Origin of the sequence: Micromonospora sp. WMMD1128, from assembly GCF_027497235.1 — a bacterium.
Taxonomy (GTDB): Bacteria; Actinomycetota; Actinomycetes; order Mycobacteriales; family Micromonosporaceae; genus Micromonospora.
Genome location: NZ_CP114902.1, coordinates 674020 through 788149 on the forward strand (window position 1 = coordinate 674020; position 114130 = coordinate 788149).

Genomic DNA, 114130 nt, shown 5'->3' on the forward strand with positions numbered 1-114130 from the left:
GCCCGCTCGCCCGGCGCCACCCGCGCCGGTTCGGCGTCGGCGCCCAGCAGCACCGCCGGGTCCGCGACCAGACGCTCCTCGCCGGTGTCGACGTCGAGCAGCCAGAGCGCGTCGGCCGGATCCTCCGGTCCCGCGGAACGCAGGAAGAGCACCCGGGAGCCGTCCCCCGCGACGGTGACGGCGCGCGGCGCCCCGTGGCTGAACCGACGGGTACGGGCGGCCAGCTCGGGAAAGTCCACGCCTGCAGATCGTAGGCGGGCGTCGGGCGTGATGTGAGCGACCTGGGCGTACGCATCACCGTCGGGGCGGCAGGACCGCCGGTTAGAGTGACGGGCGTGACGACGCTGCCCGACCGACGCCTCCTGCTGGTCCATGCGCATCCCGACGACGAGTCGATCGGCACCGGCGCGACGATGGCGCACTACGCCGCCGCCGGCGCCCACGTCACGCTTGTGACCTGCACGCTCGGCGAGGAGGGCGAGATCCACGTGCCGGCGCTGGCGCGGCTGGCCGCGGCCGAGGCCGACCAGCTCGGCGGCTACCGGATCGGGGAGTTGGACGCGGCCTGCGCCGCGCTCGGCGTCACCGACCACCGGTTCCTCGGCGGTGCGGGCCGCTACCGCGACTCCGGGATGATGGGGTTGGTCACCAACGAGCACCCGCGGGCGTTCTGGCGGGCCGACCTGGACACCGCCGCCGGGCACCTGCTGGAGGTCATCCGCGAGGTCCGCCCCCAGGTCGTGGTCACGTACGACCCGAACGGCTTCTACGGCCACCCCGACCACATCCAGGCGCACCGGGTGGCGATGCGCGGGGTGGAGTTGGCCGCGGCCGAGGGGATCGCCCCGGCGAAGGTCTACTGGACGGCCATGCCGCGCAGCGTGCTCGACGCCGGCCTGGAGGCGTTCACCGAGTCGTCGGACAACCCGTTCGCCGGCATCTCCGACGTGTCGGAGTTGCCGTTCGGCACCCCGGACGCACAGATCGCGGCGCGGATCGACGCCACCGAGCGGCACGCCGCGAAGGAGGCGGCGATGCGCGCGCACGCCACCCAGATCCCGGCCAACTCCTGGCTGTACGCCATCGCCGGCAACTTCGGCGCCGAGTTCATGGGCGTCGAATACTTCACGCTCGCGGTCGGCGAGAAGGGTCCGGGCGCCGGCCCGTACGGCTGGGAGGACGACCTCTTCGCCGGGGTGGCCCCGGGCGGGCCGGACCGTTCCCCGGTCGCGGCGGCCGGTCTCCGGTGACGTCGCCCGCCGTACCCGTGTCGGTCCTTCCCGAGCCGCAGCCGCCCGCACCGCCGAGCCGGGCGGAGCGGACGCTCGACGGCGTGTTGCGGGTGGTCGGCGGCGTGGTGGCGGTGTGGGCCGGCGTGCTCGTCGCGCTGCTCGACCTGATCTTCGCGACCTGGGCCTGGGAGACGGTGCAGGGCCGCTCCGGTGGTGCGCAGGCGCTCGTCGGCATCGGGCTGGCGGTCGCCGGGATCGCCGCGGTGGCGGCGTCGACGGTGCTGCTGGGCTGGTTCGCGCACTCCTCGACCGGCAGCCGGTGGGCGGTGGCGCTGGCCGCGGTGCCGTGGTTCCTGGTGATCGTCGTGGGCGGGTTCCGGACCACCGAGGGTGACCTGGCTCTGGCCGGCGACAACGTGCTCGGCCTCGCGCTGATCGTGACCGGCGCGGTCACGTTCGCGGTGCTCGGTTTCCGGCACCTCGTGGCGCCGCCGCCCGCGCCGAGCTGACCGCCGCCGCCCGCGCCGGGCTGACCGCCGCTTCCCGCGCGGGCCGAGGTGCTGACGCCGCACAGGTGACGGTGGTAGACATTTCTGCCAGAGGCCCGCCGCGGCGGCGGGCGGTACGGCGGGAGGCGTGCGATGGGTCAGCGGTGGCGTGCGGTCGGCGTGCTGGCGGCCGGGTTGTTCGTGGTGAACGTGGTGGCCCGGCTGGTCATCACATTCGCCTTTCCGGACGACGACGCCGCCGCCGGCCGGGTCTCGCTCGTGATGTTCCTGGCGATCGGCCTGATCCTGGCCGGTGTCTCGTTCCGGTGGGGCGCCGACCGGCCGGTGGGGCACTGGGCCGGTGACCTGGCCGTCGCGGTGGTCACCGCGCTGGCGCTGACCGTGTTCGTCGGCCCGCTGCTCGTCGGCGAGAACCCGTTCGGCGGCGGCGCCGGCCTCTTCTTCGCCCAGATCTGGCTCTACCTGGCGGCCACCGCGGCCGGTGTGCTGATCGGTTTCCTGACCCTGACCGCGCTCGGCCGGGACTTCCGCTCCCGCCAGCTCAAGCGGTACGCCGAGCTGAAGCAGTCGCGGCCCCGCAAGGTCGTCCGCCGCTGACGTCAGGGCGCCACCCGGGTCAGGTAGGTGTGGTGGGTGGTGAAGCCGAGCCGGCGGTAGAGCCCGACGGCGGCGACGTTGCGCTGCTCCACCTGGAGGAACGCGCGGGTCGCGCCCTCGGCGGCGGCCCAGCCGGCCAGGGCGCGGACGACGGCGCCGGCGTACCCCTGCCGGCGGGCCTCCGGCAGCACCTCGAGCAGGCACACGCCGAGCCACCGGCCCTCGCCGGTGACCGTGCCGCGCCCCACCGCGAGCAGCCGGCCGTCGACCCGCAGCTCGGCGAAGCGGATCCGGTCCACGGCGGTGAGCACGTGCCGCGCGGCGTCCGGGAGGCCGCCCTTGCGGTCGGCGGCGACACCCAGCCAGTCGTCGGTGGGCGCGGCTTTCAGCGCCACGGGCGGCAGGTCGGCGGCGTCCGGCTGCGGCGCGGGGGCGGTCAGGGTGGCCAGTGGGACGGTCTGCACCAGCACCGGCGGGCGGGACGTCCAGCCGCGCGCGTCCAGCTCCGTGCCGACCGGGGCGGCCAGCGGCAGCGGCGTGTTCACCAGGGCCGGCTGGCCGTGGTCGGCGTACCAGCGTTGCACCGCGTCCAGCGCCGCGGGCAGCGGGCGGTCCGGGTCGCCGATCGGCAGCGCGCTGTTCGCCCGGCCGGTCCAGCCGGCGGCGGCGCGCAGCCGCCAGTCGCCGAGCCGTCCGCGTACCGGGGCCGGCCAGGCTTCGTCGGCGGCCGTCTCCAACGCGATCATCGCGGCGGCGGTCGGCCGGCGGGCCGGCGGCACCCGCCGGGCCCGGTGCACCTCGTCGACCGGGACGCGCAGCGGCCCGCCGTCGGTGGCCAACGTGATGTGGGTCTCGCTCAGCTCGACAAGCTCGCCGAGCGCGTCCGCGAACAGCGGTCGGCCCTCGCGAATCCCCACAATCCGGCGGACCACTATTCGGTATCCCACGTCCTGCTGTCGGAGCACGATCGACCCCCTCCCCGGCGAGATACTAGGCTCTTACCGTTGCGGATGATCGCGACGAGTCTTGCGGAGGAGAAGACCGGTGACCTACATCATCGCCGAGCCGTGCGTGGATGTGCTCGACAAGGCATGCATCGAGGAGTGCCCGGTCGACTGCATCTACGAGGGCAACCGGATGCTCTACATCCACCCCGACGAGTGCGTCGACTGTGGTGCCTGTGAGCCGGTCTGCCCGGTCGAAGCGATCTTCTACGAGGACGACGTGCCGGAGCAGTGGAAGGACTACACCGGCGCGAACTACGAGTTCTTCGAGGACCTGGGCTCGCCCGGGGGCGCCTCGAAGGTCGGCAAGGTGGAGAAGGACGCCACCTTCGTCGCCGCGCAGCCGCCGCGCGGCGAGGGCCACTGAGCCGGCCCACGCCGGTCTCGGCGCGGCTGCCCGAGTTCACCTGGGACACGCTGGACGCCGCGGCCACCACGGCCGCGGCGCACCCGGACGGTCTCATCAACCTCTCCATGGGTACGCCCGTCGACCCGGTGCCGCCGCTGATCCGGCGGGCGCTCGCCGACGCGTCGGACGCGCCGGGCTATCCGCTGACCGCCGGCACGCCCGCGCTGCGGGACGCCATCGCGGCCTGGGTGGCCCGTGCCTGCGGCGCGGGCGTCGACGGGCTGGGCGTGCTGCCCACGATCGGCTCCAAGGAGCTGGTGGCCTGGCTGCCCACGCTGCTCGGGCTCGGCCCCGGTGACGTGGTCGTGGTGCCGTCCGTCGCCTACCCGACGTACGAGGACGGGGCCCGGCTGGCCGGCGCGACCACGGTGCGCAGCGACTCGCTGACCGCGCTCGGTCCCGATCCCCGGGTCCGCCTGGTCTGGGTCAACTCGCCGGGTAACCCGACCGGTCGGGTGCTGCCCGCGGCCCACCTGCGCAAGGTGGTCGAGTGGGCCCGGGAGCGGGGCGCGGTGGTCGCCAGCGACGAGTGCTACCTGCCGCTGGGCTGGGACGCCGAACCCGTCTCGGTGCTCTCCCCGCAGGTGTGCGGCGGGTCGTACGCCGGCGTGCTGGCCGTGCACTCGCTCTCCAAGCGCTCCAACCTGGCCGGCTACCGGGCCGGCTTCGTGGCCGGCGACCCGGCGTTGACGGCGGAGCTTCTCAAGATCCGCAAGCACGCCGGCATGATCGTGCCGGCGCCGGTGCAGGCCGCCATGGTGGCCGCGCTCGGCGACCAGGCGCACGCCGACGCGCAGCGGGAGCGCTACCGGGCCCGCCGGGAGACGCTGCGGGCGGCGTTCACCGCCGCCGGTTTCACGGTCGAGCACTCCGAGGCCGGGCTCTATCTCTGGCTGACCCGCGACGAGGACTGCTGGGACACCGTCGACTGGCTGGCCCGGCGGGGGATCCTGGTCGCCGCCGGTGTCTTCTACGGCCCGGCCGGCGCCCGGCACGTGCGGGTGGCGCTCACCGAGTCCGACGCGCACATCAACGCGGTGCCCACCCGCCTCGCCGGCTCGTAAGGCGGGGGCCCCGCTTAACGCTTTCGGTAGAGGCGGGGCCCCTTCTTAACACCAGGTGTTAATAGGGGCCCCCGCCTTACACCCGGGCCTCGGCGGGACGGCGGGCGATATCCTCGGCGGGACTTTCCGCGGGGCCACCCGGGCTCCGCCGACGACGCGGACGCCGAGGTGGACCGATGGTGGGCGAGGCCGGCGGGTTGGCACGCGCCGCGGTGGTCGGGACCGGGCTGATCGGCGGCTCGGTGCTGCTCCGGCTCCGTGACGCCGGGCTCGACGTCGCCGGCTGGGACCCGGATCCGCAGACCCGCCGGCAGGTGCGCGAGCAGGGGGTCGCGGTCCCGGACACCGTCGAGGAGGCGGTGACCGGCCGGGACGTGGTGTTCGCCTGCGGCCCGCTGCCCACGCTGCCCGCCACCCTGGCCCGGGTGGCCGCCGCCACCGACGACGGGTGTGTGCTCACGGACGTGGGCAGCGTCAAGGCGGAGGTCACCGTCGCCGCCGCCGCGCAGGGGCTGGGGCACCGGTTCGTGCCCGGCCACCCGATGGCCGGCGCCGACCGGGCCGGGCCGGGCGCGGCCCGCCCGGAGCTGCTCGACGGCGCGGCCTGGGTGCTCTGCCCGGGGCCGACCGGGCTGGCCGCGTTCCGGCGGCTCGCCGCGTTGCTCGTCGACGTCTTCCACGCCCGGGTGGTGCCGATGTCGGCCCCGGAGCACGACGCCGCCGCCGCGCTCGCCTCGCACGTGCCACACGTGCTCGCCGGCGCGCTGGCGGGCACGGTACGGCGGTCGGCGTTGCGGGAGGCGGTGCTGACGCTCGCGGCCGGCAGTTTCTCCGACGGCACCCGGGTCGCCGGGGGGCCACCCGAGCGGACCGCGAACATGCTGCTGGGCAACCGGGACCGGGTGTTGGCGGAGCTGGCCGAGGTGACCGCCTTCCTCGACGAGCTGACCGGCGCGCTGCGGGCCGGGGACGCCGGGGCGCTGGCCGACCGGCTGGCCGAGGCCCGGGCGGCGCGTGCCGCGTTGCGCGACCGCGGCCACAGCGTGCACCGGCGGGAGTTCCCGGCCGACGCGGACCACGCGGGCGAGCTGGCCTACCTGCGGGAGATCGGCACGGCGGGAGGCCACCTCACCGGGTGTCGGGTGGCGGGCGGCGCGGTCGGATACACCGCGCGACTGCCGGCCACCGCGCCGTTAGGCTGAGCGGCATGGCGGACGCACCTGTGGTCGCGGTACGCGGCGAGGCGTACCAGGAGGTCGCTCCCGAGCTGGCCCGGTTCACGGTGACCGCGGTCGCGCGGGACCGGGACCGGGAGACCACGCTGACCCGGCTGGCGGAACGGGCCGCCGCGGTGCGGGCGCTGCTCGACGCGGCCGGGCCGGTCGTCCAGGGGCGGGAGACCGGGCAGGTGAACGTCTGGCCGGTGACGAAGCGCTCGGGCGACCGGATGGTGGCCTACCAGGGCCGGGTGAGCACCACGGTCACGGTCACCGACTTCACCGCGCTCGGCGAGCTGATGCTCCGCCTGGCCGACCACGAGCAGGTCGAGGTGGCGGGCCCGGTGTGGTCGCTGCGGCCGGACAGCCCGGCCTACCGGGCGGCGCGGCACGCCGCGATCGCCGACGCGCTGGCCCGCGCCCGGGAGTACGCGGAGGCGCTCGGTGCCCGCGTCACGGCGCTGCGGGAGCTGTCCGACACCGGCCTGACCGCCGCCCCGCCGATGCTTGCCAAGGCCGCGTACGCCGAGTCCGCGCCGGAGCTGGAGCTGGACCCGGCGCCGCAGCCGGTGCACGCGGCGGTGGAGGCGCGGTTCACCATCAGCGAGCCGGTGCTCGGCTGATGCCGCGGACAGAGGTGCTCGCGCTCGACGAGTTGGTCGCCCGGGCGCGGGCGCTCGCCGAGGACGGCCCGCGGCAGTTGCTCGGCATCGCCGGCGCGCCCGGCGTGGGCAAGTCCACGCTCGCGGAGCGGATCGTCGCCGAGGTCGGCCCGGCCGCCCGGCTGGTGCCGATGGACGGCTTCCACCTGGCCGGTTCGGCGCTGGCCCGGCTGGGCCGGGCGGGCCGCAAGGGCGCGCCGGACACGTTCGACGTCAACGGCTTCGTGGCCACCCTGCGCCGGTTGCGCCGGTTGGAGCCCACCTCGGTGTGGGCGCCGGAGTTCCGCCGTGACCTGGAGGAGCCGGTCGCGGGGGCGATCGAGGTGCCGCCGGAGGTGCGGCTGGTGGTCACCGAGGGCAACTATCTGCTGCTGCGGGACGAGCCGTGGGAGGAGGTGCGTTCGCTGCTGCACCGGGCCTGGTTCCTGGACCTGGACGCCGAGTTGCGGTTACGTCGGCTCACCGACCGGCACGTGGCGTACGGGAAGTCGCCGGAGCAGGCCCGGGCGTGGGCGCTCGGCAGCGACGAGCGCAACGCCCGGCTGGTCGCCGGCACGGCCGAGCACGCCGACCTGGTGGTCCGGTTGGCGGACCCGCCGGAGGGGTGAGGACGGTCAGCCGGCTCCCGGGCGGGGCGCCGGCACGCTCCGGCGCAGCAGTCGGGCCACCACGGCCCGCTCGCGGGTGAACTCCACCGCGTCCGGGTAGCCGCTGTGGCTGCGGATCGGCGGGTCGGCGACCTCGCCGCCGGACGGGTGCAGCGCTTCCGGGTCGGTCACCGACACGTCCCGCTGCCCGGCGCTGACCTGCCAGCCGAGCGGGTCGGTGTCGCGCCAGAAGTTAGTCCAGGCGACATGCCCGTCGGGCCAGGTGACCGCGCGGGCCAGGGTGCGCAGCCGCTCCGGCCCGAAGTACGACGGGAAGACCCGGCCGTAGAGCCGGGTGAGCTGGCAGCCGTAGGAGAAGAACCAGGTCCGGTGCCGCCACCGGCGGGGCAGTTGCAGCAGCATCGCGGCGCAGATGACGGTGCCCTGGCTGTGCCCGGAGAGGATCACGCCGTCCATCCGGTCCGGGTGGTGGGGCGGCAGCGCCAGCAGTCCGGCCACCCGGGTCTGGAGTTCCGGCACGGCGCGTTCGGCGTAGCTGGGCGGGGCGAGCGGGTGCGCGGCCCGCGGCCAGAACGTGCACACGTCCCAGATCACGCCGACCGAGCGGCGTACCGAGTCGGTGCGGTAGACCAGCCAGCCGAGCGCGCTCGTCACCACCGGCAGCCAGCCGAGTACGGCGTCGCCGAGTTCGGCGGCCCAGTGCACGGCGAGCTGCCAGCCCGGGGAGAGCGGGCCGGGCCGGTGGCCGGAGAGCGTGGCGGCGCAGCAGAGGGTGATCAGGACCGCGGACCCGGCCGCGTAGCCGCCGATCAGCCGGACCGCGTGTTCACCCACCAGCCGGTGCAGCGCCCGGTAGGTGCTGACGTCGCGGCAGCGGCGAAGGTCGTGCGCGGAGAGGCCGCCGGCGGAGGTCAGCCCGGCGTACTCGGCGCGGCGCAGGCCGTGCAGCAGGACCGCGGCCCGGACCAGCAGCGCGAGCAGGGTGAGCAGCCCGACCACGCAGGCCAGTCCGGCCCAGAAGACGGCGAGCGGCGGCGTCACGCGGCTCGTGCCGGCGGGCGCGGCCGGTCCGGCGAGCCGTTCGCTGACCCAGTAGAGCAGCCCGGCGCAGTACGCGACGGCCATCATCCAGCCGAAGCCGGCGATGACCGCCGGCGCGCAGCCGTGCCAGGCGAGACCGGTGTACGCGCCGAGCGGCTGGGCCGGCACGGCGGGCCGGAGCCGGGGCAGCAGCAGCCCGGCGACGGCGAGCGCGATGGCCGGACCGACGAGCATCCAGGTCCGTAGTCCGGCCGGTGCGGTGGGCAGGCCGGGCAGGCCGCGTTCGATCCAGGCGACGCCGAGTGGCAGCAGCACGGCGGCGGCCACCGGTCCGGTCAGCGCCCGCCGGCCGGAGCGGTTGGCCGCGCCGATGGCCACCAGCAGCAGCACCTGGTAGGTGACCAGCCAGGCGAGTCCGGTCTCGTAGCCGGGCAGCGGGCGCGCGGTGAGACAGCCGGCGAGGTCCGGTGTCGTCGCGCATCCGACCGGCGGCCGGTACGTGCTCAGCGGCCGGCCGGCCGGACCCTCCGGGAGCAGCAGCAGGACGAAGGTGCCGACCAGCCCGAGCCCGGTGAGCGCCGCCACCGCGACGCTCCACCGACCCAGTGGGGTGGCGCCCTGGCGGCGGCTGAGCCAGGGGCGGCCCACCGCGACCACGGCGATCGTCACCACGGTGACGAACAGCGCCACGGTGGGCCAGGCGACGGCGGCCCGCAGCCCGCGCGGCGGATCCATGATCAGCACCGCGGCGACGGGTACGGCGGCGGCGGTCACCGCTCCGGTGCACAGGTGCAGCACCGCGGCCCGGCGCAACTGGCCCTCGCCGTTCCAGAACGTCGGGTCCTGGAGCGGGTTCTCCAGCGGCTCGGCCGGGTCAGCCGGCTCGGCCGGGTCGTCGCCGCGGCGGGCCGGCCGGGGGCGCGGCTCGGCCGGCATCTCCGCCTCGTACTGATAGGTGCGCCAGGCGAGCAGCCCGATCACGCCCAGCACGAGCAGCGGCAGCAGCAGCCCGAGGGCGAGTGTCCGGGTGCCCTCGCGCCACCAGGAGTTGCCGAGGAACTCCCACGGGCCGGGGATCTGGCCGAGGCACTGCGGGCCCACGCACTGCCAGCCGACGAGGTCCACGCCGATCCCGGTCACGGCGACCACCAGGGTGCAGGTCAGGCTCAGGCAGAACAGCCGGATGAGCCAGGCGGTGATGCCGGACCGGCTGGCCCAGCGTTCCCGGTCCGGGTCCGCCGGGATGCCGGCCCGGGCGTGCAGCGCGACGTTCGCCAGCGCGAAGGGCAGCAGCAGCGTCCAGAGGGCGCGTTGCAGGTCGCGCCGGGTCCGCGCGCCGGAGGTCAACGTCCCCCAGCTGTACGCCTCGACGTTGATCGGGTCGTCCCGCTCGGCGCCGGTGGAGCGGTAGAACCCGGTGACCTGTCCTCCGGCGACCAGCTCGGGTTGGGGAGTGCCGGCCCCTGGCCCGGGGGCGAGGCCCAGTAGCTGATCCGGCGGGGTGTTGGACACCCCGTGCACCCGTAGTTCCAGCACGCGCTCCATCGCGGTCCCCCAGAGTAAGCGTTCCACTACCCAGAGTGCTCGCTATTTCCGGAATCCGCATCCCCCGGAAGGGGTTGTTTCGGCAGCTCAGGCAATTAGGCCAGGGTTTTTATCGGGCGGGCGGGGTTACCCACCGCCACCACGTTCGCCGGCAGGTCGCGGGTCACCACCGCGCCGGCGCCGACGACCGTGTTGTCGCCGACGCTCACCCCGGCGAGCACGATCACCCCGCCGCCGAGCCAGGCGTTGTCGCCGATGGTGATCGGCTCGGCGGCCTCCCACTTGGCCCGGCGGGCCTCCGGCTCCACCGGATGCGTGGCGGTGAGCAGTTGCACGTTCGGTCCGAGTTGGACGTCCGCGCCGATGGTGATCCGGGCGACGTCGAGGAAGACCGCGTTGAAGTTGACGAAGCTGCGCGGCCCGAGGTGGGTCTGGTAGCCGTAGTCGCAGTGGAACGGCGGTCGGATCCAGGCGCCCTCGCCGAGCGAGCCGAGCAGGTCGCGCAGGGCGGCGAGGCGGCCCTGCGGATCGTCGGCGGAGCTGCGGTTGAAGCGTTCGGTGAGTCGGGCGGCGCGGTCCAGGTCGGCGATGATCGCGGGATCGTCGGCGATGTACGGCTCGCCGGCCAGCATCCGGTCCTTCATGGTCATCGACGGATCATCCCGGCCGGGTGGAGGGTTGGAGCCGGTTCGGTCGGATTAGTGACTTCCGATTGCATACCCGGTATGCAATGCTGGTAACCCACATCGATGTGACATGCGTCGATGAAACGCCTCACGAAGGAGAGAAGGTTGCCCCGGAATCGCAGAAAGCTGGCCGCGCTCGGCCTCGCCCTGGGCCTGGCGCTCGGCCTGCCCGTGCCCGCACACGCCGCCGCCCCGGCGGCGACGACCGGCACACCGGCCCACACGGGCACGTCCGGCCGACCGGCCACCGTCACCCTCATCACCGGCGACCAGGTCACCGTCGCCCCCGCCGGCCGGATCGCGGTACGCTCCGGCGCCGATCGCACCGGGATGCAGTTCGTGGTCCGCCGCGAGCGGCAGGGCGTCAGCGTGGTGCCCCAGGACGCCCTGGCCCTGGTCCGGTCCGGCCGGCTCGACCCGCGACTGTTCGACGTCACCGGGCTGATCGCGGCCGGCTACGACGACGCGCACCGCGACACCGTGCCACTGCTTGTCGCGTACCGCCAAGGGGTGGCCCGGCGGGCCGCGAGCCCGCTCGCCGGCACCCGGGTGATCCGCGACCTGCCGGCGATCGGCGGCGCGGCGCTCGTCGCCACCAAGTCCGACACCGGCGCGCTCTGGCACGCGATCGGTGCGGACCGCTCCGGCGCCCGGCTCGACACGGCGGGGGGTGTCGACCGGATCTGGCTGGACGGCCGGCGGCAGCTGACGCTCGACCACAGCGTGCCCCAGATCGGCGCCCCGGCCGCCTGGTCCGCCGGATACACCGGCAAGGGCGTGACGGTCGCGGTGCTCGACACCGGCGTCGACCTCACCCACCCCGACCTGGCCGGCAGGGTCGCCGCGTCGCGCAACTTCAGCGAGGAGACCAACCCCGACGACATCGTCGGGCACGGCACCCACGTCGCCTCGATCATCGCCGGCAGCGGCGCCGCCTCCGGCGGGAAGTACCGGGGCGTGGCGCCGGACGCCACGCTGCTCTCCGGAAAGGTCTGCGAGGTCTACGGCTGCACCGACTCGGCGATCCTGGCCGGCATGCAGTGGGCCGCCGCCGAGCAGCACGCCACCGTGGTCAACCTGAGCCTGGGCGGCTACGACACGCCGGAGGTCGACCCGCTGGAGCAGGCGGTCAACACGCTCACCGCGCAGACCGGCACGCTCTTCGTGATCTCCGCCGGCAACGACGGCGCCGACGGCTCGGTCGGCTCGCCGGCCACCGCCGACGCCGCGCTGGCGGTCGGCGCGGTCGACCGGGACGACGAACTCGCCGTCTTCTCCAGCCGTGGGCCCCGGGTCGGCGACGGGGCCATCAAGCCGGACATCACCGCGCCGGGTGTGGAGATCGTGGCGGCGCGGGCCGCGCACGGCCAGATCGGCGACCCGGTGGGGGACGGGTACGTCTCCCTCTCCGGCACCTCGATGGCCGCCCCGCACGTGGCCGGCGCGGCGGCGCTGATCGCCCAGCAGCACCCCGGCTGGAACGCGGGCCGCTACAAGGCCACGCTGATGGCCTCGGCCCGGCCGCACCCCGAGCAGACCGCGTTCCAGCAGGGCGCCGGCCGGGTCGACGTGGCCCACGCGATCACCGAGCAGGTGACGAGCGAGCCCGCCTCGGTCTCGTTCGGCCTCGCGCTCTGGCCGCACGCCGACGACAAGCCGATCAGCAAGACCGTCACCTACCACAACGACGGCGCCGCCCCGCTCACCCTCGACCTGGGCACCGAGTTCGCCGGCCCGGGCGGGCGGTCCGCGCCGGCCGGCATGCTCACCCTCAGCGACTCCCGGCTCACCGTCCCGGCCGGCGGCACCGCCCAGGCCACCGTCGTGGTGGACACCCGGCTCGGCGTCGACGGCTACTGGACCGGTCGGCTCGTCGCCCGATCCGGCGACACCGTCGCGGTGACCCCGCTGGCGGTCAACCGGGAGGTGGAGAGCTACGAGCTGACCGTGACCCACCGGAACCGGGCCGGCGCGCCCACCGACAGCTACTACACCACCCTGATCGGGCTCGACGACGGCTCGGTCCGGGACGTGTTCGGCGCCGCCGAGACCACGATCCGGGTGCCCAAGGGCCGGTACGGGGTGCAGAGCCTGCTCTTCGTGGACGGCGACGAGGGCTGGTCGGAGGTCTCCACGCTGACCCAGCCGGAGCTGGCGGTGACCGGGAACCAGCGGCTCACCCTGGACGCCCGGCGGGCGAAGCCGGTCCGCACCACGGTGCCGCAGCGCGGCGCGGCCCCGCTGCTGATCGACATCAGCGCCGCCTGGAACGTCGGTGACTTCTACGCCACCTTCGGGCTCCTGACGGACCGGTTCGACGGCCTCTACTCGGCCCAGCTCGGCCGCAACGTCTCCGACAAGGTCTTCGTCGGCGCACTGGCCAGCCAGTGGACCGAACCGACCGCGCCGGAACGCAGCCCGTACTTCTACGGGTTGAGCGACGTGTTCCCCGGCCGGTTCCCCACCGGGTTCGTCAGGCACTACCGACAGGCCGATCTGGCGACCGTCACCAGCCGGTTCGACAACGGCTACGCCGGGCTGGCCAACGAGCGGACCATCTACCCGGAACTCGACTACAACATGGGCGGCTCGGCGATCATCCTGCCGGCCCAGGTGCCGGGGAAGCGGATCGAACACCTCAGCACCGACCGCACCCGCTGGAGCTTCGAGCACGACTTCGGCCAGCCGAACCCGGACAACGGATGGCTGGAGCCGCAGGCGTTGCTGTCGGCCGGGCCGACCCGCTACCAGGCCGGCCACGCCTACTCCGAGGTCTGGAACAACGCGCCGTACGGCCCGTCCTTCGCGCCGCAGCCGCGCTTCCCCGAGGAGGGCATCACCCGCACCGGGGACACGGTCCTGGTCTCGCTGCCGACACACAGTGACGCGGCCGGTCACCAGGGCTTCTCGCTCACCGACACGGCACGCACCGCGCTCTACCGCAACGGCAAGCTGGTCGGTGCGGAGGCCGGCGCCGGGTACGGCGAGTTCGAGGTGCCCCCTGGTGCGGCGAACTACCGGCTCGACACCACGGCGACGCGCAGCTTCACGGACCTGAGCACCGAGGTCTCGGCGAGCTGGACGTTCCGCTCCAAGCGGGTGCCGGGCGACGAGCCGGCGCGGCTGCCGGCGATGGCGGTCCGGTTCACCCCGCCGCTGTCGGCGGACGGCGCCGCGCCGGCCGGCCGGACGTTCACCGTCCCGGTGGCGGTGCAACGCCAGCCGGGCGCGCCGTCCGGCAAGGTCACGGCGCTCACCGTCGACGTCTCCTACGACGGTGGGAAGACGTGGCGGAAGGCGACCGTGACGAAGCGGGGCGGCGGCTGGACGGCCACCGTCAAGCACCCGGCCGGCCCCGGCTACGTGTCGCTGCGGGCCTCCGCCCGGGACGACGCCGGCAACACCGTGACCCAGCGGATCATCCAGGCGTACCGCCTGCGGTGAGCCCGCCCGTCCGGGCCCGCGACCTCGCGTCGCGGGCCCGGCGGGTGGTCAGTTCGCGTGCAGGGCGGCGTTCAGCTCGATGCCCCGGCCGGTCCGCGGCCTGGCCTCCAGCGCGCCGCTCACCGAGTTGCGCCAGAACAGCAACCCGTCCACGCCGGACAGCTCGCGGGCCTTGACCACCCGGCCGTCCGGCAGGCTGATCTTCGAGGCGGCGGTGATGTAGCAGCCGGCCTCCACCACGCAGTCGTCGCCGAGGGTGATCCCGACGCCGGCGTTCGCGCCGACCAGGCTTCGCTCGCCGATCCGCACCCTCTCGGTGCCGCCGCCGGAGAGCGTCCCCATGATCGAGGCGCCGCCGCCGATGTCGGAGCCGTCGCCGACCACCACGCCCTGCACGATCCGCCCCTCCACCATCGAGGCGCCGAGCGTGCCGGCGTTGTAGTTGACGAAGCCCTCGTGCATCACGGTGGTGCCGGCGGCCAGGTGCGCGCCGAGCCGGACCCGGTCCGCGTCGGCGATCCGCACGCCGGCCGGCACCACGTAGTCGGTCATCCGGGGGAACTTGTCCACCCCGTACACCGCCAGGTGGCGGCCCGCGGCCCGCTCGATGACGCGCAGCTCGTCCACCCGCTCCGGCGGGCACGGGCCGGCCGAGGTCCAGGCCACGTTCGCCAGCTTGCCGAAGATGCCGTCGAGGTTCAGCTCGTTGGGCCGCACCAGGCGGTGGGAGAGCAGGTGCAACCGCAGGTACGCGTCGGCGGCGTCCTTGATCGGGTCGTCGAGCGAGCCGATCACCGTGGTCACCTCGACGGTACGCAGGCCGGGCAGCGCCCGCTCGCCGATCGCGCCCGGCGGCAGGTCCAGCACGTCGGCCTGGTCCTCCCCGGGCACCAGGGGCAGCTCGCCGAGCCCCAGCTTGCCGGTCGGGTACCAGGCGTCGAGCACCTGGTCGTCGGCGGTGACGGTGGCCAGGCCGATGCCCCAGGCGGATGGTGCGGACGTCACGGTGTCACCTCTCGTTCCGGCGGCGGCGTCCGCCGCTGCTCGCGGCCGTGGGCGCGGAACGTGTGCCTCGCACCCACCGACGATGACGGTACCGTGCGATACATGCAGAACCCGTTGACCCCCGAGGTCCTGGCCGATCCGGTGGCGCTCACCCGCGCCCTGGTCGACATCGAGTCGGTCTCCCTGAACGAGAAGGCGATCACCGACTGCGTCGAGGAGGTGCTGCGCGGCGTACCGCACCTGCGCACCTATCGACACTCGAACACGGTGATGGCCCGCACCGAGCTGGGCCGGGCGCAGCGGGTGGTGCTCGCCGGCCACCTGGACACCGTTCCGCTCAACGACAACTTCCCGTCGACCATGCGCGGCGACCTGATGTACGGCTGCGGCACCTCGGACATGAAGTCGGGGGTGGCGTTCGCGCTGCACCTGGCGGTGACGCTGCCCGACCCGCGCTACGACGTCACCTACTTCTTCTACGAGGCCGAGGAGATCGAGTCGCGCTACAACGGCCTCACCCTGGTGGGGGAGAGCCACCCCGAGTGGTTGCGGGCCGACTTCGCGGTGCTGTTGGAGCCCACGTACGGGATCGTCGAGGCGGGCTGCCAGGGCACCATGCGGGCGGTCGTCACCACGCGCGGCGAGCGGGCCCACGCGGCGCGTTCCTGGCACGGGGTGAACGCCATCCACGGCGCGGGCGAGGTGCTGCGCCGCCTGGGCGCGTACGAGGCACGTCGGGTGACCATCGAGGGCTGCGACTACCGGGAGGGGCTCAACGCCACCGGGATCCACGGCGGGGTGGCCGGCAACGTCATCCCCGACCTCTGCGAGATCGAGATCAACTACCGGTACGCCCCGGACCGCGATCCGGTGACGGCCGAGGCGCACCTGCGCGAGGTCTTCGCCGGCTTCGACCTGCGGGTCACCGACGCGGCTGCCGGGGCGGCCCCGGGGCTGGACAACCCGGTGGCGCAGGAGTTCCTGGCCGCGGTCGGCGCCGCCCCGATCGGCAAGCTGGGCTGGACGGACGTGGCCCGGTTCGCGGCCCTGGGCATCCCGGCGCTCAACTTCGGCCCTGGCGACCCGAACCTGGCCCACCACAGGGACGAGCACGTCGAACTGACCAAGATCCGTGACGGCGCGGCCACCCTGCACCGCTGGCTCGCCTCGGCCTGACGTACCGACGATCCGGAGCCCACGCGCGGCGTCGCGGGGCCCCGGATCGTCAGACGCTCGAAGACAGCGACGTGTCCGCCTCGTCGGTCTCGGCGGCCGGCTCGGCGCGGTGGGCCTCCATCATCCGGGCCCGACGACGCTCGGCCACCACGTCGTGGATCCGCCGCTGCATCTGCCGGCGGATCCGGATCATCTCGCTGTTGCTGATCAAACGCTTGCTCCTCCCCCGAAGGCGCGTCGCCCCGGGCATACCGGGTATGTGAATAGTAAGACGTGCCCGCCACCGAAAAAGTTGCCTTGATCGCGAAGATTTTCTCCGGCAGGCCCGTCTACGCGCCGCCCCGCCGGTGCTCCACTACGGTGGCCCCATGACTGAGAGCAGCAGAAAGCCGGCTGAGCAGGGGCTGCCGCGGGGGGAGCGGCACCGCGGCGCGGTCACGCTGCGCAATCGAGCGATTCCTAACAGTACCGCAGATCAGCGGCTGCTCGACTCCCGGGGGCGCAGCGACTGGAAGACCAAGGACGCCTGGCGGGCCCTGCGAATCCTCTCCGAGTTCGTCGAGGGGTTCGACACGCTCGCCGACCTGCCGCCCGCGGTAAGCGTCTTCGGTTCGGCCCGCAGCAAACCCGACAGCCCGGAGTGCCGCCTGGCCGAGGAGTTGGGCGGTGCCCTGGCCCGAGCCGGCTACGCGGTGATCACCGGCGGCGGCCCGGGCGTGATGGAGGCCGCCAACCGGGGCGCCGGGGAGGCCGGCGGCCTCTCCGTCGGGCTCGGCATCGAGCTGCCGTTCGAGCAGGGCCTCAACGACTGGGTCGACCTCGCCATCGACTTCCGCTACTTCTTCGCCCGCAAGACCATGTTCGTCAAGTACGCCCAGGCGTTCGTGGTCCTGCCCGGCGGGTTCGGCACCATGGACGAGCTCTTCGAAGCGCTCACCCTGGTGCAGACCGGCAAGGTGACCCGGTTCCCGGTCGTGCTGATGGGCGCCGACTACTGGGGCGGCCTGCTCGACTGGCTACGCGACCGGATGGCCGCCGACGGCAAGATCGGGTCGGGCGACCTCGACCTGATCTGCGTCACCGACGACGTCAACGAGGCGGTCCGGCACATCGTCGAGGCCGAGGCGGTGCTCTCCGCCGAGCAGGAGGCGGTCCGCGAGGAGGCGGTCGCCCGCGTGGCCGCCGACCAGCGGGCCGCCGCCGAGGCCGCCCCCGAGGGCCCGACGGGTCGGCGCTGACATGGCAAACATCTGCGTGTTCTGCGCGTCCTCCCGTACCCTCGACGACCGCTGGCTGGCGCTTGCCACCGAGACCGGCACCGAGCTGGCCCGACGCGGGCACACCCTGGTCAGCGGCGGTGGCTGCGTCGGCATGATGGGCGCGGTGGCGGACGGCGCCCGGGCCGCCGGAACACGCACGATCGGAGTCATCCCGCAGCCCCTGGTCGTCCTGGAGGCGGCCGACCTGGCCGCCGACGAACTGCTCGTCACCGACGGAATGGCGAGCCGCAAGACGATGATGGTCGACAAGTCGGACGCGTTCGTCACGCTGCCCGGCGGGTTGGGCACGCTCGACGAGCTGTTCGAGGTCTGGACCACGGCCACCCTGGCCCTGCACACCAAGCCGATGGTGCTCGTCGACGCGGACGGGTTCTACCGGCCGCTGCTCGACTGGCTCGGCACCCTGGCCGACCGCCACTTCCTCAAGCCGGCCGCACTCGACCTGGTGATGGTCGCCGACAGCGTGCCCGCCGCCCTCGACCTCATCGACGCCCGCCTCACCTGACGCGCCCCCGCTCCCGTCTGGCCCCTGCTTCCGTCTGGCCCCTGCTTCCGTCTGGCCCCTGCTTCCGTCTGGCCCCTGCTTCCGTCTGGCCCCTGCTTCCGTCTGGCCCCTGCTTCCGTCCCGCCCCTGCTTCCGTTCCCGCCCTGGTCCCGCCCAGCCCCGGCCTGCCCCGCTCCGGCCCGGGTCCCGCCCTGGTTGACACCCCTCCCGCTCCACCCATCGGGTGCGGGCCGGGCGAGTGGAACGCCGTGGGTGTCTCCGGTCCCGTTTGACACCCATACCGTTCCACTCATCGGGTGCGGGCCGGGCGAGTGGAACGCCGTGGGTGTCTCCGCGTCGCACTGCGCGGGGCGCTTCCGGATGGCGGCTCGGGAGAGGGGCCCGCAGGGCGAGAGACCACGAGCCCTCCGCGCCGACCGGTGCTCGGGACGCGGCGTGCGCCGCCGCCGGCCGGGCGGGTCGTCCCGGTGGCGGCCGTTCCTGCTGACCGGGTGCGCTGCGGCGGGTGGGCGGCGTCGGTTTCCGGGTGTCGTACCGGCGTGGTGGGATGTCGGTGATGCAGGCGTACCGGTTGGTGCGCCGGCCCGGCGGCGCGGGGGCGGGGGTCACCCACGACGCCGGGGCGGGGCAGGGGGTGGGCCGGTCCGACGGACCGGTCGTGTCGGAGCCGCGATCCGGGGGGTCGACGGTCGATGCCGCGCACCCACCGACCGTGGCCGAGCCGAGCGTTGCCGGGCCGAGCGTTGCCGGGCCGAGCGTTGCCGGGCCATCCGTTGCCGGGCCATCCGTGGCCGGGTCGAGCGTGGCCGAAGGGCGTCGGGCGGATCTGGTGCAGGCCGAGGTCATCGCGCACACCGACGGGCCGATGCTCGTCGTGGGTGGGCCCGGCACCGGAAAGACCGCCACCCTGGTCGAGGCGGTCGCCGCCCGGGTGGCCGAGGGCGTCGACCCGGAACGGGTCCTGGTGCTGACCTTCGGGCGGCGGGGCGCCACCGAGTTGCGTCGGCGGATCGAGGCCCGGATCGCCGGAGACGGCCACCGTGTGCTCCGCGAGCCGCTGGTCCGCACGTTCCCGGCGTACGCCTTCGGGCTGCTCCGCCGGGCCGCGGCGGAACGGGGTGAGCCCTCACCGCGGCTGCTCACCGGCCCGGAGCAGGACCTCATCATCCGCGAGTTGCTCGACGTGGTCGGCGAGGAGCCGGACGACGATCCGGTCGGCTGGCCGGCGGACATGCGCCCCGCGCTGCGTACCCGGGCGTTCGCGCAGCAGCTCCGTGACCTGTTGATGCGGGCCGCCGAGCGGGGCGTCGGCCCGGTCGAGCTGGCCCGCCTCGGCGAGAAGCTGGGCCGCGCCGACTGGCCGGCCGCGGCCCGCTTCCTCCGCGAGTACGTCGCCGTCCTCGCGCTGCGTGACGTGAGCAACCGGGGTTCGGTCGCGTACGACCCGGCGGAGCTGGTGCGGGTCGCCACCGGCATGCTGCTCGACGATCCCGGGTTGCTCGCCGCCGAGCGCCGCCGCCTGACCCACGTCTACGTCGACGAGCTTGCCGACACGGACCCGGCCCAGGTGGACCTGCTCGCCGTGGTGGCCGGCGGTGGCAAGTCCCTGGTCGCCTTCGCCGACCCGGACTCCTCCACGTACGCCTTCCGGGGCGCCGACCCGGCTGCGGTCGGCGCGTTCCCGCACCGGTTCCGGACCGCCTCCGGCGCGCCGGCCGCCCAGGTCACGTTGGCGACCTCCTACCGGGCCGGGCCGGAGTTGCTGGCGGCGACCGCCCGGCTGGCCCGCCGGCTCCGGGGCCCGGCGGCCCACCGGCGGCTGCGCCCGCTCCCGGACGCGCCGGCCGGCGCGGTCGAGGTGCGCACCTTCCGCTCCGCCACCAGCGAGTCCGCGTGGCTGGCCCACGCCCTGCGGGAGGCCCACCTGCTCGACGGGGTGCCCTGGTCCCGGATGGCGGTGCTGGTGCGTTCCACCGGGCGGCAGCTCCCGTCGCTGCGACGTGCCCTGCACACCGCCGGCGTGCCCACCGTGGTGCACGGGGAGGACCTGCCGCTGCACCTCCAGCCGGCGGTGGCCCCGCTGCTGCTCCTGCTCCGCTGCGCGCTCGAACCCGACCGGCTGGACGAGGAGTCGGCGGTCGCGCTGCTGCACTCGCCGCTCGGCGGCGCCGACCCGCTGGCCGAGCGGCGGCTGCGCCAGGGGTTGCGGGCGCTCGCGCTGGCCGGCGGGGACCGTCGCCCCTCCGGTGAGTTGCTTGTGGAGGCGCTGCGCGATCCGACTGAGCTGGCCACCATCGAGCGGCGGTGGGCGGAGCCGGCGCAGGCCGTGGCGCACCTGCTGGCGACCGCCCGGCAGGCCGCCGGCACGCCCGACGCCACCGTCGAGGACGTCCTCTGGGCGGTGTGGCGGGAGAGTGGGCTGGCCGAGCGCTGGGCCGGGGCGATCACCCGGGGGCGGGCGGCCACCGGCGAGCACGAGACGGCCCAACGCTGGCGGGCCGAGGCCGCCGACCGGGATCTGGACGCCGTGCTGGTGCTCTTCGACGCGGCGGCCCGGTTCGTCGACCGGCTGCCGGGGGCACGCACCGAGGTCTTCCTCGACCACGTGCTCGGCCAGGAGTTGCCGGCCGACACGCTCGCCGCCGCCGCCGACCGGGGAGACGCGGTACGCCTGCTCACCGCGCACGCGGCGAAGGGCCTGGAGTGGGACCTGGTGGCCGTCGCCGGGGTGCAGGAGGGCGTCTGGCCGGACCTGCGACTGCGCGGCAGCCTGCTCGGCTCGGAGCGGCTGGTCGACGTGCTCGCCGGCCGGGCCGACGGCGCCGGGCTGCGGGCCAGCCTGGTCGGGCAGACGTCGGCGCTGCTGGACGAGGAGCGGCGGCTGTTCCACGTCGCGGTCAGCCGGGCGCGGCGCCGCCTGCTGGTCACCGCCGTCGCCTCCGCGGCGGTCGGCGGCGACGACCACGAGGAGCAGCCCAGCCGCTTCCTGCACGAGTTGGCCGCGACCGACCCGCCGGCCACCGGCAGCGGTGGCGCCGCCCCGCACGGCCCGGACCCGAGCGGCCCGGACCCGAGCGGCCCGGACCCGAGCGGCCCGGACCCGAGCGGCCCGGACCCGAGCGGCCCGGACCCGAGCGGCCCGAATCCGCGCGGCTCGAACCCGCGCGGTCCGGACCCGCATGGCTCAGGCCCGCACGGCGTGAACCAGACCGGCCCGAATCCGAGCGGCGCGGACCGGGACGGGCCGGTGCCGCACGGTGACGAGCATCCGCAGGACGGGCCGCCGGGTGCGCTCCCGGTGACGCTGCCGCCGCGCGGGCTCACCCTGTCCGCGCTGGTGGCGGAGCTGCGTACCGCGATCACCGACCCGGCGACGCCGATCATCCGGCGGCACGCGGCGGCGGGTGAGCTGGCCCGGCTGGCCGCCGCCGGCGTGCCCGGCGCGCACCCGGACGACTGGTGGGGGTTGCGCGGCCTCTCCGACGACCGGCCGCTCGTCGACGACGGCGAGCCGGTGCGGGTCACCCCCTCGGCGATGGAGAGCGCGTTGCGGTGCAGCCTGCGCTGGCTGCTGGAGCGGCACGGCGGCAGCGGGCCGGCAAGCGCCGCCCAGGGCGTCGGCAACCTGGTGCACGCCGCCGCGATGCTCGCCGAGGACGCGAGCGCGGACCGGGAGGCGCTGCTGGAGTACGTGGCCGCCCGGTTCGACGCGATCGAGCTGGCCGCCCGCTGGATGGTCGGCCCGGAGCGGCAGCGTGCCGAGGCGATGGTCGACAAGCTGCTGCGTTGGCTGGCCGGCAACCCGCGCCGGCTGCTCGCCATCGAGCACGAGTTCGCGGTCCGCCTCGACGACCCGTCTCGCCCGGTCGAACTGACCGGCCGGGTCGACCGGCTGGAGGTCGACGACGAGGGCCGGCTCGTGGTGATCGACCTGAAGACCGGCAAGTCCACGGCCGTCACCGAGCGGGAGGTGGCCGAGCATCCGCAGCTCGGCGCGTACCAGGCGGCGGTCGAGGCGGGCGGGTTCGCGGAGTTCGGCGCGGAGTCCGGCGGCGCCGCGCTGGTGCAGCTCGGCACCGGCGCGCGGGACGCCCGGGAGCAGGCCCAGGCCGCGGCCGGCGAGGGCCCGGAGGCCGGCTGGGCCACCGCGCTGGTCCGCCGGACCGCCGACACGATGGCCGCGTCCACGTTCGCCGCGGTCGCCAACTCCAAGTGCCGGGTCTGCCCGGTACGCACGAGCTGCCCGGTCTCCGGCCAGGGCCGGCAGGTCGTCGAGCCGCCACCGGAGAGCCGGCCGTGAGCGCGCGGAGTCGAACGAGGACCGGAGCATGACGACACAGCCGGCGCTGTTCGGCGCCACCGGCACGCCCACGCCCCGGGCCGCCGACGCGGGCCCCCGCTACACGCCCGTCGAGCTGGCCCGGCTGCTCCGGCTGCCGGCGCCAACCCGGGAGCAGGCGGCGATCATCGCGGCGCCGGTGGAGCCGCTGCTCGTGGTCGCCGGCGCCGGCTCCGGCAAGACCGAGACGATGGCCGCCCGGGTCGTCTGGCTGGTCGCCAACGCGTACGTGCGCCCCGAGCACATCCTCGGGCTCACCTTCACCCGCAAGGCCGCCGGCGAGTTGGCGCACCGGGTCCGGACGCGCCTCGACCAGCTCGTCCGCCGGCTGGGCCGGCCGCGCCGGGATCCGCGCGAGGACCCGTTCGCGGGCGAGCCGACGGTGTCCACCTACCACTCGTACGCGGGGCGGATCGTCACCGAGCACGGGTTGCGCGCCGGCTACGAGCCGACGACCCGGCTGCTCACCGAGGCGTCCCGCTGGCAGCTCGTCGACCTGCTGGTCCGCAACTACGACGGGGACATGTCCGAGGTGGACCGGATGCCGTCCACCATCACCGACGCGGTGCTCGCCCTTGCCGGCGAGCTGGACGAGCACCTGGTCGACCCGGACGAGTTGGCCGGCTGGACGGGCCGCTTCTTCGCTGAGGTCCAGTCGCGTCCCGGCCGGGTCTACGCCGACGTGCGCAAGGCGCTCCAGCTCCAGCGGACCCGGCTGAAGCTGCTGCCGCTGGTGCGGGCGTACGCCCGGCGTAAGGACGACTTCGAGGCGATGGACTTCGCCGACCAGCTCGCCCGCGCGGCCCGGGTGGCCCGCGACCACCCGGCCGTCGGCGTGATCGAGCGGGACCGGTTCCGGGTGGTGCTGCTCGACGAGTACCAGGACACCAGCCACGCCCAGGTGGTGCTGCTCAACGCGCTGTTCGGCGGCGGTCACCCGGTCACCGCCGTGGGTGACCCCTGCCAGTCCATCTACGGCTGGCGCGGGGCCAGCGCCGGCACGCTCGACCGGTTTCCCGGCGAGTTCGCCCGCGTCGACGGCACCCCCGCCGACGTGCTGGGCCTCACCACGAGCTGGCGCAACCGGCCGGAGATCCTCGACGTCGCCAACGCGCTCTCGGTGCCGCTGCGGGCGGCCGGCGCCCGGGTGCCCGAGCTGCACGCCGCGCTCAGCGTCCGCGATCCGATCCCGCACCGCACGCCGGGTGGGCGGGCCGCCGGCACCGTGCACTGCGCGCTGCTGCCGACGTACGCCGACGAGGCCGACTGGATCGCGGACAGCGTGCTGGCGTCCTGGCGGGGCGCGGCCGGGACGCCGGGCGCGCTGCCCGAGCACATCCCGGCCGACCGTCGCCCGACCACGGCGGTGCTGGTGCGGCTGCGCAGCCAGATCCCGGCGATCGAGGCGGCGCTGCGGGCCCGGGGGCTGCCGGTCGACGTGGTCGGGCTCGGCGGTCTGCTGGACACCCCGGAGGTACGGGACGTGGTGTGCACGCTGCGGGTGCTCGCCGACCCGACCGACGGGGCGGCGCTGCTGCGGCTGCTCACCGGCGCGCGCTGGCGGATCGGCCCACGTGACCTGGTCGCCCTGCACCGTCGGGCCCGGGCCATCGCCCGCAGCCGCCGGGAGCTGGTCGGGGACGACGGGCCGGAGATCGTCGTGGACGTGCTGGACGAGGCGACCCTGGTCGAGGCGTTGGCCGACCTGGGGCCGGCGCAGGCGTACTCGGCGGAGGGGTTCGCCCGGCTGCGGTCGTACGGGATGGAGTTGGCGCTGCTGCGCTACCGGCTGGACCAGTCCCTGCCGGAGTTGATCGCGGACATCGAGCGGACCATCGGGTTGGACGTGGAGGTGGCGGTCCGGGCCGGGCGGGACGGCGCCGGTGACGCCGGGCTGGCCCGCGCCCACCTGGACGCGCTCGGCGACGTCGCGGCGCGGTTCAGCGGCGAGACACCCGGCGCCACGCTCGCCGGTTTCCTCGCCTACCTGGCCGCCGCCGAGGACGAGGAACGTGGGCTGGCGCCGGGCGAGGTCGAGGTGGTGGCGGGCGCCGTGCAGGTGCTCACCGCGCACGCCGCCAAGGGCCTGGAGTGGGACGTGGTGGCGGTGGCCGGGTTGACCCGGGGCGTGTGGCCGGGGCCGGTCCGCAACTCGGACCACTGGCTGGGTGGGCTCGGGGTGCTGCCGTTCCCGCTGCGCGGCGACGCCGACGGGCTGCCCGAGCTGGCCCTGCCGGAGGCGGCGGACCAGCGTGGGGTGGCCCGGGCACTGGCCGAGTTCACCGACGCCTGGCGGGCGCACGACGAGCGGGAGGAACGCCGGCTGGCGTACGTGGCGGTGACCCGGCCCCGGCGGTTGCTGCTCTGCTCCGGCTACTGGTGGGGGGAGGGGACGAAGCGGTTCCGCGGGCCGTCGGTGTTCCTGCGTGAGGTGCACGACGCCGGCCTGACCGGCGCGGACGGGCACGTGATCGACGCCTGGGCGCCGGAGCCGGCCGGGGACGCGGTGAACCCGACCACCGAGACGGTGCTGCGCGCCGAGTGGCCAGCCGACCCGCTGGGCGGTCGCCGGCCGGCGCTCACCGAGGCGGCGGCGCTGGTCCGCCGTCATCTCGCCGACCCGGACGCGGCGCGCCGCGAAGCGGCCCTGCTGGCCGCCGCCGGTCCGGCCGATGTGGCGCAGGGGGATCCGGAGGTGGCCCGGTGGCGGCGGGAGGCCGATCTGCTCCTTGCCGAGCGGGCGGAGCTGGCCCGGCGGGCCGAGGCGGTCGAGGTGGAACTGCCGGGCCAGCTCTCGGTGACCCAACTGGTGGCGTTGCGTCGTGACCCGGAGGCGCTGGCCCGTACGCTGCGCCGGCCGATGCCGAGCGAACCCAGCCCGTACGCCCGGCGGGGCACCGCGTTCCACGCCTGGCTGGAGCAGCGTTTCGGCGCGGACCGGCTGCTGGATGTGGACGAGTTGCCCGGCGCGGCCGACGACGGCGCCGCCCCGGACGAGGCGCTTGCCGCGTTGCAGGAGCGGTTCCTGGCCAGCGAGTGGGCGGACCGGGTGCCGGTGGAGGTGGAGGTGCCGTTCGCCACGGTGATCGCCGGTGTGGTGGTCCGGGGTCGGATGGACGCGGTCTTCGCCCGCCCCGGCGGGCGTTACGACGTGGTCGACTGGAAGACCGGTCGGCGACCCACCGGCCGCGAGGCGGACGCGGCGGCGGTGCAGTTGGCGGTCTATCGGCTGGCCTGGGCGGAGTTGGCCGGCGTGCCGGTGGAGCGGGTCGGCGCGGCGTTCCACTACGTGCGGGACGGGGCGACGGTGCGTCCGGCCGACCTGCTCGACGTGACGGGGTTGACCGCGCTGGTGAGTGCCGTGCCGGAAATTTCGGCGTGACCTCCCCCGGCGGCGAGATCCGTGGTAGGTTATCCGGGTTGCAGTTTTGGTTTCCAGAGACTCTGTGTGCGCCTGGCGGATTGTGGCCCCAGGCGCTCTTTGTTGTGTCCGGAGTTCTCCGGGCGGGGCGACCAGCAGCGACAGGCATGGCACGCGGCCAACGCGTGGTGTGCTCCCTCCGGCCCGCAAGACGTGCGGGCCGACCGTTCCGTCAAGGAGACGAAACACATGGCAATTGGCACCGTGAAGTGGTTCAACGCTGACAAGGGCTTCGGCTTCATCACCCCGGACGACGGCGGCGCTGACGTCTTCGCCCACTTCTCGGCGATCCAGACCTCCGGCTACCGGAGCCTGGACGAGAACCAGCGGGTCGAGTTCGAGGTGACCCAGGGCCAGAAGGGCCCGCAGGCGGAGAACATCCGCCCGCTCTGATCTTTCGGATCAACCGGCACCACCACCGCGCCCCGCCGGGCGTGGTGCACGGGCCGACCCGCCGCGCCGCCCTCCCGTAACCGGGACGTGGCGCGCCGAGGCGGGTCGGCCCGTACCCTTTTCGGTTCGTGCTTGTGATCACCGGCCATGCCGGTGACGCGCCGCTTGTCGGCGCCCTTCCTCGACACGTGCCGCCTCGAGGAAGGCTTTCCGCATGACCACGACCCTGCCCACCTTCGCCGACACCGGCCTGGCCCCGGCGCTCGTCTCCGAGCTGGTCGCCCAGGGCATCACCGCGCCGTTCCCGATCCAGTCGGCCACCCTGCCCGACTCGCTCGCCGGCCGGGACGTGCTCGGCCGCGGGCGGACCGGCTCGGGCAAGACGCTCGCGTTCGGGTTGCCGCTGCTGCACCGTACGGCCGGTCGCCGGGCCCGTCCCGGTCGCCCGCTCGCCCTGGTGCTGGTGCCCACCCGGGAACTGGCCGCGCAGGTGACCGCCGCGCTCGTCCCGTACGCCGGGGCGCTCGGGCTGCGCTGCGCCACGGTGGTCGGCGGCCTGTCGCTGAGCCGCCAGGCGGACGCGCTGCGGGCCGGCGCCGAGGTGCTGGTGGCCACGCCGGGGCGGCTGCACGACCTGATCGACCGGGGTTCCGCCCGGCTGGACCAGGTGGCCATCACCGTGCTGGACGAGGCGGACCAGATGGCCGACATGGGCTTCCTGCCGCAGGTGACGAAGCTGCTGGAGCAGGTCGCGCCGGGCGGGCAGCGGATGCTCTTCTCGGCCACCCTGGACCGGGGCGTGGACCGGCTGGTCCGCCGGTTCCTGGCCGACCCGGTCACGCACTCCGTCGATCCGGGCACCGCCACGGTCACCGCGATGACCCATCACGTGCTGCACCTGGAGCCGGAGGACAAGCCGGCCGCGCTCGCGAACATCGCCGCCCGTGAGGGCCGCACCATCGTCTTCATCGCCACCAAGCACCGCGCCGACCGGGTGGCCCGCCAGTTGCTCGCCAAGGGCGTACGCGCCGCCGCGCTGCACGGTGGCAAGTCGCAGCCGCAGCGCACCCGGATCCTGGAGCAGTTCCGCACCGGCCAGGTCACCGCGCTGGTGGCCACCGACGTGGCGGCCCGGGGCATCCACGTGGACGGGCTCGACCTGGTGGTGAACGCGGACCCGCCCACGGAGGCGAAGGACTACCTGCACCGGGGCGGCCGGACCGCGCGGGCCGGGGAGTCGGGCACCGTGGTCACCCTGGTCCTGCCGGAGCAGCGCCGCGACGTGGCCCGGCTGATGACCACCGCGGGGATCAATCCGAAGACCACCCGGGTACGCCCCGGTGACGCGGAGCTGGGTCGGCTGACCGGGGCGCGGGAGCCTTCCGGGACGCCGGTGACCATCGCGCCGCCGGTCGCCGCGCATCCTGCCCCCGGGACCCGCCCGCGTCGCCGCCCGCGCCCGCGCCGGCGCTGACCGGCCGTCCCGGGTCACCTCGCTGAGTCGGGGATCAGCGGACTTTCAGTCGGCTGTCCGACACTCCGGCGGCGCTCCGGCGACCATGCTGGTCGCCGGGGGCCGGTCGGGGGGACCGGCCGGACGCGGGAGGGGTGACCATGGCGGGCGATGCCGGCCCGGGTGGGACCCGGGAAGTGCTGCTGGTGCTCGCGGTCGCGGGCGCCGGCCTGGCGCTCGCCGTGGTGGCCGCGTTCGGGCCCTGGCATCCGGCCGCGGCCGGTCCGCAGGACCGGGGTGCGGCCCGCAGCTTCAACCCCGGACAATAAGTCGTCCGCACGCACCGAGGGGGCGCGAGCGGCCGGGCGGGGCCCCGGCACCGGGCCCCGCCCGGCGTCCGGCTGACCTGCCGGTTCAGGGTGCCGCCGCGCGTGGAGGGACGCGACGTCAGTTGCCGGCCTGGTCCAGCACGCCCCAACGGCGGCGGATCGCCTTGTCGGCCGCGCCGAACGCGGTGTCCACGAGCAGGCCGACCACCAGGATGACGATCATGATGGCCATCAGCCGGGGCGCCTCGCTCAGCTCGCGGGCGTAGGTGAGCTGCGCGCCGATCGAGGTGCGGGTGGCGATGACCACAAGCAGCTCGCCGGCCATCAGGCTGCGCCAAGCGAACGCCCAGCCCTGCTTGAGCCCGGCCACGATGGCGGGCAGCGCGGCCGGCGCGATCACGTACCGGTAGAGGTTGAGCCCGCGGGCGCCGAGGTTGCGGCCGGCCCGGACCAGCAGCGGCGGCACGTAGTCCACACCGTGGATGACGCCGTTGGCGACCGACGGCGCGGCGCCCAGCACCACCACGAAGAAGATCGCCTGCTCGCTGAGCTGGAACAGCAGGATGGCCAGCGGGAACCAGGCGATCGACGGCATGGTCTGCAACGCGGTGATCATCGAGCCGAGCGCGGCCCGGAGCACCTTGACCCGGGCCACCCCGAGGCCGAGCAGCAGGCCCACCGCGACCGCGGCGGAGAACCCGACCACGGCACGGCGGGCGGTGGTGGCCAGCCCTTCCCAGAGCGCGGAGCTGGCCAGGTAGTGGCCGAGGTCGGCGAAGACCACCGCCGGGCCGGGCAGCGCCCACGGCTCCTTCCAGCCGCTCCAGACGACCGCCTGCCAGAGCGCGACCGCCAACGCCAGCGCGGCGAACTTGGGCCAGGTGGCCGACCAGAGGCGGCGTACCCGGGACGGGCCCTTCTCCCGGCCGGCGATCTCCAGCGCGTCGAGGCCGGAGATCTCCGCGTCGGTACGCGCCGACCCGGCGAGGGTGTCACTGGCCATGCCGGCCCACCTCCTTGCGCAGCCGGTCGGTGACCTCGGCGGCGATGGCCGACACCTCCGGCGAGTCGATCCGCCGGGGTCGTGGCACGTCGACCCGGGTGGCGTAGATGATCCGGCCGGGCCGGCTGGAGAGCAGCACGATCCGGTCGGCGAGCCGGGCCGCCTCGCGCACGTTGTGCGTGACGAACAGGACGGTGAGCTTGCGCTCGCTCCAGATCCGCTCCAGCTCGTCGTGCAGGATGTCCCGCGTCATCGCGTCGAGCGCGCCGAACGGCTCGTCCATCAGCAGCACCGGGGTGTCCAGGGCGAGCGTGCGGGCCAGCGCGACCCGCTGCCGCATGCCGCCGGAGAGCTGGTGCGGGCGCTTGCGGCCGAACTCGGACAGGTGGACCGTGCGCAGCAGCTCGGCCACCCGCGCCCGGCGCTGGTCGCGGGGGAGCCCGCGCAGCTTGAGCGGCACCTCGACGTTGCCCTCGACGGTCGACCACGGGAACAGCGCCGGCTCCTGGAACATCAGGCCCGGGTTGACGCCCTCGCCCAGCTCGATCGCGCCGCCGCTGACCCGGTCCAGGCCGGCGACCAGGTTGAGCAGCGTGCTCTTGCCGCAGCCGGACGCGCCGACCAGGCAGACGAACTCGCCCGGGGCGACATCGAGCGACACTCCGTCGAGGGCCAGGACCGCCTGCTCGCCCTGGCCGTACACCTTTGTCACGCCGCGGAGCGCGACCGAGCCGGTCGCGCTGCGCGGGGTCGTCGTGGTCGACGTCACGGCTGGGTGACCTCGGGCTTGCCCTCGGCCTTCAGCACCTCGTTGAGGAACGTCAGGTCGTAGAGGCCGGTCAGGTCGACCGGCTGGGTCAGCCCGACCGCGACGGCGTGGTCCAGGCCGGTCTTCAGCGAGGACGAGATCGGGTCGTTGGTGAACTCCAACGTCGGCCAGGCCTGCTGGATCAGCTTGAGGTCGAGCGGCTTACCGGTGATCTTGCCGATGTGCTCGGAGATGGCCTGCTGCGCCTCGTCCGGCTTGGTGTTGACGAACTCGTTCGCCGCGACCTGCCCCTCGACCAGCTTCTTCACCACGTCCGGGTGCGCCTTGAGGAACTTGGTGCTGACCAGCAGGTTGGTGATGACGAACTTCTTGTCCGGCCAGAGGTCGCGCTCGTCGACGAGCACCTTGCCACCGGCGTTCACCAGCCGGGAGACGAACGGCTCCGGCACCCAGGCGCCGTCGATGGCGCCGCTGCCGAACGTCTCGACCGTCTGCGCGTTCTCCTGCGGGACGACCTTGACGTCGCCGCCGCCTTCCTTGGTGGTCGCCAGGCCCTTCTCCTTGAGCCAGTAGCGCAGCGCGACGTCCTGGGTGTTGCCGAGCTGCGGAGTGGCGATCTTCTTGCCGCGGAGCTGCTCCACCGCGGTGATGGCGGGCTTGACCACGAGCGCGACGCCGCCGGACGCGGCGCCGGAGACCACCCGGACCGCCTCGCCCTTCGACTTGGAGAAGGCGTTCACGGTCGGGTTCGGACCGATGTACGTGGCGTCCAGCGCGCCGGAGAAGACCGCCTCGATGGCGGCCGGGCCGGCGTTGAACGTCTTCGTCTCCAGCGTGACGTCGCCGCCCAGCTTCTCCTTGAAGATCCCCTTCTCCACGCCGACCACGGCCGGCGCGTGGGTGATGTTCGGGAAGTAGCCCAGGCGCAGCGTCACCGGGCCGGAGTCACCGGCGCCGTCGTTGTCGTCGCCGCAGGCGGCGGTGGTGCCGAGCGTGGCCGCACCGACCGCGGCGAGGGTGGTCAGGGTGACCAGGCGGCGCAGGGGAAGCCGTCTCATCTATCGTCCAATCCGCAGTATTCCTATTTAGTTGATAGGAAGAGTGGGGCAGAAGGTGGTCGTCGTCAAGACCTGTCCCGGATCTGTCCGCCGTTCGGCCGGGGCACACCGCCGGTGCGGCGGGTACGGAGGCGCTAGTGTCGATCGCGTGCCGACGCGGAGAGTGAAGATCCCAGCCACGAAATACCCGGTCGAGCGGTTCGACCTCGACAACGGCCTCCGGGTGGTGCTCACCCCGGACCGCAGCGCCCCGGTGATCGGGGTGGCGGTGGTCTACGACGTCGGCATCCGCTCCGAGCCGCAGGGCCGCACCGGCTTCGCCCACCTCTTCGAGCACCTGATGTTCCAGGGCTCGGAGAACCTGGAGAAGCTCGCCCACTTCCGGCACGTCCAGGGCGCCGGCGGCACCTTCAACGGCTCCACCCACCTCGACTACACCGACTACTTCGAGACGCTGCCGAGCAACGCCCTGGAACGGGCGCTCTTCCTCGAAGCCGACCGGATGCGCGGCCCCCGACTGACCGAGGAGAACCTCCGCAACCAGGTCGACGTGGTCAAGGAGGAGATCCGGGTCAACGTGCTCAACCGGCCGTACGGCGGGTTCCCCTGGCTGACGCTGCCGCCGGTGATGTTCGACACCTTCCCCAACGCGCACGACGGCTACGGCTCCTTCGACGACCTGGAGTCGGCGACGGTGGCCGACGCCGCCGACTTCTTCCGCCGCTACTACGCCAGCGGCAACGCGGTGCTCGCGATCAGCGGCGACATCGACGTGGCCGAGACGACCACGCTCGTCGAACGGCACTTCGGCGACGTGCCGGCCCGCCCCGCCCCGGAGCGGCCCGACTTCACCGAACCCGACCTGACCACCGAGCGGCGCAGCACGTACACCGACGCGCTGGCCCCGCTCCCGGCCGTGGCGAGCGCCTGGCGGGTGCCCGACCCGGTCACCGACTTCACCGGCTACCTGCCCTACGTGGTGCTGGCCGAGGTGCTCACCGACGGCGACGCCTCCCGGCTGGTCGAGCGGCTGGTGCAGCGCGACCGCACGGTCACCAGCCTGGGCGGCTACCTCGGCTTCATGGGCGACCCGTTCGACGTACGCGACCCCACCGCGCTGCTGCTCCAGGCCCACCTGCCGCCCGGCGGCGACGTGGACAAGGTGCTGCGCACCGTCGACGAGGAGCTGGACCGACTAGCCACCGGCGGGCTGACCGAGGGCGAGCTGGCGCGTACCCAGGCCCGGATGGCCACCCACCTGCTGCGGGACACCGACGCGGTGCTGGGCCGGGCACTGCGGATGGCCGTGCTGGAACAGCAGCGCGGCGAGCCGGAACTACTGAACGACCTGCCCCGGCTGGTCGGCGCCGTGACCGAGGAACAGGTCCGCGCCGCCGCCGCCACCCTGCGGCCCGAGCGCCGCGCATCCGTCGAGGTCGTGGCCGGAGGTGCCAAGTGAGCGCGAGGAGTGAGCCGGGTTTGCGAGCCCCGCAGTCGCGAACGGAGGTGGCTCAGTGACCGCCACCACCGTCCGACCGCTGCCGGCGCTCGGCCCGAACAAGCGGCTGACCGTGCCGAAGCAGGCCGAGCGCACGCTCGGCAACGGCCTCACCGTGATCGCGGTACGCCGCCCCGCCGTACCCCTTGTCGAACTGCGGCTCTGGATGCCGTTCGGCCGGACCCACCTGGCCCGGGGCGCGATGCTGGCGCAGACCATGCTGGCCGGCACCGAGGCGCACACCGCCACCGAGATCGCCGCCGAGCTGCAGAAGGTCGGCGGCGGGCTCTCCGCCGGCCTCGACCCGGACCGGCTGATGCTCTCCGGCGCGGGCCTGGTCACCGGGCTGGACCGGATGCTGGAACTGCTCGCCGAGGTGCTCACCGGCGCCAGCTACCCGGGCGACTGGGTGGCGACCGAGCGGGACCGCCTGGTCGACCGGATCCAGGTCGCCCAGAGCCAGCCCTCCCACCTGGCCCGGACCGCGCTGCTCAAACGGGTCTACGGCCGCCACCCGTACGCGGTGCAGACCCCCGAGCCCGACCAGGTACGGGCGGTCCGACCGGCCGCGTTACGCCGGCTGCACGCCGAGCGGGTGCACCCGGCCGGCGCGGTGCTGGTGCTCGTCGGCGACGTCCGGCCGGAGCAGGCGCTCGACACGGCCGAGGCGGCGCTCGGCGGCTGGCGGGGCGACGGTCACACCGCCGAGCTGCCGCCCGCGCCACCGCTGGAGCCGGGGCCGCTGCTGCTCGTCGACCGGCCCGGCGCGGTGCAGTCCTCGCTGCGTCTCGCGCTGCCCGCGGTGCCCCGCACCCACCCCGACCACGCCGCGTTGCAACTGGCGAACCTGATCTTCGGCGGCTACTTCTCCTCGCGCTGGGTGGAGAACATCCGCGAGGACAAGGGCTACACGTACGGGCCGCACTCGCTCGTCGAGCACTCGGTGGCCGGTTCGGTGCTTGTGGCCGGCGCCGAGGTGGCCACCGAGGTGACCGCGCCGGCGCTGCTGGAGACCACCTACGAGCTGGGCCGGCTGGCCACCGTTCCGGTGAAGCCGGAGGAGCTGGAACAGGCCCGCCGCTACGCGCTCGGCACGCTCCAGCTCGGCATGTCCACCCAGGCCGGTCTCGCGTCGCTGACCAGCGCGTACGCCGGTAACGGGCTGCGGCTGGACTTCCTCACCGAGCACGCCGCCCGGCTGGCCGCGGCAACCGTGGACGACGTCGCCGAGGTGGCCGCCCGCTACCTGGCCCCGGCGCGGGCGGTCACCGTGGTGCTCGGCGACGCGGCGCGGGTGGCCGACTCGCTGGCGGCGCTCACCCCGGTGCGTACGGAAGGTGGCTCCGCGTGAGCGTGAGGAGTGAGCCGGGTTTGCGAGCCCCGCAGTCGCGAACGGAAGGTGGCTCCGCGTGAGCGCGAGGAGTGAGCCGGGTTTGCGAGCCCCGCAGTCGCGAACGGAAGGTGGCTCCGCGTGAGCGCGAGGAGTGAGCCGGGTTTGCGAGCCCCGCAGTCGCGAACGGAAGGTGGCTCCGCGTGAGCGTGACCGGGGAGCCGGCTCCGCCGCTGGCCCGGTCCACGCTGGACCGGGCCGCCCATCGGCGTACCGACCCGGGGTGGCTGGCCGAGGCGTGGGAGCAGGCCCGGGTGCTGGTGTTGGACTCCGCGGACCAGGGCCGTGCCCTGGTCCGCGGCGAGGCCGCCCCGCCGGAGCTGGTCCTGGTCGGCGCCGGCGAACTGCCCGAGGTGCCCCGCTCGGTGCCGATGTTCCTCGGCGTCGAACCGGACGGGGTGCCGGTCTTTGCGGTGGACGGGCCGCTGCCGGTGCTGCCGGACACCCGCCGGGCCCACCTGCGGGAGGTCGGCCACCTGATGACCGATCGGGACGCGGGCCTGTTCACCACCGCGTTGGCGCTGCTCAACTGGCACCTGCGGCACGGCTACTCGCCGTCCAGCGGCCAGCCGACCCAGGTCGACGAGGCCGGCTGGTCCCGGACCGACCCGGCCGGCCACCGCACCTGGCCGCGTACCGACCCGGCCATGATCGTGCTGGTGCACGACGGGGTGGACGGTCCGGAGGGCCGCTGCCTGCTCGGTAACAACGCGGCCTGGCCGAGCAACCCCGGCGTGCGCCGTTACTCCTGCCTGGCCGGATACGTCGAGCCGGGCGAGTCGGCCGAGGCCGCCGTGCTGCGCGAGGTCCGTGAGGAGGTCGGCGTCGCGGTCGAGGAGATCGGGTACGTGTCGAGCCAGGCATGGCCGTTCCCCGGCTCGTTGATGCTCGGTTTCCTGGCCCGGGCCGACGCCGACGCGCCGATCGAGGTCGACCCGACCGAGATCGCGCACGCGCGCTGGTTCAGCCGGCGGGAGATCGGCGCCGCCCTGGCCGGTGAGCCGGTGACTCTGGACGGTGGGGACCGCCTGCTCCTGCCGCCGCCGTCGTCGATCGCCCTGTTCCTGGTGCACCGCTGGCTCGACGGCCACTGCTGACCTTCTCACCCACCGCACGCCGCACGTCTGCCCGGCTGCCGTGCGGCCTCACGCGCATGGTGCCGTCGTGCCCCGACCCGGTCGGCCGCCACCCATCCGTCGACTTGGAGGGTCCCGCACACCGGAGACACCCATTCCGTTCCACTCACGCCCCGCCCGGCCGGCGAGTGGAACGGTATGGGTGTGTGGGGGCGCTGGAGGCACGTTTGCTCGTGGCGAGTTGAGCGAGGTCGGGGGCGTCCACGGGCATCTGGCAACTCGCAGCGGCCATGTGAGACAGCCGCCGACGCGAGGTGCGGGGCGAGGACGGCCTCCGCTAAGCGCTGCCGGGAGGACGCCGACGGGCGGGGACCGCCAGGTCGGGGAAGCGGCGGCATCGAAGGCTCGGTGATCGCGCCACTTCGTCGAACTGGAGTCGACCAAGGAGGAGGCGGTCCCGGCCCGGACCGTCGTTGCCGCGGCGGTCCCGGGCCGGGATCACGGGCCGTCGTGGCCGGGTGGGGCGTGGAGCACGGCGGGGGAGCCGGTCCGGCCACGACGGAGTCAGCGGCCGGTCATCCGCCGTCCCAGCGGTACGGCTGGCCGGGGGCGGGATCCTCGATGGGCAGCACCTTCACCCGGTGCCGGCCGGCGCGTACCGCCCCGACGGCGGACAGCGCCCGGGCGAGCAGGAGGGCCGCGTCCCGGTCCTCGGCGTGGACGACCTGGCGGCGGGGCTCCGGCGCGCTTGTCTCGTCCCGCAGGCGGACCCCGCCGGCCCAGGCGGCGGCGATGTCGGCGTCGGCGGCGCTTCGGATCTCGGTGCGGACGATCAGGAACCGCATGGTGTCCCCCGGAAGTGGACGGATGCGCGGTGGAACTTCCACGTCACTCCAGGCGTCATCGTACGCCCGCACGCCGTCCCAGCAAGTGAAACGTGTGGGCTCGACCGTTCGGGGGAGGCCAGGTCAGGACGGTTGTCGGGGGTGGACGGGCGAGGGGCCGCCGGCGTCACGCCGACGGCCCCGGAACACTCGCCGGATCAGTCCAGGTCGAACTGGCCGTTCTTCGTCCCGGCGAGGAAGCCGAGCCAGCCGGCCCGGTCGAACAGCAGGATCGGTCCGCCCGGGTCCTTGCTGTCGCGCAGCGCCATGGTCGCCGCGCCGGTGCCGAGCGGGGCGACCTCCACGCAGTTCGAGGTCTGGCTGCGGGTGCTCTTGCGCCAGGCGGCGCGGGCGAGCTGCCCGGAGGTCGTGCTGTTGCGGATTTCGTTCATGGTGTTCCTGCTCCTGGTGAGGTGCTCCGATGGGAACGAGTGACGCCGGGCCGGACGGTGTCCGTGGCGGATCACCGTTCCGTCGTGAGGCGCCCCGAGCCCGGGCGGCGCTGGGCCGGCGCCGTTGCCGGCCCGGACGCCACGGTGGACTCGACTGCCGTGCCGGTCAGCGGTCCCGTCGCTTCGATCAACCAGGAGATGGTGTCCGAAGCGGAGAGTGCCGACGAGCATAGCCACTCGAACACCACTTTATAGCGATTTAGGGTGTTAACCTCGGTCGACATGACGTCGCCGAACCCACTTTCGATGGCGAGTGTCTCCGGATCGAGGGGATCGGCGAACCGATAGACCGAGAAGGCGGTCGGCGGAAGGTACCAGTCGCCCACCTGCGCGTCCCGCAGCAGCAGCCGCAGCTCCACGTTCGGCAACCGCGCCAGCTCGCACAGGTGGACGAGCTGCTCACGCAGCACCTCCGGGGGCCCGGCCCGCCGGCCGAACGCGGTCTCCTCCAGCACGGCCGTGTAGCGGGTCACGTGCTCCAACAGCGCCTGGCGGGATCGGCGGGCGCCCACCTCGGTCTCCGGGTCCTCCGGATCCGGGTCGCCGGCCTCCTCGGCCACCTTCGCCGCGGACAGGATCCGGTGCCGGGCGTACCCGGGGGTCTGCAACAGCCCGGGCACCAGCACCGGGCTGTACTCGGAGATCTCCGCACAACCGGCCTCCAGCTCGGCGAAGGCGCGCTGCTGCTCGGTCATCACCGGGAACTTGCGCATCCACCCCCGCATGTCGCCGGCCTCGTGGGTGATCCCGATCAGCTCGGCGCGCTGCTCGTCGTCGGCGCCGTAGATCGTCAGCAGCGCGTCGACGTCCTCCGGATCGGGGCGGCTGCGGCCGTTCTCCAACCGCGACAGCTTGGACGCGGAGGCCCAACCGATCCGGTCGATGACCTGGTCACCGGTGAGACCGGCGTGTTCGCGGAGTCGACGCAGCTCGTTGCCGAGCCGGCGGCGGCGCAGAATCGGGCCTGGTGAGGCAGGAGGCACGGCGTCCTCTTTCCCGTCGACCGTCGCAAGACGCGACGGTAACTGTATGGAATTCGCCCCCCACGGCCAGTATGGACGGCGCGACCGGTGTCGGCGGGTCCGGCGAGGGCGTGTCACGAGACAAAAAGAGGACTGTGGAGAGCGCCTTCACCAGCGCCCGCCCCCGACGCGCCCGCGGGCGCCACCCTGCCGGAGGGAACCGATGCGCACCGTCCTGCGCCGCCCCGACTTCCGCCTGCTCTTCGCCGCGATGGTGGCGAGCATGGCGGCGGAGTCCATCCTGCTGCTCGCGCCGGCCGTCTGGGTGAAGGACCTGACCGGCTCCGACGGCATGGCCGGGGCGACCGTCTTCGCCGTCATCGCGCCGATGGCGCTGGCCCCGCTGGTGGGCTGGGTGGTCGACCGCCACCGTCGCCGGCCCTTCTTCATCGCCGCCAACCTGACCGCCGCCGTGCTGCTCGGCCCGCTGTTCACCGTGCGGGACCGGGACGACGTCTGGGTGATCTACGTGGTCGCGGGCCTCTACGGCCTGTCCTCGATCACCGTGGCCGCCGTGCTCAACGGGCTGATCCGGCAACTGCTCCCGCCCGATCTGCTGGGCGACGCGAACGGGGCGCTCCAGACCGTCCGGCAGGGGCTGCGGCTGATCGGACCGCTCGCCGGGGCCGGCATCTACGCCGCCGTCGGTGGCTGGCTGCTGGCGGCGCTGGCCATCGGCGGCTTCCTGACCGCCGCGGCGGTGGTCGGGCTGCTCCGGGTCGACGAGGGCGTGCCGCCGGGATCCGGCCGCCACCGGCCGACCGGGCTGGGCGCCGGGCTGCGCCACCTGACCCGCGAGCGGGCGCTGCGCCGGGCGCTCGTCGGGTACGGGCTCGGTTCGCTGGTGATGGGCTTCACCGAGTCGCTGATCTTCGCGTACGTCGATCAGGGTCTGCGCCGCGACGCCGCGTTCGTCGCCGTGCTGGTCCTGGTGCAGGGGATCGGTGGCCTGATCGGTGGCCTGTTCTCGGCCGCCGTGGTCCGCCGCCTGGGCGAACTCGGCACGCTGGCCGCCGGGGTGACGTTCTTCGGCCCGGCCGCGCTGGCGCTGGCGTACCCCCGGCTCTGGCTCGGGGTGGTGGCGCTGCTGCTGGCCGGCGTCTCGCTGCCGCTGACCATGGTGGGGTTGCACACGCTCGTCCAGCGGCGGACGCCGCCGGGCCTGCTGGGCCGGGTCACCGCCGCGTCGCGGGCGCTCGTCAGCGGGCCGCAGGCGGCCTCCATCGGCGCCGGTGCGCTGCTCGTGGGCGTCTTCGACTACCGGCTGCTGTTCGCGCTGGTGGGGGTGATCACCATGGCCGCCGGCCTGTACCTCTGGCGGGGCCGTGGGCTCACCCCGCCGGGCGCCGGCCCGGCCCGCGTGCCGGGCCCCCGCCGGCCGCTCGACGACGAGATGCTCGCCACCACCGAGCGGCGCCGCGCACGCTGAGCGACGACGAGCGGCCACACCCCGGAGGGTACGGCCGCTCGTCGGGTGCGGTCAGCTCAGCCGGGAAGCGCGGCGAGGTGCTGCTTGACCTGGTTGATCGAGGGGTTGGTCAGGGCGCTGCCGTCGGCGAAGCGCAGCGTCGGCACGGTCTGGTTGCCGCCGTTGACACCCATCACGAACTCCGCGGCCGCGGTGTCCTGCTCGATGTCGACCACCTCGTACGCGATGCCCTCCCGGTCGAGCTGCGACTTCAGCCGGTGGCAGTAGCCGCACCACGGGGTGGAATACATCGTCAACATGGTCAGGTCCTCCAAGGATGGCTCACGCCCGGCCCGTTCAGGCCAGGCTAACCTCTGCAACATCCGGCGGGGCTGGGATGATTCCCTGCTGTGGGGGCTCACTCAACGGCGGAACGGGTGCTGACCGGGCTGGATCCGGAGCAGCGGTCCGCGGTGACCGCCCCGGCCGGCCCGGTCTGCATCCTGGCCGGCGCCGGCACCGGCAAGACCCGGGCGGTGACCTCGCGGATCGCGTACCGGGCGCTGACCGGGGACATCGCCGCCCGGCACGTGTTGGCGGTCACGTTCACCGCCCGCGCCGCAGCCGAGATGCGAAGCCGCCTCACCGTGCTCGGGGTGCAGGGTGTGCAGGCGCGCACGTTCCACGCGGCGGCGCTGCGCCAGGTCCGCTACTTCGCCCCCCGGCTGCTGGCCGGGCGGGCCATGCCGGAGCTGCTGGACAGCAAGGTGCGGGTGGTCACCCTGGCCGCCGCCAAGGTGGGCCTGCGGGCCGACCGGGCCGCCGCCCGGGACCTCGCGGCCGAGATCGAGTGGGCCAAGTCCTCCCTGGTCGAGCCCGGCGAGTACGTGGTGGCCGCGGCCAAGGCGCTGCGCGAGACGCCGTACGAGCCGGCGCGGGTGGCCGAGGTGTTCAGCGCGTACGAGCGGCTCAAGCGCGGCAACGGGGTGATCGACTTCGAGGACATGCTGCGTGCCGCGGTCTGGGGCATCGAGGAGCACCCGGACGTGGCCGAGCAGGTGCGCAACCAGTACCGGCACTTCGTCGTCGACGAGTACCAGGACGTCAACCCGCTCCAGCAGCGGCTGCTGGAGGTGTGGCTCGGCGGCCGGGACGACCTCACCGTGGTCGGCGACGCCAGTCAGACCATCTACTCGTTCACCGGCGCGACCTCGTCGTACCTGGTCGACTTCCCGCGCCACCACCGCGGCGCGACGGTGGTCCGGCTGGTCCGCGACTACCGCTCCACCCCGCAGGTGGTGGGCCTGGCCAATGCCGTGATCTCGGCGGCCCGGGGCGCCGAGGCGCGGCTGCGGCTGGAGCTGCACGGCCAGCGTCGCCCCGGCCCGGAGCCGGAGCTGCGGATCTTCACCGACGAGCCGGCCGAGGCCAACGCCGTCGCCGCCCGCTGCCGGGCGCTCGTGGCCGGCGGCACCCCGGCGCGGGAGATCGCGGTGCTGTTCCGCACCAACGCGCAGTCCGAGGCGTACGAGAAGGCGTTGACCGAGGCCGAGGTGCCCTACGTGTTGCAGGGCGCGGAGCGGTTCTTCGAGCGACCCGAGGTGCGCCAGGCCATGATCGCGTTGCGCGCCGCCACGCGGTCCGTCCCCGGGGAGACGCCGCTGAAGACGGCCGTGGTGGACGCGCTCGGCGCGGTCGGCTGGGCACCGGACGCGCCGCCGGCCGGCGGCGCCGCACGTGAACGCTGGGAGGCGCTCGCCGCGCTGGTCCAGCTCGCCGAGGAGTACGCGGCGACGCCGCCGGTGGTGCCGATCGGGGAGGCCGCCTCGATCGAGCGGCCGGTGACGCTCACCGACTTCACCGAGGAGCTTGCCCGGCGGGCCGCCCAGCAGCACGTGCCCACGGTCGAGGGGGTGACGCTCGCGTCGCTGCACTCGGCCAAGGGCCTGGAGTGGGACGCGGTGTTCCTGGTCGGGCTGGCCGAGGGCACGCTGCCCACCACGTACGCGAAGACGCCCGAGCAGGTCGAGGAGGAACGGCGGCTGCTCTACGTCGGGATCACCCGGGCGCGGGAGTGGCTGTGGCTGTCGTACGCGGCGGCCCGCTCGCCCGGCGGTCGGGCCCGGCGGCCGTCTCGTTTCCTGCCGCAACTGGACCGTTCCGGCGGCGGTGAGCGGGCCGGCGGCGCGGGCCCGGCCCGGCGGGCCGAGCGGCGCCGACCGCAGGTGGTGTCCTGCCGGATCTGCGGCGCCACGCTGCTCGCCGGCGCGGACCGCAAACTGGGCCGCTGCCCGACCTGCCCGTCGGACCTGGACGAGGAGCTGTACGAGCGGCTGCGGGAGTGGCGGCAGCGGGTAGCCGGCGCGCAGCGGGTGCCGGCGTACGTGGTCTTCACCGATGCCACGCTCACCGCGCTCGCGGAGCGGAAGCCGGTGCGCACCGAGGAACTGGTCGCGATCGCCGGGATCGGGCCCCGGAAAGTGGGGCTTTACGGCGATACGGTGCTGGCGCTGGTGGCCGGCGCGACGGTGGACGACGTCTGCCCACAGAAAACTTCTGAAAACTAGCGGTAAATCGTTTGCCCTCCCCTGCGGGCGAGGAATAGCCTCAGGGCACACCTCGAAGCGGCGCTGTTCTGGCTGCTCACGGGGGATGAGTCCACGGTCGGCACGAGGAAGGTCAGGGAGGTGGCACCAATGGAGATTTACCTCTACGAGCGTCCGGCGGCGATGCCAGCTGCCTGCGCTCCGCTGTCGGCTGTCCGGGTGGCCCTCGCCGCTCGACCGTCGGCTCCGCAGGTGCACCAGGCCCAGGTTCAGGCCGAGCTGAATCTGACCGTTGCACCGCCGCGTGGAGTCGAGGGGACCAGTGGCTTCACGGGCATGGGCATCGGCGTCAAGAAGCGCACCGATGTCCGCGGCGTTCCACCTCGAGGTAGACCGGTCTGATCCATCAGACCACCGGCTCACCTCGAGGCCGCGGAACCCGCACACCGGGATCCGCGGCCTCAGTTTTTTGTGCACCGCCGTAGTGCCGAAGTCGGAAATGCGATCCACGAGATCGAAGTGAGAGAGAGGTGACCGGAGGATGAGTCTGGCGTTGGCCCCACTCGACGTGAGCGTCGAGGTGGAGGCGAACCTGCCCTGCCGGAAGTTCGACCCCGACCTGTGGTTCTCCGACCAGCCCGCCGAGCTTGAGCTGGCCAAGTCGCTCTGCGGGGACTGCCCGCTGCGCGTCGAGTGCCTGGCCGGCGCGGTGGAGCGGGCCGAGCCCTGGGGCGTCTGGGGCGGCGAGATCTTCGAGCGTGGCGCGGTCGTCCCGCGCAAGCGGCCCCGTGGCCGCCCGCGTAAGGAGGACGTCGCCCGCGACGCCCAGCTCCGGGTCGAGGCGGAGGCGCGACTGGCGGCCAGTGGGCTGTCCGAGTCGCGTAGCGCCGTCCGGCTGGCAGCCTGACACACCTACGTTCCGAAGCCGACCGATGCCGGTGTCCCTCCACCGGCCGAGATGAGAGAGAAAAACGATGCTGCACCTGCCGAATGGAACCGAGATGCAACTACTCCACGAAGCGTTGTCCCGGGCTCGAATGCCCCGGCCTCAGGCCGGTCGCACCACCACGAGCACTGAGGCAACCCGTTCCGCCCGTACCGTCGCCATGCGGAGTCGCGGCCAGTCGGCCCGCGACCTGGGCGTTCTCTAGATCGACACCTGAGGAAGGGGCGGCGACCGGATGGTCGCCGCCCCTTCGGCGTGCCTCTGCCCTCAGGCCACCGGGGCGAAGCCGGGCAGCCAGCGTTCCAGGATCTCCCGGTAGGACGCCTTCGCCTCCAACTGGCAGAGCACCCCGATCGAACCAAGCGTCACCCGGTGGATCATCAGGTAGGACGGTGGCAGGTTGAGCTGGCGGCTGAGCTGGTAGGCGGCGGAGCGTGGGCTGGCCAGTCGGGCCGCCTCGGCGCGCAGCCACGCCCGGGTGAAGCGGAACTCGTCCGCCGCGATCGGCTCCAGCATCGGGCGGAGGAAGTCGAGCACCGCCGGGGCGTCGATCGGCTCGGACTGGCTGACGAAACCCTCGCCACGCAGGCCGTCCACCACCCCGTCGGCGTCCCCGCGCAGCGCGAGCGCGGCGATCCGACCGATCGGCTCGGGCGTGCCCTCCGGCAGCCGGGCCACCGCGCCGAAGTCGATCACACCGAGCCGGCCGTCCGGCAGCAGCCGGAAGTTGCCCGGATGCGGATCGGCGTGCAGCAGCCCGGCCCGCTCCGGCGCGGACAGGTGCAGCTCGGCCATCAGCTGCCCGGACCGGTCGCGTTGCTCCTCGGTGCCCTCCCGGATGATCTGGGAGAGCGGGATGCCCTCGACCCACTCGGTGATCAACACCCGGGGCGCGGCGTCGAGGACCTCCGGGATGAAGATGTCCGGGTCGTCGGCGTACGCGGCGGCGAAGGCCCGCTGCGACTCGGCCTCCAACTCGTAGTCCAGCTCCTCGGTGATCCGCTCGCGCAGCTCGGCCAGGAGCGGCTTGACGTCCAGGCCCGGCTGGATGGCCCGGAACATGCCGCCCAGCCGGGAGAGCTGCTTGAGGTCGGCGAGCAGGGCGTCACCGGCGCCCGGGTACTGGATCTTCACGGCCACGTCCCGGTGCCGCGGGCCGCCGCCCGGACCGTACCCCGGGTCACGCCAGACCGCCCGGTGCACCTGCCCGATGCTGGCCGCGGCGGCCGGGGTGTCGTCGAAGGAGACGAACCGGTCCCGCCAGTCCGGCCCGAGCTGCTCGGCGAGCACCTTGTGCACGGTCGCGGCGGGCAGTGGCGGGGCGGCCTCCTGAAGCTTGGTGAGCGCCTGCCGGTAGGGCGCGGCGACCTCCTCGGGCAGCGCCGCCTCGAACACGGACAGGGCCTGGCCGAACTTCATCGCCCCGCCCTTGAGCTGACCGAGGACGCTGAACAACTGCTCGGCCGTGCGTTGCTGGATCTCGGCGGAGATGACGTCGGACGCGAGCCCGGTGACCCGCTTGCCCATGCCGAGGACGGTTCGACCGGCGAATCCGAGCGGCAGGGCGGCGAGTTTGGCGGTGCGGGACACGGCCCGCCGCGGGATGTCGGTCACCCGACCATTGTTACCGACGCGAGGGGCCGGCTGCTGCCGTGCGGCCGGGAGCGGCCGGGGCCGACCGGATCGGGCGACGCCCGCAGCAGCCGCAGGACGGATGCGGGGACCAGCGGCGATGCCGGAAGCGCCCGGCGCCCCGGACCTCCACCGCGACGCCGAGCGTCTCCGGTGTGCCGCCGTCGAGCTGGGTCAGCGCCTCAGCCGTCGCGAACGCCGCCGCGGCGAGCCGGGTGGCGGTCGCGCAGGCCGGCTCGCCGTGGTCGGCCGCGAGTTGGGCGGCGAGCGCCGGCCAGTCCGGGTCCCGGTCGCCCCGGTGCAGGTCGAGGCAACGCAGGCAGGGGCCGGCGGGCGGACGGACCAGTGGCCCGATCACGGGTACGCCGCCGCGCACGTCGAGCAGGAGGTGGGGCTGCCGGCGGAGGGCGTGCCCGAGGGCGAGCGCCTCGGCCGGTCGGCCCACACCGAGCTGCACCACCAGGTGGGGCCGGGCCGCCCGCAGCGGGCCGGTGGCCGTGCCCGGCGCGCACCGGCTCAGCGTCTCGCGTACCGCCGGGGCCAGTGGCCGACCCAGCTCCGCGCCGGGCAGGCCGGTCCCGACCAGGTCGCCGGCGCGGACCGGGCCGGACAGGTCGGGTACGACGTGCCCGACCCCGGCCTGGGCCAGCGCGACGGCGACCGCGGCACCGAGCCGGCCCGAGCCGGTGAGCAGCACCCGGGCGGCCCGGCGGCGGCGCAACAGCCGGGCCGGCGTGCCGGGCAGGTCGGGTGCGGCCAGGCCCAGGGCGTCCGCCTCCGCGACCAGCCGGGCCCGGGGCGCCCCGGCGAGGTCGCGGGGGAGCAGGGTGTGTCCGGGTACGACCAGACCGGCGGCCCGGAGCGCGTCGAGCAGGGCGCGGGCCTCGTCCGGTGGCACCCGGGCGGTGGTGGCCGCGGCCAGCACGGCGCGCTCGCTGCGGGTGCCGTCGAGCAGGTCGAGCAGATGGGTGGTGCCCGGGGTGGCGACCTCCAGCAGCACCGCCGGGCCGGGTTCCAGGCCGAGCTGAAGGGTGTGCCGGTCACGCCAGAGGCGGGTCAGGCCGGGCAGCAGGGTGGGACGGGGAAGCGGAGTGGGAGAGGTCACGCCACGAATGGTGACCGTTTCCAAGCGCTCCGTCATTCGTTGTCCACAGGCGCGGTGCGCCATGGCCAGCATTGTCCACAGGATTTCGCGGGTTTTCCACAACCCGTCGGTAACTGAGTCGGATGCCCGACGGGGGAGGGGCGGCCGAGGCCACTCCTCCCCCGGTCGAACCCGGACGGGTCAGACCTTGGCCTTGCCCAGGATGCGGTTCACTGTTGTGCCGCACACCGGGCACTTGCCCTTGGCCATGTTCATGCCGGTCTTCGAAACCTCCACGTGCCCCTCGAAGTCCCGCTTCTCCTTGCACTTGACGCAGTAACCGTTGTAGGTCTGGGCCTGGTCGGCCACGGTAGCCTCCTCGTCTCGTCCGCCGAAGGTGTCCCCGGCGGGTCTCCCTGCGGCGGGCCACGAGTGGCACCGGCGCCGGGGGGTTCTCCGCGATCAGTCTCCTGATCGCTGGTTGGCGGACCCTACCCAGGTCTGGGGGGTTCCATGTCAGCTGCACGCCGACTCTGTGAGCAAGTCGACGACGAGAGTGTGCATGCCGAGTAACGTCGGATAAGTCAGTTTCGCGGGGACACGCCGGGTAAATGCGCTCAGATCCCCTTCGCGCGACCCTCCCGCGACCGGCCCGTCGTAGATCACTTAACGTGAGGGGCGGCGGACAGGTGATGGTCAACTACCGTCGCAAAGAAATTTTTCGGGACTCTTGGGAACCAATCATCGTTTTCCGGGCGCGTGTCGTCGTGTTGACTCTTGCGGAGCCCTGGTCAGTACGCATTACCGTTCCCTCGTGACAGTCAACCGAGGCTGCGCGAGCCGGTAATGGCCGGGACGCGGAAGCCCGTCGTCGAGGTGCGGCGCAGCCAGCGCCGGCGACGCACAGTGTCCGCGTACCGGGACGGGGAACGTGTCGTCGTCCTCATCCCCGACCAGTTCTCCCGGGCCGAGGAGAGCGAGTGGGTCGATCGGATGCTGGCCCGGCTGGCGGCCCGCGAGGGCCGGTTCGCCCGCTCGGACGCCGAGCTGCTGGCCCGGGCCGCCCGACTGATCGGGCTCTACCTGCCGGAACACGGCTCGGCCGCCGAGCCGGCGAGCGTCCGCTGGGTGACCAACCAGAACGGCCGCTGGGGTTCCTGCACCCCGGCCGACCGCACCATCCGGATCTCCCACCGCATCCAGGACATGCCCGACTGGGTGATCGACTACGTCCTCCTCCACGAGCTGGCGCACCTGATCGTTCCCAGCCACAACGCAAAGTTCTGGGCCCTGGTCGCCCGCTATCCCCGGGCCGAGCGGGCCCGCGGCTACCTGGAGGGCGTGGCCGCCACCGCCGGCGTCCCCTGACCCCCGCCCCAACGCGCCGCCCACCCGACAAACGCCCCCACCTGGTGCGTGCGCCCTTACCCCTCCGTGGGCCCCACCCAGTGCGTCGATCATGAAGTTGACGGCATGCTCCGTCCGATATGTCGCGGCTAACTTCATGATCGACTGCGCGGGTGTGCGGGTGTGCGGGTGGGTAGGTGGGTGGGGAGAAGGGGCTAGGGTCGGCGGATGGTTCGACGTGTGGTGGTGGCGTTGCTCGGACCGGTGGGCTGGGCGCCGCCGGGGATCGAGCCGGCGCGGTGGCGGACCGCCCTCGCCGAGGATGTGGTGGACCTGCTGGCCACGCTGAACGAGGTGGAGACCGCGGTGGCGGTCACCCCGGCGGACCGCTGGCTGGCCGACGCGGTGGTGTGGCCGGGCACCGCCGTGTACGAGGTACCCGAGCCCACCCCGAACGCCGTCTTCGCGACGCTCACCGGTTACGACCAGGCGGCCGTGGTCGCCGCCGACGCACCAGACGTGCCCGGACTGACGCTCGGCAAGCTGCTCCGGCCGCTGTCCAGCCGACCGGTGGCGGTCGCCCCGGTGGAGGGGGACGCTTCGGGCCTGCTCGGGGTGGCCGTGCGGCTGCCGATACCGGAGTGGTTGCCAACGCTGGACCTTGACGCGTCTGCGCCAGCCGAGGTGCGCGCGGCGGCACCCCGGCCCGGGGACGTGGCCGTGACCGCCGGCTGGCGCCGACTACGCGGCCCGGCCGACCTCGGTGCCCTCGACCCGGCCTTCGAGGGCTGGGAGGCGACCCGGGCGCTGCTCTCCGGCCGCCCAGCCTGACCGCCTGTCCCACGCGGGCTGGGGCTGGGTTCTCGTCGCCCGACCAGCGTTCGCCCGCGCTCGCCGCCCAAGAAGGCTGACCGTGCGCCCGCCCCGGCCCAAACGGTCGATGGGACAGCGGACAGAGAGACGGTTGGGCCCGCACGACGATCCGTGCGGGCCCGACCGGTGTGCGACGTCAGGACTTGTCGTCGTCCTCGCCCGGGGTCGGCTCCTCCGGCGCGCCCGGCGCCGAGAAGTCGAAGCTCGCCAGCTCCTCGTCCAGGTCGCTGCCGGTCGTCGCGAAACCCTGCGGGTCGGCGAAGTCGTCGTCGGAGGGGAGCAGGTCGGGGTGGCCCCAGATCGCGTCCCGGCCGGCGATGCCACGCTGCTCGGTCAGCGCCGCCCAGAGCACCGTCGCCTCCCGCAGCCGGCGTGGCCGCAGTTCGAGGCCGACCAGGGCGGCGAACGTCTGTTCCGCCGGGCCACCCGCGGCCCGGCGGCGGCGGAACGCCTCGCCGAGGCGTACGACGTTGGGCAGGCGGTCACCGGCGGCGCTGTCCACCACGTGGCACACCCAGCCCTCGACCAGGGCGAGGACCGTCTCCAGCCGGGCCAGCGACGCTTTCTGCGCCGGGGTGTCCTCGGGGGTGAAGATGCCCTCCAGGGCGATCGCCTGCATCGACTCCGGGTCGGTCGGGTCGACCCGGCCCATCGCCTCCTCGATCGCCTCCCGGTTGACCCGGATGCCGGCGGCGTAGTTCTCCACCGCCGTCAGCACGTGCCCGCGCAGCCACGGCACGTGCTGGAAGAGCCGCTGGTGGGCGGCCTCACGCAGGGCCACGTAGAGGCGTACCTCGTCCTCCGGCAGCTCCAGGCCCTCGCCGTACACCTTGATGTTGGCCGGGATGAGCGCGGCGGTGCCGGCGGGGCCCAGCGGCAGGCCGATGTCGCCGGCGGAGAGCACCTCGGCGGCGAGTGAGCCGAGGGCCTGGCCGAGCTGCCCGCCGAAGAGCGCGCCGCCGAGCGTGGCGACCATCGACTGCATCGGGCCGAGTTGGGCCCGCGCCTCCGGCGGCACCAGGTCGCCCATCGCGCCGACCATCCGGCTGGCCACCGGGTCGCAGAGCTTGCGCCACACGTCGAGCGTCTTGAAGATCCACTCGTTGCGGTTCCAGGCGACCGACGAGCGGATGCCGGTGGGCCACGAGGTCGCCGGCTCCAGCCAGAGATCGGCGATCCGCAACGCGTCCTCGACCGCGTTGCGTTCGAACGGCGAGACCGCCGGGTCACCGGCGGCGGCGAGCTGACTCGCGGCGACCTGCCGGGCGAGGTCCCAGTTGACCGGCCCGCTGCCCGGCGCGGACAGCAGGTGCTGCAACTGCGACATGAACTGCTGCATCTGCGCGGGGTCGTTGGGGTCTGGTGGTTGACCACCCGGGAGCGCGAAGCCGAACGGAATATCAGGCACGACCTCTACGGTACGCGGGCTGCGCCGCAGGTCGTGCCCGTCGGCGTTGCGCTGAGGGCGAAGTCCGCGGTCACCGTGCCGGACGGCGCGGGACGGATCGGTACGCTCTGGCGCATGAGACGTCGTGGCCTGACCGTCCTGCTCGGTGCGCTGCTCACCGCTCTGCTCAGCGTCGGCGTGTTGAGCGTGCCCCTGCCGTACGTGGTGCTCGGCCCCGGCCCGACGGTCAACACGCTCGGCAGCGCGGACGGCAAGGAGATCATCCAGGTCACCGGTCGCGCGACGTCCACCTCCGCCGGGCAGCTCCGGCTCACCACGGTCGGGGTGCAGCCCACCGTCCGGCTCCGGTCGGCGCTGGCCGGTTGGTTCTCCTCGGACGAGGCGGTGGTGCCGCGGGAGCTGGTCTACCCGCCGGGGGAGTCGCAGGAGGAGGTCGAGCAGCGCAACGCGGAGGACTTCCAGAACTCGCAGACCAGCGCCGAGACGGCGGCCCTGCGCGAGTTGGGCTATCCGATCCGGGTGCGGGTCAAGACCGTCACCCCGGGTGGGCCGTCGGTGGACGTGTTCCGGCCCGACGACGTGCTCACCTCGGTCGACGGCACGCCTGTCACCAGCGCGGCCAAGCTCACCGAGCTGATCCGGGCCAAGCCGGCCGGCACCGCCCTGACGATCGGTTACACCCGGGGCGGCACCCCGGGCACGGCCACGGTGACCAGCCGGGAGCAGGACGGACGGCCGCGCATCGGCGTCGAGATCGACCAGCAGCAGCCGCATCCGTTCACGCTGAAGATCGACCTCGGTGACATCGGCGGGCCGAGCGCCGGGCTGATGTTCACCCTCGGCATCATCGACAAGCTCGAACCCGCGGACCTGACCGGCGGGAAGGTCATCGCCGGCACCGGCACCATCGACGACGAGGGGCAGGTCGGTCCGATCGGCGGCATCGCGCAGAAGCTGGTCGGCGCCAAGGAGGCCGGAGCGAAGGTCTTCCTGGTGCCCGCGGACAACTGCGCCGAGGCGGTGCGGAACCCGCAACCGGACCTGCCGCTGCTGCGGGTGGCGACGCTCGACGACGCGCTCACGGCGCTGGAGACGCTCCGCGCCGGAGGACAACCGACGCGCTGCTGAGCCGGAGCGGTCAACTCCCGCCGGCGATCGTGACGTGACCTTGACCCGACGTGTTCAGGAACACCCCGTACTCTGGGTGCCTGGTCGGAGCCGATCACATCAAACGTGCGGAGCCAATAGTGGTCATGCGTAGCAGTCCCCTGCCGAGGATGAGCCGGCGCGGGCGCGTCACCATCGGGGTCCTGATCGGGGTGTTCGTGTTGTTCACCCTGCTCGGGTGGGGAGTCAACGCCTGGACCGACTGGCTGTGGTTCGACGAGGTCCGCTACACCCAGGTCTTCACCGGTGTGCTCGCCACCCGGCTGCTGTTGTTCCTGGTGGTCGGCGTCGGCATGGCGCTCGTCATCGCCGGCAACCTCTGGCTGGCCTACCGGGTGCGTCCCCGGATGCGCCCGCACTCGGCCGAGCAGGCCACCCTGGAGCGCTACCGGATGCTGCTGAGCCCCCGGCTCGGCACCTGGATCGCGCTGGTCTCCGCCGTCGTCGGGCTCTTCGCCGGCCTGTCCGCGCAGACCCGGTGGAGCCAGTGGCTGCTGTTCCGCAACGGCGGCGACTTCGGCGTCAAGGACCCCGAGTTCGGCGTCGACGTCGGCTTCTACGTCTTCCAGCTCCCGTTCTGGCGTTACGTGCTCGGCGTCGGCTTCACCGCGGTGGTGCTGGCCCTGCTCGGGGCGCTCGCCGTGCACTACGTCTTCGGCGGGGTGCGCCTCCAGGGCGTCGGCGACCGGATGACGAACGCCGCCCGCGCCCACCTGAGTTCGCTTGTCGCCGTCTTCGTGCTGCTCAAGGCCGTCGCCTACGTGCTGGACCGGCGCGCGATGCTGCTGGAGTACAACGAGGGCACCAAGCTCTACGGCGCCGGCTACGCCGACGTGAACGCGCTGCTCCCGGCGAAGGAGATCCTGGCCTGGATCTCCATCCTGGTGGCGCTCGCGATCATCGTCTTCTCCAACGCGGTGATGCGGAACCTGGTCTGGCCCGGCATCTCGCTGGCCCTGCTCGGCGTCTCCGCGGTGGCGATCGGTGGCATCTACCCGTGGGCCGTGCAGACGTTCGAGGTGAAGCCGAGCGCCCGGGACAAGGAGGCGCGGTACATCGAACGCAGCATCGCCGCGACCAGGTCCGCGTTCAGTCTCGAAGGCACGAAGACCACCGGGTACGCGGCGAGCAACCTCGTGCCACCGGCCAGCCTGGCCACCGACACCTCGGTGGTGCCGAACGTCCGGCTGCTGGACCCGCAGCTCGTCTCCGAGACGTACACCCAGTTGCAGCAGGTCCGTGGCTTCTACGACTTCGGCTCGAAGCTGGACATCGACAGGTACTCGGTCAAGGAGAAGACCTCCGACTACGTGGTCGGCGTCCGTGAGATCAACTACGGCGAGCTGACCGACCAGCAGAGCAACTGGATCAACCGGCACACCGTCTACACCCACGGGTACGGCCTGGTCGCCGCGCCGGCGAACCAGGTGGTCTGCGGCGGCCAGCCGTTCTTCGTCTCCGGCTTCCTCGGCGAGAAGGCGCAGGAGGCGTGCTCCGCGCCGAGCGAGGAGATCCCGGCCCAGCAGCCGCGCATCTACTACGGCGAGCGGATGGAAGCCGACGACTACGCGATCGTCGGGCAGGACGGCGACCGCAACGTCGAGTTCGACCGCCCCACCCAGACCGGCGGCGAGCAGTACTACACCTACTCCGGCGAGGGCGGCGTCAAGATCGGCTCGTTCCCCCGGCGACTGCTCTACTCGATCAAGGAGCAGGAGCCCAACTTCCTGCTCTCCGAGGCGGTCAACGAGAACTCGAAGCTGCTCTACGTGCGTAACCCGCGCGACCGGGTGGAAAAGGTCGCGCCGTTCCTCACCCTCGACGGCGACCCGTACCCGGCCGTGGTGAACGGTCGCGTCCTGTGGATCATCGACGGCTACACCACGGCGGCCACCTACCCGTACGCCGACCGGGTCAACCTCCAGGCGGAGACCGCCGACGAGCTGACCGGCCGGGGCACGTTCCAGCTCGCCCGGGAGAACGTCAACTACATCCGCAACTCGGTGAAGGCCACCGTCGACGCGTACGACGGCACGGTCAAGCTCTACTCGTACGACGACACCGACCCGGTGCTGAAGGCGTGGAACAAGGCGTTCGGCGGGGACCTCGTGCTGCCCAAGGGCGACATCCCGGCGGAGCTGGCCGCGCACTTCCGCTACCCGGCCGACCTGTTCAAAGTGCAGCGCAACCTGCTCACCAAGTTCCACGTCACCGATCCCGGCGACTTCTACTCCGGTCAGGACTTCTGGCAGGTGCCGAACGTGCCGGACGCGCCGGACAGTGGGCAGCGGCAGCCGCCCTACTACCTGTTCACCCAGTTCCCCGGGCAGGAGGGGCCACGTTTCCAGCTGACCTCCGCGGTCACCCCGAACGGGCGGCAGAACCTCGCCGCGCTGGTCTCCGGCTCGTACGTGGACGGGCAGCCGCGCCTGGAGGTGCTGGAGTTGCCGGACCAGACCCGGATCTCCGGGCCGACCCAGGTGCACCAGCAGATGACGAACAACGGCGACATCCGGCAGCAGCTCAACCTGCTCTCCTCCAACCAGGCCCAGGTGCAGTACGGCAACCTGCTGTCGCTGCCGTTCGCCGACGGCATGCTCTACGTCGAGCCGGTCTATGTGAAGAGCAGCAGCCAGGACGCGTACCCGCTGTTGCAGAAGGTGCTGCTCTCCTACGGTGACGGCGGCTCGTACGTGGTGCTCGCCAACAACCTCGGCGACGGCATCAAACAGTTGGTCGAGCAGGGCAAGCAGGCCGGATCGGGCAACCCGCCGCCGAGCAACGACGACGACAACAACCCGCCACCGTCCGGCGGCGACAACAACACCCCGCCGCCGCTCACCGGCGAGCTGGCCGACGCGGCCGGCAAGGTGCAGAGCGCCATCGCCGAGGTCAAGGCCGCGCAGGCGTCCGGCGACTTCGAGCGGTACGGGCGGGCGTTGAAGGCACTGGACGAGGCGATGACGGCGTTCCAGCAGGCCCAGGCGGCGGCGAAGGGATCCGCCGCGCCCGCGGGCAGCGCCTCGCCGTCAGCGCCGGCGTCACCCGCGCCGTCGGTGTCACCGAGCGGCTGACACCGGCCGACACCCCGTTTTGCGCCTCGCCGGGCCGGTGCGCTACGGTTAACGAGCCGACGCGGGGTGGAGCAGCTCGGTAGCTCGCTGGGCTCATAACCCAGAGGTCGCAGGTTCAAATCCTGTCCCCGCTACTCGTGACGAAGGGCCCCGGAGTTCGCTCCGGGGCCCTTCGCTGTTTCCTCTGGTCCGGGCCTTGGCCCGGCTCCCGGCTCCCGGCTCCGGTCTCCCGGCTCCCGCCCTCGGCTCCGGGCTCCGGGCTCCCGGCCTCGGCCCTTTCTCGGCCTTGGCCCCTCGCCAGCTCGGGGAAGTGGTGTGGTCCGAGGCATGCGGACCGCACCACTTCGGCGAAATGGTGATGAGCGAGGGAGTGTGCCGTCGCGCCGTGGGTAGGTGCGGTTCCGGCGCACGTGCGCTCGCGGGACCCGGGGAAACTGCTGCCCGGCGCCAGTTCGGGGAAACGGCGGTATCCGGGGTGTGCTGACCTCGCCGTTTCGGCGGAGTGGCGGCAGGGCGTGCCAGGTCGGCGAGGTGGCGTTGTCGGGGCCGGCGGGATCGGGGACCCGGCTGATCTCCACCATCGGGATGGAGTAGGCTGTACCTACCGACGCGGGGTGGAGCAGCTCGGTAGCTCGCTGGGCTCATAACCCAGAGGTCGCAGGTTCAAATCCTGTCCCCGCTACGTGATCGCGAAGGCCCCGGAGGAAACTCCGGGGCCTTTCGTCATGTCTCGATCCTTCCGCCCGATCCGGCGTGCCGTGGTTGCGTGCCTCGGCGAGGATGGGGGCATGGCTGGATGGAACAGATGGTGGGGCCGCCTGGGCGCGGTCATCGGGACGGTCGTGCTCTCGGTCTTCGTGCCGGTTGCGGCCTGGGCGTCGACGGGGACCGGCGAGGTCGTGGTGGAGGCCGCGCGCCGGCGCTCCCGTGGCGGCTTCGGGTTCCTCGGGCTGCTCTGCTGCCTGGTGGTGGTCGGCGGGATCGTGCTGCTGGTGCTGCTTCTCACCCGAGGCCGGCGCAACCGCCCGCCGCGCTGACGTGCCGAGCCGAGCCGCGCTGCCGCGCCGCGCGGCGCTTGAGCGGTGTTAAGCGGGGCCCCCGCCTCTACCAAAAGCGTTAAGCGGGGGCCCCTCCTTAACCGCCGGCCAGGGCGGCGGGGGGCCGAGCCCGACATGGTGTAATTGGCGCCGTGGAACTTCTGCACTCGGGCAAGGTCCGGGACGTCTACACCGACGGCGCGGACCTGATTCTGGTCGCCTCCGACCGCGTCTCCATCTATGACGTGGTGCTGCCGACCCCGATCCCGGACAAGGGCCGCCTGCTCACCGCGCTCTCGCTGTGGTGGTTCGAGCAGTTGTCGGACCTGGTGCCGAACCACGTCCTCTCGGCCACCGACGTGCCGGCGGAGTTCGCCGGTCGGGCGGTCCGGTGCCGGCGGCTGGAGATGGTGCCGGTCGAATGCGTGGCCCGGGGCTACCTGACCGGCAGCGGCCTCGCCGAATACGAACGCAGCGGCTCGGTCTGCGGCGTGCCGCTGCCCCGTGGGCTGGTGGAGGCGTCCATCCTGCCCGAGCCGATCTTCACGCCGACGACGAAGGCGCCGATGGGTGAGCACGACGAGTCGATCACCTACGACCAGGTGGTCGACAAGGTCGGGCCGGAGACCGCGGAGCGACTGCGGCAGATCACCATCGACGTCTACCGGCGGGGTGCGGAGATCGCCGCCGACCGGGGGCTCCTGATCGCCGACACCAAGCTGGAGCTGGGCTGGGCGACGGACGGCACGCTTGTCCTCGCCGACGAGCTGCTCACCTCCGACTCGTCCCGGTTCTGGCCGGCCGAGTCCTACCAGCCCGGCCGGACCCAGTTCTCCTTCGACAAGCAGTACGTGCGGGACTGGGCCGTGGAGAGCGGCTGGGACAAGCGCCCGCCCGCGCCGGAGGTGCCCGCAGCCGTGGTCGAGGCGACCCGCGCCCGTTACGTCGAGGTGTACGAGAAGCTCACCGGCAACCGCTGGGACTGACCGCGTCACCGCCATCTGCCCGTACCTGCTGGACCCGCCCGGGGTAACCCGTCGAGCGAGACCGCGCTGCGGCGGGTGGTCGGCGACCGGGACGTGCAACGGGCCCAGTGGGAGCGGCTGGTCGAGCTGGCCGCGTTGCCGCACATCCGGCTCTACGTGGTGCCCGACGGGGTGGGCGCGCATCCGGGTCTGACCGGCGGCTTCGTGCTGGCCATGCTGCCGGACGGCGACGAGGTGGCCTATGTGGACGGCGTCTTCGGTCACGTCGTCGACCGGCCGGACGCCGTGGCTACGATGAGGATGATGTGGGACACGCTGCTCAGCGAGGCACTGCCCGCCGGCGTGTCCGTCGAGCTGATCGGAAAGCTGGTGAGCGAGCTGTGAACACTGCCCCCACCCCCCGGTGGCGCGTGTCGAGCCGGTCTGGCAACGGCGGCAACACCTGCGTCGAGGTCGCCGACAACCTGCCCGGCCGGGTGCTGGTGCGCGACTCCAAGGATCGCGCCGGCGGCACCCTCGGGTTCGCCCCGGCCGCCTGGCGGGCCTTCGTCGCGCATGTCAAGGTCGGCTGAAGGGCCTACGCCCAGCCCGCCCGGGGGCGGCCGGGCGTAGTGCCTCCGGCGGTCAGCCCGGGGTGAGCAGGCAGAACTCGTTGCCCTCCGGGTCGGTGAAGACCTTCCAGTGGATGTCGCTGCGACCCAGATCGACGGCGGTGGCGCCGAGCGCCCGCAGCCGACTCGCCTCGGCCTCCATGTCGTCATCCGGGTAGGGGCGGACGTCGAGATGGACGCGGTTCCAGCCGGTCTTCGGGTCGGGCGAGCGGAGGAACAGCAGATAAGGGCCGACGTCCTTGGCGGAACGCAGCACCGCCTTGTCGTCGGTCACCTCGTGCAGGGTCCAGTCCGTGGCCTCGCTCCAGAAGCGGGCCATGAGTCGCGGGTCCGCGCAGTCGACCACCACCGAGGCGATCGGCCCGGTCTCGTCGTAGTGGGAGTCGAGCACGCAGAACTCGTTGCCGTCCGGGTCGGCCATCACCGTCCACGGGACGTCGCCCTGGCCGATGTCGACGGTGGTCGCGCCGAGCTGCGTCAACCGCGCGACGATTTCCGCCTGATGGGCGGCCGAGGTGGCGGCGAGGTCGACGTGCACGCGGTTCTTCACCGTCTTGGGTTCCGGGGAGACGACGAGGTCGATGCAGACGGCCGTCGGGTCGGGATAGACGATGCCCGGGGGCTCGAGGTTCGTCACGCCCGGACCCTCGCTGGAGATCTCCCAGCCGAGCGCCTCCGCCCAGAAACCGCCGAGCGCGGCGTCGTTCCGAGCCTTCATGTTGATCTGCACAAGCCGCGTCGCCATGCCGCGATGCTAGGCGATCGCCGGCCGGCTAGTCCTCCCAGTTCAGGGTGCGCTGCACGGCCTTGTGCCACTGGCGCAGTTGATGCTGCCGGTGCGCCGGGTCCATGGCCGACTCCCACTGGGCGTCGGAGCGCCACTTCTCCCGCAGCGTGGCCAGGTCCGGCCAGAAGCCGACCGCCAGGCCGGCCGCGTAGGCGGCGCCGAGGCAGGTGGTCTCGGTGATCCGCGAGCGCACCACCGGCACGTCGAGCACGTCGGCGAGAAACTGCATCAGCAGCGCGTTGCCGGTCATCCCGCCGTCCACCCGCAGCCGGCGCAGCGCGACGTCGGAGTCGGCGTTCATCGCGTCGACCACCTCGCGGGTCTGGAAGGCGGACGCCTCCAGCGCCGCCCGGGCCAGGTGGCCCTTGGTGACGTAGCCGGTCAGACCGGCGATGACGCCCCGGGCGTCGCTGCGCCAGTGCGGGGCGAACAGGCCGGAGAAGGCCGGCACCACATAGCAGCCGCCGTTGTCGTCGACCGTGCGGGCGAGCTCCTCGACCTGCGCGGCGGTGGAGATCAGACCGAGGTTGTCGCGGAGCCACTGCACGAGTGAGCCGGTGACCGCGATCGCGCCCTCAAGCGCGTACGCGGCCGGCTGGCCCTCGATCCGGTAGGCCACGGTGGTGAGCAGGCCGTGCCGTGACGGCACCGGGCTCGCGCCGGTGTTGAGCAGCAGGAAGCTGCCGGTGCCGTAGGTGCACTTGGCCTCGCCGGGCTGGAAGCAGGTCTGCCCGAACAGCGCGGCCTGCTGGTCGCCGAGCGCGCTTGCCACCGGCACCCCGGCGAGCACTCCCTCGGCGGTGCCGTAGACCTCGGCCGAGCAGCGGATCTCGGGCAGCATCGCGGCCGGGATCCGCAGCGCGTCCAGCAGCTCGGGCGCCCAGTCGAGGGTTTCCAGGTCCATCAGCAGGGTGCGGCTGGCGTTCGTCACGTCGGTGACGTGCCGCCCGGTCAGCTTCCAGATGAGCCAACTGTCCATGGTCCCGAACAGCACCTCGCCCCGCTCGGCCCGCTCGCGCAGCCCGTCGACGTGGTCGAGGAGCCAGCGCAGCTTCGGCCCGGCGAAGTAGGTGGCCAGGGTCAGGCCGGTGCGGGCCCGCAGCCGCTCGGCGTCGTACGTCTCGGCCAGCTCGCGCAGCAGCGGTGCGGTGCGGGTGTCCTGCCAGACGATCGCGTTGGCGACCGGCCGGCCGGTCGCCCGGTCCCAGACCACTGTGGTCTCCCGCTGGTTGGTGATGCCCACCGCGGCGAGGTGCTCGGGACCGATGTCGGCGTTCGTCAACGCCTCCCGCACCACGTGCTCGACGTTCGTCCAGATCTCCTCCGCGTCGTGCTCGACCCAGCCGGGTCGCGGGTGGATCTGCCGGTGTTCGCGCTGGGCCACGGCGACGATCTCGCCGGCCCGGTCGAAGACGATGCACCGTGAGGAGGTGGTGCCCTGGTCGATGGCGGCGACGAACTCTCCGGTCACGCAGGCACCGTACCCGCCGGGAGCGTCCCACGCCTCCCACCGACCGGCCCGTACGATCAGCAGACGTGCGTGACATTGCCGTGTTCAGCGGGACCGCCCACCCCGACCTCGCCGCCGAGATCTGCGCCCACCTCGCCGTACCGCTGCATCCGGTGCGGGTGTCCCGGTTCGCCAACGACTGCCTTGAGGTGCAGTTGCAGGCGAACTGCCGGGAGCGGGACGTCTTCCTCATCCAGCCGCTGGTGCCGCCGGTGCAGGAGCACCTGGTCGAGCTGCTGCTCATGATCGACGCGGCCCGGGGCGCGTCGGCCGGCCGGATCACGGTGGTGCTGCCGCACTACGCGTACGCCCGGTCGGACAAGAAGGACGCGCCGCGCATCTCCATCGGCGGGCGGCTCGTCGCCGACCTGCTCACCTCGGCCGGGGCGCACCGGGTGCTGGCCATGACGCTGCACTCGCCGCAGGTGCACGGTTTCTTCAGCGTCCCGGTGGACCACCTGCACGCGTTGCGCGAGCTGGCCGCCCACTTCCGCGGGTACGACCTGGGCAACGCGGTGGTGGTCTCGCCGGATCTGGGCAACGCGAAGGAGGCGGCGGCGTTCGCCCGGATGCTCGGCACCCCGGTGGCAGCCGGCGCGAAGCAGCGGTTCAGCGACGACCGGGTGCAGATCAGCACGATCATCGGGGACGTGGCGGACCGCGACGTGATCGTGCTGGACGACGAGATCGCGAAGGGCAGCACGGTGGTCGAGTTGATCTCGCACCTGCGGGAGCGGCGGGTCCGCTCGATCCGGCTGGCCTGCACGCACGGGCTCTTCTCCAGCGGCGCGTTGGAGCGGCTGAGCGCGCAGGACGGCGTGTTGGAGATCGTCTGCACCAACACCGTGCCGATCCCGGCGGAGAAGCGGGTGCCGAAGCTTGAGGTGTTGTCGGTGGCGCCGGCCCTGGCCGAGGCGATGCGCCGGATCCACAACGGCGAGTCGGTGAGCGCGCTCTTCGGGTGAGGGCGGGGGCGGCCGGGCCGCCGCCCCGAGGGCCGGGTCGCGGCCGGACGGTCAGCCCGACGGCCGGGTGGCGGGACGGTCAGCCGTCGAGCGGGCCGGCGGTGGGCTGGCGGGTGGTCAACGCCGCGGTGATCCGGACCACCGTGCCGGCGTCGCCGGTCTCGACCTCCATGGTGTCGCTCAGCTCCCGGGCCAACCAGAGGCCCCAACCGCCGGCGGTCTCCGGCGCCGGTCGGTCGCGGTCGCGCAGCCGCCGTTCGCTGATCCCGGAGCCGTGGTCGGCGACCTCGCAGACCAGCTCGCCGGTCCGGCGCCAGAGCCGGAGCCGGCCCTGCCCGCCGCCGTGCCGGACCGCGTTGGTGATCAGCTCGTTGACCGCCAGCACGAAGTCGTCGAGCCGCTGGCCGGCGAGACCCACGGCGTGCGCGCAGGAGGTGACCGAGTGCCGAAGCTCGGTCACCTGGGCCTGGTCGAAGGTCTCGGCGATCAGGAGGGAGGTTTCGATGGGCACAACCGTACGCGGTGCGGGGAGTTCTCCGTTTGTCATGACCCGTCCCGACGATGCTTCCCGACGACTTCGCGGCTTTTCCACCGTACGTCAGGGTTTCCCGGACCGCTCCCGGAGGCCCCCCGGTGACCGGCTGTGGCAGGGTGGCGGCCATGCCGTCGTCCTCCGGCCTGGAAGGCCCGCTCTGGCGGTCCCTCGCCGTGTTCCGGTTCGCCTCCCTGGCGTACGTCGGGGTGCTCGTGCTCCGCGACGGCGGCCAGTACGCGCACCCGGTGGCGGCCGGTGGTGTCCTGCTCGGCATGCTGGCCTGGAGCGGCGTGACGACGGCCGGCTACCGCCGCCCGGCCGGGCGGCGTTGGCCGCTGCTCCTGGCCGACCTGGTGGTGGTGCTGGCGATCATTCTGGCCACGCCGTGGGTGGTCGGCCGGCCGGCGCTCGCCGCCGGCGTGCCGGTCCTGACCTCGGCCTGGCTCGCCGGGCCGGTGCTGGCGTGGGCGGTCGCCGGCGGGCGGCGGTGGGGCACGGTGGCCGCGCTCGTGCTCGGCGCCGCCGACCTGGCCACCCGGGATCCGATCAACCCGTCCGCGTTCACCGGGGCGATCCTCCTGCTGCTGGCCGGCGTGGTGGTCGGGCACGTGGCCCGGCTCGCCGTGGAGGCGGAGGCCCGGTTGCAGCGGGCGGTGGAGCTGGAGGCGGCCACCCGCGAGCGGGAGCGGCTGGCCCGGGACATCCACGACTCGGTGCTCCAGGTGCTGTCGTTGGTCCGGCGGCGCGGCGCCGACCTGGACGGCGAGGCGGCCGAACTGGCCCGGCTGGCCGGCGAGCAGGAGGCCGCGCTGCGGTCGCTGATCGGCCGGGCGGGTGCGGTGCCGGAGCGGGCCGGCGACGACCGGGACCTCCGCGACCTGCTCGACCGGTACGCCTCGGGCCAGGTTCAGGTGGCCGCGCCGGCCACCCCGGTGCCGCTGCCCGCGCGGGCGGCCGGAGAGCTGGCCGCGGCGGTCGGCGCGGCGCTTGACAACGTGACCCGGCACGCCGGTGGGCGGGCCTGGGTGCTGATCGAGGACGAGGAGGAGACGGTGACCGTCTCGGTACGCGACGAGGGGCCGGGTATTCCGGACGGGCGGCTGGCGGAGGCCGCGGCGCAGGGCCGGCTCGGGGTGGCCCAGTCGATCCGTGGTCGGGTGGCGGATCTGGGCGGCGACGTCCGGATCGTGTCCGCACCCGGCGCCGGGACCGAGATCGAGCTGACCGTGCCGAGGAGCCGGCGGCGGTGAGCATCCGGGTGATGGTGGTCGACGACCACCCGATGTGGCGGGAGGGGGTGGCCCGCGACCTGACCGAGGCCGGCCTCCAGGTGGTGGCGACGAGCGGCGAGGGGCGGCAGGCGGTCCGGGTGGCCGCGGCGGCCCGACCCGACCTGGTCGTGCTCGACCTGCAACTGCCGGACGTCTCCGGGGTGGAGGTGGTCCGGGGGCTGCGCGCGGCGCTGCCCGACGTGCGGGTGCTCATGCTCTCGGCAAGCGGTGAGCCGCAGAGCGTCCTGGACGCGGTCAAGGCCGGCGCGACCGGCTACCTGGTCAAGTCGGCCGCCCCGGCCGAGTTCCTCGACGCGGTACGCCGCACCGCGGCCGGCGAGCCGGTGTTCACCCCCGGTCTGGCCGGTCTGGTGCTCGGCGAGTACCGCCGGCTGGCCGCCGCGCCGCCGGCCCCGCACGACGACGCACCCCGGCTCACCGAACGGGAGACCGAGGTGCTGCGCCTGGTCGCCAAGGGGCTGTCCTACAAGCAGATCGCCGAGCGGCTCCGGCTGTCGCACCGGACCGTGCAGAACCATGTGCAGAACACCCTGGGCAAGCTCCAGTTGCACAACCGGGTCGAGTTGACCCGGTACGCCATCGAGCGGGGCCTGGACGGGTGAGTCACTGCGTCGGCGGGGGCTGGGTCTCGTGCACCGCCAGCTCCTCGGCGGTCGCCCCGCCCCCGGCGGCGCCGGCGTCGTAGGCGACGTTGTCGGTCTCCAGGTCGGTGTGCGCCCCCTCGTCCGGCTCGACCAGCCGGCCCACCTCGTGGTCGGCGACCGTGCCGAGCTGACCGTGGTCGTAGATCGAGACCGGAGAGTTCGGGTCGGAGACCGGGCCCGGGTCGAGCACGTCCGCGTCGAGTTGGGCCTGCGCGGCGGCCTCCTCGCTGTCCGCCTCGGCGGCGATCGCCGGGTCGACCGGGCCGGCGAGCGGATCGTCGGCCGGACGTTCGTACCGCTCGCGGTCGAGCTTGTCGTCGAGCGACTCGCCGTCGAGCTGTTCCTCGGCCGTGGTACCGAACTGGTCCACGGCGACCGGGGTGCGGTCGCCGGGGATCTGGGCCGGCTCCGGGCCGTCCGCCTCGCGCCCGGTGAGCACGTCGTCGTTGGCGGTGGAGTCGTCGTCGGCGGTGTCGGGCAGGCCCTCCGCCTCGGGGTCGGACACGGGGGTGGGGAACTCGTCGTCGCGCATGCCGGGGAACTACCCACTGCGCTCGCCGCATTAACCGCCACCGGCCGGGAGGATCGGGAGAAACGGGGCGAAACCGCTCCTCAGTTGCGGAAGGCGGCCTCGTCCTCGGCGTACAGCACGCACCACACCACCTTGCCGTCGGGCAGCGGGGTGCTGCCCCAACGCCGGGCCACCGTGTCGATGAGCAGCAGCCCCCGACCGCCGACGGAGTCGACAGGCGCCGGACCGGCGTACGCGGGACGCCCGCCGGCATGGTCGCGGACGGCCATGTGCAGGGCGTCGCCGCGCGGCGCCAGCCGGAGCGTCATCGGGGTCGCCGCGTGCGCGACCACGTTGTTGACCATCTCGGTGACCGCGATGCAGGCCGGCTCCGCCAGCTCCGGCAGGCCCCACCGGAGGCACCCGGCGGCGACCAGCGACCGGGCCTCGCGGGCGGCCTCCGGCACCGGGGGCAGATCGGCGTCGCGCAGGTCGGTCGGCGCGGGCGCCGGTGGGTCGACCGGGTCGACCTGGTTGGGCGGGCCGAGCAGGTCGGGCGGGTCGAGCAGCAGCTCGGCGGCCGGCCAGTCGGCGACCGCGCGGCGGACCGCGTCGAGCACGTCACGGACGGACGGGTCGGGGATCCGCAGCCCGGACAGGTCGACCCGCACCGGGCCCGGCCGCTCCCAGAGCCGGGCGAGCAGCGCGCCGCGTACCGCCTCGGCCCCGGGCCGGTCGAGCACCCCGGTCAGCCGGACCGTCGCGGAATCGTCGGTCTCCACCAGGCAATGCGCGTCCGTCGGCATGATCGTCCCATTGTGCACGTCGGCCCCCAGGCGCGCATCGGTCCGCTCGACGGGACTCATGGGCGACCGGACCTGGAACGTCGGCTGAACGCCGCGACCGTGCCGACCGCGGTGCCGGCCGCGGCCAGCCCGAAGGCCGCCGTCAACCGCAGCAACTGGCCGCGCCGGCCGGACCAGCCGTCGGTACGCATCCCCTCCCCGTCCGGGGTGAAGACGTTGCCGGTGGCGTCCAGGCGTACGCCGGGGCCGAACTGGGTGCGCGCGGTGTACCAGCCGAGCACCCGCTCGGCGAGCGCCGGGGCCAGCCGCCACTGGAGGCCCATCAGCCGGGCCGCGCCGCCCGCGTACGCCTCCCGGCGCGGCCGGCGCAACAGCCGGAGCATCGTCGCGGCGACCATCTCCGGCGGGTAGACCGGCGGTGGCGGGGTCAGCTCCCGCCCGGTGTGGTTCGCGGCGTGCCGGAAGAACGGCGTGTCGATGGTGGCCGGCAGCACGGTGCAGAGCGAGACGTTCCCGCGGCCGGTCACCCGCAGCTCCTGCCGGACCGTGTCGGACAGCCCGCGGATGGCGTGCTTGGTGGCGTTGTACGCCGACTGGTACGGCATGGCCACCTCGGCCAGCACGGACGCGTTGTTGATCAGCACCCCGCCGCCGGCCGCCACGAGCCAGGGCAGTGCGGCCCGGGTCCCGTGCACGGTGCCGAGCAGGTTCACCTCGACCACCCGGCGGAACTCGGCCACCGGGATCTCGTCGAACAAGCCGACGGTGCCCACCGCCGCGTTGTTGATCCAGGCGTCGAGATGCCCGTACTCGGCAGCCGCTCGCGCCGCCAGGAGTTCCACCGCGTCCGGATCGGTCATGTCGGTGGGCACCACGAGGGCATGCCCGCCGAGTTCCCGGCAGTGCGCGGCGACGCGGTCGAGGGCCGTCTCGGTCCGGGCGGCCAGCACCACGGCCGCCCCCTGACCGGCCAGGACGTACGCGGTGGCCGCGCCGATGCCGCTGGAGGCGCCGGTGATGACGACTGTGGCATCGGCGAGATCTCGGGTGAGCGCCATTCCTCGGCGGTACCCCAGGGCCGGCCGGTCATGCCGGCGACCCGGACGCTGATCGGGTTCGGTCGGAACCGGTGTCCCGCCCATGGGACGCTCGCCACCATGCTGATCTGCCAGGTTTGGGGCCGGCGACCCCGGGTTAATGGGACGCTCTACCGGGAGACCCAGCTACCGAGCAACGCATGGAGGTGCACCATGCGCGTCGGCCTTGTATGCGCGCACGCCGGCTCGTCCACCGATGGTCCCATGGTCGGGACTCAGGAGCACATTGCGCGCGTGGCGGCTGAACTCGCCGCCCGGGGCCATGAGGTCCGTGTGTACGAACGCCGCGACGCGGCCGTCCAGCCCGCCCTGGCGGAGCTGGACGGCTACCGCCTGGAACGTGTTCCGGTCGGGCCGCCCGACCCGCTGCCCACCGCCGAACTGGTGCCGCACGTGGCCGAGTTCGGCAGGTGGCTGACCGACGCCTGGTCCGGCGACTGGACACCCGACGTGGTGCACGGCCACTACTGGGTCGGCGGGCTGGCCGCGGCCCAGGCGGTCCGCGCCACGAACATCCCGGTGGTGCAGACCTTCCACTCGCTCGGCGTCGAGCAGCTCCGCCACCTCGGCCGCGGCTACACCGGGCCGGGCCAGCGGATCCCGCTCGAACGGGCGCTGACCCGGGCGGTCGACGTCGCGGTCGCCCAGTGCAACGACGAGGTCGACGAGCTGACCCGGATGGGCCTGCAACGCACCTCGGTGGCGATGGTGCCGACCGGCGTGGACACCGGGCAGTTCCACCCCGACGGCGAAGCGGCCCCGCGGGACCAGCGACCCCGGATCCTCTCCGTGGGCGGGCTCGCGCCCGGACACGGCCAGGACGACCTGATCCGGGCGATGCGGCTGGTCGGGGACGCGGAACTGGTGATCGCCGGTGGTCCGCCCGCCGAGCGGCTGGCCCGGCACGCGGAGGCGCGCCGGCTGCGCGAGCTGGCCGAGCGGACCGGAGTGGCGGAGCGGATCCAACTCGTCGGCGCGGTCCCGCACGACCAGATGGCCACCTGGTACCGCTCCGCGGACGTGGTGGCCTGCACCCCGCACTACTCGTCCGCCGGGCGGGTGTCGCTGGAGGCGATGGCCTGCGGCGTGCCCGTGGTCGGCTACGCCATGGGCGGCATCGCCGACGCCGTCGTCGACGAGGTGACCGGCAAGCTGGTGCCGCCCGGCGACGTGCGCACGCTCGGCGTCACCCTGCGCCGGATGCTCACCGACAACGCCGGCCGGTTCGCGTACGGGCATGCGGCCGTGGACCGGGTGCGGTGCAGCTACAGCTGGGAGCGGACGGCCGCGGCGCTGGAGCGACTCTACGAGCGGGTGATCGGGCGTCGCCGGCCGGCCACGGTGGAGCCGACGACCGCCCCGGTCGGGGTCGAGGTCGAGGCGGCCGTCCCGGAACGCGGGCCGCTCGAAGCGGCCTGAGCCGGGAGCACCCCGGCACCGACCAACGCCGGCTCCCGGCTCCGGACGGTCGCGTGGTGGTGCTGCGGCTCGGCGTACCGGGTCAGGCCGACCACGGCCGCGAGGGTGACCAGGAAGCCGAGCCCGGCCAGCCACTCCCGACCGGGCCAGATCTTGTCGTTGAGCAGCAGCAACCCGACGATCGCCGCGGGCACCGCGCCGGCCGCGTCCATCGCCGCCACCGCCGCCGTGGTCGACCCGCGTTGCATCGCCAGGCCGAGCAGCAACTGCCCGACCACCGAGTGGACGATCAGCAGGTAGAGAAGCGGATCCCGGAGGAACGCCTCCGCCGATTCGGCGGAGGCGAGTGGGCGGGCGGCCACCGCGGCGGCGGAGAACGCCATCCCGGCAAGGGAGCCCAGCACCACCGACCCGAGCGCGCCGTGCAGCCGGGCCGCGAAGAAACCCGACCCGGCGATCACGCCGAGCGCCGCCACCAGACCGACCAGCCCGGCGGTGCCGAGCTGCCGGGACGGCGCCGGCTCGGCCGACAGCACAAGCGCGGTGATCCCGCCGAACAGCAGCACCAGCAGCACCAGCTCGGCGGCCGGCAGACGCCACTTGAGCACCATCACGCCGAGCACGGCGGTCACCCCCAGCCCGGCCGCCACACTGGCCTGGACCAGGAACAGCGGCAGGTCCCGGCGGGCCAGGAAGGCGAACACGAACCCGACGACCTGGCAGCACAGGCCGATCAGGTACGTCCGGTGACCGGCCAACCGCAGCAGCAGCCCCGGGTCGAACGTGTGGTGCACGGTGGTCCGCGCGGCGGCGACCGACTGGAGGAGGTTGGCGAAGCCGTACGCGACGATCATCGCCGCGAGGAAGCACCAACCGGAGGAGACCACCCCGCGAGGATAAGGCTCGGACCGGGTCAGCGCTCGGCCGGCCGGCCCAGCCGGCCCAGGATGTCGTCGTGCAGTCGGCCGTTGCTGGCCACCGCGCTGATGTCGGCGGAGTCGACGCCGGCCGGGGCGGGTCGCCCCGCCAGGTCGGTGAACCGGCCACCGGCCTCGGCGACGATCGGCACCAGCGCGGCGATGTCCCACAGCGACAGCTCCGGCTCCACCATCACGTCAAGTGCCCCCTCGGCCAACAGCATGTAGCCGTAGAAGTCGCCGTACGCCCGGGTACGCCAACTGTCCCGCATGAGCTGGAGCATCGCGTCCAACCGGCCGGCCTGTTCCCAACCGGTCAGCGAGGAGTAGCAGACACTCGCGTCGGCGAGCGCCGTGACGCCGGAGACCCGGATCGGCGCGCCGTCCGCCGGCCCGGTGCCGGCGAACGCTCCCGCGCCGAGCGCGCCCCACCAGCGCCGGCCCAGCGCCGGCGCGGACACCAGGCCGAGGACCGGCCGGTCCTGTTCCAGCAGCGCGATCAGCGTGGCCCACACGGGTACGCCCCGGACGAAGTTCTTCGTCCCGTCGATCGGGTCGACCACCCAGCGCCGCCCGTCCGGGCCGGTGGCGGGCTGCTCCCCGTACTCCTCGCCGAGCAGTCCGTCGGTCGGGCGGTGGGTGGCCAGCAGGGCGCGGATCTCCCGCTCCACGGCGGTGTCCGCATCGGAGACCGGGGTCAGGTCCGGCTTCGACTCGACCCGCAGGTCGAGGGCGCGGAACCGGGCCTTGGAAACGGCGTCGGCGGCGTCGGCGAGCACATGGGCGAGGGCGAGGTCGTCGGCGTACCCGGTCATGGTCCACACGCTAGCGCCGCCCGCGCGGCAGGTCCCGGCGGGTGGCCGCCGGTCCGCCGGTCAGGAACCGGCGAGCGGATCGCCCGGGTTGCGCTCGGGCTCGCGCGCGTCGCCCTCGCCGCTGCGGGAGGCGAGCAACCGCCGGTACGAGGCGAGCCGGCGCGGGTCGGCCCGGCCGGCGGCCACCCAGGCGTCGAGCGCGCAGTCCGCCTCGTCGGCGGTGTGCGGGCAGTTGGGCGGGCAGTCCACGGTCGCCTCGACCAGGTCGGAAAAGCCGTGCAGCAGGCTCTCGGCGGAGACGTGCGCCAACCCGAAGCTGCGGATGCCCGGGGTGTCGACGATCCAGCCCGGATCGCCGCCGCCGCCCGGGTCGGGCGGCAGGCGCAGCGCCACCGCGCTCGTCGACGTGTGCCGGCCCCGGCCGATCGCGCTGACCGTGCCGACCGCCCGCTCCGCCTCCGGCACGAGCCGGTTGACGAGCGTCGATTTGCCCACGCCGGAGTGGCCCACAAGCACCGAGACCCGGCCGGCGAGCAACGTGCGCAGGTCGGCCAGGTCGGAACCCGGTCGGATCAGCACGTACGGCAGCTCCAGCTCGGTGTAGTAGCCGAGCACCGCCTCCGGGCCACCCAGATCGGCCTTGGTGAGGCAGAGCAGCGGCTCGATGTCGGCGTCGTACGCGGCCACCAGACAGCGGTCGATGAACCCGGTGCGCGGCGGCGGGTCGGCGAGCGCGCTGACGATCACCAGTTGGTCGGCGTTGGCCACCACCACCCGTTCCAGCCGACCTTCGGCGGTGGTGTCGTCGTCGTCCGCGGTGCGCCGCAGCACGGAGGTGCGCTCGGCGATGCGCACGATGCGGGCCAGCGCGCCGGACGCGCCGGAGACGTCACCGACCAACCCCACCCGGTCGCCCACCACCACCGACTTGCGGCCCAGCTCGCGGGCGCGCATGGCGGTGACGACCGGGTCGTCCGGGCCGGCCTCGGGGCGGACGCAGGTGTAACGGCCCCGGTCGACCGCGATCACGAACCCGTCGACCGCGTCGGCGTGCCGGGGCCGGGTGCGGGTGCGGGGGCGCGACGATCTGCCGGGACGGACCCGGACGTCGTCCTCGTCGTACTCCCGCCGCCTGGTCGCCAGGACGCCCCCCGCTGTCAGCTCTTGTCGGTCACCATGCCCGACCATAGTGCCGGGAACTCGGGCATGGTCTTCGAGGTGCACGTCACGTCGTCGACCTCGATGCCGGGGACGGCCAGCCCGGCTACCGCCGCGGCGTGCGCCATCCGATGGTCGGCGTACGTCCGGAAGGTGCCGCCGCGCAGCGGGCGGGGCCGGATCTCCAAGCCGTCGCGGGTCTCGGTGATGTCGGCGCCCAGGGCGGTGAACTCCTTGGCCAGCGCGGTGACCCGGTCGGTCTCGTGGCCCCGGATGTGACCGATGCCGGTCAGCCGGGACGGGCTGTCGGCCAGCAGGGTGAGCGCGGTCAGCACCGGGGTCAGCTCGCCGACGTCGGAGAGGTCGGCGTCCACCCCGCGTACCGCGCCGGTGCCCCGCACCCGCAGGCCGTCGGTGCCGAGCGTCACCTCGCCGCCCATCCGGTGCAGCAGCTCGCGCAGCCGTTCGACCGGCTGGAGGCTGCTGTGCGGCCAGCCCTGGAGGGTGACCTCACCGCCGGTGACGAGCGCGGCGGCGAAGAACGGTGCGGCACCGGAGAGGTCGGGCTCGATGTCCCAGCCGCGCCCGGTGAGCGGGCCCGGCTCGACCACCCAGACGTCCGGCGTGGTGTCGTCCACCGCGGCCCCGGCGGCGCGCAGCATCTGCACCGTCATCCGCACGTGCGGCGCGGACGGCACCGGCGGCCCCTCGTGCCGGACCACCACGCCCCGGTCGAAGCGGGGTGCGGCCAGCAGCAGCCCGGACACCAGTTGACTGGACGCGGAGGCGTCGATCACGACCTCGCCGCCGGTCACCCGGCCGGCGCCGAGGACGACGAGCGGCAGGCTGCCGGCCGGCGGGGCGTCGACCCGGACGCCGAGGGCGCGCAACGCGCCGATCAGCGGGCCGAGCGGGCGGGTGCGGGCGTGCGGATCGCCGTCGAACGTGACCCGCCCCGCGGCCAGCCCGGCCACCGGGGGCAGGAAGCGCATCACGGTGCCGGCCAGGCCGACGTCGACGTGCGCCGGGCCGACGAGCGGGTGCGGGCGGACCAGCCACCGGTCGTCGTCGGAGACCGACATGTGCGACCCCAGCTCGCGCAGGCCGCCGGCCATCAGCTCGGTGTCCCGGGCGCGCAGCGGCCGGTCGAGTGTCGACGGCCCACCGGCCAGCGCGGCGAGCACCAGGGCCCGGGCGGTCATCGACTTGGAGCCGGGCAGGCGCAGCGTCGCGGTGACCGGGTCGTTCGCGGTCGGCGCGGTCCACGGCTGCGGCGGACGGGTAGCGGTCAGATTCCCCACGCTCACATTCTGCCGCCCCGACGGGCCCGTCGGGGTGCCCGTCGGGCCTGCTCCCGGTGGGCGGGACAGCCGGAACGGCCCGGTGGGGCTAGCGTGGGCCCCATGTGCGGGAGGTACGCGACGACCAGGAGCGCGGGCGACCTGAGCGCGCTGTTCGAGTCGACCGACTCCACCGGCGCGGTCGAGCCCGACTTCAACGTCGCCCCGACCGATTCCGCGCCGCTGGTCCGGCTCGCGCCGGAGGGGCACCGGCTGCTCTCCCTCGGCCGTTGGGGGCTGTTGCCGCCCTGGTCCCGCAGCGCGGCCGGCGCCGCCCGGATGATCAACGCGCGGGCCGAGACGGTCGCCACCAGCCGGGCGTACGCCCCGTCCTTCGCCCGCCGGCGCTGCCTGGTCCCGGCCGACGGGTGGTACGAGTGGGTGCGCCGACCGGACGGCGGGCGGCAGCCCTACTTCATGACCCCGCGGGACGGCTCGGTGCTGGCCTTTGCGGGCATCTGGTCGCTCTGGGAGGCGGCCGGGACGCCCCGGCTCACGTTCAGTGTGCTGACCACTGCGGCGCTCGGTGAGCTGGCCGAGGTGCACGACCGGATGCCGCTGCTGCTGGCCCCGGATCGGTGGGCCGCCTGGCTGGGCCCGACCGACGAGCCCGCCGCGCTGCTCGTCCCGCCGGACGCCGGACAGCTCGCCGCGCTGGAGATCCGGCCGGTCGCACCGGCGGTCGGCGACGTCCGCAACGACGGTCCGGAGCTGATCGCCCGGGTCGTCCCGGCGGCTGCGGAGGCAGACCGGGAATCGACGTTGTTCTGATCACGCTGAGCACATTGTCGAGTGCTGATTTGCCAGGGTTGCGCCGGAAAAGTCACCCCCCGGTTTAGTCATGTTTACCGAAGACTCTTGTCTCGGCGTGCACGAGTGCGATAGAACACAGCGCCGGTGATGGCGTCAGTTCGCACGGGGCGAATGACATCCATCGATCTTTAGGGAGATCTTCGCCGGTCCCACGGGGGAGGTGGGTGTATTGACACGGGCACGCATGCCCCGACCGCACGAGGTGGCGGCGGCGCGGCGCGATCCGCGGCTGCTGCGGGCGTTGCGCGAACGGCGACAGGACGAGGCGTGGCGCACCAGGGGCACATGCCAGAGCGTCGATCCGGAGACGTTCTTTCCGGCGCCCAACGAGCCTGCGGACGCGGCGGTGGCGCTCTGCCGCACCTGCGACGTCCAAGGCTCCTGCCTGGCCTGGGCCTTGGAGGTGGGCGACTGCCACGGCGTCTGGGGCGGCACCACGCCGCGTGAGCGGCGAGCCATGCTCGTCGCCTGGCGCAGCGAGGTTCAGCCGGATCCGGACGCGGTCGACGAGCCCGGGCCGCCGGTCCGAGACCGCCTGCTCACGCTGGTGCCGCTGAGCTCCTGACCGACGATGTCGGGCCGGGTCCGTGCGTGTGCGGCGTTGGCCGCGCGGCACGTCCGCTGTCGGTGGTTGTTCCGCGCCCTGCCGTCGCCGGCCGGTCCGCCGTGCGCAGATGTCGGTGGTTGTTCCGCGCCCTGCCGTCGCCGGCCGGCCCGCCGTGCGCAGATGTCGGTGGTTGTTCCGCGCCCTGCCGTCGCCGGCCGGTCCGCCGTGCGCAGAATGGGCCGGTGCGGCACGACGACGAGATCGAGACACCCCGGGGGCCGGCGCGCATCCGGCTCGACCCGCCGACGGCGACCGGCGGCACCCTGCTCGTGCTGGGTCACGGCGCGGGCGGCGACGTCGACGCGCCGGATCTCGTGGCGGTCCGCGACGCGGTCCGTGACGCCGGGGGTGGGGTGGTGCTGGTGACCCAGCCGTACCGGGTTGCCGGCCGTCGCGCGCCCGCCCCGGCCGGGCACCTCGACGAGGCATGGACGGCGGTGCTGGCCGAGCTGCGCCGTCGCCTGCCGGACACCGGCCGCTGGGTGGTGGGCGGCCGGTCCAGTGGCGCCCGGGTGGCCTGCCGCACCGCGTGCGCCGTCGGCGCGGCCGGCGTGGTGGCGCTGGCGTTCCCGCTGCACCCGCCCGGGCGGCCGGACCGATCCCGGGCCGACGAGCTGGGCACCGGCCTGCCGACGCTTGTGGTCAACGGCGACCGGGACCCCTTCGGCGTACCCGATCCCGCGTCCGGCGTCGAGGTGGTGGTCCGGCCGGGGGAGCGGCACGACCTGCGCCGGGACCCGCCTGGCACGGCCGAGGTGGTGCGCGCCTGGCTCGCGGCCCGGGGATGGCTGTCCTGATCACGCCGCGCCTCGGCGGTGGCCACGCCTCGGTTCCGGCTGTGCGGGTCGCGTCCATGCTCATCGCCCACAGGTCGGCCTAGCCGTCGCCGTCGGTGTCCACCACCCACACGTCGGTGTGCCGAGTTCGGCTGCCGTGCCTCTGGCCGACTGCCTGACGGCAGCGTGGCTCGGGCGTGCGAGCGTGACCGTCCCCGGCGAGCGTTCGTTGCACCGGTTGGCACCGGCCGGCCGGCTCGGACGTGACCGGAGTCACCTCCCAGGCCCTTCCTGGTCCCAGCATCGGTCGCGGCCGAGGCTGGGACCGGGAACGGGTGGCGGCCCCGTCCTCCATCACCCGACCCCTGCGGAAGCGAGCGAGATCTTGGACGCGAATGGCCCCAGAGAGGCGGAATCGTCCAAGTCACCCGGGCTCTCGGGCTACCGGGCAGGCAGGGGAAAGGGGCATTTGGCGCACGGTGGCTCTGTTCTCCGGTCGGATCTCGCACGAGACAGGGCGGGTGGCGAGTTTCGGTCAATGATCGACGCCAGTCCGATGAAACGGTGGCATCCCGGCCAACCGGATAGCGCCACTTCGCCGAGCTGGCGTCCGGCCCGTCCCGGCCACCTCAAGCACCCGGACCCTCCGGGCCGCCGCGAGGTGGGAAAGTGGGGCAAGAAGCGCAAATCGCCCCGGTCCGCCGGTCAGGCCCCCCGCTTCCCGCGATCCGAAACACGAACCCCGACCATCGGGCGATGGCGCTGTTGATCATGAAGTTGGCGCACGCAAATACGGCGAAACATGCCGGCAACCTCATGATCGACGCGGAGGTGGCGTGCAGGGGTGCGCGTGCGGGAGGGGTGTGGTGGCCGGAATGCGGAGGGCTGGGGATCGCGTTGACCCCCTTTGGGAAACGACATTGCCAGCGCGAGGGGGGTGACCGGTGCCGGTCGAGACTCGGAGCCGGGAACGGGACGAACGGGACGAACGGCAGCTCCGGCGGCTGCTCGACGCGCCGGAGTGGCAGGCGTCGGCGTCGACCGTGAGCACCGGCACACACTCGGGAAGTGAATCTGCCGCCGGGCGGGTACGCGTATCCTCGGCGGGAAAGCATCCGACGCGAGGGGATGTGCGGTTGACCACCGAGAAGACGGACGAGCGCAGGGCCCGCTTCGAGCGGGACGCGATGCCCTTCGTCGATCAGCTCTACGCTGCCGGGCTGCGGATGACCCGCAACCCGGCGGATGCCGAGGACCTGGTCCAGGAGACGTACCTCAAGGCGTACGCCGCCTTCCACCAGTTCGAGCAGGGCACCAACCTGAAGGCCTGGCTCTACCGGATCCTGACCAACACCTACATCAACTCCTACCGGAAGCGGCAGCGCCAGCCCGTCCAGGCGCCGACGGACGAGATCACCGACTGGCAGCTCGCCGAGGCGGAGTCGCACACGTCGAGCGGTCTGCGCTCGGCCGAGACCGAGGCGCTCGACCGGCTGCCGGACAGCGACGTCAAGGAGGCCCTCCAGCAGTTGCCGGAGGAGTTCCGCCTGGCGGTCTACCTGACCGACGTCGAGGGTTTCTCCTACAAGGAGGTCGCCGACATCATGGGCACGCCGATCGGCACCGTGATGTCCCGCCTGCACCGGGGCCGACGCAATCTGCGCAAGCTGCTGGAGCGGTACGCGGCGGAGCGGGGTTTCAGCGCCGCCCCGTCGAAGGGTTCGACCGCCGCCGCCAGCCGGGAGGTGTGACCGTGAGCTGTGGACGACCGCACGAGACGGACTGCCACGAGGTGCTCGCCGAGGTCTACCTCTACCTCGACCTGGAGTGCGCCGAGGAGCGCCGGGTGCTGATCCGGCACCACTTGGAGGAGTGCGGGCCGTGCCTGCGCGAGTACGGCATCGAGCAGGAGGTCAAGGCGCTTGTGGCCCGGTGCTGCGGCAACGAGGCGGCGCCGGAGAAGCTGCGTGAGCGGCTGCGGCTGCGGCTGAGCGAGCTGGTGGTCTTCGAGACCACCGAGTCCCGCGAGCTGGCCGACTGATCAGACACCTGTGGCCCGGGTCCGCGTGTGGACCCGGGCCACAGGTGTGTCCGGCCCCCCAGGGCCGGGCGCCGCTGATCGGTGATCAGGAGTTGGGGCGCTTGCCGTGGTTGGCGCTGCTCTTCTTCCGGGCCTTCTTCTTCCGGGCCTTCTTCGCCATGCTCTGCCTCCTGTGCTGGTCACGGTCCGGCCGCGGGTGAGCGCGGCGGAGGTCGCGTACGGCCCCCGGGTTGCCGGGCGCCGACCCGCACGATGCTAGTGCCGCCGGTGCCGCGCCGGGCGCGGTGGGGCCGCGTCCCGGGCCGGTGGTCAGAGAACGGACGTGACCGGCGTCATGATTGGATACCGTTCGCAGGACTGTCGGGGAGAGGGAGGGCCGGGAGATGGCCGAGGAGATCCGCGCCGAGATGGTGGCGAACGTCTGGAAGGTCGTCGCGTCGGCCGGGGACACGGTGTCCGAGGGGGACACGCTCGTGATCCTGGAGTCGATGAAGATGGAGATCCCGGTGGTCGCCGAGTCCGACGGCGTGGTGCAGCAGCTGGCGGTCAACGAGGGCGACGTGGTGCAGGACGGCGACCTGATCGCGGTGATCGGTTGACCGGCCCGCTCGTCCGCCGCGCCGAGCCGGCGGACTTCCCGGCGGTGGCCCGCCTGACGGTGGCCGCCTACGAGGCGGACGGCCAGCTCAAGGACGAGAACGGGTACGCGCCGGTGCTCGCCGACGTGGCCGGCCGGGCCGGGACCGGGGAGGTGCTCGTCGCCGTGGACGAGGCCACCGGCGCGGTGCTCGGCGCGGTGACGTTCGTATTGCCGGGCACCCCGTACGCCGAACTCGCCGGCCCCGGTGAGGCCGAGTTCCGGATGCTCGCGGTCGACCCGGCCGCGCAGGGCCGGGGCGCGGGCGCGGCGCTGGCCGAGGCGTGCGTGGCGCGCGCCGTCGAGTTGGGTTGCGCGGCGGTGGTGATCTGCGTGCGCGCCGGCATGGCGGCGAGTGCGCGCCGGCTCTACGACCGGCTCGGGTTCGTCCGGGCGCCGGAGAAGGACTGGGCCCCGACGCCCGGGATCGACCTGCTCGGCCTGCGCCTGCCCCTCACCGCGTCAGTCGCCGTCGTTGATCTTCGCGAGCAGCTCGTCGGCCACCTCAAGGGCGATCTTCCGCCGCTCGTCGTCGGTGATGCCGGGGGTACGCACCGCGAACCAGCTGCTGTGCACCGCGAACAGGGTGAGCGAGGCGCGTAGCTGGGCGGCCGGGGATTCGTCGCCGCGGCTCAGCTCGCCCGCCAGGCGCATCATCCGGTCGCGCATCTGCTGGCCGGCGACGAGGCTTTTCAGCACGGTCTGATTCTGTTCGAAGAACCGCATCACCCGGGGCAGCTCGCCGGAGAACATGGTGTCCGCGTACATGGCGATGAGGGTGCGCCGGGTCTCCAGCGTGGCCGGCTCCTCGGCGGCCCAGGCGATCAGCTCGTCCATCCGGCGCAGCCGGTCGTCGACGAAGCTGCTGACGATCTCGTCCTTGCTCTTGAAGTGGTAGTAGAGCGCTGCCTTGGTCACGTTGAGGCGCTCGGCGATCTCCCGGAGTGAGGTCTTCTCGTATCCCTGCTCGGTGAAGAGCTCCAGCGCGACGGCCTGGATGCGCTGGCGCGTGCCGCCTGTGCTCTCGCTCACCCGACCGACACCTTCCAATCCGCTTGACGTTGTCCCGGTGCCCAGCTTACCGTGCGGCTAGTAAGTTAACTAGCCGGGCGGCAAGTAAGTCGATCACCGATCTGCGGGGGAGCCTACCCATGAGTCAACAAGCCCCGGTCATCGCGAAGCCAAACGTCCGCGTCATCCTGTTCGGCCTGATGACCGCGATGACGCTCGCGATGCTCGACAACATGATCGTCAGCACCGCGCTGCCGCGCATCGTCTTCGAGTTCGGCGGCGCCGACCACTTCACCTGGGTGGTCACCGCGTACGTGCTGGGCACCACCGTCTCCACCCCGATCTGGGGCAAGCTCGGCGACCTCTACGGCCGCAAGGCGGTCTTCCTCACCTCGGTGGTCGTCTTCCTGATCGGCTCCGCGCTCTGCGGCATGTCCGGTTCCGGCGTCTTCGGTGGCGCCGACACCGGGATGGTCGAGCTGATCGCGTTCCGGGCGGTCCAGGGCCTCGGCGCGGGCGGCCTGATGGTCGGCGTCATGGCGATCATCGGGGACCTGGTCCCGCCCCGCGAGCGGGGCCGCTACCAGGGCATGATCGCCGCCATCATGGCCATCGCCATGGTGGCCGGCCCGCTCGTCGGCGGCTTCATCACCGACCACCTCTCCTGGCGCTGGGCGTTCTACGTGAACCTGCCCCTCGGCGGCGTGGCGCTGCTCCTCCTGGCCGTCACCATGCACCTGCCGAAGTACCGCACCGAGCACAAGATCGACTGGCTGGGCGCGGCGCTGCTCTCCGTCGGCATCACCGCGCTCGTGCTCGTCACCACGTGGGGCGGCAAGCAGTACGACTGGGGCTCGCCGCAGATCCTCGGCCTGACCGTGCTGGCGGTGGCCGCGCTCGGCGTGTTCGCGCTCGTGGAGCGGCGGGTGCCGGAGCCGATCCTGCCGCTGGGCCTGTTCGCCAACCGCAACTTCGCCCTCATCTCGGTGATCGGCTTCCTGCTCGGCTTCGCCATGTTCGGCGCGATGAACTTCCTGCCGCTCTACCAGCAGACCGTGCAGGGCGCCTCGGCCACCAACAGCGGCCTGCTCCTGCTCCCGCTGATGTTCGGCATGCTCGTGGTGTCGCTCGTGGTCGGCCGGACGATCACGAAGACCGGGCGCTACCGCGCCTTCCCGATCATCGGCGGCGTGGTGATGGCCGTCGGCATGTGGCTGCTCAGCCAACTCGACCTCGGCACCGGCAAGACCCAGTCCTCGCTCTACATGGTCGTGCTCGGCGTCGGCATGGGCTTCCTCATGCAGACCTCGATGCTCATCGCGCAGAACAGCGTCGAGCAGAAGGACCTGGGCGCGGCGAGCGGCGCGACCACCTTCTTCCGGTCCATCGGCGGCTCGTTCGGCGTCTCGCTGTTCGGCGCCGTCTTCGCCAACCGGCTGGCCGACTCGCCCGCCGGTCCGGCGCTCGCCGGCAAGGGCGGCGGCGAGGGCGGCGCGATGGACCTGGAGAACCTCAAGCAGCTCACCGGCCCGGCGCGGGAGCTGGTGCTCGGCGGGCTCTCCGACGCCATCTCGCACGTCTTCCTCTGGGCCCTCTTCATCACCGTGGCGGTCCCGGTGCTCGCCTGGTTCGTCAAGGAGGTGCCGCTGCGCGCGACGAACGACGTTCCGCCGGCCACCGCCACGCCGGAGGAGGAGGCCGAGGTCGCCCTCGGCAAAACCCCCGTCTGAGGTAAGGAGGGGGCCCCGCTTAACGCCTGGCGTTGTGGCGGGGCCCCTTCTTAACACCAATCCGGCGGCGTGCGGGCGCTCAGGCGCGGCGGAACAGCGCGGTGAGGCGTCGCCACAGCCGGCGCAGCGGGCCGGCCCCGGCGTCGGCGACGAGCCCGGCGGCCGTCGCGCGGGCGGCCGGGTCGAGGGCCGGGGTGGCCCGGGCCAGGTGCGCGAGCGATACCGCCTCCGGGGTACGGCGGGCGGGGCCGGTCGCCACCGCGGCGAGCCGCCCGGCCACCACACCGGCCACGTCGGCGCGTACGGCCGGGTCCACCCAGGCGGCGGTGACCAGGGCGAACAGTGCCGCCTCGGCCGTCGGTCCCGGCTCGGTCCCGGCCAGTTCCCGCAGCACCCGGCGGCGGTTCGACTCCGCCCACGGTTCGTCGGTGCGGTGGTGCAGCAGGCCGAGACAGGCCCAGACCTGCGCACAGCGCGCCCAGAGCGCGGGGTCCTGATCGCCGAGCACCCGGCCCAGCGCCGTGGGCGGCGCCTCCGGCGGGTATGCCAGCAGGCCGAGCAGGTCGGCCAGGTCCAGCGTGGCCAGTCCGACCGCGGCGTCGTACGCGGCCGGCGGGTGCGCCCACGCCGGGTGGGCCAGCTGCTGGAGCCGGCGCACCGCGTTCACCGTCGGGCGGGCGGTGCCCGCCGTCGGCGCGGGCAGGTGGTCCGCGCCGGCCGGGGTGACCTGGCCGAGCCACGGACGGCCGCGGCAACACTCGGCGAGGTCGCCGTGTTCGTGCGAGTCGTCCGGATGGTCGCGGACGAAATCGGCGAGCGCCACCAGGTGGTCCACGTTCCCGTCGCGCTGGAAGCGCAGCCGGTGCGCGGTGTGCACGGCGCAGTCGAACGTGGGGTCCTTCGCCAGCGCCCGGTCGATCCAGCCCAGCGCCGCGTCGAGCCGGCCGTGGTCGGCGAGCGTGCCGGCGATGTCCGCGTAGACCGCCAGGTCGTCGGGGTCGAGCGCGACCGCACGTTCCAGCGCGGCGAGCGCGTCGGCGGTCCGGCCGGCGCTGCGGTACGCGTACCCGAGCCACACCTCGCCGAGTTTGCTGGGCTCCGCGCGTACCCCCCGGGTGGCCCACTCGACCGCGAGGGCGACCTCGCCGAGGCGCCGGGCCAGCGCGGACGCCGCCCCCAGCAGCAGCGGGTGGGCCGGATGCACGGTGATCGCGTTGCGGGCCAGCGTGAGGTAGGGCAGCAGCGGCTCGCGCAGCCGGCGCGGAACCGGGTCGGGCGCGGCGGCGCAGACCTGCATGAGGATCCGGGCGGTGCGCTCCGGATCGAGCCGTTCCGGGAGGTCGGCGGCGGTCACCCACGGTACGGCGGCCCAGGGCGCGCCCGGCGCGTAGCCGGTGGCGGCGGCCAGCAGGTCGAGACCTTCGGCGGGACGGCCGGCGGCGGCGAGCAGGTGCGCCCGGGCCACCACGGCGCCGACGAAGGCGTGCTGGCCGAGCGGGAAGAGTTCGATGTCGCCACCGCTGGCGGCGGCGAGCCGGGCGAGGGTCTCGTGCGCCTCGGGGAGGGTGGGTGAGCGCACCAGGGCGGCGGCGACGTGGTCGGCCGCGTGCCGGAGATCGCCCTCGCCCAGCGCCAACCGGGCCAGCGCGAGTTCCTCCTCGGCGGAGAGCGCGGCGTCGTCCTCGGGCACGTCGTCCTTCCCTCGCCGGGCTGGTCGGTCGGTCAGCCGGGCAAGCCTAGGGGATCTTGCCCCCGAGTGGTGATCCGGTGCGTACTGCTGCTCGTTGCATTGTTGATTCTGGCTCAAACGTGCAAGACTGAGCATCCAACGCGCGGTAATCGCGCAGAAGGGGGTGCGCGGTGACGCGACCAGGGGCCGGGATGGCCGCCGACATCGACGAGCAGCCGGCCGGCTACGAGCGCCTGCTCTCCACCGCGCACGCCGCCGCGATCGCCGAGGTGGCGGCCGTGGTCGCGCAGCGGCGACCCCGCCACGTGGTCTTCACCGCCCGCGGCACGTCCGACCACGCCGCGCTCTACGCGGCCTACCTCACCGAGATCCGCCTCGGCCTACCCGCCGGGTTGGCCTCGCCCAGCGCGATCACCGTCTTCGGCGCCCGCCCCGACCTGTCCGACGCGCTCGTCGTCGGCGTCAGCCAGAGCGGCGGCTCGCCCGACCTGACCGAGGTGCTCCGAGTGGCCCGGGCCTCCGGCGCGCTCACCCTGGCGGTCACCAACAACCCCGACTCACCGCTCGCCGAGACCGCCGAGCTGAGTATCGACGTGGCCGCCGGCCACGAGCGGGCGGTCGCCGCCACCAAGACCTACACCGCCGAGCTGCTCGCGCTGCTCATGCTGGTCGAGGGGGTACGCGCCGGTGACGGCGTGCTGCCCGCGCCGGAGCGGGACGCGCTGGCCCGCCTGCCCGAGCTGGCCGCGCACACCCTCGCCGACGACACCCCGGCCCGGCTCGCCCCGCGCTACCGGTTCGCCGCCCAGCTCGTCACCACCGGCCGGGGCTACGCGTACCCGACGGCCCGGGAAGCGGCGCTGAAACTGATGGAGACGTCCTACCTGCCGGCGCTCGCCTTCTCCGGCGCCGACCTGCTGCACGGCCCGCTCGCCATGACCGACCCGGACGTGCCGGTGCTCGCCGTGGTCGGCTCCGGCCCCGGCGGCACGTCGATGCGCGAGGTGCTGCCCCGGCTCGGCGAACGCCGGGCCGACGTGGTGGTGGTCGGCTCCGCCGACGTCGGCGCCACCCGGATGGCGGTGCCGGAGGTCGACGAGCGGTACGCGCCGCTGCTCGACATCCTGCCGCTGCAACGACTGGCCCTGGCCCTGGCGCTGGCCCGCGGCGAGGACCCGGACGCGCCCCGTGGTTTGAAGAAGGTCACGGCGACGATGTGAGCCGGGCGTGGCACGCTGTGGGGCGTGTCCACCCTCCGTGACCTCGCCGAGGAGCACACCATGCTCCGGCCGGCCGACATCGACCACCTGCACCGGGTCGCCGGTGACTGGCAGCTGCTCTCCGACCTGTCCTTCGCCGACCTGCTGCTGTGGGTGCCGGTGGACGGTGAGGGCACCTTCCTCTGCCTCGCCCAGGTGCGCCCGACCACCGCCCCGACCGCCTACCTCGACGACCAGGTCGGCCGGATCGTCGGCGGGCCCGAGGTGGCGCACCTGGAGGTGGCGCACCGGCAGGGCCGGATCTGGCGGGAGGGCGACCCGGTCTGGTACGGCGACGTGCCGGCCCGGCACGAGGCCATCCCGGTGCGACTGCGCACCGGCGACGGCGAGCACGGCGAGGTCATCGCCGTGGTCGGCCGGGACACCAACCTCTCCACCGCGCGCACCCCGAGTCAGCTCGAACTGAACTACCTGACCACCGCCGACGACCTGGCCCAGATGATCGCCGACGGCACCTTCCCGCCGCCCCGGCACCCGGGCGAGACCACCTCGGCACCCCGCGTCGGCGACGGCCTGGTGCGGCTCGACGCCAACGGCAAGGTCACCTACGCCAGCCCCAACGCGCAGTCCGCCTACCGTCGGCTCGGTTACGCCTCCCACCTGGTCGGCGAGGACCTGGCCAAGCTGCACCGCCGGCTCGCCGGCGACCCCCTCGAAGGCGCCGACGCGGGCAACGCGGTGCTCGCCGCGCTGCGCGGCGAGGCCCCACCCCGGCGCGAGATCGACGCCCGGGGCGCCACCATGCTGACCCGGGCGCTGCCGCTGATGCCCGCCGGCGTGCCGATCGGCGCGCTGGTGCTGGTCCGCGACATCACCGAGGTACGCCGCCGCGACCGCGCCCTGATCACCAAGGACGCCACCATCCGGGAGATTCACCACCGGGTGAAGAACAACCTCCAGACCGTCGCCGCGCTGCTGCGCCTCCAGGCCCGCCGGGTCGCCATGCCCGAGGCCCGGGTCGCGCTCGAGGAATCGGTACGCCGGGTCGCCTCGATCGCGCTCGTACACGAGACGCTCTCGCTCTCCAGTGACGAGGTGGTCGAGTTCGACGGCATCGTGGACCGGGTGGCCAGCGCCGCGACCGAGGTGGCCGCCACCGAGGTGACCGTCGGCATGCGGCGTCGGGGCAGCTTCGGCATCCTTCCGGCCGAGATCGCCACCTCGCTGGTCATGGTCCTCAACGAGCTGCTGCTCAACGCGGTGGAACACGGCTTCTCGCCGGTCGACGAGGAGGCCGCCCCCGCCCCGGCGGACGCGCCGCGACCCGAGGTGGTCGTCGAGGTGCACCGGCTCCGCAAACAGTTGCACGTCTCGGTCGCCGACAACGGCCGCGGCCTGCCCGGGCAGTTCGACGCCGAGCGCGGCGGCAACCTCGGCCTCCAGATCGTCCGGGCGCTCGTCACCGGCGAGCTGCGCGGCACCATCGAGCTGCGCAACGGCGCGGCCGGCGGCACCGAGGCGGTCCTCGTCGTGCCACTGGCCCGGGGCACCGCCGACCGCCTGTCGGGCTGAGCCCTCGGCCGGCGGCGGTCCGGCCGAGCCGGGCCGCTCACCGGTCGCCGGGCCGCTCACCGGTCGCCGGGCGGGTCGCCGGTCGCCGGGCGGGTCGCCGGTCGCCGGGCGGGTCGCCGGTCGCCGGGCGGGTCGCCGGTCGCCGGGCGGGTCGCAGGTCGAGCCGGGCTGGTCACCGGTCGAGCAGGGCCACCGTGAGGCCCTGGCGGGGCCACACCTGACGGACCGTGAAGCCGTCGCGCAGCGCCGCGCCCTTGGCTCCGGGTACCGCCGCGAGCGGATCCGCCCGGCGCCCGGTGACCACGAGCCAGATCCGGTCCACCCCCGCCAGGCAGCGGGCCGGATCGCCGCACTCGACGGCCCAGAGGCTCGCGTCCGCCCGCTGGTCCCGGACCGCAAGCACGTCGCGCGGCAGCCTCGGCCCCAGGTGGTACGCCAGACCGAGGTCGGGAAAGAGCCAGCCGTCCCGGGGTGAGTAGACGATCGCGTCGCCCGGCCGCTGCCCGGCGCCAATGATGTCCGCCGCTCCCGCGTAGTCGACCGGCGCGCTGCGGGGCCACTCGTGGGTCCGGCGCAGCGCCGCCTGGTCGGGCAGCCCGAGCAACCCGGCCAGGGCCACCACGACCAGCGCCGGCCCGAGGCGTACCCGGGCCAGAGCCGCGCCGGCCAGCAGGCAGGCGAACGGCACCGTGAAGATCAGATACCTGGTCACCCAGAGCGGCACCACCGTCCCGGCGACGAAGAGCAGCAACACCGGCAGCAGCACCGCGGCCCCGGGCAACAGCGCCCGCCGGCCGAGCCGGGCCGCCCCGAATGCGGCGAGCCCCAGCAGGAACCCGCCCACCACGCCGCTCTGCGCCAGCCCGCCCGGCAGCGACGCCAGGTCGGACAGGCGGGCCGGATCGACCCAGTCGAGCTGCCGACCGCGCTGCCCCTGGGCGACGAGGCCCAGCGGGGTAACGAGCACGATGGCCGGCACCAGCGCCACCAGCCACCGCGCGACCACCCGCCGGGCGGGCACCGGCGCCCTCGGGTCGTCCGGAGCTCCGCCGCCCGTCCCGTGCCGTGACACCCGTGGCGCTCCACTCGCGGTCGATGTCGCCGGTGGGCGGAACGCTGTGGGTGTCTCCGGGGTGCCGTGACACCCATGGCGCTCCACTCGCGCTCGATGTCGCTGGTGGGTGGAACGCTGCGGTTGTCTGCGACCGGGCGGGGTTCCGCCGGGTGGGTCTGGTCGGGAGCGGGCGGCCGGGTCGACGCCGGCGGCGGCTGGGTCGACGCCGGCGGCGGCCGGGCCGCGCGCGGCGGTCAGCAGCACCACCACGGCGTGCGCGGCGAGCAGGGTGAGTGCGACCAGGTGGAGCAGCACGAGCGCGGCGACGACTACGGCGTACCCGACCCAACGCCCCCACGTCGGCCGACGCAACGCGCCGACCAGCAGGAGCGTGGCGAGCACGGCGAGCAGCGTCGCGAGCGCGTACGGGCGGGCCTCCTGGCCGTAGCGCGAGGTGGCCGGCAGCACGGCGAACAGCAGCCCGGCCAGCAGGCCGGCCCGGTCGGACACGAGCTGTGCGGCGAGGCGGGCGGTAAGCGCGGCGGCGACCGCCGTGGCGAGCGCCGAAGGCAGCCGCAGGGCCGTCGCAGAGGTGCCGGCCAGCGCGGTCCACCCGTGCATGAGCAGGTAGTACGGTCCGGTGGCGGCGTCGATGGTGCGGGTCAGCCGGACCAGGTCCGGCAGCGAGCGGGTCGCGGCGCTCCAGGTCGCCAACTCGTCTCGCCACGGCTGGGCGTGCCCGATCCCGGTCAGCGTGACCACCAGCGCCAGTAGGCCGGGGAGCGCCCACGCCGCCCAACCGGGAACGCGGGGCGGCGCAGGCTCGGTAGGCGCGCTCACACCCCGCAGCCTCACACGCCACCCCCACCCTCCCACCCCCCTCCACCAATTTCCGCTCTCCCATTCCCACCCCCACCCCCGCGCCCGCGCCCCGGCTTCTGCCCGCTCCCGTTCCTGCTCCCGCCCCTCCCGTGCCGCCTGTTCCCGCTCCTGCCCCTCCCGCCCTCGCTCCCGCCCTCGCTCCCGCCCTCGCTCCCGCCCTCGCTCCCTCTCGCCCGTCGATCATGGAGTTGGCAGCACCTGGGGTCCGTTTTGTCGCCGCTAACCTCATGATCGACGAGCGACCCGGGGGATCTTGGAAGGATTCGGCCCCTGGAGGGGCCATTTGGCTCCAAGATCTTTCCGATGGCGGGGTTGATCAAGGAGTTGTGTCGGCGGTGGCGCTTTCGATGACGCAAACCCCTTGATCAAGGCCAGGGCCGCCCGGCTCGCGCTGGGTGGATGGGCTTGATGCCCCGCCCGGGCTGGGCGGCACCCGGAGGCGGGACATCCGGGGGTGGGACATCCGGGGGTGGAACATCCGGGGGTGGAACATCCGGGGTGGAACATCCGGGGTGGAACATCCGGGGTGGGGCGCCTGAGGGCTGGACACCTGGACGCCGGACACCTGGACGCCGGACACCTGGACGCCGGACACCTGGACGCCGGACACCTGGACACTTGGACGCCGGACACCTGGGGGCCGGACACCTGGGGGCCGGACACCTGGGGGCCGGACACCTGGACGCCGGACAAGCGGGTGCCGGGTGCCGAACATCGCCGGGTGCCGGGTGCCGGGTGCCGGGTGCCGGGTGCCGGGGCCGGGGCCGGGCGGTGTGGGCTGGGCGGCCGAAAGCCGCGCGAGGGGCTTCGCCTCCGGCGGTGGCGCTCCGGATGCGGCAGGGCACGTGGCACCGTCGGTCCGGGCCGTGGGCGGGTCTCCGTGCCGGCGGCGGCGTTCCACCAAACGGACACCATGGCGGAGTGGGGCAGGTCACAAAGGTAGGCACGTGGATGGGCGTCGATCTGGGTGGGGGGCCCGTGATGTGGGATCACTGCGCCGGTCGGTGGCCGGGGAACCCGTGGTGTGGCAGCATGAGGCCATGACCGCCGCTGTCGTCCGCCGCTTCGTGGCTCGCCGCCACGTCGACTACGGCCGCGTGCGCAGCGCGATCTGTCCGGCCCACTGACGACGCCCGACCCATCCGTCTCGGGCGCGTTCCGCGCCGGCCGTCATCGACACCGCCGTCCTCGGTCCTCTTCAGGACCGGCCGCCGCGCCCGCGCTCCCAGGCACCGCAGCAGACAAACGGAGGACGCCGCGATGGCGGTCAGTAGCACCCCCACCCGCTCGGACCAGCCGGCTCCCGCCGCCCGGGCGCCCCGTCGGCCGCGTGGCGAGGGCCAGTGGGCGCTCGGGCACCGTGAGCCGCTCAACGCCAACGAGCGGCTCAAGAAGGACGACGATCCGCTCAACGTGCGGGACCGGATCGAGAACATCTACGCCCACGGGGGCTTCGCCTCGATCGACCCACAGGACCTGCGGGGCCGGTTCCGCTGGTGGGGCCTCTACACCCAGCGCAAGGCCGGCATCGACGGCGGGCGCACCGCCGTGCTGGAGCCGCACGAGCTGGAGGACGAGTTCTTCATGCTCCGGGTCCGGGTCGACGGCGGTCAGCTCAGCCTGGCCCAGCTCCGGGTCGTCGCGGAGATCTCCCGGGAGTTCGCCCGGGACACCGCCGACATCACCGACCGGCAGAACATTCAATACCACTGGATCCGGGTCGAGGACATGCCGGAGATCTGGCGTCGGCTGGAGTCGGTCGGCCTGCAGACCACCGAGGCGTGCGGCGACTGCCCGCGGATCGTGCTCGGCAGCCCGGTCGCCGGGGTGGCCCGGGACGAGGTGGTCGACGCCACCCCGGCGATCGACGAGATCGTTCGCCTGTACGTCGGCGACAAGCAGTTCTCCAACCTGCCCCGCAAGTTCAAGACCTCGATCTCCTGGCTCGTCGACACCCCGTACGAGGCGAACGACATCTCGTTCCTCGGCGTCGAGCACCCGGAGCACGGCCCCGGTTTCGACCTCTGGGTGGGCGGTGGGCTCTCCACCAACCCGATGCTGGCCAAGCGGCTCGGTGTCTGGGTGCCGTTGGACGAGGTGCCGGACGTGTGGGCCGGGGTGGTCGGCATCTTCCGCGACTACGGCTACCGCCGGCTGCGTAACCGGGCCCGGCTGAAGTTCCTGGTCGCCGACTGGGGCGTGGAGCGCTTCCGGGAGGTGCTGGAGAAGGAATACCTGGGTCGGACGCTGCTCGACGGTCCGGCCGCGGCGCTGCCGGCGAAGCCGGTCGACCACATCGGCGTGCACCCGCAGCGTGACGGCGCCAACTATGTGGGCGCGGCCCCGGTGGTGGGCCGGGTCTCCGGCACCCAGCTCGCCGAGCTGGCCGACGTGGTCGAGGCGCACGGCAGCGACCGGGTGCGCCTCACGCCGTACCAGAAGCTCCTGGTCCTGGACGTGGCGCCGGAGCGGACCGAGGAGCTGGTGACCGCGTTGCGGGGGATCGGCCTGGAGGCCAGGCCCTCGGCCTGGCGGCGCGGCACGATGGCCTGCACCGGCATCGAGTTCTGCAAGCTGGCCATCGTGGAGACCAAGCGACGCGGCGAGGAGCTGGTCGCGCGGCTGGAGGAGCGGCTGCGCGACTTCGACGCGGACATCTCCATCCACCTCAACGGCTGCCCGAACGCCTGCGCCCGCACCCAGGTCGCGGACATCGGGCTCAAGGGCCAGCTCGTGGTCGGCCCGGACGGCCGGCAGGTCGAGGGTTTCCAAGTGCACCTCGGCGGCGGCCTCGGCATGGCCGCCGGGCAGACCGCCGGCTTCGGCCGCAAGCTGCGCGGCCTGAAGACCACCGCCGACGAGCTTCCGGAGTACGTGGAACGGCTGGCCCGCCGCTACCTGGCCAGCCGGACCGACGGCGAGAGCTTCGCCAACTGGGTGATCAGAGTTGATGAGGAGGAGCTTCGATGAGTGACGCTCGGTCTGCGCCTCTCTACTGCCCGTACTGCGGCGAGGAGGACCTGCGACCGCACGAGGCCGGGCACGGCGCCTGGGAGTGCCACGCCTGCGCGCGGGTGTTCTCGGTCAAGTTCACCGGCCTGCTGAGCCGGGCGGTGAACCGATGACCGGCCTGCTCTCCGCCGCCGGCCTGGGTCTGGTCGGCGGCGGCGAGGCCAACCCGGCGGACCCGGCCCGGCGGGACCCGGAGGAGCTGCGCGCGCTGGCCGAGGAGGCCGGGCGGGAGCTGGCGGACGCGCCCGCGCTGGAGATCGCCAGGTGGGCGGCGGAGACGTTCGGCGAGCGGTTCTGCGTGACCAGTTCGATGGCCGACGGTGTGGTGGCGCACCTGGTCTCCCGGGTCGCGCCCGGCGTCGACGTGGTGTTCCTCGACACCGGGCTGCACTTCCCGGAGACGCTGCGGGTCCGCGACGAGGTGGCCCGGCGGATGCCGGTGCGGGTCCGTTCGATCCGTCCCCGGATGACGGTCGGCCAGCAGGACGGCCAGTACGGGCCGCGCCTGTTCAACAGGTCCCCGGACGAGTGCTGCCAGCTGCGCAAGGTGGAGCCGTTGGAGCGGGCGCTGGCCGGCTACGACGCGTGGGCCGCCGGGCTGCGCCGGGACGAGTCGCCGACCCGGGCCAACACGCCCGTGGTGGGCTTCGACGCGCGGCGCGGCAAGGTCAAGGTGAACCCGATCGCCGCCTGGACGCAGCGCGAGGTGGACGCGTACGTGGCCCGCCACGACATCCCGGTCAACGAGCTTTTCGCCCGGGGCTACGGCTCGATCGGCTGCTGGCCGTGCACCCGCCGGACGAAGGCGGGGGAGGACCCGCGGGCCGGTCGCTGGGCGATGTTCGAGAAGACCGAGTGCGGCCTGCACCTCTGACGGGCGGCGCGCCGGTGGTGCTGGTGGCGCACGGCAGTCGTGATCCGCGCGCGGCCGAGGCGACGCGGGCGCTGGCCCGGGCGGTGGCGGCCACCTGCCCCGGCCGTCCGGTGCTGCCGAGCTGGCTCGATCACACCGAGCCCGGACCGGCCGACGTGCTGCGGCAACTCGCGGACGCGGGTCATTCCCGGGTGGTGCTGGTGCCGCTGCTGCTGACCGCCGCGTACCACCGGAAGGTGGACATCCCGGCGGCGGTCGCGGCGGCCGGCGCGGGCCTCGACGTGCGGGTGACGGAGGTGCTGGGGCCGACCGGCGGCGTGGTCGACGGGCGGTTGCTGGCCGCCCTGCGGCGCCGGCTGGCCGAGGCCGCCGGGGAGGGCGCGGACGCCGTGGTGCTGGCCGCGGCGGGCACCCGTGATCCCGCCGCGCGTGCCTCGGTGGGTCGGGTCGCCGCGGCGCTCGGCGCCGGGCTGGGCGTGCGCTGCCGGGTCTCGTACGCCTCGGCCGCGCCGCCGGAGGTCGGTGGCGCGGTGGCGCGGCTGCGCGCGACGGGTGCCCGCCGGGTCGCGGTGGCCGCCTACTTCCTGGCGCCGGGCCGGTTCCACGACGGGGTACGCGCGGCGGCCCGCTCGGCCGGCGCGGTGGCGGTCGCCGACCCGCTCACCGACCTGCCGGAACTCGCCGATCTGGTGCGCCGGCGGGTGGACGCGGCGGTGGGCTGAACACGGTCCGGACCGCGAAACGCCCCGGCCGGGATCCCGGCCGGGGCGTTTCGCGTGTGTGTGGGTCAGGCGGAGTGAGCGCGCAGCACCCGGAGACCGCCGCGACGCTTGACCGCGCGGCGTTCCTCCTCGCTCATCCCGCCCCAGACGCCGGCGTCCTGACCGGACTCCAGCGCCCACTGCAGGCACTGGTCGGTCACGGGGCAGCGCCGGCAGACGGCCTTCGCCTGCTCCACCTGCAGGAGGGCCGGACCGGACGTCCCGATCGGGAAGAACAGCTCCGGGTCCTCGTCGCGGCAGACCGAATCGTGGCGCCAGTCCATGGCGGCAACACTCCTCATTCTAAGTGGATGGCCAGATAACGCTTTGTTGCTATTCCTATATGCATCCGCATTGCCGAAAGGTGACGGTCAGCATCCATCAATTCGGCGCTGCGTGAGCAGGCTGCGGGCCCCTGGACCTGCTGGAACAGCTCAACCGGATGAGCATATCCAGGCGATGTCCCGGTAACACGAGTTCGCTTGTGAATACTTTCACGAACTACAGCGATGTCAAGGGTGACGCTCGGAAAAACTCCGAACAGTGAGCGGGCTCACCACCCATTTGTCCCGGTTTGCGAGGGCTCTCGTTACCCGGCGTGCCACAGTCGAGGATCAATATAGTACGGTCTGCGTGACGATGCTGACATTTCCGGCACCCTTCCTCGGCGTGGCGGCCACCTCACCCCTCCGTGGGCGGGGGTCCGCGTCAACCGACGGGGATACCCGAGACCTAGCAGATTACTCTCAGTGCGGCGGGTACGGATGTGAATCTGACTTTTTCCCGCTCGCCGAGATAGTCGCCATCGAGCTGGAACGGCAGCGGACGGGCCGCGAGCAGGGTGAACTCCTCCACGTCGTGCAGCCGGAGCACCTGCTTGCCATGCGGATCGGGCTTCTGGGAGAAGAACTGAGTCACTGTCCGTGCGGTGCTGGCCACCTTGAGCTGTCGGATGGCGAGCACATCGAGCCCGAGGTCGAACGACGCATCCGGATTCGGGTTGATCTCACGGTCGCCGAGGTAGGTCCACGGCGCGGTGTTCTGGATGATCGCGGTGGCCAGCTCGGTCGCCGGCGCCTCACCCGGGCGTTCCAACGTGATCGGCGGGTGGCGGCGGTCCGATCCGACGAAGTACTGGCTGGCCGTGGACCGGAAGTAGAGGGCCGGGGTGGACACCCGACCCCGCTTGCGGGCCTGCTCCACCCGGCGGATCACCGCCGCGTCGAGCCCGAAGCCGGCGCAGAACGTGAAGTAGCGGTCGTCCGCCCGGCCCAGCCCGATGGTGCGCGACCGGCCCAGGCGCAGCCCTTCCAGGATCATGCTGGTGCCGTCCGGCCACTCCCGCGGCAGCCCGAGCGCCCGGGCGAAGACGTTCGTCGAGCCACCCGGCACGGTCGCCAGCGCCGGCAGCCGCTCGGCCGAGGTCGGCCCGGTGCGGAACGTCGGCGGCTCGGCCGCCATCAATCCGTTGACCACCTCGTTGACCGTGCCGTCGCCGCCGAGCGTGACGACCAGGTCGACACCCTCCTGGGCGGCCTCCCGGGCCAGATCCATGGCGTGGCCCCGTCGGCGGGTGTAGCGCACCGACAGGTCGACTTCACTGCGCAGTGCCCGGACCAGCACGTCCCGGCTGCGCTCGCTTGTGGTGGTGGCCTTCGGATTGACCACCAGGACGGCCCGCATGGGCGGCACAATACCGCGCCTATCCACCGGTATCGTGGCGCCCGTGACGATCGACTCGGACCCGGTCCCCGGCCCGCTCCGCGCGGCGGTGCTCGTGCTGCGCGCCGAGGCGGTGGCGCTCGGCCTGGTCGCGCTCTGGCTGATCTGGTCCGACCTCACCGCCGAGCACACCGACCTGGCCTCGGCGCTGCTGGTGACCGCCTTCGCGGTGGCCGGGGCGGTCGCGCTCTGGGCGCTCGGTGGCGCGCTGTCCCGGCGGCGGGCGGGCGCCCGCGCGCCGGCCATCGTGCTCCAACTCATGCTGCTGCCCATCGGGTGGTACATGATCTCCGGCGGAATGGGCTGGCTCGGGCTGCCGCTGATGGCGCTCGGGCTCGGTGTCGCCGGGCTGCTCGTCAGTGGCCCGACCAACCGGGCGCTCGGCTTCGGCGACCCGGCCGGCCAGTAGCCGGCCGACCCGGCTGGTCGGGTGGCTACCGGCCCGTTCGTCGCTGTCGCGGCCGGCGCGCGGTCGGACCGGTCAGTAGCCGCCCGAACGGCGGGTCAACAACGAGATGGTGGCCCGGCCGTCAGCGGCCCGCGCGCCGGCCCCGGTGGTCAACGCGGTGAGCACCTTCCAGGCGAAGGACGACTCGGACGGGAGCGTGGCGCCCCGCACGGTCGGCACGGTCACCTCAACGGTGAGCGCGTCCTCGGTGACCGCGAAGCGACACTCCAGCTCGGCGTCGCGGGTGGCGATGGCGAGCAACATGGCGCACGCCTCGTCGACCGCGATGCGCAGATCCTCGATCTCGTCGAGCGCGAACTGGAGCCGGGCCGCGAGGCCGGCTGTGGCGGTGCGGAGCACGCCGAGGTAACCGCCGTCGGCGGGCACGGTGAGGTGCACGACGTCGTCGTCCGTCGTCGGCTGCCCGGTCAGTTGAGTCACGCCTCATCCCCCCGGTGCGGGACTCTACCCGGTCAGTCGGCCGAACGGGTGGGTGCGGGCGTCGCCCGCGCGGCAAGATCGCCCAACGCGGCTCCGGCCAGCCGGTACGGCGTCCACTCGTCCATCGGCGTGGCGCCGATCGCGGCGTAGAAGCGGGCCGCCGGATTCCAGTTGATCATCCACCACTCGAGCCGCTGGTATCCGCGCTCGACGCAGATCGCGGCCAGGGCGGCCAGCAGCAGCCGGCCGGCGCCGGTGCCCCGGGCATCCGGTCGGACGTAGAGATCCTCCAGGTAGATGCCGTGCACCCCGGCCCAGGTGGAAAAGTTGAGGAACCAGAGGGCGAAGCCCACCGGCTCGTCCGCCGCGTCCACCGCGACGTGCCCGAACAGCGCCGGCTCGGGGCCGAACAACGCCGCGTCGAGCTGCTCGGCGGTGAGGTGACACTGCTCCGGAGCGCGCTCGTACGCGGCGAGTTCGTGCACCATCGCGACGACGGCCGGCACGTCCTCGGGACGTACCGGCCGGATCGTCGGCACCGTGACGGGCGAGGTCACGCCTGCTTGGTCTCCCAGAAGATCTTGGAGATCTCGTCGATCTTCGAGAGCAGCTCGTCGGCCTTGGCCGGGTCGGTCCCGCCCTTGGCGCCGGCCGCGCCGGCCAGCTTGGTGGCCTCGTTGAAGAGCTGGTGCAGATGCGGGTACTTCTCGAAGTGCTGCGGCTTGAAGTAGTCGGTCCAGAGCACCCACAGGTGGTGCTTGACCAGCTCGGCCCGCTGCTCCTTGATCAGGATGGCGCGGGTGCGGAACTCCGGATCGGTGTTCGCCTGGTACTTCTCGCAGATCATTTTGACGGACTCGGCCTCGATCCGAGCCTGGGCCGGGTCGTAGACGCCGCAGGGCAGGTCACAGTGGGCGCTGGCGGTCACCCGGGGCGTGAGGATGCGAGGAAGGCGCATCAGGGTCCTCCATGGGATGTTTGCGATGATCGAAGACGACATTACTCCTGGAGATGCTTTCCAGCGGGCGGGAGGTGAAACCCGTGGTGCCCGTCCTGATAACCGGCCCGTCCATGTCCCCGACACTGCGCCACGGCGACGCGGTGCTGGTCCGCACCGGTGGCCGCCCGGTCCGTCCCGGCGACGTGGTGGTCGCGGTCTTCCGCAGCCGGCCCGACCTGCTCGTGGTGAAGCGCGCGGTCGAGCCACGCGACGGCGGCTGGTGGCTGCGCGGCGACAACGACCTGGTCACCGACGACTCCCGGGCGTACGGGGTGGCCGACGTGCGCGGCCGGGTGGTGGCCCGCTGGTGGCCCCGACCTGGCCGGATCAGAGGTCGGCAGGGGTGAGGACGGATATGACCCCGCTCACATCGTGGGAGTCGGGGCGTGACTATGCTCGGAAGTGCCCGGGTGACCCCCCGCACCACCGCCCCGCCGGTCGCTGACCTCGCCGACCGCGCCGGCCGGTCCGTCTGCTCGACAGATCCTGGAGTCACCATGTCTGCGTCCACCCCGGACCCCGCTGATCCCGTCTTCCGGCTGCACGTCGGCGGCAAGATGGCCGTCGCCTCGACCGTGCCGCTGACCAGCCGGGAAGACCTCTCCCTCGCGTACACCCCGGGGGTTGCCCGGGTCTGCGAGGCGATCGCCGCCGATCCCGACCTCGCCGACACCTACACATGGGTGTCGCACACCGTCGCCGTGGTCACCGACGGCTCCGCCGTCCTCGGTCTGGGCAACATCGGCCCACGCGCCGCGCTGCCCGTGATGGAGGGCAAGGCGGTGCTGTTCAAGCAGTTCGCGGGCGTGGACGCGGTGCCGGTCTGCCTGGACACCCAGGACGTGGAGGAGATCGTCGCGGCGGTACGGGCGATCGCGCCCTCGTTCGGCGGCATCAACCTGGAGGACATCAGCGCCCCGCGCTGCTTCGAGGTCGAGCGTCGGCTGGACGAGGCGCTGCCCATCCCGGTCTTCCACGACGACCAGCACGGCACCGCGATCGTGGTGCTGGCCGCGCTGCGCAACGCCGCGACGCTGCTCAACCGCAAGCTCGGCGACCTGCGGGTGGCGGTCAGTGGGGCCGGCGCGGCCGGAGTGGCGGTCACCAAGATGCTGATCGCCGGCGGCGTCGACCCGGCCCGGGTGGTGGTCTGCGACTCGCGCGGCATCATCGGCCGGCACCGCGACCTCACCGGCACCAAGGCCGAACTGGCCGAACTCACCAACGCCGAGGGCCGCCAGGGCGACGTCACCGAGGCGCTGCGCGACGCGGACGTGCTCGTCGGCGTCTCCGGCGGCCAGATCCCCGAGGCGGCGGTGGCCGGCATGGCCCCCGGCGGCATCGTCTTCGCGCTCGCGAACCCCACACCGGAGGTGCACCCCGAGGTGGCCGCCCGGCACGTCGCGGTGGTCGCCACCGGGCGCAGCGACTACCCGAACCAGATCAACAACGTGCTCGCCTTCCCGGGCGTGTTCCGCGGCGCGCTCGACGCCGGGGCCACCCGGATCACCGACGGGATGAAGGTGGCCGCCGCCGACGCCATCGCCGGCGTGGTGGCCGAGTCGCTGACCGCCGACGCGATCGTGCCGTCCCCGCTCGACCCGCGGGTCGCCCCCGCGGTGGCGGAAGCGGTCGCCGAAGCCGCCCGCCGCGACGGGGTCGCGCGCCGCTGAGGGTGTAAGGAAGGGGCCCTTCTTATCGCCTTTTGCATAGGAAGGGCCCCTTCTTAACGGCCGCTCAGCTTGTTACGGTGCGGATCATGCGTGCTGCCTATGCCTCGGCCTTCGACGCCGACAACCCGCTCGCCGCGCTCGCCGTCGGCGACCGCCCCGAGCCGACCCACCCGCAGGACGACTGGGTCACCGTGCGGGTGCGGGCCAGCTCGCTCAACCACCACGACCTCTGGTCGCTGCGCGGCGTCGGCCTGACCGCCGACCAACTCCCGATGATCCTCGGCTGCGACGCGGTCGGCACCGACCCGGACGGCAACGAGGTGGTCATCTACCCGGTCGTGCCCACCCCGGGCGACCCGCGCGGGGTCTCCATCCTCTCCGAGCGCTTCCCGGGCACCTTCGCCGAGATGGTCTCCGTACCCCGGATGAACCTGCTGCCGCTGCCCGACGGCCTGTCGGCCACCGACGCGGCGTGCCTGCCCACGGCCTGGCTCACCGCGTGGCGGATGCTCACCACCCGGGGCCGGGTCGCCGACGGCGAGTCGGTGCTGGTCCAGGGCGCCGGCGGTGGCGTGGCCACCGCGGCGGTCGCGCTCGGCGTCGCGCTCGGCAAACGGGTGTACGCGACCAGCCGCGACGCCGCCAAGCGGGAGCGGATCGCCGAGCTGGGCGCCACCGCGCTGGAGCCCGGCGCGCGCCTGCCGGAGCGGGTCGACGTGGTGATCGAGACGGTCGGTGCGGCCACCTTCGACCACTCGCTGAAATCGGCCGCGCCGATGGCCCGGATCGTGGTCTCCGGCGCGACCGCCGGGCACGAGCCCACAATCAACCTGCGCCGGGTCTTCGCCATGCAACTGGAGATCCTCGGCACCTCCATGGGCACCCCGGGCGAGCTGGCCGAACTGCTCGCGTTCTGCGCCGAGCACGGGGTCCGGCCGGTGGTGGACCGGGTGGTGCCGTTCAGCCGGATCGAGGAGGCGTTCGCCCGGCTGCACTCCGGCGAGGTGTTCGGCAAGGTGGCCATCGACCACACGGCCTGAGGCGGCGCGCGCGTTAAGCGGGGGCCCCTCCTCTACCGCAGGCGTTAACCGGGGCCCCCGCCTTACAGCCGGTCGTCGAGGGTGGCCAGGTTGCCACTCGTCGCTTCGGCGGGGAGGCGCTTCTTCGCCGCCGGGTCGCCGTAAAGGGTCCAGCGGAGGAACTCGACAGTGGTGTCGGCGACCACCCGCAGCGCCTTCCCGTCACCCAGCAGCGCCCGGCCATGATCGCCCTTCGGCAGGCTGAGCATCGCCTTCGGCCACGGCACCGCGTCGAACACGGCCTTGCCCGCCGCGTACGACACCACCTCGTCCGCCTCGCCGTGCACGAACAACTGCGGCGCGGCGGCGCCGGCGAACCCGGTGCCCACGCCGAGCGCCGTACCGGCGAACACGATCCCGGCGTCCAGCCGCTCGTCCCGGCCGGTGGTGAACAGCCCGATGGTGGTCACACCGCCGGCGCTGTGCCCGGTCGCCGCCACCCGCTCCGGATCCAGCCGGCCGCGCAGCGGATCGCCCGCCGCCTCGCCGAGCGCGAGCACCCGGGTCAACACGTACGACACGTCGGCCGGCTGGTTGAGCACGTCCAGCGGGTTGCCGTCACCACCCCGCGCGGTGTGCGGGAACCGCGGCGCGGCCACCACGAACCCGGCCGCCGCCCAGCGCGTCAACAACACCTGGTAGTCCTCCGGCCGGGCATCGAGACCGTGGCTGAACAGCACCACCGGGAACCGCCCGTCGGCCGCGCGGGCAGACCGCTCGGCGGTGCCGCCGGCCGCGCCCGTAGCCGGATACCAGAGCGTCACCGGCAACGGCCGGTCGCCGTCGCGGTTCAGCTTCAGTTGGCGTACGCCGACCGCGAAGCTCTTGGTGGGCGCCTTGCCTTCGGCGACCCGCGGCGCGGGCGTGGTGGCCTGCGGTGGGGAATCGGGGGCGGGCCGCCCGGTCGGGACGGTCGGCTTCGAACAGCCGGCCAGGCCCGCGCCGAGCAGAGCGGCGGCAACCAGGGCAACGGAACGACGGCGCATGAACCCGATTGTGCCTCGCGGTTTTAAGGAGGGGCCCCCTCTTAACGCCTGCGGTAGAGGCGGGGCCCCCTATTAACACTCGGCGCGGGTGGCGGTGCGGCGGGTGGGGCGGGTCAGCTCGGCGGGCGGCCGTCCACCGACGCCTGGAGGCGGACCAGGTCGGCGGCATCCTTGGCGCGGCGGGGACGCTCGGGCATCCAGACCGGGAACATCTCCTTGAACTCGATCTGCGCGGTGACACTGATCACCGGTGCGGCGAGCGCCCCGATCCGGCCCTGCGGCGCGTCGAGCATCCCGTCCGGCAGGGGCGTGCCCGCCCACGGGCCGGCGCCGACGACCACCCGGCCGGCCGGATCCCGGTCCAGGTAGGCGAAGCTCAGCTCGACGTCGCCGCGAAGCAGGTCAAGCTGCTTGGTGGCCGGCATCCGCGGGTCGGGCCGCCAGCCCTGACCGCCGAGCCGGGCGGCCAACCGGTCGGCGTCGTGCCGCCAGCAGTACCAGTCGACGTCGACGTGCGGACGGCGCACCGTGCCGAGGTGGAAGTCCATCGCCCAGCCACCGCGCAGCCACACCTCGATCCCGGCCGCACCGGCCAGGTCGACGACGTCCCGGATGGCGTCCAGTTGCCGCTGCTCCAGCCCGTCCATCAAGCCAACGCTACCGCCCGATGGGGGTAAGGAGGGGCCCCTTTTTAACGCCTGCGGTAGAGGCGGGGCCCCCTATTAACACCCTGCGGCAGCCGGCAGCCGGCAGCCGGCGGCGGGCGGCAGGCGGCGGCGGGCGGCAGGCGGCGGCGGGCGGCAGGCGGCGGCGGGCGGCAGGCGGCGGCGGGCGGCGGGCGGCGGCGGGCGGCGGGCGGCGGCGGGTGGGGTCAGGCGGGGAAGGATCGGGTGGTGAACCTGGTGGTGTTGGGCGCGGCGGCGTCGGCGGGGAGGCGGCGCAGGGCGGCCCGGTCGCCGTAGAGCGTCCAGCGGAGGAAGTCGGTGGTGGTGGCGAGCACCTGGGCGAAACCGGAGCGGCCCGGGGTGAGGTATTCGCCGTGGCCCTGCCGGAGCAGGCTGAGGAAGGCGACCGGCCCGAGACAGCGAGCGTACGCGGCACGACCGATCGACTGCGGGACGATCCGGTCGGCCGTGCCGTGCACGAACAGCACCGGCGCGAGGGGGCGGGCCGGGCCGATGACCATCCGACCGCCGGCGATCACGATGCCCGCCCGCAACGGCACCGGGGGTGCGGACGCGAACATGCCGAGGGCGGTGTGACCGCCCGCCGAGTGCCCGGCGGCGGCGAGCCGGTCCATGGCCAGGTGCGCGCCGAGCGGATCGTCGGCGCGGGTGCTCAGGCGGATGAGGTGGCGGACCAGCCGCCAGGCGTCGGTCGGTTGGTGGCGGACATCGTCGCGGCTGAAATTCCGGGCCCGTTTGTTGGTGCGCGGATAGGTGGGCGCTACCACGACCAGACCGGCGGCCGCCCAGCGGCTGGTCAGCGGCGCGTGCAGCGCGGGCAGGCTGCGTAGCCCGTGGCTGTAGACCACCACCGGGAACCGTCCGGCGGCCACCGGTGCCCGAGCCCACACGTTCGGCCCGATCTCCGTGCCGGCGCTCGGCGCGGCGGCCGGTCGGTCCGGCCCGGGCCGGCGGGGGGAGGCCGCCGGGTCCACCGGGTACCAGACGGTGACCGGTAGGGGCCGCGGGCCGTCCGGGTCGACGGTGAACTGCCGCATGCCCACCGGGTACGGGCGTTCGGGCGCGGGCCGGACGGCGGCCGGGATCGGGTCGGAGGTGGCGACGGCCGGCCCGCAGCCGGCCAGCAGCGCCGCCGTCAGCGCGGCTACCAGCCGCAGCGCCGCCGTCAGCGCGGCCACCAGCCGCAGCGTCGCCGTCAGCGCGGCCACCAGCCGCAGCGCCCTCACCCGTGCACCGTAGGCGACCGAGCGGTCGACCCGCGCCCGCCGTCCGGCCGGGCCGCGTCTCCACCGGCCGGATCGGTTTCGCCGCGAACGGGTGTCCGGACGCGCCGGGGCCGGCCCGGCGGGACCGTGCCGCCCGTCCCGCTTCGCTAGGGTCACGCGCATGACTGAGAACTACACCGATCCGAGCGGCAACACCGCGCAGTTCCGCGCCTTCGTGGACGCGCCCGAGTCGGCCGCGCCGGCGCCGGCGCCGTCACGGCTGCCGCTGATCGCCGGCGTCGGCGTGGTCGTCGTGGTCGTCGTCGCCCTGGTCGCCTGGCTCGCGCTCCGCTGAGCCCCGGACCTCCTTGATCCGCACCGGTACGCCGAGGTGGCGGCATCGGCCTGGCAGCGATACCGCCACCTCGGCGAAGTGATGTCGATCAAGCGGGGCGGCGTGCGCCGTGTGGGCGGGAGCGTGTCGATCAAGCGGGGCAGCGTGCGCCGCGTGGGCGGGAGCGTGTCGATCAAGCGGGGCGGCGTCCGCCGTGTGGGCGGGAGCGTGTCGATCAAGCCATCCGGCGTCCGCCACGTCGGCGCGAGCGTGTCGATCAACGGGTCAGGCGGCGAGCACGTCGCGGGTCTCGCGGGCGATCTCCCGTTCCTCGTCGGTGCCGACCACAAGCACCGCGACCTCCGCGCCGGCGGGGGAGACCACCCGGTCACCCGTACCGTCGTTGCGGGTGGGGTCGACGGTGATGCCGAGTCGGTCCAGCCCGGCCAACGACGCGGCCCGGACGGCGGCGGCGTGTTCACCGACCCCGGCGGTGAAGGCGATCGCGTCGACCCGGCCGAGCAGCGCGTAGTACGCGCCCACGTAGCCGGTGATCCGGCGGCAGTAGACGTCGAACGCCAGTGTCGCGTCCGGGTCGCCGGCGTCCCGGCGGGCCAGCACCTCCCGCATGTCGTTGACGCCGGTCAGGCCGAGCAGGCCGCTGCGGTGGTTGAGCAGGTCGTCGATCTCGTCCACGTCCATCCTGCCCTCGCGGCGCAGGTGGAAGATGATCGTCGGGTCGAGGTCGCCGCTGCGGGTGCCCATCACCAGCCCTTCCAGCGGGGACATGCCCATCGAGGTGGCCACGCTCCGGCCGCCAGCCACCGCGCACGCGCTCGCGCCGTTGCCCAGGTGCAGGCTGATGGTGTTCAGTTCGGCGTACGGCCGGTCGAGCAGTTCGGCGGCCCGCCGGGACACGTACGCGTGCGAGGTGCCGTGGAAGCCGTACCGGCGGATGTCGTATCGGTCGGCGGTGGCCCGGTCGATGGCGTAGGTGGCGGCGGCCTCGGGCAGGGTGTGGTGGAACGCGGTGTCGAAGACCGCCACCTGCGGGGTGTCCGGCAGCGCCTCCCGGGTCACCCGGATGCCGGCGAGGTTCACCGGGTTGTGCAGCGGGGCGAGCGGGACGAGATCCTCGATCGCGGTGACGACCGCGTCGTCGATGCGCACCGGGCTGCTGAACCGTCGCCCGCCGTGCACCACACGGTGCCCGACGCCGGCGAGCCCGTCGAGGTCGAGCCGGTCGAGGATCTGCCGGACGGCGGCCTCGTGGTCGGCCGGTCCGCCGTCCGGCTCACCGATCCGTTCGACGGTGCCCTTGTCGAGGACCTGGTCACCGTCGTACAGCCGGTATTTGACGGACGAGGATCCACTGTTGAGGACCAGGATGCGGCTCATTTAAGACGCCTCCGCGGCGGCCTGGATGGCGGTGATCGCCACCGTGTTGACGATGTCCGGCACGGTGGCGCCCCGGGACAGGTCGTTCACCGGCCGGCGTAGGCCCTGCATGACCGGGCCGACCGCCACCGCGCCGGCCGAGCGCTGCACCGCCTTGTACGTGTTGTTGCCGGTGTTCAGGTCCGGGAAGATGAACACGGTGGCCCGTCCCGCGACCGGGCTGTCCGGCAGCTTGGTGGCCGCGACCTGCGGATCGATCGCCGCGTCGTACTGGATCGGCCCTTCGACGAGGAGGTCCGGCCGGCGTTCGCGGACCAGCGCGGTGGCCGCGGCGACCTTCTCCACGTCGGTGCCGGCGCCGGAGCTGCCGGTCGAGTACGACAGCATCGCCAACCGGGGTTCGATGCCGAAGCGTGCCGCGGTGTCGGCCGACGAGATGGCGATGTCGGCGAGTTGGGCGGCGTCCGGGTCGGGGTTGACCGCGCAGTCGCCGTAGACCAGCACCCGGTCGGCGAGCAGCATGAAGAAGACGCTTGACGCGACCGAGACGCCGGGCACGGTGCGGATGATCTCGAAGGCGGGGCGGATGGTGGCGGCCGTGGTGTGGGTGGCCCCGGAAACCATCCCGTCGGCTCGGCCGGTCCGCACCATCATCGTGCCGAAGTAGTTGGGTTGGGCCATGGTGTCGTGCGCCAGCTCGGGTGTCATGCCCCGGTGCGCGCGCAGCTTCGCGTACTCGGCGGCGAACTCGTCCCGCCACTCGCTCGTCGCCGGGTCGACCACCTGGGCGTCGCCGACGTCGAGGCCCAGCTCACGGCTGCGCCGGACGACGTCGTCGGGGCGTCCGAGCAGGGTCAGCTCGGCGACGCCCCGACGCAGCAGCACCTCGGCCGCGCGCAGGATCCGTTCCTCGGTGCCTTCGGGCAGCACCAGCCGGCGGCGTCGGGCCCGGGCGCGGTCGATCAGGTCGTTGGAGAACATCAGCGGGGTGACCCGGGCGGAGCGGGTGACCCGGAGCCGGCGGGCCAGGTCGTCGGTGTCCACGCAACGTTCGAACGCGCCGAGCGCCGCCTCGACCTTGCGGGGGTTGGCGGTGCTGGGTCGGCCCTCGATCCGGCTGGACGCCTCGACCGTGTCGTAGCTGTCGCTGGTGACCGAGAGCACGGCCAGCCCGGTGTTCATCCGTTCGACAAGCCGCATGGCCCGCGGGTCGGGCTGTTCGCCGAGCGTGAGCACCAGCCCGGCGAGCGACACCTGCCCGGCGACGTGCGCGGCGCCGGCCGCCACCAGCAGGTCGGCCCGGTCGCCGGGGGTGATCACCAGGGCGCCGTCGGTGAGGTGGTCGAGCAGGGTCGGCACGTGTGCCGCGCCGACCACGTAGTCGAGCACGTCGCGGTCCAGCGCGGCCGGGTCGCCGGTGAGCCGGGTGGCGCCCAGGGCCGCCGCCACCTCGGCCACCGTCGGCGCCGACACGGTCGGCACCTCCGGGATGGCGTACGCGGGGACCGGCAGCTCGGGCAGCGTCATCGGCCCGGGCACGCGGTTGGCGACCACCGCCACCACGGTCGCGCCCAGGTCGGCCAGATCGTGGTACGCGCCACGCATCACCGCGCTGATCGCCTCGGGCGGCTGCCCGAAGCCGTCCACCACGGGCACCACGACGCTGCCGAACTCGGTCGCCAGGCGGGCGTTGAACGCCAGCTCGCGTGGGCCGGCGCCGTCGCCGTCGGCGAAGTCGCTGCCCACCACCACGACGGCGGGGCAGCGCCGCTCGACCTCCCGGTAGCGGGCCACGATCGTGGAGATCAGCTCTTCCCGCCGGCCGTTCGCGACAAGCGCGCTCGCCTCGGCGTACGTCGCGCCGTGCAACTCGTCGACCGGCGACTCCACCCGGTAGCGCTCGGTGAGCAGGGCCAGGATCGGGTCCGGGCGGTCGCCGGCGACGAGCGGCCGGAACACGCCGATCCGCTCGACCTGCCGGGAGAGCAACTCGGCCAGCCCGAGCGCCACGGTCGACTTGCCTCCGCCCGATCCCACTCCGGTGAGGTACACGCTGCGCGCCACGACCTCACGCTACAAGATCGCCCGAACCCCCGCCCGGGTCCTTTGACCCGGGCCCAATTCGACAAGATCATTAAAGCGCTGGATTCTATTGTGGCTGGTCAGAGCCACCCCCGGAGGTGAAGGTGGTTTTTTTTCTTGTATACAGTAATCCAGGTGGAAGGCCCGACCGAACTCATTCCCGTCGCCCCCGAACCGCCTCCCGTCTTCGTCGACTCGACCGGCCGGAGGCGTCGGCGGCTGCGGCGGCTCGCCTACTGCGCGGGTGCGGCCGGGGTGTTCTACACCGTGCTGGTGGGGGTCAGCTTCGCCGGCGGGCCGGTCACCCCGGATGCCGTCATCCCGTTCGTCGAGGCGAGCGCGGAGGAGGAGAAGCCGTCACCCACCCCGTCGGCCTCACCGACGACGACCGCCGTCACGCCGTCCGCGTCCGCGGTGACGGTCGCGCCACCGCCCGCCCGTACCGCTCCGCCCCGGCCGGCGACCACCTCGGCCACCCCGGGCGGCGCGTCCAGCAGCGCCAGCCGGAGCGCCACCGCGTCGCCCCGGCCGACCGCGAGCCCTTCACCCCCGCCGCGAACGACCAGGCCACCGGCCACCACCGAGCCGCCCACGTCGACGCCGACCACCACCGCGCCGACCACCACCGGCCCACCCCCCTTGATCGACCTGCCCGACCTGCTCCCGGAGCCGGGCCGGACCGCCGGTGAGTGAGGACCCCACCACCCGACTGGACCCGCGGCGCGTCACCGCCGCCCGCCGGCAGCGCGCCGGGCGGCGGTCGGCCGCCGCCCGGACCGCACCCACCGTCGCGCTGGACGCCGGGCAGATCGCCGCCACCCGCCGGTCCCGCAGCCGGCGCATCGTGCCACGGCCGAGCTGGCTGGTCCTCACGATGGTCTTCGTCGTCCTGGGCGGCCTGCTCTTCGTCGAGGCGTACGCCAACTCCGCGTTCGTGCCCGGCGAACGCACCGCGCCGGGCACCCAGCGGGAGGTGCCCACCTCGGTGATCGAGGGCGGTCCGATCGTCAACGTCGGCGCGGAGGGCCGGACCCAGTCGCACGAGCTGCCGCCGCGTACCATCGCCCTCACCTTCGACGACGGCCCGGACCCGCAGTGGACACCCGAGGTGCTGCGGGTGCTCGACAAATACCAGGTCAAGGCGACCTTCTTCGTCATCGGCACGCAGGTGCTGCGCAACCGTGAGCTGGCCGGCCGTATGGTGGCCGGCGGCCACGAGCTGGGCGTGCACACGTTCACCCACCCCGACCTCGCGGTCCTGCCCGGATGGCGGCGGGAACTGGAGTACGCGCAGACCCAGTTCGCCATCGCCAGCGCCACCGGGATCCGGACGTCGCTGCTGCGCTTCCCGTACTCGTCGAGCGCCGACGCCTACACCGACCGGGACTGGCCGGTGCTCCGGCAGGCCGGCGAGCTGGGCTACCTGACCGTGGTGAACGACGTCGACAGCCGGGACTGGGAAAAGCCCACGATCGAGACGATGCTCGCCAACGCGACCCCGTCCGGCGAGGCCGGCACCATCGCGCTGTGGCACGACGCGGGTGGCGACCGGTCCGGCACCGTGGCCGCGCTGGACCGGTACATCCCGATGATGCAGCAGCGCGGGTACACCTTCACCACGGTGAGCGAGGGACTGAACCGTACCCTGGCCGAGGCCGGCGTGACCGGCCCGTCGGGTGGGCAGGTGGCCGCTCCGCGCGCCGACCGGTGGCGGGGCGCCATGCTCGTCGGCGCGGTGAGTGTGGCAGACCACATGTTCGACGTGTTCGGCGTCTTCTTCCTCCTCGTCGGGGCGCTCACCGTCGGCCGGACCCTGCTGCTCTTCGTGCTGGCGCTGCGGCACGCGGCCCGCCGACGCCGCCCCGACTGGTCCTGGGGGCCACCGGTCACCGAACCCGTCTCGGTGATCGTGCCCGCGTACAACGAGAAGGAGGGCATCGCCGCGGCCGTCCGCTCCCTGGCCGGCGGCGACCATCCCGGCGGCATCGAGGTGGTGGTCGTCGACGACGGCTCCACCGACGGCACCGCCGACATCGTGGCGGCGCTCGGCCTGCCGAACGTCCGGGTGGTGCGCAAGCCCAACGGCGGCAAGCCGAGCGCGTTGAACACCGGCGTCGCGTTGGCCCGGCACGAACTCATCGTCATGGTCGACGGTGACACCGTCTTCGAGCCCGACGCGGTCCGCCGCCTGGTCCAGCCCTTCGCGGACCCGCGGGTGGGCGTGGTCGCCGGCAACGTCAAGGTCGGCAACCGCCGGAGCCTGATCGCCAAGTGGCAGCACATCGAGTACGTCATCGGCTTCAACCTGGACCGCCGCCTCTACGAGACGTTGCACTGCATGCCCACCGTGCCCGGGGCGATCGGCGGGTTCCGCCGGAAGGCGCTGGCCCAGGTCGGCGGGATGACCGACGAGACCCTCGCCGAGGACACCGACATCACCATGGCGCTGGGCCGGGCCGGCTGGCACATCGTGTACGAGGAGAGCGCCCGCGCCTGGACCGAGGCCCCCGCCACGCTGGGCCAGCTGTGGAAGCAGCGGTACCGGTGGAGCTACGGCACCATGCAGGCGATGTGGAAGCACCGGCGGGCGGTCCTCGACCGCGGCTCGTCCGGCCGGTTCACCCGCCGCTGCCTGACCTTCCTGACCCTGTTCGGCGTGCTGCTGCCACTGGCCGCCCCGGTGATCGACCTGCTCGCCCTGTACGGGTTGTTCTTCCTCGACCGGACGGAGACGGTGGTGGCCTGGCTGGCGATGCTCGCGGTGCAGTTCGTCACCGCGGTGGTGGCCTTCCGGCTGGACCGGGAGAAGCTCGGGGTGCTGTGGGTGCTGCCGCTCCAGCAGTTCGTCTACCGGCAGTTGATGTACCTGGTTCTGCTCCAGTCGGTGGTCACCGCGTTGACCGGGGGCCGTCTCGGCTGGCAGAAGCTGCGGCGTACCGGAAATCTCGACGTGGCCGCGCAGCGCGGCACCGCCTGACGGCCGGTCACGCCGGCGTCCTCGGCCGGGCGTCCGGCCCGGTGACGGCGAGCCCGTCGACCGGCTCCGCGGCGCGGAGCAGGGCGTCGCTCTTCGCCACCCAGGCCGCGCCGAAGGCGAACACGGCGAGAATCTCGCACCACAGCACCGGCTTGACGGTGTGCCGGGTCGGGTCCGGTAGCCGCGTGCTGGCCAGCGCGAGCGCGACCGCGAGCAGGATGAGCCCGCCGCAGGCCCGGTAGAAGACCAGCGCGGAGCGGCGGGGCGGGACACCTGCGGTGTCCGGACGGACGAACAGGAACAGGCAGAAGACGGCGAGCAGGGCGAAGAGCCCGGCCGCGGCGACCTGGTGCACCACACCGGCGATCCGGTCGCTCTCGCCGAGCGGGGCCGACCGTACGCCGGTCGCGGTGGGGAAGAGCGCCACCGCGACCGCCAGCACCCCGGCGACGGTGCCCAGCAGGTCGTCCGGCCGGCGGTAGCGGTAGCTGATCAGGAAGACCCCGACGGCGCACATCGCGCCGACGAAGACGTCCCGCATCTCGCTGTGGTAGTAGGCGCTGAGGGAGTCGAGGAGGGTGAGCCGCCGGGTGGTGGCGATGTGGCCGACCACCAGCACGACCGGCAGCGCGAGGCCGACCGATCCGATACCGAGGCGCAGGTGGCGCACGGTCACCGCGTCCTGCGGTGGCTTTCGGGTGTCGAGGTTCATACCTCAACAGTGGACGTCACTCAACGCCATTGGTCAAACGCGAAGAGTCACTCATCGTCCTCGTCGTCGAGGCGGGCCAGCCAGGTGGCGAACCGCTCGACCGGGGTCTCGAACTCCGGGTTCAGGTCGACGAAGTCGCGCAGGCGCTCACCCAGCCACTCCAGGCTGACCTGTTCGTCGCCCCGGCGCTCGACCAACTCCTCGATGCCACGGTCGGTGAAGTACACGCCTCATCCTCTCGTCGTACGGCAGCGGCCCGCCCCGGTGCCGGGACGGGCCGCTGCCGGTTGTGTCACGGGCGGGGCAGCGCCGCCTCGATCAGCGCATTCTGCTCGACCTCGTGCATCTTCGCCGAGCCGACCGCCGGGGCGGCGGCGGACGGGCGGGAGATGCGACGCAGCCGCACCTCGGGCAGGTGCTCCAGCAGGTTGAGCGCAACGAACGACCAGGCGCCCTGGTTGGCCGGCTCCTCCTGGACCCAGGCGAAGTCCTCGGCGTTCGGGTACTGCGCCAGCGCGGACCGGACCTCCTCGACGGGAAGCGGGTAGAGCTGCTCCATCCGCAGGATCACGGTGTCGGTGACGCCCCGCTCCTGCCGGGCCTGGAACAGGTCGTAGTAGACCTTGCCCGAGCAGAGGAGCGCCCGCTTGACCTGCTCCGGCGCCGGCGCGGCGGTGTCGGCGAGCACCGGGGCGAAGGTGCCCGTGGTGAAGTCCTCCACCGGCGACACGCAGAGCTTGTGCCGCAGCAGCGACTTCGGCGTGAACACCACGAGCGGCTTGCGTTTGGGCGACAGCGCCTGGCGGCGCAGCAGGTGGAAGTAGTTCGCCGGGGTGGTCGGGATGGCCACCCGCATGTTGTCCTCGGCGCAGAGCTGGAGGAAGCGCTCCGGGCGGCCGGAGGTGTGGTCCGGCCCCTGACCCTCGTGGCCGTGCGGCAGCAGCAGGGTGACCGCGGAGCGCTGGCCCCACTTCACCTCGCCGGAGGAGATGAACTCGTCGATCACCGACTGGGCGCCGTTGACGAAGTCACCGAACTGGGCCTCCCAGGCCACCAGCGCGTTGACGTTCTCCACCGAGTAGCCGTACTCGAAGCCCATTGCGGCGTACTCCGAGAGCAGCGAGTCGTGCACGAAGAAGCGGGACCGCTCGCCGTCGGCGGTGAACGTCTTCAGCGGCAGGTAGTCGTCGCCGGTGCGCGCGTCGACCACCGAGGCGTGCCGCTGGACGAACGTGCCGCGGCGCGAGTCCTGCCCGGCGAGCCGGACGGTCACGCCGTCGTGCAGCAGCGCGCCGAACGCGATGATCTCGCCGAAGCCCCAGTCGATGTTGCCCTCGACGGACATCTTCCGGCGCCGCTCCAACAGCTGCTGGATCCGCTTGTGCGGGGTGAAGCCCTCCGGCAGGTTGACGTGCGCCTCGCCGATCGCCTTGACCACGGCGGCGTCGGTGGCGGTGTCGACCTGCGGCTCCGGCTCCTCCGCCCGCTTCGGGCGATCGAGCTGGCGCGGCGTGGTGGCCGCGTCCCGGGTGGCCTTGAACACCCGTTCGAGCTGCGCCTGGTAGTCGCGCAGCAGCTCCTCGGCGTCCTCCAGGGTGATGTCGCCGCGCCCGATCAGCTCCTCGGTGTAGAGCTTGCGGACCGACCGCTTCGAGTCAATGATCTTGTACATCTGCGGGTTGGACATCGACGGGTCGTCGCCCTCGTTGTGCCCGCGCCGGCGGTAGCAGACCAGGTCGATCACGACGTCCTTGTTGAACGCCTGCCGGTACTCGAAGGCGAGCCGGGCCACCCGTACGACCGCCTCCGGGTCGTCGCCGTTCACGTGGAAGATCGGCGCCTGGATCATCCGGGCCACGTCGGTGCTGTAGAGGCTGGACCGGCTGTATTCCGGGGCGGTGGTGAAACCGACCTGGTTGTTGACCACGACGTGCACGGTGCCACCGGTGCGGTAGCCGCGCAGCTGGGACAGGTTGAGCGTCTCGGCGACCACACCCTGGCCGGCGAAGGCGGCGTCACCGTGCACCGCGAGCGGCAGCACGGTGTAGCCCTCCAGCTTGAGGTCGATCCGGTCCTGCTTGGCCCGGACGATGCCCTCCAGCACCGGGTCCACGGCCTCCAGGTGCGACGGGTTCGCCACCACCGACACCTTGACCGCGTGCTCGCCGTCCGGGGTGGTGAACTTGCCGTTCTGGCCGAGGTGATATTTCACGTCGCCCGAGCCCTGCGTGGACCGCGGGTCGAGGTGCCCCTCGAACTCGGAGAAGATCTTCTCGTACGGCTTGCCGACGATGTTCGCCAGCACGTTGAGCCGGCCGCGGTGGGCCATGCCGATGACGACCTCGTCCAGCCCGGCCTCGGCGGACGACTCCAGCACCTCGCCGAGCAGCGGGATCAGCGACTCGCCGCCCTCGAGCGAGAAGCGCTTCTGGCCCACGTACTTCGTCTGGAGGAACGTCTCGAACGCCTCCGCCGCGTTGAGCCGGTTCAGCACGTGCTTCTGCTCGTCGGTGTCCGGCTTCTCGTACTTGCGCTCGACCCGTTCCTGGATCCAGCGCCGCTCCTCCGGGTCCTGGATGTGCATGTACTCGATGCCGACCCGGCGGCAGTAGGAGTCGCGCAGCACGCCGAGGATCGAGCGCAGCTTCATCCGCTGCTGGCCGGCGAAGCCGTTGACCGGGAAGACCCGGTCCAGGTCCCACAGCGTCAGGCCGTGCTGGAGCACGTCCAGGTCGGGGTGCTTGCGGATCTCGAACTCGAGCGGGTCGGTGTCGGCCATCAGGTGGCCGCGGACCCGGTAGGCGTGGATCAGCTCGTGCACCCGGGCGGTCTTGTTGATCTGGCCTTCGCTGTCGACGGCCACGTCCCGCATCCAGCGCACCGGCTCGTACGGGATGCGCAGCGAGGTGAAGATCTCGTCGTAGAAGCCGCGCTCGCCGAGCATCAGCTCGTGCATGACCTTCAGGAACTCGCCGGACTGGGCGCCCTGGATGATCCGGTGGTCGTACGTGCTGGTCAGCGTGATCACCTTGCTGACCGCGTTCTCGGCCAGCGTGGCCTCGCTCATGCCCTGGTAGGGCGCCGGGTATTCCATCGCGCCGACGCCGATGATGGCGCTCTGCCCCTGCATCAGGCGCGGGATCGAGTGCACCGTGCCGATGCCGCCCGGGTTGGTCAGCGAGATGGTGGTGCCGGAGTAGTCCTCCATGGTCAGCTCGTTGCGGCGGGCGCGCCGGACCACGTCCTCGTACGCCTGCCAGAACTGCCGGAAGTCCATCTGCTCGCAGCCCTTGATGGAGGGCACCACCAGGTTGCGGGAGCCGTCCGGCTTGGCCAGGTCGATGGCGATGCCCAGGTTGACGTGCTCCGGGCGGAGCATCGCCGGCTTGCCGTCGACCTCGGCGAAGGAGTTGTTCATCTCCGGGTGCTCGATCAGCGCCCGGACCATCGCGTACCCGATCAGGTGGGTGAAGCTGACCTTGCCGCCGCGACCGCGGGCCAGGTGGTTGTTGATCACGATGCGGTTGTCGACGAGCAGCTTCGCCGGGACCGCGCGCACGCTGGTGGCGGTCGGGACGGCGAGCGAGGCGTCCATGTTCTGGACGATCTTGGCGGCCACGCCACGCAGCGGAGTGGTGCCGGCGGCGCTCGCCGCCGGCGCCTTGGTGGCCGGCTTGGCCGGGGCGGCCTTCTTCGCCGGGGCCGGCTCGGACGCCTTCGTCGCCGGCTTGGCGGCGGGCTTCTGCGCCGGCTTGGCCTTCGCGGGTGCGGCCTTGGCCGGGGCGGTCTGCTCGGTGACCGTGGCGACGGCCTCCTGCTGCTCGGCCGGCTCCGGCTCGGCGGCCGGCTTGGCCGGCGCGTCCGGGCGCGGTGTGGCGGCGCCCGGCGCCGGTCGGTAGTCGGCGAAGAAGTCGTGCCAGGCCGAGTCGACGCTCGATGGGTCGGCGAGGTAACGCTGGTACATCTCCTCGACGATCCACTCGTTCGGGCCGAAACCCGCCAGTGGGTTCTCCTGCGATGTCTGCTGGGTCGACACGGCCGCTAATCGCCTCTTTCACGCGGTTGTGAATGTCACGCGGTGGGCCCCCGCGCCCGGTTCGCCGGGAGCACAGGGATCGGATCCCAGGCTACGCCGTGGGATTGCCGCAGGCATTCTCGCCTCCGCCTGGTGGCCCGTTTCACAGAAGATGCCACAAGTTGGGCAAACGCTGCGTGTTCCGCCGACTCCTGCTAGCGAGAACCGGCCGGTGGGGCGACCGCCGTCACCAGCCACACGGCCGCCTCCACCCAGACTCCGTCGGCCCGCCGGCGGGCGGTCAGATCCTCCGTCAGGGCGTCGAGCACCCGCTCGACCGTCCGTTGATCGTCCAGTCGGCCCAGCAGCTCGCGGACCCGGGAGGTCCCCCGCAGATACCCCAGCACGTCGTCGACGTCGGACCCGAGCCGGGCCGGTTCCCGGCGGCCCTCCACCCGCACGTCCACGAAGCCGGCCCGCACGAGGAGATCACCGATCCGCCACGGGTCGGTGAAGGCGTCCCCGTCGCCCCCGCCGGGCGGCAGTGTCGCGTGCGCGGCGACGGCCCGCGGCGCGAGCGCGAAGACCTCGTTGCTCGCCTCGTCCTGCCAGCACAGGAACGCCAGCCGGCCGGCCGGTCGCAGCCCGGACCGGAGGTTGGCGAACGCGGCGTCCGGATCCTCGAAGAACATCACGCCGAAGCTGCTCAGCACGACGTCGAAGCCGGCCGGAGCCAGCGGATGCGTCTGGGCGTCACCCTGCACGAACCGGATGCCCGGCACCCCGGCGGCAGCGGCCGACTCCCGGGCGACGGCCAGCGCCGGCGCGGACAGGTCGAGGCCGTCCACGGCACCGCCCGGTCCGACGGACCGGGCCGCGGCGATCGTGGTCTCCCCGCACCCGCACCCCACGTCGAGCACCCGGTCTCCCGGGGCGAGCGCCGCGGCGCGCAGCAGGTGCGGCGTCAGCGACCGCCGCACCGCGTGGTGCCGCTCGCGCTCGGCGACCCACCGGCGACCGGTGTCCCCGTTCCAGCGCAGCGCCTGCTCGGCGTTCGCCATGCGTCACCTCGGTCCTCAGCGACGACGGAGGCCGGGCCTCCCCGCCAGACGGTAACCCCGGTTCGCGGCCCGGTCGAGCTCCGGCGGCTGACGCCGCCCGGCCGGCGAGGGCGACGCACTGGTACGGGCAGCGCGCCGGTGCGGGCGACGCCGGCGGCGGTCAGTCGAAAAAGGGCTCCGGCCGGTGACACGGAGTCACCGGCCGGAGCCTGTCGTGCGGGTGGATCAGGAGATCGCGGGTGGGTCAGGAGATGTCGCGCCGCCGGATGGTGGCCACGCCGATCACGCCGGTCACCACCGCGTACCCGATCAGCACCGCCGCGCCCGCCCAGCGCGGCGGGTTGCCCGGGATGTCAGCGCCGCTCACCATCAGCGAGGAGGCAAGTGACGGCACCAGCAGTTGCAGCTCGTTGATCCAGTCGCCGAACCGCTGCGCCAGCAGCCCGATGGCGATGGCCGCGCCGATGGTTCCGCCCAGGTAGAGCAGGATGCCGGTCACGGTCGCGCCGATCTGGCTGCGGATCAGCACGCCGAGCCCGACGCCGAGCACCGACCAGAGCAGGTACGCCAGCCCGTTCAGAGCCACGGCGCGCCACACCGCCCCGCTGCCGAGCTGTGTATCGACGTCCGTGGCGTTCAGGATCAGCGGCGCGATGATCAGGTTGAGCGCCGTGGTGACGATCCAGAACAGCAGCGCCAGCACGCCGGCCGCGACCAGCTTGGCCAGCATCACCGCGGTGCGGTGCGGCGCGGTGAGGAACGTGGTGGTCACCGTCTGGTGGAAGAACTCGCTCGTCACCACCACGATGCCGAGCAGCATCACGATGAGCAGGCCGAAGAACTGGCCATTCGTGTAGAGGTTGGCGGCGATGCTGGCGGCGCTCGACACCGCCTGGATCTGGTCGGCCTGGTCGGCCGGCACGTCGCCCACGTTTCCGCTGGCCAGCGCGTCGGTCTGCAACCAGTTGAAGCCCATCGCGAGCGCCCACAGCGGCAGGCTGATCAGCCCGAAGATCCACCAGGTGCTCGTGGTACGGATCTTGAGCAGTTCGGATCGGACCAGCGTCATCGGATCTCCGCCTTTCCGGCCGTCAGCTCCAGGAAGACCCCTTCGAGGTCGGGACGTTCGGTGGTCAGCTCGTGCAGCTCGACCTTCGCGGCCAGCGCGAGCCGGCCCACGGTCGGCGCGTCCACGCCGCTGACCAGCAGCACGCCGTTCGGCTGGGCGTCGACCGTGGCGGACTGCTCGCGCAGCGCCGCGGCCAACTCGTCCGCCTGCGGGGTCTGCACCCGCACCCGGGCGCCGTGCGTCATCGAGCCCATCACCTGGTCGACCGGCCCCTGCCGGACCAGCTTGCCGGCCGCGATGATCACCACGTCGTCGGCGAGAAGCTGCATCTCGGAGAGCAGGTGGCTGGAGACCAGCACGGTACGACCCTCGGCGGCCAGGCCCTTGAGGAAGCCCCGCATCCACCGGATGCCCTCCGGGTCCAGGCCGTTGGCTGGCTCGTCCAGGATCAGCACCTGCGGGTTGCCGAGCATCGCGGCGGCGATCCCGAGGCGCTGCTTCATGCCCAGCGAGTAGCCCTTGAACTTGCGCTTCGCCGCCGGGGAGAGCCCGACCAGGGCGAGCGCCTCGTCCGCCCGCTCCTTCGGCAGCCCGGCCGCCGCGCAGATCACCCGCAGGTGGTTGATCCCGGTGCGGCCCTTGTGCGCGCTCGACGCCTCCAGCACCGCGCCCACCGTGCGCAGCGGATCGGGCAGGTCGGCGTACCGGTGGCCGCCGATGGTGGCCGTGCCGGCGGTCGGCGTGACCAGGTTGAGCAGCATGCGCAGCGTGGTCGTCTTACCGGCGCCGTTCGGGCCGAGGAAGCCGGTGACCCGGCCCGGCTCGACGGTGAACGACAGATCGTCGACCGCGCGGACGTTCTTGTATTGCTTGGTCAAGCCGGACACGATGATCTGGCCGGTCCCGGCACTGGGGCGTGGCTGCCCGTCGGACATCATTCTCCTCTCCTGCCCCGGCGCGCTGAACGCACGCCGGTGGGACGCCGTTGCGGGGGCGCCCCGCACAGCCTTCCAACCCGGCGCAAGGGGGTCAATCAGGCGGGATGCGTACCCGCCGTCCTCCTCAGGGAGGAGATCAGGCGGTCGGCAGCGCGACCCAGGTGGCCCGCGCCCGGCCCATGAGCGCGCCGTCCGAACCGTACAGGCTGGTGTGCACCTCGGCCTTACGCCCCGCGAAACCCACCGCGACGCCGGTGACCACGCACACGTCGCCGGGGCGTGGCAGCGCCGTGACCTGCGCGGCGATCCGGCCCAGCACGTACGGGCGGCCGGCGGAGAGCACCGCCCACCCGCCGGGACAGTCGAGCGCCGCCCAGACCGTCGCGGGCACCACCTCGGCCGGGGCGCGGAACGGCGCGGCGGTCCGCCCGTCCGGCAGCCGGCCGGGAAAGATCCGCAGGCCGTCCGGGTGCTCCGGGCCACAGACGTAGCAGCGGGGGAACGGGTGGTCCACCAGACCGGGGTACGCCCGCGCGGCCACCTCGGCCGTCGCCCGGTCCACCGGCGGCACCACGGCGTCCACCGGCTCGACCTCGCGTACCTGGGCGATCAGCCGGCCCTCCGGATCACGCACCTCGCCGTCGGCGGCGACCAGCGGGGTGTCGAGCGGTGGCGGCCGGCGCAGCGTGACCTCCACCGGACCGCGGTCGTCGATCAGCGCGGCGAAGATCCCGGCGCTCCAGCCGCCGTTGCCCGAACCGTCCGGCCCGTGGAAGCGGCCCTCGACAAGCATGTGCACCTCCTGGTTCCGCCGACGCCGCCGCGGACGTTGCCGCCGCGGACGCTGCCGACGCCGCCGGTGGTCGTCCGGCAGCCTCGCACACGCGCCGCCCGGCCCGCACGCCACCGCCGGCAGGCGTTCACCCGATCGACACCGCTCACCACCGGGTACGGCAACCCGGGGCACCTACACAGGAGTCATGGCCGTTCTGCACGCCGCTGGCGCACCCCTCACGACCAGCGGTTACACCCTGCTGATCGCCGACGACCCGACCCTGGTCGCAGCCGCGCAACGCCTGCGCCACGACGTGTTCGCCGGTGAACTCGGCGCCACCCTGACGCCGGGCGCCGCCGGGCTCGACACCGACGAGTTCGACGCACACTGCGACCACCTGGTGGTGCTGCGCGAAGGCACCGACGAGGTGGTCGGCACCTACCGGCTGCTGCCGCCCGGCCGCACCGACCGCCGGTACGCCGACAGCGAGTTCGACCTCGGGCCGCTGGACCCGCTCCGCGGCGACCTGGTCGAGGCCGGCCGCTCCTGCGTGCACCCCGACCACCGCACCGGCGCCGTGATCAATCTGATGTGGGCCGGCATCTGCCGCTACCTGCACCTGCGCGGCTCCCGCTGGCTCGGCGGCTGCGCCTCGGTGCCGGTCACCGACGGCGGGACCGCCGCGGCCGAGGTGTGGACGCAGGTCACCGCCCGGCACCTCGCCCCGCCGCCGCTGCGGGTGACCCCCCGCCGACCCTGGTTCGCCGAGGCGCCGGTCACCACCGCATCCGCCGCCTCCGCCGCGTCCGCCGCATACGCCGCGTCCGCCGCGTCCGCCGCATCCGCCGCGTCCGTCGCATCCGCCGCATCCGCCGTACCCGCCGCGCTCACCCCGGCCCAACGCCGGGCGCTGGTGCCGCCGCTGCTCCGCGGTTACCTGCGGCTCGGCGCCTGGGTCGCCGGCGAACCGGCATACGACCCGGACTTCGGCTGCGCGGACTTCTACGTGCTCTTCTCGCTGGACCGGATGAACCCCCGCCACCTGCGGCACTTCCTCGGTGAGGTGGGACCGTGACGACGGTCGACGGTGCCCGCCGGCCGCACGGTGAGGGCCTGTGGCGGCCCGCCTCCGGCTGCGGGCCGACGTGCCTGCCACCCCGGGTCGCCCCGGACGTGTCGCTGCCGCACCGGGCCGGCCGGCTGCTCGGCGTACTCGGAATGCTCCTGATCGGGGCCGGGATGGCCGCGCTGCTGCCGGTGCTGCCGGCGGCCGACCGGCGGGTCGCGCTGCGGGGCTGGGCCCGCGGGACGCTCCGTGCGCTCGGGGTACGGCTCGTGGTGCGGGGCCGCCCGCCACGCCGCCGCGCGCTGCTGGTCGCCAACCACGTCTCCTGGCTGGACGTCCTCGCCGTGCTCGCGGTGTCGCCGGCCCGGATGCTGGCCAAGCGGGAGGTCCGGGCCTGGCCGGTGGTGGGCGTGCTGGCCGCCGCGGCCGGCACCGTCTTCGTGGACCGCTCCCGGCCGCGCGACCTGCCGGCCACGGTCGCCCGGGTGGCCGACACGCTGCGCGCCGGGCACCCGGTGGCGGTGTTCCCGGAGGGCACGACCTGGTGCGGCGCCGCGACCGACTGCCGCCCCGCCCGCGGCTTCCGCCCGGCGATCTTCGAGGCCGCGGTGACCGTCGGCGCGCCGGTGGTGCCGTTGAGCGTCGGCTACCGGTACGCGGGCGATCCGAGCACGCTGCCCGCCTTCCTCGGCGAGGAGACGCTCTGGGCCTCGGTCCGCCGGGTGCTGGCCGCCCGGGACCTGACCGCGGCGGTGACCGTGGCCGCCGCCCTGCACCCGGCCGCCGGGGCGGACCGT

General features: G+C 73.5%; 106 protein-coding genes, 2 tRNA genes and 1 pseudogene (2 of these 109 running past the window's edge). 61 read left to right on the forward strand and 48 right to left on the reverse strand.

Translation table 11 applies throughout. The features are described 5' to 3' along the window. Positions 1-239 carry the 5' portion of a prolyl oligopeptidase family serine peptidase gene (locus O7602_RS03340; protein WP_281586766.1) on the reverse strand. 1906 nt of this gene lie to the left of the window's left edge, so the window shows 239 of its 2145 coding nt (coding positions 1-239); the start codon lies at positions 237-239; its stop codon lies off the left edge, out of view. Between the two features lie 87 nt (positions 240-326). On the opposite strand from O7602_RS03340, the gene mshB reads away from it, so the two are divergent. The 3 genes from mshB to O7602_RS03355 all read left to right on the forward strand — a co-directional run bounded on the left by mshB (position 327) and on the right by O7602_RS03355 (position 2338). After that, positions 327-1250, forward strand: coding sequence for an N-acetyl-1-D-myo-inositol-2-amino-2-deoxy-alpha-D-glucopyranoside deacetylase (gene mshB, locus O7602_RS03345; protein ID WP_281586767.1), 924 nt, complete (start codon positions 327-329; stop codon positions 1248-1250). Then, positions 1247-1741: a hypothetical protein gene (locus O7602_RS03350; protein WP_281586768.1), complete on the forward strand. Its 495-nt coding sequence runs from the start codon at positions 1247-1249 to the stop codon at positions 1739-1741. Before mshB ends, O7602_RS03350 begins: the two co-directional genes overlap by 4 nt. Before the next feature lie 132 nt (positions 1742-1873). Further along, on the forward strand, positions 1874-2338 hold the full coding sequence (locus O7602_RS03355; RefSeq protein WP_281586769.1) for a hypothetical protein: 465 nt from the start codon (positions 1874-1876) through the stop codon (positions 2336-2338). A gap of 2 nt (positions 2339-2340) precedes the next feature. Here the strand turns inward: O7602_RS03355 and O7602_RS03360 are convergent, their stop codons facing one another. Next, on the reverse strand, positions 2341-3303 hold the full coding sequence (locus O7602_RS03360) for a GNAT family N-acetyltransferase (RefSeq protein ID WP_281586770.1): 963 nt from the start codon (positions 3301-3303) through the stop codon (positions 2341-2343). A 79-nt stretch (positions 3304-3382) separates the two neighbouring features. Here O7602_RS03360 and fdxA point away from each other — a divergent pair, with 79 nt between their 5' ends. The 5 genes from fdxA to O7602_RS03385 all read left to right on the forward strand — a co-directional run bounded on the left by fdxA (position 3383) and on the right by O7602_RS03385 (position 7302). Continuing rightward, entirely contained in the window at positions 3383-3709 is a 327-nt protein-coding gene (gene fdxA / locus O7602_RS03365) for a ferredoxin (RefSeq protein ID WP_030490464.1), read from the forward strand. Continuing rightward, entirely contained in the window at positions 3706-4815 is a 1110-nt protein-coding gene (gene dapC, locus O7602_RS03370) for a succinyldiaminopimelate transaminase (protein ID WP_281590092.1), read from the forward strand. The genes fdxA and dapC overlap by 4 nt, the downstream gene beginning before the upstream one ends. 176 nt (positions 4816-4991) lie before the next feature. Then, the gene (locus O7602_RS03375; protein WP_281586771.1) at positions 4992-6017 is read left to right on the forward strand and encodes a prephenate dehydrogenase/arogenate dehydrogenase family protein; all 1026 of its coding nucleotides are present in this window, start codon (positions 4992-4994) and stop codon (positions 6015-6017) included. 5 nt (positions 6018-6022) lie between these two features. Then, the gene (locus O7602_RS03380; RefSeq protein WP_281586772.1) at positions 6023-6655 is read left to right on the forward strand and encodes an SIMPL domain-containing protein; all 633 of its coding nucleotides are present in this window, start codon (positions 6023-6025) and stop codon (positions 6653-6655) included. Then, complete coding sequence (locus O7602_RS03385; RefSeq protein WP_281586773.1) at positions 6655-7302, forward strand: nucleoside/nucleotide kinase family protein; 648 nt, start codon at positions 6655-6657, stop codon at positions 7300-7302. Before O7602_RS03380 ends, O7602_RS03385 begins: the two co-directional genes overlap by 1 nt. 6 nt (positions 7303-7308) lie before the next feature. Here the strand turns inward: O7602_RS03385 and O7602_RS03390 are convergent, their stop codons facing one another. Both O7602_RS03390 and O7602_RS03395 read right to left on the reverse strand, forming a co-directional pair. Next, positions 7309-9888 carry a hypothetical protein gene (locus tag O7602_RS03390; RefSeq protein ID WP_281586774.1) on the reverse strand — a complete coding sequence of 860 codons (2580 nt, stop codon included), beginning with the start codon at positions 9886-9888 and terminating at the stop codon, positions 7309-7311. 95 nt (positions 9889-9983) lie between these two features. Further along, on the reverse strand, positions 9984-10538 hold the full coding sequence (locus O7602_RS03395; RefSeq protein ID WP_281586775.1) for a sugar O-acetyltransferase: 555 nt from the start codon (positions 10536-10538) through the stop codon (positions 9984-9986). A gap of 141 nt (positions 10539-10679) precedes the next feature. Here O7602_RS03395 and O7602_RS03400 point away from each other — a divergent pair, with 141 nt between their 5' ends. Further along, positions 10680-14018, forward strand: a complete 3339-nt coding sequence (locus O7602_RS03400; protein WP_281586776.1) for a S8 family serine peptidase — start codon at positions 10680-10682, stop codon at positions 14016-14018. 48 nt (positions 14019-14066) lie between these two features. On the opposite strand, the gene dapD is transcribed toward O7602_RS03400, so the two are convergent. Next, the gene (dapD, locus tag O7602_RS03405) at positions 14067-15023 is read right to left on the reverse strand and encodes a 2,3,4,5-tetrahydropyridine-2,6-dicarboxylate N-succinyltransferase (RefSeq protein WP_281586777.1); all 957 of its coding nucleotides are present in this window, start codon (positions 15021-15023) and stop codon (positions 14067-14069) included. A gap of 102 nt (positions 15024-15125) precedes the next feature. Here dapD and dapE point away from each other — a divergent pair, with 102 nt between their 5' ends. Then, on the forward strand, positions 15126-16199 hold the full coding sequence (gene dapE / locus O7602_RS03410; RefSeq protein ID WP_281586778.1) for a succinyl-diaminopimelate desuccinylase: 1074 nt from the start codon (positions 15126-15128) through the stop codon (positions 16197-16199). Between the two features lie 49 nt (positions 16200-16248). Here dapE and O7602_RS03415 read toward each other — a convergent pair whose 3' ends face one another. Beyond that, positions 16249-16410: a hypothetical protein gene (locus O7602_RS03415; protein ID WP_281586779.1), complete on the reverse strand. Its 162-nt coding sequence runs from the start codon at positions 16408-16410 to the stop codon at positions 16249-16251. 157 nt (positions 16411-16567) lie between these two features. Between O7602_RS03415 and O7602_RS03420 the strand changes: the two genes are divergently transcribed. The 7 genes from O7602_RS03420 to O7602_RS03450 all read left to right on the forward strand — a co-directional run bounded on the left by O7602_RS03420 (position 16568) and on the right by O7602_RS03450 (position 27919). After that, positions 16568-17437, forward strand: coding sequence for a TIGR00730 family Rossman fold protein (locus O7602_RS03420; RefSeq protein WP_281586780.1), 870 nt, complete (start codon positions 16568-16570; stop codon positions 17435-17437). A 1-nt stretch (position 17438) separates the two neighbouring features. After that, complete coding sequence (locus O7602_RS03425) at positions 17439-17984, forward strand: TIGR00730 family Rossman fold protein (protein ID WP_281586781.1); 546 nt, start codon at positions 17439-17441, stop codon at positions 17982-17984. A gap of 556 nt (positions 17985-18540) precedes the next feature. Then, positions 18541-22284: a PD-(D/E)XK nuclease family protein gene (locus O7602_RS03430; RefSeq protein ID WP_281590094.1), complete on the forward strand. Its 3744-nt coding sequence runs from the start codon at positions 18541-18543 to the stop codon at positions 22282-22284. A gap of 28 nt (positions 22285-22312) precedes the next feature. After that, positions 22313-25705, forward strand: coding sequence for a UvrD-helicase domain-containing protein (locus O7602_RS03435; protein ID WP_281586782.1), 3393 nt, complete (start codon positions 22313-22315; stop codon positions 25703-25705). Positions 25706-25933: 228 nt separating this feature from the next. Then, positions 25934-26137, forward strand: a complete 204-nt coding sequence (locus O7602_RS03440; protein WP_013288421.1) for a cold-shock protein — start codon at positions 25934-25936, stop codon at positions 26135-26137. Between the two features lie 214 nt (positions 26138-26351). Continuing rightward, complete coding sequence (locus O7602_RS03445) at positions 26352-27611, forward strand: DEAD/DEAH box helicase (RefSeq protein WP_281586783.1); 1260 nt, start codon at positions 26352-26354, stop codon at positions 27609-27611. A 140-nt stretch (positions 27612-27751) separates the two neighbouring features. After that, complete coding sequence (locus O7602_RS03450; protein ID WP_281586784.1) at positions 27752-27919, forward strand: hypothetical protein; 168 nt, start codon at positions 27752-27754, stop codon at positions 27917-27919. Positions 27920-28037: 118 nt separating this feature from the next. On the opposite strand, the gene O7602_RS03455 is transcribed toward O7602_RS03450, so the two are convergent. The 3 genes from O7602_RS03455 to O7602_RS03465 are packed head-to-tail and all read right to left on the reverse strand — an operon-like array spanning position 28038 to position 30749. Then, positions 28038-28922: an ABC transporter permease gene (locus O7602_RS03455; protein WP_281586785.1), complete on the reverse strand. Its 885-nt coding sequence runs from the start codon at positions 28920-28922 to the stop codon at positions 28038-28040. Next, complete coding sequence (locus O7602_RS03460) at positions 28912-29691, reverse strand: ABC transporter ATP-binding protein (RefSeq protein ID WP_281586786.1); 780 nt, start codon at positions 29689-29691, stop codon at positions 28912-28914. Before O7602_RS03460 ends, O7602_RS03455 begins: the two co-directional genes overlap by 11 nt. Beyond that, complete coding sequence (locus O7602_RS03465) at positions 29688-30749, reverse strand: ABC transporter substrate-binding protein (protein ID WP_281586787.1); 1062 nt, start codon at positions 30747-30749, stop codon at positions 29688-29690. The genes O7602_RS03460 and O7602_RS03465 overlap by 4 nt, the downstream gene beginning before the upstream one ends. 148 nt (positions 30750-30897) lie before the next feature. On the opposite strand from O7602_RS03465, the gene O7602_RS03470 reads away from it, so the two are divergent. From O7602_RS03470 to nudC, 3 genes are all read left to right on the forward strand, one after another. Then, positions 30898-32208 carry a pitrilysin family protein gene (locus O7602_RS03470; protein ID WP_281586788.1) on the forward strand — a complete coding sequence of 437 codons (1311 nt, stop codon included), beginning with the start codon at positions 30898-30900 and terminating at the stop codon, positions 32206-32208. Positions 32209-32263: 55 nt separating this feature from the next. Beyond that, entirely contained in the window at positions 32264-33598 is a 1335-nt protein-coding gene (locus O7602_RS03475) for a pitrilysin family protein (protein WP_281586789.1), read from the forward strand. 188 nt (positions 33599-33786) lie between these two features. Further along, entirely contained in the window at positions 33787-34734 is a 948-nt protein-coding gene (nudC, locus tag O7602_RS03480) for an NAD(+) diphosphatase (protein WP_281590096.1), read from the forward strand. A 554-nt stretch (positions 34735-35288) separates the two neighbouring features. Here nudC and O7602_RS03485 read toward each other — a convergent pair. The 3 genes from O7602_RS03485 to O7602_RS03495 form a co-directional block, all read right to left on the reverse strand. Next, entirely contained in the window at positions 35289-35558 is a 270-nt protein-coding gene (locus O7602_RS03485) for a hypothetical protein (RefSeq protein ID WP_281586790.1), read from the reverse strand. Positions 35559-35755: 197 nt separating this feature from the next. Beyond that, positions 35756-35989: a DUF397 domain-containing protein gene (locus O7602_RS03490; RefSeq protein ID WP_281586791.1), complete on the reverse strand. Its 234-nt coding sequence runs from the start codon at positions 35987-35989 to the stop codon at positions 35756-35758. A 71-nt stretch (positions 35990-36060) separates the two neighbouring features. Next, positions 36061-37032 (reverse strand): helix-turn-helix transcriptional regulator, encoded by a 972-nt coding sequence (locus O7602_RS03495; protein ID WP_281586792.1) that lies wholly within the window; start codon positions 37030-37032, stop codon positions 36061-36063. Positions 37033-37234: 202 nt separating this feature from the next. Between O7602_RS03495 and O7602_RS03500 the strand changes: the two genes are divergently transcribed. Further along, complete coding sequence (locus O7602_RS03500) at positions 37235-38500, forward strand: MFS transporter (protein WP_281586793.1); 1266 nt, start codon at positions 37235-37237, stop codon at positions 38498-38500. 56 nt (positions 38501-38556) lie between these two features. Here O7602_RS03500 and O7602_RS03505 read toward each other — a convergent pair whose 3' ends face one another. Continuing rightward, positions 38557-38799: a mycoredoxin gene (locus tag O7602_RS03505; protein WP_091068606.1), complete on the reverse strand. Its 243-nt coding sequence runs from the start codon at positions 38797-38799 to the stop codon at positions 38557-38559. Positions 38800-38889: 90 nt separating this feature from the next. On the opposite strand from O7602_RS03505, the gene O7602_RS03510 reads away from it, so the two are divergent. The 3 genes from O7602_RS03510 to O7602_RS03520 all read left to right on the forward strand — a co-directional run bounded on the left by O7602_RS03510 (position 38890) and on the right by O7602_RS03520 (position 41932). After that, positions 38890-41046: an ATP-dependent DNA helicase UvrD2 gene (locus O7602_RS03510; protein WP_281586794.1), complete on the forward strand. Its 2157-nt coding sequence runs from the start codon at positions 38890-38892 to the stop codon at positions 41044-41046. Between the two features lie 129 nt (positions 41047-41175). Then, complete coding sequence (locus tag O7602_RS03515) at positions 41176-41427, forward strand: hypothetical protein (protein ID WP_281586795.1); 252 nt, start codon at positions 41176-41178, stop codon at positions 41425-41427. A 139-nt stretch (positions 41428-41566) separates the two neighbouring features. Continuing rightward, complete coding sequence (locus O7602_RS03520) at positions 41567-41932, forward strand: WhiB family transcriptional regulator (protein ID WP_281586796.1); 366 nt, start codon at positions 41567-41569, stop codon at positions 41930-41932. Between the two features lie 306 nt (positions 41933-42238). On the opposite strand, the gene O7602_RS03525 is transcribed toward O7602_RS03520, so the two are convergent. The 3 genes from O7602_RS03525 to O7602_RS03535 form a co-directional block, all read right to left on the reverse strand. Beyond that, entirely contained in the window at positions 42239-43585 is a 1347-nt protein-coding gene (locus O7602_RS03525) for an AarF/ABC1/UbiB kinase family protein (RefSeq protein WP_281586797.1), read from the reverse strand. Between the two features lie 10 nt (positions 43586-43595). Continuing rightward, entirely contained in the window at positions 43596-44708 is a 1113-nt protein-coding gene (locus tag O7602_RS03530; protein WP_281586798.1) for a TOMM precursor leader peptide-binding protein, read from the reverse strand. A 180-nt stretch (positions 44709-44888) separates the two neighbouring features. Beyond that, entirely contained in the window at positions 44889-45056 is a 168-nt protein-coding gene (locus O7602_RS03535) for a DUF5679 domain-containing protein (RefSeq protein WP_007464795.1), read from the reverse strand. Between the two features lie 477 nt (positions 45057-45533). Here O7602_RS03535 and O7602_RS03540 point away from each other — a divergent pair, with 477 nt between their 5' ends. Further along, on the forward strand, positions 45534-46055 hold the full coding sequence (locus O7602_RS03540; protein WP_281586799.1) for a M48 family metallopeptidase: 522 nt from the start codon (positions 45534-45536) through the stop codon (positions 46053-46055). Positions 46056-46262: 207 nt separating this feature from the next. Then, entirely contained in the window at positions 46263-46865 is a 603-nt protein-coding gene (locus O7602_RS03545; RefSeq protein ID WP_281586800.1) for a hypothetical protein, read from the forward strand. Between the two features lie 178 nt (positions 46866-47043). On the opposite strand, the gene O7602_RS03550 is transcribed toward O7602_RS03545, so the two are convergent. Further along, positions 47044-48315: a zinc-dependent metalloprotease gene (locus O7602_RS03550; RefSeq protein WP_281586801.1), complete on the reverse strand. Its 1272-nt coding sequence runs from the start codon at positions 48313-48315 to the stop codon at positions 47044-47046. A gap of 114 nt (positions 48316-48429) precedes the next feature. Here O7602_RS03550 and O7602_RS03555 point away from each other — a divergent pair, with 114 nt between their 5' ends. The 8 genes from O7602_RS03555 to O7602_RS03590 all read left to right on the forward strand — a co-directional run bounded on the left by O7602_RS03555 (position 48430) and on the right by O7602_RS03590 (position 55151). Next, complete coding sequence (locus O7602_RS03555; protein ID WP_281586802.1) at positions 48430-49443, forward strand: PDZ domain-containing protein; 1014 nt, start codon at positions 48430-48432, stop codon at positions 49441-49443. A 125-nt stretch (positions 49444-49568) separates the two neighbouring features. Continuing rightward, positions 49569-52556, forward strand: a complete 2988-nt coding sequence (locus O7602_RS03560) for a UPF0182 family protein (protein ID WP_281586803.1) — start codon at positions 49569-49571, stop codon at positions 52554-52556. A 60-nt stretch (positions 52557-52616) separates the two neighbouring features. Next, positions 52617-52690, forward strand: a tRNA-Met gene (locus O7602_RS03565). 474 nt (positions 52691-53164) lie between these two features. Then, positions 53165-53238 (forward strand) — tRNA-Met (locus O7602_RS03570). A gap of 106 nt (positions 53239-53344) precedes the next feature. Further along, positions 53345-53593 (forward strand): hypothetical protein, encoded by a 249-nt coding sequence (locus tag O7602_RS03575; protein WP_281586804.1) that lies wholly within the window; start codon positions 53345-53347, stop codon positions 53591-53593. 152 nt (positions 53594-53745) lie between these two features. Then, positions 53746-54579: a phosphoribosylaminoimidazolesuccinocarboxamide synthase gene (locus O7602_RS03580; protein ID WP_281586805.1), complete on the forward strand. Its 834-nt coding sequence runs from the start codon at positions 53746-53748 to the stop codon at positions 54577-54579. A 75-nt stretch (positions 54580-54654) separates the two neighbouring features. Beyond that, the gene (locus O7602_RS03585) at positions 54655-54963 is read left to right on the forward strand and encodes a Scr1 family TA system antitoxin-like transcriptional regulator (RefSeq protein WP_281586806.1); all 309 of its coding nucleotides are present in this window, start codon (positions 54655-54657) and stop codon (positions 54961-54963) included. A gap of 26 nt (positions 54964-54989) precedes the next feature. Further along, a complete protein-coding gene (locus tag O7602_RS03590; RefSeq protein WP_281586807.1) occupies positions 54990-55151 on the forward strand; it encodes a DUF397 domain-containing protein in 162 nt (53 codons plus the stop codon). Between the two features lie 52 nt (positions 55152-55203). On the opposite strand, the gene O7602_RS03595 is transcribed toward O7602_RS03590, so the two are convergent. Together O7602_RS03595 and glpK are read right to left on the reverse strand one after the other, a co-directional pair. Beyond that, entirely contained in the window at positions 55204-55935 is a 732-nt protein-coding gene (locus tag O7602_RS03595; protein WP_281586808.1) for a VOC family protein, read from the reverse strand. Between the two features lie 28 nt (positions 55936-55963). Further along, a complete protein-coding gene (glpK, locus tag O7602_RS03600) occupies positions 55964-57448 on the reverse strand; it encodes a glycerol kinase GlpK (RefSeq protein ID WP_281586809.1) in 1485 nt (494 codons plus the stop codon). 65 nt (positions 57449-57513) lie between these two features. Between glpK and O7602_RS03605 the strand changes: the two genes are divergently transcribed. Further along, positions 57514-58452, forward strand: a complete 939-nt coding sequence (locus O7602_RS03605) for a ribose-phosphate pyrophosphokinase (protein WP_281586810.1) — start codon at positions 57514-57516, stop codon at positions 58450-58452. Positions 58453-58531: 79 nt separating this feature from the next. On the opposite strand, the gene O7602_RS03610 is transcribed toward O7602_RS03605, so the two are convergent. Next, positions 58532-58999 carry an ATP-binding protein gene (locus O7602_RS03610; RefSeq protein ID WP_281586811.1) on the reverse strand — a complete coding sequence of 156 codons (468 nt, stop codon included), beginning with the start codon at positions 58997-58999 and terminating at the stop codon, positions 58532-58534. 113 nt (positions 59000-59112) lie between these two features. Here O7602_RS03610 and O7602_RS03615 point away from each other — a divergent pair, with 113 nt between their 5' ends. Further along, positions 59113-60237: a DUF5931 domain-containing protein gene (locus O7602_RS03615; RefSeq protein WP_281586812.1), complete on the forward strand. Its 1125-nt coding sequence runs from the start codon at positions 59113-59115 to the stop codon at positions 60235-60237. A gap of 11 nt (positions 60238-60248) precedes the next feature. Beyond that, positions 60249-60881, forward strand: coding sequence for a response regulator transcription factor (locus O7602_RS03620; RefSeq protein ID WP_281590098.1), 633 nt, complete (start codon positions 60249-60251; stop codon positions 60879-60881). A 1-nt stretch (position 60882) separates the two neighbouring features. Here O7602_RS03620 and O7602_RS03625 read toward each other — a convergent pair whose 3' ends face one another. The 3 genes from O7602_RS03625 to O7602_RS03635 all read right to left on the reverse strand — a co-directional run bounded on the left by O7602_RS03625 (position 60883) and on the right by O7602_RS03635 (position 63298). Then, a complete protein-coding gene (locus O7602_RS03625; RefSeq protein ID WP_281586813.1) occupies positions 60883-61455 on the reverse strand; it encodes a DUF5709 domain-containing protein in 573 nt (190 codons plus the stop codon). Positions 61456-61535: 80 nt separating this feature from the next. After that, positions 61536-62240 (reverse strand): ATP-binding protein, encoded by a 705-nt coding sequence (locus O7602_RS03630; protein ID WP_281586814.1) that lies wholly within the window; start codon positions 62238-62240, stop codon positions 61536-61538. Between the two features lie 56 nt (positions 62241-62296). Beyond that, on the reverse strand, positions 62297-63298 hold the full coding sequence (locus O7602_RS03635; RefSeq protein WP_281586815.1) for an SDR family oxidoreductase: 1002 nt from the start codon (positions 63296-63298) through the stop codon (positions 62297-62299). Positions 63299-63490: 192 nt separating this feature from the next. On the opposite strand from O7602_RS03635, the gene O7602_RS03640 reads away from it, so the two are divergent. Continuing rightward, entirely contained in the window at positions 63491-64756 is a 1266-nt protein-coding gene (locus tag O7602_RS03640) for a glycosyltransferase (RefSeq protein ID WP_281586816.1), read from the forward strand. Here the strand turns inward: O7602_RS03640 and O7602_RS03645 are convergent. The 4 genes from O7602_RS03645 to aroA are packed head-to-tail and all read right to left on the reverse strand — an operon-like array spanning position 64642 to position 68947. Continuing rightward, complete coding sequence (locus O7602_RS03645; RefSeq protein WP_281590099.1) at positions 64642-65610, reverse strand: hypothetical protein; 969 nt, start codon at positions 65608-65610, stop codon at positions 64642-64644. The genes O7602_RS03640 and O7602_RS03645 overlap by 115 nt on opposite strands. 59 nt (positions 65611-65669) lie before the next feature. After that, the gene (gene hisN / locus O7602_RS03650) at positions 65670-66488 is read right to left on the reverse strand and encodes a histidinol-phosphatase (RefSeq protein WP_281586817.1); all 819 of its coding nucleotides are present in this window, start codon (positions 66486-66488) and stop codon (positions 65670-65672) included. 60 nt (positions 66489-66548) lie between these two features. Next, positions 66549-67676 carry a ribosome small subunit-dependent GTPase A gene (rsgA, locus tag O7602_RS03655; RefSeq protein WP_281586818.1) on the reverse strand — a complete coding sequence of 376 codons (1128 nt, stop codon included), beginning with the start codon at positions 67674-67676 and terminating at the stop codon, positions 66549-66551. Then, the gene (gene aroA, locus O7602_RS03660) at positions 67646-68947 is read right to left on the reverse strand and encodes a 3-phosphoshikimate 1-carboxyvinyltransferase (protein WP_281586819.1); all 1302 of its coding nucleotides are present in this window, start codon (positions 68945-68947) and stop codon (positions 67646-67648) included. The genes rsgA and aroA overlap by 31 nt, the downstream gene beginning before the upstream one ends. A 102-nt stretch (positions 68948-69049) precedes the next feature. Here aroA and O7602_RS03665 point away from each other — a divergent pair, with 102 nt between their 5' ends. The 8 genes and pseudogenes from O7602_RS03665 to O7602_RS03700 form a co-directional block, all read left to right on the forward strand. After that, a complete protein-coding gene (locus tag O7602_RS03665; protein WP_281586820.1) occupies positions 69050-69757 on the forward strand; it encodes an SOS response-associated peptidase in 708 nt (235 codons plus the stop codon). 211 nt (positions 69758-69968) lie between these two features. Beyond that, complete coding sequence (locus O7602_RS03670) at positions 69969-70364, forward strand: WhiB family transcriptional regulator (RefSeq protein ID WP_281586821.1); 396 nt, start codon at positions 69969-69971, stop codon at positions 70362-70364. 224 nt (positions 70365-70588) lie between these two features. Continuing rightward, positions 70589-71203 carry an alpha/beta family hydrolase gene (locus O7602_RS03675; protein WP_281586822.1) on the forward strand — a complete coding sequence of 205 codons (615 nt, stop codon included), beginning with the start codon at positions 70589-70591 and terminating at the stop codon, positions 71201-71203. Positions 71204-72126: 923 nt separating this feature from the next. Next, positions 72127-72933, forward strand: coding sequence for a sigma-70 family RNA polymerase sigma factor (locus tag O7602_RS03680; RefSeq protein WP_281586823.1), 807 nt, complete (start codon positions 72127-72129; stop codon positions 72931-72933). Positions 72934-72935: 2 nt separating this feature from the next. Further along, complete coding sequence (gene rsrA / locus O7602_RS03685; protein ID WP_281586824.1) at positions 72936-73223, forward strand: mycothiol system anti-sigma-R factor; 288 nt, start codon at positions 72936-72938, stop codon at positions 73221-73223. Between the two features lie 44 nt (positions 73224-73267). Beyond that, positions 73268-73423 carry a hypothetical protein gene (locus tag O7602_RS03690; RefSeq protein ID WP_281586825.1) on the forward strand — a complete coding sequence of 52 codons (156 nt, stop codon included), beginning with the start codon at positions 73268-73270 and terminating at the stop codon, positions 73421-73423. A 183-nt stretch (positions 73424-73606) separates the two neighbouring features. Further along, positions 73607-73822 (forward strand): biotin/lipoyl-binding carrier protein, encoded by a 216-nt coding sequence (locus O7602_RS03695; RefSeq protein WP_091068708.1) that lies wholly within the window; start codon positions 73607-73609, stop codon positions 73820-73822. Beyond that, positions 73819-74322 (forward strand): annotated as a pseudogene (locus O7602_RS03700) (GNAT family N-acetyltransferase); the annotation flags it as partial. The gene O7602_RS03695 and the pseudogene O7602_RS03700, both read left to right, overlap by 4 nt. Here the strand turns inward: O7602_RS03700 and O7602_RS03705 are convergent. Next, on the reverse strand, positions 74323-74892 hold the full coding sequence (locus O7602_RS03705; RefSeq protein WP_281586826.1) for a TetR/AcrR family transcriptional regulator: 570 nt from the start codon (positions 74890-74892) through the stop codon (positions 74323-74325). Positions 74893-75011: 119 nt separating this feature from the next. Between O7602_RS03705 and O7602_RS03710 the strand changes: the two genes are divergently transcribed. After that, entirely contained in the window at positions 75012-76601 is a 1590-nt protein-coding gene (locus tag O7602_RS03710) for an MDR family MFS transporter (RefSeq protein ID WP_281586827.1), read from the forward strand. A gap of 79 nt (positions 76602-76680) precedes the next feature. Here the strand turns inward: O7602_RS03710 and O7602_RS03715 are convergent, their stop codons facing one another. Continuing rightward, complete coding sequence (locus tag O7602_RS03715; protein WP_281586828.1) at positions 76681-78291, reverse strand: tetratricopeptide repeat protein; 1611 nt, start codon at positions 78289-78291, stop codon at positions 76681-76683. A gap of 191 nt (positions 78292-78482) precedes the next feature. Here O7602_RS03715 and O7602_RS03720 point away from each other — a divergent pair, with 191 nt between their 5' ends. Both O7602_RS03720 and O7602_RS03725 read left to right on the forward strand, forming a co-directional pair. After that, on the forward strand, positions 78483-79511 hold the full coding sequence (locus tag O7602_RS03720) for an SIS domain-containing protein (protein WP_281590100.1): 1029 nt from the start codon (positions 78483-78485) through the stop codon (positions 79509-79511). A gap of 24 nt (positions 79512-79535) precedes the next feature. Next, positions 79536-81083: a PAS domain-containing sensor histidine kinase gene (locus tag O7602_RS03725; RefSeq protein WP_281586829.1), complete on the forward strand. Its 1548-nt coding sequence runs from the start codon at positions 79536-79538 to the stop codon at positions 81081-81083. A gap of 172 nt (positions 81084-81255) precedes the next feature. Here the strand turns inward: O7602_RS03725 and O7602_RS03730 are convergent, their stop codons facing one another. Beyond that, entirely contained in the window at positions 81256-82977 is a 1722-nt protein-coding gene (locus tag O7602_RS03730) for a glycosyltransferase family 39 protein (protein WP_281586830.1), read from the reverse strand. 1302 nt (positions 82978-84279) lie between these two features. On the opposite strand from O7602_RS03730, the gene O7602_RS03735 reads away from it, so the two are divergent. The 4 genes from O7602_RS03735 to O7602_RS03750 are packed head-to-tail and all read left to right on the forward strand — an operon-like array spanning position 84280 to position 87627. Beyond that, positions 84280-85989: a nitrite/sulfite reductase gene (locus O7602_RS03735; RefSeq protein WP_281586831.1), complete on the forward strand. Its 1710-nt coding sequence runs from the start codon at positions 84280-84282 to the stop codon at positions 85987-85989. Next, entirely contained in the window at positions 85986-86144 is a 159-nt protein-coding gene (locus O7602_RS03740; protein ID WP_139128717.1) for an IS1 family transposase, read from the forward strand. The genes O7602_RS03735 and O7602_RS03740 overlap by 4 nt, the downstream gene beginning before the upstream one ends. Continuing rightward, positions 86141-86905, forward strand: a complete 765-nt coding sequence (locus tag O7602_RS03745; RefSeq protein ID WP_281586832.1) for a phosphoadenylyl-sulfate reductase — start codon at positions 86141-86143, stop codon at positions 86903-86905. The genes O7602_RS03740 and O7602_RS03745 overlap by 4 nt, the downstream gene beginning before the upstream one ends. Continuing rightward, complete coding sequence (locus O7602_RS03750) at positions 86887-87627, forward strand: CbiX/SirB N-terminal domain-containing protein (RefSeq protein ID WP_281586833.1); 741 nt, start codon at positions 86887-86889, stop codon at positions 87625-87627. The genes O7602_RS03745 and O7602_RS03750 overlap by 19 nt, the downstream gene beginning before the upstream one ends. Positions 87628-87692: 65 nt before the next feature. Here O7602_RS03750 and O7602_RS03755 read toward each other — a convergent pair whose 3' ends face one another. Both O7602_RS03755 and O7602_RS03760 read right to left on the reverse strand, forming a co-directional pair. Beyond that, positions 87693-87950, reverse strand: a complete 258-nt coding sequence (locus tag O7602_RS03755) for a WhiB family transcriptional regulator (RefSeq protein ID WP_013288358.1) — start codon at positions 87948-87950, stop codon at positions 87693-87695. Between the two features lie 448 nt (positions 87951-88398). Next, positions 88399-89349 carry a diacylglycerol kinase family protein gene (locus tag O7602_RS03760; RefSeq protein ID WP_281586834.1) on the reverse strand — a complete coding sequence of 317 codons (951 nt, stop codon included), beginning with the start codon at positions 89347-89349 and terminating at the stop codon, positions 88399-88401. Positions 89350-89392: 43 nt separating this feature from the next. Between O7602_RS03760 and O7602_RS03765 the strand changes: the two genes are divergently transcribed. Continuing rightward, on the forward strand, positions 89393-89797 hold the full coding sequence (locus O7602_RS03765; RefSeq protein WP_281586835.1) for a hypothetical protein: 405 nt from the start codon (positions 89393-89395) through the stop codon (positions 89795-89797). A 72-nt stretch (positions 89798-89869) separates the two neighbouring features. Here O7602_RS03765 and O7602_RS03770 read toward each other — a convergent pair whose 3' ends face one another. The 3 genes from O7602_RS03770 to sodN are packed head-to-tail and all read right to left on the reverse strand — an operon-like array spanning position 89870 to position 91235. After that, positions 89870-90277 (reverse strand): ATP-binding protein, encoded by a 408-nt coding sequence (locus tag O7602_RS03770; RefSeq protein WP_281586836.1) that lies wholly within the window; start codon positions 90275-90277, stop codon positions 89870-89872. 32 nt (positions 90278-90309) lie between these two features. Beyond that, a complete protein-coding gene (locus tag O7602_RS03775; RefSeq protein WP_281586837.1) occupies positions 90310-90834 on the reverse strand; it encodes a GNAT family N-acetyltransferase in 525 nt (174 codons plus the stop codon). Next, the gene (sodN, locus tag O7602_RS03780) at positions 90831-91235 is read right to left on the reverse strand and encodes a superoxide dismutase, Ni (protein ID WP_281586838.1); all 405 of its coding nucleotides are present in this window, start codon (positions 91233-91235) and stop codon (positions 90831-90833) included. The genes O7602_RS03775 and sodN overlap by 4 nt, the downstream gene beginning before the upstream one ends. 53 nt (positions 91236-91288) lie before the next feature. On the opposite strand from sodN, the gene O7602_RS03785 reads away from it, so the two are divergent. From O7602_RS03785 to O7602_RS03795, 3 genes are all read left to right on the forward strand, one after another. Then, positions 91289-91624 (forward strand): S24 family peptidase, encoded by a 336-nt coding sequence (locus tag O7602_RS03785; protein ID WP_281586839.1) that lies wholly within the window; start codon positions 91289-91291, stop codon positions 91622-91624. Between the two features lie 150 nt (positions 91625-91774). Further along, on the forward strand, positions 91775-92950 hold the full coding sequence (locus O7602_RS03790) for an NADP-dependent malic enzyme (RefSeq protein ID WP_281586840.1): 1176 nt from the start codon (positions 91775-91777) through the stop codon (positions 92948-92950). Positions 92951-93036: 86 nt separating this feature from the next. Next, complete coding sequence (locus O7602_RS03795; protein WP_281586841.1) at positions 93037-93990, forward strand: zinc-binding dehydrogenase; 954 nt, start codon at positions 93037-93039, stop codon at positions 93988-93990. A gap of 62 nt (positions 93991-94052) precedes the next feature. Here O7602_RS03795 and O7602_RS03800 read toward each other — a convergent pair whose 3' ends face one another. The 3 genes from O7602_RS03800 to O7602_RS03810 form a co-directional block, all read right to left on the reverse strand. Further along, entirely contained in the window at positions 94053-95015 is a 963-nt protein-coding gene (locus O7602_RS03800) for a chlorophyllase (RefSeq protein WP_281586842.1), read from the reverse strand. Between the two features lie 113 nt (positions 95016-95128). Next, positions 95129-95662, reverse strand: a complete 534-nt coding sequence (locus tag O7602_RS03805) for an aminoglycoside adenylyltransferase (RefSeq protein WP_281586843.1) — start codon at positions 95660-95662, stop codon at positions 95129-95131. Between the two features lie 224 nt (positions 95663-95886). Further along, complete coding sequence (locus O7602_RS03810; protein WP_281586844.1) at positions 95887-96927, reverse strand: alpha/beta hydrolase; 1041 nt, start codon at positions 96925-96927, stop codon at positions 95887-95889. Positions 96928-97087: 160 nt separating this feature from the next. Between O7602_RS03810 and O7602_RS03815 the strand changes: the two genes are divergently transcribed. Next, entirely contained in the window at positions 97088-97261 is a 174-nt protein-coding gene (locus tag O7602_RS03815; protein ID WP_281586845.1) for a hypothetical protein, read from the forward strand. A 264-nt stretch (positions 97262-97525) separates the two neighbouring features. Here O7602_RS03815 and O7602_RS03820 read toward each other — a convergent pair whose 3' ends face one another. The 3 genes from O7602_RS03820 to O7602_RS03830 all read right to left on the reverse strand — a co-directional run bounded on the left by O7602_RS03820 (position 97526) and on the right by O7602_RS03830 (position 101346). Further along, complete coding sequence (locus tag O7602_RS03820) at positions 97526-98638, reverse strand: acetate kinase (RefSeq protein WP_281586846.1); 1113 nt, start codon at positions 98636-98638, stop codon at positions 97526-97528. Beyond that, a complete protein-coding gene (gene pta, locus O7602_RS03825; RefSeq protein WP_281586847.1) occupies positions 98639-100702 on the reverse strand; it encodes a phosphate acetyltransferase in 2064 nt (687 codons plus the stop codon). It lies immediately after the preceding gene. A 278-nt stretch (positions 100703-100980) separates the two neighbouring features. Beyond that, the gene (locus O7602_RS03830; RefSeq protein ID WP_281586848.1) at positions 100981-101346 is read right to left on the reverse strand and encodes a GTPase; all 366 of its coding nucleotides are present in this window, start codon (positions 101344-101346) and stop codon (positions 100981-100983) included. Between the two features lie 248 nt (positions 101347-101594). On the opposite strand from O7602_RS03830, the gene O7602_RS03835 reads away from it, so the two are divergent. Beyond that, positions 101595-103697, forward strand: a complete 2103-nt coding sequence (locus O7602_RS03835) for a glycosyltransferase (RefSeq protein ID WP_281590102.1) — start codon at positions 101595-101597, stop codon at positions 103695-103697. A gap of 7 nt (positions 103698-103704) precedes the next feature. Here O7602_RS03835 and O7602_RS03840 read toward each other — a convergent pair whose 3' ends face one another. The 7 genes from O7602_RS03840 to O7602_RS03870 form a co-directional block, all read right to left on the reverse strand. Continuing rightward, complete coding sequence (locus tag O7602_RS03840) at positions 103705-104409, reverse strand: hypothetical protein (RefSeq protein ID WP_281586849.1); 705 nt, start codon at positions 104407-104409, stop codon at positions 103705-103707. Between the two features lie 47 nt (positions 104410-104456). Next, entirely contained in the window at positions 104457-104636 is a 180-nt protein-coding gene (locus O7602_RS03845; RefSeq protein WP_091068787.1) for a DUF6104 family protein, read from the reverse strand. A 65-nt stretch (positions 104637-104701) separates the two neighbouring features. Further along, positions 104702-108445 (reverse strand): multifunctional oxoglutarate decarboxylase/oxoglutarate dehydrogenase thiamine pyrophosphate-binding subunit/dihydrolipoyllysine-residue succinyltransferase subunit, encoded by a 3744-nt coding sequence (locus O7602_RS03850; protein WP_281586850.1) that lies wholly within the window; start codon positions 108443-108445, stop codon positions 104702-104704. A gap of 194 nt (positions 108446-108639) precedes the next feature. After that, positions 108640-109485: a methyltransferase domain-containing protein gene (locus O7602_RS03855; protein ID WP_281586851.1), complete on the reverse strand. Its 846-nt coding sequence runs from the start codon at positions 109483-109485 to the stop codon at positions 108640-108642. A gap of 244 nt (positions 109486-109729) precedes the next feature. Further along, a complete protein-coding gene (locus tag O7602_RS03860; protein ID WP_281586852.1) occupies positions 109730-110554 on the reverse strand; it encodes an ABC transporter permease in 825 nt (274 codons plus the stop codon). Further along, positions 110551-111489, reverse strand: a complete 939-nt coding sequence (locus O7602_RS03865) for an ABC transporter ATP-binding protein (protein WP_281590103.1) — start codon at positions 111487-111489, stop codon at positions 110551-110553. The genes O7602_RS03860 and O7602_RS03865 overlap by 4 nt, the downstream gene beginning before the upstream one ends. A 139-nt stretch (positions 111490-111628) precedes the next feature. Next, a complete protein-coding gene (locus O7602_RS03870; protein ID WP_281586853.1) occupies positions 111629-112285 on the reverse strand; it encodes a hypothetical protein in 657 nt (218 codons plus the stop codon). Between the two features lie 187 nt (positions 112286-112472). Between O7602_RS03870 and O7602_RS03875 the strand changes: the two genes are divergently transcribed. Further along, the gene (locus O7602_RS03875) at positions 112473-113342 is read left to right on the forward strand and encodes a GNAT family N-acyltransferase (RefSeq protein ID WP_281586854.1); all 870 of its coding nucleotides are present in this window, start codon (positions 112473-112475) and stop codon (positions 113340-113342) included. Continuing rightward, on the forward strand, positions 113339-114130 hold the 5' portion of the coding sequence (locus tag O7602_RS03880) for a lysophospholipid acyltransferase family protein (RefSeq protein WP_281586855.1). Its footprint extends 216 nt past the window's final position; the window shows 792 of its 1008 coding nt (coding positions 1-792); the start codon lies at positions 113339-113341; the stop codon falls past the right edge of the window. Before O7602_RS03875 ends, O7602_RS03880 begins: the two co-directional genes overlap by 4 nt.

Coding starts and splice junctions, on each gene's coding strand:
- O7602_RS03870 (WP_281586853.1), bottom strand. CDS start 112,285: ATGCTTGTCGAGGGCCGCTTCCACGGGCCGGACGGTTCGGGCAACGGC.
- O7602_RS03425 (WP_281586781.1), top strand. CDS start 17,439: ATGGCAAACATCTGCGTGTTCTGCGCGTCCTCCCGTACCCTCGACGAC.
- O7602_RS03355 (WP_281586769.1), top strand. CDS start 1,874: ATGGGTCAGCGGTGGCGTGCGGTCGGCGTGCTGGCGGCCGGGTTGTTC.
- O7602_RS03575 (WP_281586804.1), top strand. CDS start 53,345: ATGGCTGGATGGAACAGATGGTGGGGCCGCCTGGGCGCGGTCATCGGG.
- O7602_RS03840 (WP_281586849.1), bottom strand. CDS start 104,409: ATGAACCTCGACACCCGAAAGCCACCGCAGGACGCGGTGACCGTGCGC.
- O7602_RS03835 (WP_281590102.1), top strand. CDS start 101,595: ATGGTCTTCGTCGTCCTGGGCGGCCTGCTCTTCGTCGAGGCGTACGCC.
- O7602_RS03820 (WP_281586846.1), bottom strand. CDS start 98,638: ATGAGCCGCATCCTGGTCCTCAACAGTGGATCCTCGTCCGTCAAATAC.
- O7602_RS03555 (WP_281586802.1), top strand. CDS start 48,430: ATGAGACGTCGTGGCCTGACCGTCCTGCTCGGTGCGCTGCTCACCGCT.
- O7602_RS03505 (WP_091068606.1), bottom strand. CDS start 38,799: ATGTTGACGATGTATTCCACCCCGTGGTGCGGCTACTGCCACCGGCTG.
- O7602_RS03375 (WP_281586771.1), top strand. CDS start 4,992: ATGGTGGGCGAGGCCGGCGGGTTGGCACGCGCCGCGGTGGTCGGGACC.
- rsgA (WP_281586818.1), bottom strand. CDS start 67,676: ATGGTCGGGCATGGTGACCGACAAGAGCTGACAGCGGGGGGCGTCCTG.
- O7602_RS03855 (WP_281586851.1), bottom strand. CDS start 109,485: ATGGCGAACGCCGAGCAGGCGCTGCGCTGGAACGGGGACACCGGTCGC.
- O7602_RS03720 (WP_281590100.1), top strand. CDS start 78,483: ATGGCCGCCGACATCGACGAGCAGCCGGCCGGCTACGAGCGCCTGCTC.
- dapE (WP_281586778.1), top strand. CDS start 15,126: ATGCAGAACCCGTTGACCCCCGAGGTCCTGGCCGATCCGGTGGCGCTC.
- O7602_RS03875 (WP_281586854.1), top strand. CDS start 112,473: ATGGCCGTTCTGCACGCCGCTGGCGCACCCCTCACGACCAGCGGTTAC.
- O7602_RS03500 (WP_281586793.1), top strand. CDS start 37,235: ATGCGCACCGTCCTGCGCCGCCCCGACTTCCGCCTGCTCTTCGCCGCG.
- O7602_RS03635 (WP_281586815.1), bottom strand. CDS start 63,298: ATGGCGCTCACCCGAGATCTCGCCGATGCCACAGTCGTCATCACCGGC.
- O7602_RS03640 (WP_281586816.1), top strand. CDS start 63,491: ATGCGCGTCGGCCTTGTATGCGCGCACGCCGGCTCGTCCACCGATGGT.
- O7602_RS03390 (WP_281586774.1), bottom strand. CDS start 9,888: ATGGAGCGCGTGCTGGAACTACGGGTGCACGGGGTGTCCAACACCCCG.
- O7602_RS03625 (WP_281586813.1), bottom strand. CDS start 61,455: ATGCGCGACGACGAGTTCCCCACCCCCGTGTCCGACCCCGAGGCGGAG.
- O7602_RS03385 (WP_281586773.1), top strand. CDS start 6,655: ATGCCGCGGACAGAGGTGCTCGCGCTCGACGAGTTGGTCGCCCGGGCG.
- hisN (WP_281586817.1), bottom strand. CDS start 66,488: ATGACCGGGTACGCCGACGACCTCGCCCTCGCCCATGTGCTCGCCGAC.
- O7602_RS03745 (WP_281586832.1), top strand. CDS start 86,141: ATGACCGGCCTGCTCTCCGCCGCCGGCCTGGGTCTGGTCGGCGGCGGC.
- sodN (WP_281586838.1), bottom strand. CDS start 91,235: ATGCGCCTTCCTCGCATCCTCACGCCCCGGGTGACCGCCAGCGCCCAC.
- O7602_RS03740 (WP_139128717.1), top strand. CDS start 85,986: ATGAGTGACGCTCGGTCTGCGCCTCTCTACTGCCCGTACTGCGGCGAG.
- O7602_RS03395 (WP_281586775.1), bottom strand. CDS start 10,538: ATGACCATGAAGGACCGGATGCTGGCCGGCGAGCCGTACATCGCCGAC.
- O7602_RS03520 (WP_281586796.1), top strand. CDS start 41,567: ATGAGTCTGGCGTTGGCCCCACTCGACGTGAGCGTCGAGGTGGAGGCG.
- O7602_RS03490 (WP_281586791.1), bottom strand. CDS start 35,989: ATGAACGAAATCCGCAACAGCACGACCTCCGGGCAGCTCGCCCGCGCC.
- O7602_RS03695 (WP_091068708.1), top strand. CDS start 73,607: ATGGCCGAGGAGATCCGCGCCGAGATGGTGGCGAACGTCTGGAAGGTC.
- O7602_RS03785 (WP_281586839.1), top strand. CDS start 91,289: ATGCTTTCCAGCGGGCGGGAGGTGAAACCCGTGGTGCCCGTCCTGATA.
- O7602_RS03790 (WP_281586840.1), top strand. CDS start 91,775: ATGTCTGCGTCCACCCCGGACCCCGCTGATCCCGTCTTCCGGCTGCAC.
- O7602_RS03710 (WP_281586827.1), top strand. CDS start 75,012: ATGAGTCAACAAGCCCCGGTCATCGCGAAGCCAAACGTCCGCGTCATC.
- O7602_RS03515 (WP_281586795.1), top strand. CDS start 41,176: ATGGAGATTTACCTCTACGAGCGTCCGGCGGCGATGCCAGCTGCCTGC.
- O7602_RS03540 (WP_281586799.1), top strand. CDS start 45,534: ATGGCCGGGACGCGGAAGCCCGTCGTCGAGGTGCGGCGCAGCCAGCGC.
- O7602_RS03645 (WP_281590099.1), bottom strand. CDS start 65,610: ATGATCGTCGCGTACGGCTTCGCCAACCTCCTCCAGTCGGTCGCCGCC.
- O7602_RS03760 (WP_281586834.1), bottom strand. CDS start 89,349: ATGCGGGCCGTCCTGGTGGTCAATCCGAAGGCCACCACCACAAGCGAG.
- O7602_RS03800 (WP_281586842.1), bottom strand. CDS start 95,015: ATGCGCCGTCGTTCCGTTGCCCTGGTTGCCGCCGCTCTGCTCGGCGCG.
- O7602_RS03735 (WP_281586831.1), top strand. CDS start 84,280: ATGGCGGTCAGTAGCACCCCCACCCGCTCGGACCAGCCGGCTCCCGCC.
- O7602_RS03615 (WP_281586812.1), top strand. CDS start 59,113: ATGCCGTCGTCCTCCGGCCTGGAAGGCCCGCTCTGGCGGTCCCTCGCC.
- O7602_RS03610 (WP_281586811.1), bottom strand. CDS start 58,999: ATGACAAACGGAGAACTCCCCGCACCGCGTACGGTTGTGCCCATCGAA.
- O7602_RS03545 (WP_281586800.1), top strand. CDS start 46,263: ATGGTTCGACGTGTGGTGGTGGCGTTGCTCGGACCGGTGGGCTGGGCG.
- O7602_RS03430 (WP_281590094.1), top strand. CDS start 18,541: ATGCAGGCGTACCGGTTGGTGCGCCGGCCCGGCGGCGCGGGGGCGGGG.
- O7602_RS03455 (WP_281586785.1), bottom strand. CDS start 28,922: ATGGCCAGTGACACCCTCGCCGGGTCGGCGCGTACCGACGCGGAGATC.
- O7602_RS03560 (WP_281586803.1), top strand. CDS start 49,569: ATGCGTAGCAGTCCCCTGCCGAGGATGAGCCGGCGCGGGCGCGTCACC.
- O7602_RS03630 (WP_281586814.1), bottom strand. CDS start 62,240: ATGCCGACGGACGCGCATTGCCTGGTGGAGACCGACGATTCCGCGACG.
- O7602_RS03380 (WP_281586772.1), top strand. CDS start 6,023: ATGGCGGACGCACCTGTGGTCGCGGTACGCGGCGAGGCGTACCAGGAG.
- O7602_RS03450 (WP_281586784.1), top strand. CDS start 27,752: ATGGCGGGCGATGCCGGCCCGGGTGGGACCCGGGAAGTGCTGCTGGTG.
- O7602_RS03755 (WP_013288358.1), bottom strand. CDS start 87,950: ATGGACTGGCGCCACGATTCGGTCTGCCGCGACGAGGACCCGGAGCTG.
- O7602_RS03815 (WP_281586845.1), top strand. CDS start 97,088: ATGACTGAGAACTACACCGATCCGAGCGGCAACACCGCGCAGTTCCGC.
- O7602_RS03440 (WP_013288421.1), top strand. CDS start 25,934: ATGGCAATTGGCACCGTGAAGTGGTTCAACGCTGACAAGGGCTTCGGC.
- O7602_RS03485 (WP_281586790.1), bottom strand. CDS start 35,558: ATGCGGTTCCTGATCGTCCGCACCGAGATCCGAAGCGCCGCCGACGCC.
- O7602_RS03865 (WP_281590103.1), bottom strand. CDS start 111,489: ATGTCCGACGGGCAGCCACGCCCCAGTGCCGGGACCGGCCAGATCATC.
- O7602_RS03860 (WP_281586852.1), bottom strand. CDS start 110,554: ATGACGCTGGTCCGATCCGAACTGCTCAAGATCCGTACCACGAGCACC.
- O7602_RS03595 (WP_281586808.1), bottom strand. CDS start 55,935: ATGGCGACGCGGCTTGTGCAGATCAACATGAAGGCTCGGAACGACGCC.
- O7602_RS03805 (WP_281586843.1), bottom strand. CDS start 95,662: ATGGACGGGCTGGAGCAGCGGCAACTGGACGCCATCCGGGACGTCGTC.
- O7602_RS03665 (WP_281586820.1), top strand. CDS start 69,050: ATGTGCGGGAGGTACGCGACGACCAGGAGCGCGGGCGACCTGAGCGCG.
- O7602_RS03795 (WP_281586841.1), top strand. CDS start 93,037: ATGCGTGCTGCCTATGCCTCGGCCTTCGACGCCGACAACCCGCTCGCC.
- O7602_RS03420 (WP_281586780.1), top strand. CDS start 16,568: ATGACTGAGAGCAGCAGAAAGCCGGCTGAGCAGGGGCTGCCGCGGGGG.
- O7602_RS03620 (WP_281590098.1), top strand. CDS start 60,249: ATGGTGGTCGACGACCACCCGATGTGGCGGGAGGGGGTGGCCCGCGAC.
- O7602_RS03465 (WP_281586787.1), bottom strand. CDS start 30,749: ATGAGACGGCTTCCCCTGCGCCGCCTGGTCACCCTGACCACCCTCGCC.
- O7602_RS03445 (WP_281586783.1), top strand. CDS start 26,352: ATGACCACGACCCTGCCCACCTTCGCCGACACCGGCCTGGCCCCGGCG.
- O7602_RS03435 (WP_281586782.1), top strand. CDS start 22,313: ATGACGACACAGCCGGCGCTGTTCGGCGCCACCGGCACGCCCACGCCC.